Below are 115,343 nucleotides of genomic sequence, written 5' to 3'. Positions count from 1 at the left end.
AGAGAGGAAACAGCTATGACTACGGCAAACAGAAAATATAAAGATTCGGTTTTTGTCGATCTTTTTGCAGAAGACGAAAAGGCTAAAGAAAACTTTTTATCGCTATATAACGCTTTGCACGGAACAAATCTGCAAATGTCTTGTCCTGTAGAAAACATAAGGCTCGATAATGTTATGTATATGAACATAATCAACGATGTTTCCTGCCTTGTCGACAATAAGATTATCGTTCTTGCAGAACATCAATCCACCATAAACGAAAACATGCCTTTGCGTTTTTTAGAATACATAGCAAGGCTCTATGAAAAACTTCAAGCTCCGACCGATAGATATTTAAGAAAGCTGTCTAAAATACCTACGCCGGAATTCTACGTTTTCTATAACGGCAAGGAAGATTACCCTGAAACTACAGTTCTAAAGTTATCTGATGCGTTTATAACAAAACCAGAAAAAGTGCCGCTGGAGCTTGAGGTAAAGGTATATAACATAAATAAGGACAAAGGAGCAGAAGTATTGAGCCGCTGTAAACCGCTTGAAGAATACAGTCTCTTTGTTGAAGAGGTAAGAAAACAAACGCAACTTGATCCTGAAAATGGCTTTACCAATGCGGTAAAGATATGTATAGAAAAAGGAATCTTAAAAGAATACTTACAGAGAAAATCACGGGAGGTAATAAATATGTTAGTAGCCGAATATGATTACGATACAGACATCGCAGTACAGAGAGAAGAAAGTCTAAGAATTGGAATACAACAAGGAATACAACAGGGTATTGAACAGGGTATTAAGCGAGGCTTTTCCGATGGAGTAATAAAAACAGCTTTAGCTTTTAAGAAAATGGGTATACCGATAGCAAAAATTGCTGAGGGTACAGGGCTTACTCAAGCGGAAATAGAAAAATTATAAACTTGTTACTAGCCGAATATGATTATGAAACCGATATAGCCGTACAACGAGCAGAAGAACGGGAAATAGCCTTTGCCACAGGCATTGAACAAGGTATATCTCAGGGAGCCTATCAAACCAAACTTGAAACGGCTAAGGCTTTTAAGCAGTTTGGTTTTGATATTGATAAAATAGCTGAAGGAACAGGCCTTTCCGTTGAAGAAATAAAGGCTCTATAAAAATCAACTTTTTGCAAATAGGCGGAGCAGATGCAAGGAGTTAGGCAAAAAAGTACCGCAGGTCTGTTGAACAGCGTACATCCCTGTCCGTTCTGCAGATGCTAAGAGATGACATGTTTTTAATTGCCGGTAAATGTGCTATGCTTATTTTGAGCGGCTCCAATAAAGCCGTTCAAAAATGCTGCCCGCCGAATATGGTTATAAAACCGATAGAACCGAAGCAAGATGTTTTAATCCATTCCCTACCGGCTTTGCAGGGCATCTTCTCTTTTAGGAAATGCCCTGCACCCAACTAACCGTGAGCCTTGCCGTTGCCAAGTAAAGCAAGGGATGTAGCCTGAGGTCGTTGTTGAAAATAAGGGGAGTCATGAACTAAGGTTTATATGTACCGGTAAACAGTTCGTCTTGCAGCAGGGGGAAATGGTGATGCTGCATTTTCGATAAATGATAAACGCCGCTTGTCATCACAGTAGCTGCAAACGCCACCAAGCTCGCAGAGTTTAATGAAACGGTAAAGTGTGCTATACTGCTATGGGATGGATAGATAAGGAGCGTTCTATGAACGATATAATGATGCGGCAATACAATATGCTTTCAAAGGAGCTGCAGCAGGAAGTGCAGCATTATATTGAATATTTATTTGTAAAAATGAAAAAAACGAATAGACAACATATTGTAACAATACCCCAGCAAGAAAAAAATAGAGCTTATGATGCCCTGATACAGTATGCTGGTTGCCTACCGCCGGATATTGATTATAAACAAGAAGCTATAGAATTTGCGGTTACGAAATATGAAAGTCTTACTTGATACAAATATTTTGGTTGATTTTCTGGCAAAGCGTCCTGTTTTTTTTAATAATGCACAAACTATCATTAAGAAATGTAAAGATAACGAAATAACAGGAATTGTAGCAGTTCATACTATTTCAACGTTTATTTTCAGCCGCTCAAATAGCGCGGCTGAAAAACACGTCGAGTTTGCTTGCTGCAAACTCGCTGATTGTACGTACGCTATCGCGTACCAATTCAGCATCCTCCAAAATTGATATTTTGTTCGGCTGCTGAATTTTAAGGAACGTTATTTTATATCTTAAAGAAGTATATTCCGGCAGAGAATGTACGAGAAATTTTTTGCAATTTATTCGAAATCATTGGAATCGGTAGTGCAAATAAAGAGAGCATTTTAAATGCTTTAAAGAATAAAATATTTCCTGATTTTGAAGATGGTTTGCAATATCAATGTGCATTAGAAGAATCGGTAGATTGCATTATTACACGCAATAAAAAAGATTTTTTTGGGTCAAAAATACCCGTGTATACGCCGGATGAATTTTTAGCATAAAGCTTTGGGTAGGTTAACTAAAAAAGCCTGTTCTTCCGTAAAGGAAAAACAGGCTTTTTGCATCATAAAGGTTCTCTAAAAAACAATCAGTTTTCTAGCAATGTAAAATTCGGTGCGTGCTAAGCATAAGCTCAACACGCCCCTTAAAAATTACAGGCTGCCTTTTGCCGCTTTAACCGCTTCGGTCAGCATCGGAAGTACCTTGAACAGGTCTCCTGCAATACCGTAGTCGGCTACGCCGAAGATCGGCGCATCGGGGTTCTTGTTGACCGCGATGATGTACTCGGAATCCTGCATACCGGCAAGGTGCTGAATTGCTCCGGAAATACCGACTGCCACATAGATGTGCGGATGTACGGTTTTACCGGTCTGTCCAACCTGATGGTTTGCATCCATCCAGCCGGAGTCAACAACGGCACGGGAAGCCCCGACAACGCCGCCAAGCGCCTGAGCCAAATCTTCAGCAAGTTTGATACCCGCTTTGGGATCTTTACCGATACCGCGACCGACGGAAACAACGACGTTTGCTCCGATCAAGTCTACGATATTCTTTGCGGTTTTCTTAATTTCGAGGATATCAACGCTGATATCGGCTTTGGAAAGCTCAACTTTCGGCTTTTCAATCACGGTCTTTGCCGCTTTTGCCGAATCAAAGTCCTGCTTCTTCATAACGCCGGGACGCACGGTTGCAATCTGCGGGCGGAAGCGGGGACAGACAATCGTTGCCATCAAGTGACCGCCGAACGCCGGACGGGTCATCTTCAAGTTGGTGTTGACTTTAAAGGGTGTCTTTTCGACATCCATCGTCGAGCTGGTGCGGAGGAATTCCTTGTATTTTTCCGTATCGACGTCGAGGTGCGTGGTGTCGGCGGTCAATCCGGTATGGAGCCGTGCGGCACAGCGGGGGCCTAAGTCGCGTCCGATGGTTGTTGCACCGATTAAGAAAACTTCCGGTTTTTTATCCTGTACCAATGCGGTAATCACTTTTGTATACGCATCGGTTGTATAATCGGCAAGAAGATCGTGCTCGCAGTAGTACACCTTGTCGGCGCCGTAACCGCCGAGATTCTTTAATGCATCTTCTTTAATACCTTTTCCAAGTACAACGCCGCAGAGTTCGCCCTTTAATTCATCGGCGAGCTTCCGGCCTTCGCTCAATAATTCAAACGAGGTGTTGAGGATTTCTCCGTTGCGCTGTTCACAAAATACCCACACGCCTTTGAAGGCTTCAGTGTCTTTGCTATCGTAAGCCATTTGTACATTCTCCTCCTTCATTAAATGATATGTTTTTCTGCCAGCATACCGACGAGCTTTTCACAAGCGGCTTTGTCGGCGCCTTCCATCATCGTACCGGCGCCTTTCTGCGGCGGGGTAAAGGACTTGTATACGTTTGTCGGAGAACCTTCCAAACCGATTGTATCTTTATCGATGAGCGGATCGTCCTTCAAGGTTTCGTAATTGTATACCTCATACGGCTTTGAGTAGCATTCCATAATACCGCTAACGCTCATATAGCGCGGTTCGTTCAACTCTTTGATACAGGTGATAAGACAGGGAGTCTTTACCTTGAGCATCATGTAGCCGTCTTCGAGCATACGCTTTACCGTCAGTGTGTTGCCTTCTTTTTTAATATCAGCTGCGTAGGTGATCTGCGGGAGATTCAGTTTTTCAGCAATCTGCGGGCCTACCTGTGCGGTATCGCCGTCGATTGCCTGCCGTCCGCAGAATACAACATCTTCCGGTCCTACACCGACGCGGCGTACAGCTGCTGCTAAAATCTGACTGGTAGCATACGTGTCACTTCCGCCGAACTCACGGCTGGAAACCAGTACCGCCTTGTCAACGCCGCGCGCTAACAGCTCACGGAGCATGCTTTCTGCAGGGGGCGGCCCCATCGAAATAGCGACAACTTCACAGCCGGTTTGATCTTTTAGCTGCAGCGCCGCTTCAATCGCGTTTAAGTCATCGGGGTTGGTGATGGTCATCATCGAAGCGCGGTCAAGCTGCCCGTTTTCTTTGACGGCAACTTTTCCGGATGTATCGGGAACTTGTTTTACACAAACAATAGCTTTCATCTGTTCTTGTCCTCCTTAATTGACGCCGAGGTTTGCGGCAATAACCATGCGCTGTACTTCGCTCGTACCTTCGTAAATTTCCGTAATCTTTGCGTCGCGCATCATCCGCTCGATTGGGTAGTCGCGGGTGTAGCCGTATCCGCCGAAGAGCTGTAAACAGCGGCGCGTTACGTCGCTTGCGACCTCAGCTGCAACGAGCTTCGCCATTGCCGCTTCCGCAGAATACCGGATATTGGGATTTTCGTTGGCTGCCTGTTTCTTGCATGCTGCCGCATAGACAAGATACTGAGCGCCTTGTGTACGGGCTGCCATATCCGCAAGCTGGAACTGAGTGTTCTGCTGCTGGCTGATGCGTTTTCCGAACTGGACACGTTCTTTTGTATATTTGATGGTTTCTTCGATAGCGCCTTCCGCAATACCGAGCGCCTGTGCTGCGATACCGATACGTCCGCCGTCAAGGGTTGCCATAGCGATGATAAAGCCGCGTCCCTGTACGCCGAGGAGGTTTTCTTTCGGTACGATGCAGTCTTCAAAGACCAATTCGCAGGTTGAAGAACCGCGGATACCCATCTTCTTTTCATGCTTACCGACAGAGAAGCCGGGGAAGCCGCGCTCTACGATGAATGCGCTGATTTCTTTTACGGAGCGGCCTTTTTTATCCTTTACGATACCGGTTACTGCGATAACGATAAAGACGTCGGCATAGCCCGCATTGGTGATAAAGATTTTGCTGCCGTTGAGTACCCAGTGGTCACCGTCGAGTACTGCAGTGGTCTGCTGTCCTTGAGCATCGGTACCGGCTCCCGGTTCTGTTAAACCGAATGCACCGATCTTTTTACCGGAGGCAAGATCCGGAACATACTTCATCTTTTGTGCTTCCGTTCCGAAGTGCATAATCGGATCGATACAAAGTGACGTATGTGCGGAAATGATAACACCGGTCGTTCCGCAGACCTTGCTCATTTCTTCTACACACATGGCATAGGTTAAAACGTCAGCGCCTTGTCCGCCGTACTGTTTCGGAACGGGAATACCGAAGAATCCCAGCTTTGCCATCTTTTTGACATTCTCTTCAGGAAATTTTTCCTCTTCGTCGACTTCGGCAGCGATCGGTTTTACTTCGTTTTGCGCAAAATCGCGAAACAATTGCTGCGCCATGAGCTGTTCTCTGCTCAACGTAAAATCCATGTTGAATCTCCTTCGTTATATTGATTTTTATTAAAAATCTCTACTTTATATAGAGGCTTTTCTATAGTATAATAATTATCTACGCTATTGTATCCAAGCAAATAATAGTAGTATTTTTATAGATAGATTATATCAGCAAACCGCCGAAATGGATAGAGGAAGAATCGTATTTTATCATACTTTTTTTCTCTTGAGCCTTTGCGTCGGGGGAGAATGATTATATGACAAGAATAGCCATAGCCGCATTAGTGCGGAATACTTCGGCCTTTTTTGCATCCAATGCGACAAAATCATACCAATTCCGTGCCGAACAGCTTCGTAAGTTGGGAGCCGCCGTTCACGCATATCAGCAGCGGATAAGCGATGCGCTCTATAAGGATTTACACAAGGCGCCGATGGAGACCTACCTTACGGAAATCGGTATGGTGCAGGAGGAAGTCCGCTTTCTATCGAAACATTTGAAAAAATTGATGAAGCCGAAACGGGTACGCACGCCGCTCAGCCATTTTTTAGCGTCGAGTACGATTTATTATGAACCGTACGGCACCGTGCTGATTATGTCGCCGTGGAATTATCCGGTCAATTTAACGTTGACGCCGCTTGCCGGTGCGATTGCCGCAGGAAACTGCGCGGTGATAAAGCCTTCGAATTACACTCCCGAAACCTCAAAAGTAATCGCCGATTTGATTGCGGAAACCTTTGAGCCGGGTTTTGTTACGGTTGTAACCGGCGGCCGAGAAGAGAACGCCGGACTTTTGGAACAAAAGTTTGATTACATCTTCTTTACCGGCGGTACGGTAGTCGGTAAGCTTGTTATGGAGGCCGCTGCGCGGAACCTGACGCCGGTAACGCTGGAACTCGGCGGCAAGTCCCCCTGTATCATCGATAAAACCGCCGATATGAAAGCGGCTGCCCGGCGTATCCTTTTCGGCAAGTTACTGAACGGCGGGCAAACCTGCGTCGCTCCCGACTATGTGCTGATTGATGCAGCGGTAAAAGAAGCGTTTATCGAACAGTGCAAGGCTGTCCTTCGTGAATTTTTACCGACGGACGCGTATGCCTCCTGTAACATGACACGGATTGTAAGTGACAAGCATTTTGAACGGCTTTCACATTTGATGGAAGGAGAATCGGCTGTTATCGGCGGGGAAAAGGATGCGCACGGGCGTTTTATACCGCTGACGGTGTTGGATAATATCAGCTTTGAATCACCGGTTATGCAGGAAGAAATTTTCGGCCCCATCTTGCCGCTCATCCCGTTTACCGATTTGCAGTGGGCTGTCGATCAAATCCGTGCCCGTCCGAAGCCGCTTGCCCTCTATCTCTTTACCAAGGATGCGGCTGTAGAGCGGAAAATTCTGTCGGAAGTATCGTTCGGCGGCGGGTGCATCAACGACACAATCGTGCATCTTGCGACACCGTACATGCCCTTCGGCGGCGTCGGGACAAGCGGCATGGGGAATTACCACGGAAAACAAAGCTTTTACACATTCAGCCACGAAAAGAGCGTAATGAAAAAATCCCTGCTGGTAGACTTACCGATGCGCTATCATCCCTACAGCGAGAAAAATTTCAACCTCGTTAAAAAGTTTATGTAGGTGCATACCGAATGGTGTATCCGGCTGTGCCCTGCAAGTTGTCTTGCGTGATTCCACCTAAACCGGTATATTTCCACATATTCCGGGTACTGATATTTTAAGAGGTTTATATGGATGCACTCTTACATAATTTTTTAATGAATTCATCGGTTGTAATATCGTTGATTGTGCTTGTTGCAAGCTTGTTTACGCTGAGTAAGGGTGCGGATTGGCTGGTAGACAGCGCGGTTGCCCTTTCGCTTAAATGGGGAATGCCCAAGATGGTGATCGGTGCGACGATTGTCAGTCTCGGCACGACCCTGCCCGAAGCGTCGGTGTCTACATTGGCGGCAATTAAAGGCAATGCGGAGCTTGCGCTTGGAAATGCTATCGGCTCGATTATTGCGGATACGGCTCTCATTATCGGGCTTGCCGCCATGCTTGGTACGGTGCCGGTTGATAAACGGCTTATTCATCGGCAGGGTACCGTTCAGTTTTCGGCAGCGCTGCTGTTGACGCTTGTTTCGCTTCCATTCTTTTCTCCGGGCAGGGAGGGAAAAATCTATCAGTGGATGGGCTGGATATTTGTCGTGCTGCTTGCGTGTTATATGTACATATCGTTTCGCTGGGCGAAAGAATCTATGGAAGAGAGCGAACAGGATACGGCAGAAGGAAATCAAAAACCGTTGTGGCTGCTGCTTATGTGGCTGGCTGTAGGAATTGCGGTGGTCGTGCTCTCGTCTAAGATACTGATCCCTGCGGTCGAAGTTTCCGCCATAAAGATCGGTATTCCGCAGAGTATTATCGCGGCGACTTTGGTTGCGTTCGGCACGAGTGTACCTGAATTGGTAACTGCAATTACCGCCGTTCGGAAAGGACACGGAGAACTCGCGGCGGGCAATATCATCGGAGCGGATATCTTGAACGTCCTCTTTGTGTTGGGTGTAGCGGCTGCGGTAACTCCCGCCGGTATCCGTGTGCCGGTTGATTTTTACTATCTGCAATTCCCGACCATGCTGCTGGTGCTTGGCATTTTCCGTTTTTGTTCAACACGCCAGCGCAGCGTCATAACTCGAATGCAAGGTGCGTTTTTGTTTATCTTTTATGCCGCATACATTGTCCTCAATTTTACATTAAGACATATCACGGGTTAAGGGCGGCAAGGCTGCCATGAATATCATTTTATTACGACAGGAAGAACTTTCAGACGGGAATTTTTCTTTTGCCAAAACTGATGAACGCTTTTTACATATCAAAAAAGTGCTGAAGTTCGGCGTGGGGGCGGTATTCAAGGCGGGTATCATTGACGGGGAAAAAGGAACGGCGGAAATTACTTCTTTTTCCGATGAGCTGTTGACTGCACGGTTTACCGTAGCGGACAAAGCGGGCGGAGGAGACGATGTTTCCGCGTTGCCGCCCATCAGACTGATACTCGGGTTTCCGCGCCCCATTCAGCTGCGCCGTATTTTGCGTGATGTCGCAGGGCTTGGAATTGAGGCGCTGTATCTGACCGGTACCGAGTTGGGTGAAAAATCTTACCTCAAGGCGGATATCGCTGCGGAAACGGAGATAGAGCGGCTGCTGATTGACGGATGCAGTCAGGCAGGGGATACTCATATTCCGAAAGTGTATCGAGCTTATAGTGTACGGCATTTTTTCGACCGGTATGAGGATGATATCCGTCCGGATCATCTGCGGGCGGTGCTCGATGTTCCTTTTCAAATTGAGCAAGGTTCTATTGAACAAAATCGCATGAAACAAGGTCATATTGGGCAAGACTGTCTTGAACAAGCGCATAGTGAACAAGGCGATACACTCTGCGTCCCTGCGATGCATCCGCTGCCTCAGCTGCAGTGGGACGGAAAACAAACGCTGTGGCTTGCCGTCGGGAATGAGCGGGGCTGGAGTCTGAACGAACGGCTGCTGTTTGCAAAAAAGCAATTCACTGCCTATACTATGGGGCGGAGAATTTTGCGTACGGAAACCGCCGTTACTTCCGCCGTTGCAGTGTGCCTTGCAAACTCCGGCGCATGGGATATGAGAGGAGCGCGATGAATCAGGATCAGGTAAAAGAGATATTATTGCAGATTGAAGAGTCTGAACTCGAATTTTCGGTAACATTTACCGGCAAGGCGAGCAAGAAAGTCAACGGGCTTTATAAAAGCGATACGCATGAGATTTTGCTGCACAATAAAAACTTTTCCGTCGATAACGAACTGCTGTACACCGCTATTCACGAATATACGCATCATCGGCTCTGCGAGCTGGACGGCACCCGTTCCGGCCGTGTACATACACAGCGGTTTTGGAGCTATTTTCACCGGCTGCTGCAAAAGGCGGAGGAGAAGGGGCTATATAAAATCGCTATGGAAGAATCGCCTGAACTGCTCGAACTGACGGATACAATTAGGACGACCATCATGGCGGAGGATGGCAAGCTGATGAAGGAACTCGGCAGGCTTTTGAGCAAGGCGCGGGTGCTCTGTAAGCAAGCCGGTGTCCGCTACGAAGATTATATCGACCGTGTGCTGTGCCTGCCGCGCGCCTCCGCTGCGACGATTGAGAAAATACATGCGTTCGATGTAAAGCCGGAACTCGGTTATGAAGCGATGAAGGTGGTTGCGAATATTGCAAATCCCGATAAACGCGCCGCAGCAGAGGAGCTTTTTTTACAAAAGCACAGCCCTGCGTTTGTGCGTGACAGCGTAAAAAATAAACCGCAGGATGAAGACCCGCGGCGTAAGTTGGAAAATGAAAAGCGCCGAATTGAGCGCACGATTATCAGTCTGCAAGCGCGGCTCAGCGAGTTGGAAGACACACTTGCAAAGATGCCCGTAACGCCGTTTATCTTTTGTTTTTTCTTTTTACTGCGGCTGCTTTCTCCCCTCGCTGCGGATAATACCGGAAACGGGCAAATGCAAATACCTGCGATACCGGACATCCCTGAAGTTACTATCGGCGGAGGGATCACTCGGCCGTCGGCGCCTCCCGTTATTCAGCCTCCGACGTTTTTACAGCAAAAACGCACCCCATCGTCAGCAGCAGGGGCGAAAGGCAAACAGACGGGAAACGCCGCTTCCGGTAATTCCGGTAAAAGCGATGTAAAAAAATCAACGGCGCTGAACGGACTCAACGCTAAAACACTGGCGGCATTAAGCCAAAACAGCGGTAACCTGACGCTGCTCAATAATTTGCTCGGCACTGATGCGGGATTAGGCGGCAATGCAGGTTTGGGCAATGTAACCGGTTTGCAAACCGATACGGGCGGCGCTGTTTTAACAAAGATTTTAACCGAACTGGAAAAATTGCAAGCGCAAACCGCTCAAGCTGCTCAAAAAGAGAATACGCAAACCGGTCAAGCTGTACAGAAAGCAACTGCATCAACCGGAAATACCGTTGTGGGAACCAATGGAAACAATGCTGCCGGCACAAGCGGCAGTACGATTACCGATACCGTCAATGCTGCCGGTACTGCCGCAAATACCGGCGCGGGCAATGCGGCAGATGCTCACGCTGCACTTGCACAAGGGGCTGCGGCGGAGCTTATTCGGTTGCGGATAAACGGTAAGGAAATTAAAGACGATTTGGTTTATACATTTTGTTCCGCTTCCGCCGCAAACGGTTCGTTTTTGTACGGAGCAGACCGCCGCTTTACGGCTAACGGCGCCGAGTTGAATGAGACCGCTTATTTTCTGTGTCAGAAGACTGAAGCTCAGCAGTACGAGATTACGATGGATTTACGCCAAGAACCGCTGAATGCAAATTCTTTTCTGTATAAACTCTATCAACTCAGTCCCGTATCGGTGGAGCAAACTTCGGATATCATCTTTTGGCATTATAAGGCTTCCGATCTTGAGGTAGAGTTGATATTTAGAATAAATTTAAGGGAAACCGGTGAGTAAAGCTCACCTCTAAAAAACTGCGGTTTTTCGAGGTTCATAATTAAGGACGCGAAGGCGTAACAAGCCGTCCCGCATATAAGCAGGCAATGCCGAGTGCTGCCGCTGCGGGAAGTATGAAGCCGCCGCCCAGCGAAATAAAAAAGTTATAAAGCCCGTGGAGAACAACCGCTGCGAGAAAGACGAACGCAGCTTTCCGCTTAATTTCGGTGTATGCCATCGATGCATAAAAACAGCCGAGCGTCCCGTGTAATAGGGCGGCGGTAACAAGCCGGAGAAACTGCACGTTGGAATACCGCAAACTATACGAAATATTTTCAAAACCGCTAAAGACAAAGCCGAAGAATACGCCAAGCAGCATACTCTGTGTAATCCCGAATCTTTTTTTTAAAACCATAGCAGCCGTTAAACCGAATACCGCTGCTTTAACGCCTTCTTCTATCCATGCTGCCGTAATAAAGCTGTTAAATAGGAGCCGTACCGCTTCCGATTGTTTTGCAATACCGGCATCTAAAAAAGTATGCACACTATGCTGGAGCGCAAGCACCGGAAGCAGTGACGCTGCCGCTGCAAAGAATACGGCGGCAAGCGCATAAACGGGGATGTGTTTTTTTATTGCAATACAGACCGCTGCCGATGCCGGTAAAAATGCGGTAATTAACAGTCCGATAATACTCATACTGAATGTACCGCTAGCAGATCTTCCCGCCCGAAACTTTTATGTCGAAACTGTGTTCGACGATGGCTTCAAGTGCGTGGGTAATGCCGCTGACAATTGTTTCCAAGCTCATCGAGGGCGTAAGCGCCGGTTTCCCGATTACCTGTTCGGGCAGGAACGGAATATGGATAAAGCCGCTTTTCATCGGTTTCCCCGCCGCCGTCCTTTGCGCCGCAAGATGAGCGACACCGTAACAAACATGGTTGCAAATAAAAGTACCCGCCGTGTTGGAAATTGAAGCGGGAATGTTATGCGCTTGTATGTTTTCAACAATGGCTTTTATCGGAACGGTAACAAAATATGCAGCGGGGCCGCCTTTTATCACCGGTTCATCGATCGGCTGATTCCCTTCGTTGTCAGGGATACGGCAATCGTCGATATTGATACCGATTCTTTCTACAAAGGCGAAGATTGACATCAAGATGATGTGCACGATGATCAAGGCAACCGACATAAAGGCTTGCGTTTTAATAAGCGTGTATTTATTTTCGGTTTCCAAAATTGCTGCGGGAACGATGTTGAAGTTCGCCGCCATCGGCGTTAAAAGTGTGCCGCAGTATCCGCAGGTCATACCGAGTGCACCGACAACCGCCGGATTCCCGCCTTGCATAATAACAAATGGAACGCCGACGCCGATGGTAATGACGGTGAAGGCGGCAAATGCGTTACCCATAATCATCGTAAAGATTACCATACCGAGGCAGTAGGCGATAACACCGAGAATGGGTACTCCTTGCGGTACAATACCGCTTGCAAACCGGCCGATGATTTTACCGATACCGGCAGTTGCGAATATCGCTCCTAAAACGCCGAGTAATTGCGGAAGTAAGCTGGAGGAGCCGACTTGCATCAGCATCTTTGAAGTATCGTTGACGGTATTTTTCAATGTCGGTTTTGCCAACAACACCGCGAAAATCAACGCAATAATCGATGCAGCACCGACAACCTGCGCGGTCGAAAAACCGAAGATGATTGCCTTACCGGCAGCATTGGTTCCAAGCGAAATGTTAAAGCTTTTGACCTGCGCCAATAGCATTGCTACAACGCCGATTAAAACCGCCGGAATAAAAATCTTATTGCCGACCTTTTGCGAATTTTTTTCTACCTCTTCTTTTTCGGCAGTCGGGATGTCTGCAATCTTTACCTGTTTTGTCAATGTCAGGACGCCCAGCAAAATCAATAAACCGCCGATAACGGCTCCGCCGTTCGGAACGTTCAATACGATCACTTTGCCGAACATGAACAACAAGCCTAAGATACCCCAAAACAAAAACGTGCCGCTCAAATGCTTTTTCCCTTTTAAGGAGATGAATGCGGTAATAATGGAAACAAGACCGCAGAGGCCGTATATGATTTCGTCGATAATCATACTGTGCGAATGGATAAAACTAAACATCGCTTTTCTCCCCTTTTCTTAAGTGCTTTTCGAACAGCCAGCACTGGACAAGCGCGATGAGCACCATCGCAACGCCCGCTAAAATGGAATACTTTGCGACATCGATATTGCTGATATCAAACCCCTGTTCCTTCAAGGTGCCGGTAATTAACAAAACGCCGGATGCAACGGGAAATATGTTTTGCCCGAAGAAGTTCCGTAATTTTCGGAAGCGCCGGCAAGCCCTTTGATTTTTTCAATATCTTCGTCAGTCAGTTTGATACTCTTTCGTGCGGCTCCCTCAGCCATCGGTAAAATGAGCGGACGGATAAACTGAACATGCCCGCCCAACCGAATCGAAAAAGCTGAAGCAATCGTTCTGATTACAATGTAGAGCCAAATAACCATACCGGCGCTTGCACCCTTAATCTTTTTGATGCATTCCGCAGCGCGTAGTTTTAAACCGTACCGTTCCATAATGGCGATAACAGGGAACGAAATAAAAAATAAGCTCATATAACGGTTATTGACAAATCCCGTTCCTATTGCATTGAGCACTTCAACCAATCCCATTTTTGCAATTAATCCGGTAACGAGACCGGAAATCAATACGACTGCGACAACGTCAAGTTTTAAAATAAAACCGACGATGATAATCGCAATGCCGATGAGAACAAAATAGTTCATATCATCTCCTTCTGATAAATAGTGATGAAAAAAGAACGGAGTTTTGAGAGATACATGATAACCGTAACTTTTTTAGAACACATTTTATCAGACTTACAGCCTGCTGTCTATTTAAAATTTTTTACATCGCAAATTAAATCTAAGGAAAAACTCTAAAAAACATACGCTTGACAAATGACTAAAATGTATATACCGTTAAGTATGGATGATGGGTTGTTTGAATGGGATAATAAAAAAAATACCATCAATAGGCAAAAACATGGAATAGGTTTTGAAGAGGCTCTTTTGGTTTTTGATGATCCTTTTCATATAGAGTTATATGATGCCGCTCATTCCGATAAAGAGGATAGATTTTTAGCTATCGGCACGGTTTTAAATGTTCTTGTTGTGTTGGTTGTTTATACGGAAAGAAATCAAAGGATAAGAATTATATCGGCACGTCCTGCAACAAAAAAAGAAAAGGGGTTATATTATGATGCAGTCAATGACACTTTCAGAAGCTAAAAGTATGCTTACACAACAGCGGATAGAACAGTTAAAAACACTTGCTGAACAACCGATTGATACATCTGATATTCCGGAGCTAACACAAGAAGAGTTTTTTAAAATGTATCGTCCAATAAAAAAACCGCTTTCAATCCGTCTTGATTCGGACATTATTGTATGGCTTAAATCATACGGTAAGGGGTATCAGAGCCGAATAAATACCATTTTACGCAATGCAATGGCAGCGGAAAAACAAGCAGCACAGTGAAGATAATCCATTTGACACCGGTCAAACTTGTATTCAGCGAAGTACACGGACGTACTTCGCTGAACGAGCGACGCAGTAGATGCACTGTTGACCAGTGTACGTCCCTGTACCCTGGTCAACGACGAGATTTGTGTATACCACAAATCTCGCTGCTGCTTAATACCTCCGCCATCCTCGCCCAAAAATGAACATCCTTGTCCATTTTTGAACTGCGTGTTTGCAAGGCAAACACGCTACTGACGAGAACCCCCGCCATCCATGGCGGAACTACAGATTCAGCGCTTTTGAAAATAGACGGCGTAGATACGAGGCGCGAGCACAAATTAACCGCAGGCGTATCTTCGATACGTTGAGGATTAATTTGTGCGCAGCAACGAAGTAGATACGCCGTATATTTTCAAAAGACCGATTTGACTAAACGTGAAGTATAGCGTAAAATTGTCCGTTATGTCCGCTTCGTTAAAACCGCTTATCATTCAAGGCGATCGCTCCATATTGCTCGACGTTCACGCGCCGGAAGCAACGGATGCGCGTTTTGCACTTATCCCCTTTGCCGAACTTGAAAAATCTCCAGAACACTTGCATACCTACCGCTTGACGGGCTTATCTTTATGGAATGCCGCAAGCGCAGGCTTTACTGCCGAAAAAATAACGGAAACGCTCAAGCGGTTTTCCCGTTTTGATATTCCGCCTGCAGTGCTCGGTTGGGTGGAAGAAACGTTCAGCAGGTACGGAAAGATTAAACTAACCGAGTGTGAAGATGATTCGTTTTTGTATTTGACGGCGGAAAACGATCGGATATATCAGGAATTAAAAGCGTCGCCGAAGCTTGCAAAGTATCTGGTTGTTGCGGAAAAACCGCGTTCGTTTTTAATTGCGCTTTTGAACCGCGGTACGGTAAAACAGGCGTTGCTGAAAATGGGCTGGCCGGTGCGCGATGAGGTACCGTTGAAAGACGGTGCGCCGCTTGCAGTTGATTTACGTACGCAGACAAAAAAAGAAAAAGATTTTATCATCCGCGACTATCAGCGGGAAGCAGCGCAAGCATTTACCGGTGATAAGGGGCCGGGAACGGGTTTCGGTACGATTGTGTTGCCCTGTGGCGCAGGTAAGACGATTGTCGGTATGTTGGTTATGTCTATGCTGAACACTGATACATTGATTCTAACCACCAACACCGCCGCGGTGCATCAGTGGAAGCGCGAGTTAATCGATAAAACCGAATTGGAACCCGATACCATCGGTATTTATTCAAGCGATACCAAAGAGATTAAGCCGGTTACCGTAGCAACCTATCAAATTTTAACATGGCGACCGGACACCGAATCGGAGTTCCCTCATTTTAAGCTGTTTCGCGAACGGAACTGGGGCTTGATTATCTATGACGAAGTACATCTACTTCCCGCTCCGGTGTTTCGCATTACCGCGGAGCTGCAAGTGATCAGGCGGCTCGGCTTAACGGCAACGCTGATCAGGGAGGACGGCTGCGAAGGTGATGTATTCAGTCTCGTCGGCCCTAAACGCTATGACGTGCCGTGGAAGGAGCTGGAAGAAAAGGGCTGGATTGCTCACGCCTATTGTACGGAAATACGCATCCCCTTGCCGGTCTCTAAAGAGATTGAGTATGCCGCCGCCCCCTTGCGCGAAAAACACCGGATTGCGAGTGAGAACGAAGCAAAGAACGAAATTGTCCGGCAGCTGCTTGCACGGCATACCGACGACCAAATTTTGATTATCGGACAATACATTACGCAGCTGAAAAAAATAGCCGAAGAGGTACATGCGCCGCTCATCACCGGAAAAACGCCGAATGCCGAGAGGGAAGTGTTGTACGACTCATTCAGAGCGGGCGATATTTCCGTACTGGTGGTTTCCAAGGTAGCGAATTTCGCAATCGATTTACCGGATGCTTCCGTGGCAATCCAAATTTCCGGAACTTTCGGCAGCCGGCAGGAAGAAGCGCAGCGGCTCGGCCGTATTCTCCGCCCGAAAGAGCGGGATTCGTTTTTTTACACGCTCGTAACGCGCCATTCGGTCGAAGAAGAATGCGCCGATCACCGCCAAAAATTTCTTGCGGAACAAGGCTATGCCTATTCGCTTATCACCGATGCGGATCTCGCTGCCGATACGGCTCTACCGTGTAGGAGTCTCCGATAAAAACCTCTTCATATTTTTTCTCTTTTGCCGATATTGAGTAGAGATACCTCTCCAAAAATAATCGTTTGGGGAGGGCGTAAAGAGGTTCTTATGATTAGAGGTTGGTACACTGCGGCAAGCGGTATGAACGCTCAGCAAAAGCAGCTGGACGTTATCGCTCAGAATTTAGCAAATGCCGATACGACAAGCTATAAACGGGACGTTGCGACCCATAAAAATTTCCCCGAATTACTGATACGGCGCTTAAATGATGACGGCGTTGTTAAAAATCCTTTCGGTTCGTCAGACATTGCGCCCATTATCGGAAAACTCGGTCTTGGGGTGGAGCTGAATGAAATCTTTACCGAGTTTGAGCAAGGTTCCTTAAAGCAGACCAATGCGGCCTCCGATCTCGCACTTGAAGGCAAAGGCTTTTTCTGCGTGGAAACCCCGTACGGTGAACGGTATACCCGCAACGGGAACTTTACCGTCGGTGTTGAAGGCTATTTGATGACCAAAGAAGGCTATCCCGTCCTTGGAGAAAATGGTCGCATTTTTTTACAGGACAAGGAATATAAGGTAAATCAAAACGGAGAGGTCTATGCGCGGCCGATAACCGAACCTGATTCGGATGCGACGCTTACCGACCGGCTTAAAATCGTTACCTTTGAAAATGACCGGTATCTGAAAAAGCACGGTTCCAGTTTTTATCTTGATACACCCGTGTCGGGGCCTGCTATCGCTGCGGAGGGCGGCGACCGTCCCGTTGTGGTGCAGGGCTTTGTCGAAGCTTCAAATATTAAGGTAGTCAACGAAATGGTACGCATGATCGAAGTGAACCGTGCGTATGAGGCAAATCAAAAGACAATTCAATCCGAAGATACAATGATGAGTAAACTTTGGAACGAGGTTGCGAAAGTAAAATAGCGTAGGAGAATAAGATGGTAAGAAGTTTATGGACAGCCGCAACCGGCATGAACAGTCAGCAAGCAAATATCGATACGGTTGCAAACAACCTTGCAAACGTGAATACCAGCGGTTTTAAAAAACAGCGGGCGGAGTTTGAAGACCTGCTGTATCAGACCATTCGGGCGGCGGGAACACCTGCAACCGAAGATACGATTACACCTGTCGGCGTGGAGATGGGGCACGGTGCAAAGCTCGCCGCAACGCAGCGGAATTTTGAACAAGGGTCGCTGCAGAATACGGGTGTTTCTACCGATGTGGCTATTGCAGGAGAGGGATTTTTCCGTGTGCTGCAATATGACGGCACCTATGCGTACACACGGGACGGTTCCTTTAAAATCGATGCCGACCGGCAGTTGGTAACCTCAAACGGACTCCGCTGTTTGCCGGAAATTATTTTCCCGGAAAACTATCTTCCGCACACGATTGCAATTAGCCAAGACGGTCGGGTTTCGGTGCGGGTAGGGGAGCAGGATGATCCGGTAGAAGTAGGTCAGATTGAGCTGTACCGCTTCCAGAATCCGGTCGGGCTTTCCGCTCAAGGGAGCAATTTGTTCCGGCAAACTCCGGCATCGGGGCAGGCCATCGCAGGGCGCCCCGGCTTTAACGGATTCGGCAAAACCGAGCATAAATTTTTGGAAATGTCGAACGTCTCTACCGTCAGCGAAATGGTCAATATGATTGTCGCACAGCGCGCCTACGAGTTTAACTCAAAAGCCATCCAAACCAGCGACAATATGCTCGGTACCGCAGTCGGCTTAAAGCGGTAGTATTACTTTTGTGCGAAATTTTTCTGAAATTTCGTATATTTTTTTATTGTAGAAAAATGTTTATTTTCCGCCGCTAAAATGGCGCGGCTGAAAAACACTGCCAAGTTTGCATTGCAAACTTGGGTTATTGTATGCCGTTTCTCATTTCATTCCGAAACGGTGCAATGCAACAACTTCCAAAGTTCACACTTTGCTCAGTTGTTGCATTTTAAGGGCGGCAACCGCATCAGACAAAAGAGAGTAATAAACCGGAAGTCTTAAAAATGGACTTTTCGGTAGCCTCTTAAAAATAGGCGAGGTAAGTACGCGAAGCGAATAAAAATTAACCGCAGGCGTATCTTTGATACGTTGAGGATTAATTTTTATGAAGCGACAAAGTAATTACCCGTATATTTTTAAGAGGAAAGGTGGAACACCCTCGATTATTCTGCGGGCTGTTAAAAAAACAGTCCGGTGCGGTTGCCCTGATTGAAGGAGCGGATTTGATGATTGAAGCGGTAAAGCAGAATACCTATACAGTGCAGTCGCAGTCGGTAGCACGGGATACTTCTTACACAAAAGGATCTCGTCCGGCGAACAAACATGCTGCAAAAAACACGCAGAGCTTTTCTCAGTTGCTCGATTCCTTAAAGACCGAATCCGCTCGTTTTTCTACGGCGAAGGAATCCGCTCATTCAAACCTCTCGACACGGCTTCCAGGTGAGTATCTAAGCTCATTTGAAATCGTCAATCCTACCGATGCGGATCGCGCGGCACAGCCTAAGGGTATGGGCGCCGCTGCAGCAGCGCATCAGGCCGGCGGGAAAGCCGTTATCGATAAAACCTCCGAACTGTATCAGCAAGCCCTTGAGCTTGAATCCTACTTTGTCAAAATCATGCTCGATTCTATGCGGAGTACGCTCGGCAAAAACAGCCTGACCGGAAAAGACAGCTTTGCCGGTAAAATGTACGACGATATGATGTACGAAGAGCTTTCCCGCACGATGACTAAAAATGCGGGACTCGGCCTTGCCGATCAAATATACTTACAGCTTAATCAGCAAGGGTAAAAAATCACTTGAAAGCCTAAAGCTCCTGTTAGTAGTAGTATTGCATAAAATACGATAAGCGTTCACGACTTCACCATATCAGTCTGTGTAGATAGTGTCGTTTTGCAAACGTATTTTATCACAACTCACATTTGCTTGTAAAAAGCATCTCCATATATTATAATAAATCAATGGAAAATTATAATAAATCCGCAAGCGGACAGGGCGATGAACTTTTTGTCTGCGGCGGATGCAATGCAAAAATCGGCGCAGGGGTTTTGAGCGGCTTACTGAAAACACTCCCCAAGACTTCACACGAAGGCTTATTGGTCGGCTTCGACAGCTCCGATGATGCGGCCGTTATTCAGCTGACACCCGATATAGCAGTCATCCAGACTCTTGATTTTTTCCCGCCGATGGTAACCGATCCTACCCTTTTCGGACAGATTGCAGCAGCGAATGCTTTAAGCGATGTGTACGCGATGGGCGGAGAGCCGGTATGTGCGATGAACATTGTCTGCTATCCTGAAGAAGCAACTCGCGATAATGCATACGCGGCGCTGCAAAGCATCCTAACCGGCGGAGCGGAAAAGGTAAAAGAAGCAGGCGCTGCGCTGGTAGGCGGGCATTCCATCCATGACCCCAAAATAAAATACGGACTTTCCGTGATGGGAACGATACACCCTGAGCGCATTTGGCGGAACAACACCCCGCAGGCAGGAGATGTGTTATTTTTAACCAAAAAACTGGGGATCGGGATTATCACCACCGCGTACAGCGCAGGAGAAGTCCCCCGCTCCGCCTTTGACGAAGCCGCTGCCTCAATGACCTACCTCAATAAATACGCAGCCGAGGTTCTCCGGAACTTCACCGTTCATGCTTGCACGGACGTAACCGGTTTCGGCTTGAGCGGACATCTTTCGGAAATGACCGGTACGGATTTTACCTCCCGCCTTGACGCAAACCGTATTCCCTATATCGAGGCAGCGTATCAGGCAGCCGGTGAATTTTTACTTACCGCCGGCGGACAGCGGAACCGGAACTTTGCCCAAGGAAAAATTCAATTCGGCATAACAGATTTTGCACTCGAAGAAATCATCTTTGACCCGCAAACCTCAGGCGGTTTACTTTTTGCCGTCAGCCCCGCCGAAGCGGAAAAAATCAGACCAGCCTTTGCCGAGGCAGGAATCAGTCTATTCCAAATCGGCGCCATCGAACCGCGTGCAGATTATCCAATTGTGGTGATATAATGGTTACTTAATATCTATGGAGGAAAATGCTTACAAGATTAACATTGACAAATAATTGGTATCATATATAATACCAATTATGGATATTCCAATAGTCGTTATAGATACAAACGTTATGCTATCGGCATTAAAAAGTGTAAATGGAAAGTCAAATCAGTTATTACAAGAAATCGGTACCGGTAGATTTGATTTTGCTATTTCAGTTCCGCTTATTTTAGAATATGAAGCAATTTTGAAAAAACACTTAGATAGAGCATACTATTCCGATGCTGATATTAATGATTTTTTAGATTATCTATGTCAGATTGGAAAGCATATAAAACTATTCTATTTGTGGCGACCATATTTAAGAGATGGCTTTGATGATCATATTTTGGAGCTTGCGATTCATTCAAACAGTGAGGTGATAATAACATTTAATAAAAAAGATTTCAAAGAAGCGGAACAGTTAGGAATCGTTGCACTAACGCCGCGGGAGTTTATAGATACATTAAATGGAGGTCAAAAATGAGCACATTGAGTATTAGAATCCCGGATTCATATCACACAATGATAAAAGAAGTTGCTAAAATCGATAATATTTCAATAAATCAATTTATTGCCGCTGCAATAGGAGAAAAATTATCGGCACTACAAACGGAACAATATATTGAGCAACGGGCAAAAAACGGATCGCGAGAAAAGTTTTTAGCTGTTTTACAAAAAGCTCCTAACAGCAAACCTGAAGAATGTGATGTATAAAACCTCGTGCGGATTATTCGATTGTGGTGAGGTAATATATATGTATGGAGGGAAATGATGATTGAAGTAAATGCGATGGGCAAAGTATGTCCCATTCCCGTCATTATGACGAAAAAAGTATTGCGCGAAAACACTGCAGGAGAAAACATCCTGATCCGTGTAGACAACGAAATTGCCACTCAGAACCTGACCAAGATGGCAGGACAGCTGAATATCAAAGCAAGCGTTACCAAGCTGAACGATGCGGAATACACCGTACTCTATGACTTTCAAGGCTGCGAAGCTTGTGCCATTTTGAACGACACAAGCGTGCTGGAACAAGGCGCTGACGAATATGTTGTGGTGATCAATTCCGATAAGATGGGCACCGGTGATGAAGGATTCGGCACAAAGCTGTTGGAGAACTTTGTGTATGCGTTGACCGAACAGGATCGGATCCCTAAAATGGTGGTGATGTATAACTCCGGTGTCCGCCTTGCAACCGAGAACGAAAAAACCGTCAACGATTTAAAAACCTTGCAGGAAAAGGGGACGGAAGTGCTTGCGTGCGGGCTCTGTTTGGATTTCTACGGTTTAAAAGAGAAACTGCAAGTCGGTTCGGCTACCAATATGTACCGTATTACGGAAATTATGCGTACCAATAAGGTCGTAAAGCCCTAAGCTATGCAGAACGAAGTATTTTGCGTTATTTCATTTGATAGTACTCATCAGGCAATCGCAGCGGAAATGGCAGTGACCGGTCTCTCCGGCGCCCGCCTGATCCCGCTCCCTCCGGAAATCTCAGAAGGTTGCGGAATGGCGCTGCGGGTCAACCGTGAAGATGCGAAAAAAGCGGTTGACTTATTAAAAACAAGCGGAGCCGCGTATCAGGATGTATATACGCTCACCGTCCACGGTGCAGACAGAACTGCTGTGAAGATGTCTGGGAAATAGTCGGAAGGGTAAGTAGTATGATTTATTTTGATAACAGTGCAACAACGCTCCATAAGCCCGACAGTGTTGCAGATGCAGTGTATGACGCGATAGTCTCGCAGCAATTTGCAAATCCGGGGCGTGCTGCGCATAAAACCGCCCATGCGGCGCTCGCCTCTTTGTATAAAACCCGTGTTGCCGTTGCCCGTATCTTCCATATAACAGACCCGCTGCAGGTTGCACTGTGCCAAAATGCGACGGCAGCCTTGAATCTCGTGCTCAAAAGTTTGTTCGGAGCAGGCGATCACCTCATTACCACTGCACTCGAACATAACTCGGTGCTGCGTCCGCTCTATCAGCTGGAAAGTCAGGGGGCGGAGCTGTCGATTATCGGCTTTGATCTTGAAACAGGCGCGCTTGACTATACGGCAATGGAAGCACAGATACGGAGCAATACCAAGGCGATTATTGTTACCGCCTGCTCCAATGTTATCGGCGCCGTTCCCGATATGCAGAGAATTTACGGCTTATGCAGAAAGAATGGGTTGACGCTGATTATCGATGCATCCCAAAGCGCCGGTACCATGCCGATGGATATTTCGCAATATGAACAAACTATTGTCTGCTTTACCGGGCATAAAGGGTTGTATGGCCCGCAGGGTACCGGCGGCATCGTCGTGAACGGCGACTTTGCTTTTAAGCCGGTGTTTTCCGGCGGCAGCGGCATTCATTCTTTTGACAAAACACACCCTGCAACAATGCCTGATGTGTTTGAAGCCGGCACCATGAATGTGCCTTCCTTTGCCGGACTGACTGCAGGATGTGCATACATCGAAAATCTCGGACAAGAGAATGCCGCTGCGTATTTAGCAAAGCTGCGCGCATACTTTTTCAAACTCGCCGCAGACCTTCCGTTTATCACGCTCTATGCACCGAAAGTGCAGAATGCCGGTCCCGTTATCGGGCTGAACATTGGAACCGTGCCGTCTTCTGAAGTGAGCCGCCTCCTTGATGAACGGTACGGCATTGCAACCCGTCCGGGCGCTCACTGCGCTCCGCTTGTGCACCGGAGCTATAAAACGGAAGCGCAAGGGATTGTCCGCTTCAGCTTTTCTACGTTTAATACGCCGGAAGAGATAGAGGCGGCTATCGATGCTCTTGGCGCCATCAGCGAGTCCTTTTGAAAATATACGGCACATCTGCGCCAAAACTATACATCCGTGTATAGTTTTGGCTACGAGTTTCGCGTCACCGCGAAACATCGCTTCTGCATAAAACCACCGCCATCCATGGCGGTACTGCGGTATGTTGATTTGGCAGGAGAGCAAACTCACCAGGCAGAGTAGATAAAAGCGCAGAATAATTGAGGCCGTGAGACCATTTGAACCATCTTCAACTGTTGTACATCCGTGTACAACAGTTGAAGGCGAGTTTTGTGCGTGCACAAAACATCGCTGCTGCATAAAACCACCGCCATCCATGGCGGTACTGAAACGAGTTAGTGTGAAAGTCACCACTGTTTAGCTTTTATTTTCAGAACTATGCTTTGGAACCAAGGCGGGTTCTTAGGGCAGAGCCCTAAGTCGCCGTTTTTCTTTAGATGGGGTCATAGGGGAAGACTTTTCTTTTTATCGAAAAAAAAGAAAAGTCTTCCCCTAACTCCTTGACTTTCTTTTGAAATTATGGAATACTCGTTCAGTCTTGCTAAGACATTTAAGCAATGGGCCATTAGCTCAGCTGGTAGAGCAACAGACTCTTAATCTGTGGGTCGCAGGTTCGAAGCCTGCATGGCTCAGATGAATAGGGGTTAAGTAGCCTAAAGGTTAGGACTTGACTTTCCTAGAAATCATCGGTATATTGTTTCGACTCACTTTGTGAGCGAGAGTGGTGGAATTGGCAGACACGCCAGACTTAGGATCTGGTGCCTCGGCGTGAGGGTTCAAGTCCCTCCTCTCGCAGGATTCCACACAGTCCATACCGAGCGATATATTTTGCGGGAATAGCTCAGTGGTAGAGCGCCACCTTGCCAAGGTGGATGTCGCGGGTTCAATCCCCGTTTCCCGCTCTTACAGAAGCGATTCGGTACATCCGAATCGCTTTTTTTTTTAACCGGACGTTTCCGGTAAAGAATAAAGTTCTCTTGAGAGAAACCTTTTTAGGATCATAAGGATATGCCAATGAATTTTACGAAAGAATTTACCCCTATCGAAAAGTCTCGGATGAAACTTTCGATCACCGTTAAACAGGATGAGGTGCAAAACCGATATGCACTTTTAACGAAAAAATATGCGAAACAGCTCCAAATACCGGGCTTTCGTAAAGGCAAAGTACCGGTAAAAATCCTTGAACAAAAATTCGGCGAAACGCTGCGTGCCGAAACGTATGACGAAGTAATTCAGAATGTATTGGAAGAAGTGTTTGATGCTGCGGATAAATATTCACGGCCGTTGCCCTATTCGCAGCCTGAACTTGACGGTACACCCGATTTCAAACTCGACTCCGACTTGGTATTTACCGTTCTGTATGATGTGCTTCCCAAAGTAGAAATAACAAAGACGGAAGGTTTTACGGTATCCGTTCCCAAAGTGACCGTTACTGATGCCGATATCGAAAAAGAATTGAAGCTGATACAGGAACGCAATGCACTTGTCATCGATTGCAGCGATTCCGATACCGTTCAGAATGATAATATCGTAACTATCAACTATGTACAGCTTGATGATGCCGATGCGGAAATCGAAAGCTCAAAACGGAATGATTTTGTATTTACCGTTGGTAAGGGACAATTCCATTACGGCGTAGATGATGAGCTTATCGGTATGAAAAAAGGCGAAGAAAAGGTTATCACCAAGACATACCCTGCTGACCATATCGATAAAGAGCTTGCAGGAAAGACAATCAAGTTAAAGGTTACCGTAACTGCATTGAAGCGCAAAGACTTGCCCGCTATCGATGATGATCTTGCACAGGATGTCAGCGAGAAATACAAGACCCTTGCCGACTTAAAAGCCGACATATCGAAGAATCTTACCCGTCAGGTAGAAGATGTTTTAGAGCGGAAAAAGACCGACGATCTGCTGAAGCAGATGGCGGAAGCTAATCCTATAGAATTGCCTGAGTCCATGATTAAGGCGGAACTCGAAGGGCGGTGGGCTATGCTGGCACAGCGGTTGGGAATGTCGCCCGAAAACTTAGAAAAACTGACAGGCGGTGTAAACGGTAAGTTTTCTAAAGAATCTGCGATGGGTGAATGGCGGGCGGAGGCTGAGCTACGGCTTAAAACCCGCATTATTGTTGAAAAACTGATGGAAGAACGGGCTATTACTGCTTCGCCGGAAGATGTTGAAGCGGAATATGCTTCGATAGCCGAACGCGCAGGGGCTTCAACGGAAGATGTTAAAAAGCATTATGACGGTACCTCCCGCGAAAAAGAATACTTGATTGATGATATTAAAGAAAAGAAACTTTATGCCCAGCTTTTGGAAAAGTCGACGGTAAAACAGGGCGAGAAGCTGACGGTAGAACAATTACTTGGAGAGGGAGCTGCTGATGTCGGAACGGATGCATAGCCTTGTTCCTTATGTTATTGAGCAGACGGGAAACGGGGAGCGCAGCTACGATATCTTTTCCCGTCTATTAAAGGACCGTATCATCTTTGTTGATGGAGAAATAACCGATGCAACTGCTGATCTGGTAGTTGCACAGCTGCTTTTTCTGGAATCGCAGAATCCCGACAAAGATATCAGTCTTTATATCAATAGTCCGGGCGGTTCGGTAACGGCAGGGCTCGCTATGTACGATACAATGCAGCATATTCATCCCGACGTGCAAACCATCTGTCTGGGGCAGGCAGCAAGTATGGCTGCCGTGCTTTTGGCAGGAGGGAGCAAAGGGAAGCGCTTTGCGCTGCCGTCTTCCCGCGTGATGATTCACCAACCGTGGGGCGGCGCGCAGGGACAGGCCAGCGATATTACCATACAAGCACGGGAAATACTCCGGTTAAAAAAGCTGATTATCCAATATTGCGCCCATCACACCGGAAAATCGGAGAAGGCGGTTGCCGAAGACATGGAACGGGATTTCTTTATGTCTGCGCAGGAGGCCTGCGAATACGGCATCGTTGATATGGTTATGGATAGGAGAAAAAATGCCTAAATTAAGAAGCGATCCTTCTTTGGTTTGCTCTTTTTGCGGTAAGCGGGAAGATGCAGGCCGTAAAATTGTTCCCGGTCCGGGAGTTGCTATCTGCGATCATTGTATTCAGCTCTGTAAGGAATACTTGAGCGCTTATAAAATGGCAATGCCTCTGCAGCTTTCAGGGGATATCCCGACACCGATGGAATTAAAGACCTATCTTGACGAATATGTTATCGGGCAAGAGAAAGCCAAACGGGTGTTATCGGTTGCCGTCTATAATCACTACAAGCGGATTATGCATCCGCCGACTGACCGAAATGCCGTTGTTATTGAAAAATCAAATGTTTTATTGATAGGGCCGACCGGTTCGGGGAAAACGCTATTGGCACGGACACTTGCACAAAAGATGAAAGTTCCGTTTGCTATTGCGGATGCGACTACTTTAACCGAGGCTGGCTATGTTGGTGAAGACGTTGAAAATATCCTCTTAAAACTGATCCAGAATGCAGACGGCGATATTGCCCGTGCCGAGCGCGGTATTATTTTTATCGACGAAATCGATAAGATTGCGCGGAAAAGTGAAAACGTGTCGATTACCCGTGATGTTTCGGGTGAAGGTGTGCAGCAGGCTCTATTGAAGATTGTTGAAGGAACCGTCGCTTCCGTTCCTCCTCAGGGCGGGCGTAAACATCCGAATCAGGATATGCTGAAGATCGATACGTCCAATATTCTGTTTATCTGCGGCGGCGCCTTTGTTGGACTTGATACGATTATCCAAACGCGCGTTGCGGAAAATCCGATGGGCTTTGCGGCTGATGTACGGTCTGCAAAAGAAAGGGATTTGCAGGAGTTGTACGACAAGCTCATTCCCGATGATTTGGTAAAGTTCGGCATTATTCCCGAGTTGATCGGGCGGCTTCCCATCAGTGTTTCGCTCAGCGATTTAAAACTCGAAGACCTGCGGCGTATTCTTGTTGAACCGAAAAATGCCATCATCAAACAGTTCCAAGAATCGTTTAAGCTTGATAACGTTAAGCTGACTTTTGATGATGCTGCCCTTGATGCGATTTCTCAGCAAGCGCTGGATCAAAATACCGGTGCACGCGGGCTTCGCTCTATTGTCGAAAAACTAATGCTTGATGCGATGTTTGAAGCTCCCTCGATGAAAGGGCAAAAAGAGCTGCATATCACGAAAAAAGCTATTGAGGAAACGGAAAAACCTGAGCTAAAACTGATTTCGGAAAAAACGGCGTAAGCTGCTTTTAACTTTGCTGTATTTTGCTTATTTGTTATTATTTGTCATTGTATAGGAAAGCCTCTAAAAAGCTTACTAAGCTTTTAGAGGACTCCTAAAATAAAAAGAGCCGACGCATTAAACGAGGTGAAAATTTAACTTCAACCGTTTGACGTCGGCTTTTTTGATGCTTCCATCAATTTAAAAAATCAGTTGCGATATTGTACGCAGATAAGCGCTCCTAGTACCATCAGGTGAGCGGATAGCTGCTGCAGATAGGTTAATAAACCGTGCACGCCATGAATGCCGCTGTTAAATGTTCCGATAAAATCGATCAAAACAATATTGATAATCCACAATACGATAAAAATAATCAAAATCACATTGAGAATCTGCGGAGAGAATGTAAACAACCCCATCAACAAGAAAAATCCGGCGATGAGTTCGCATACGGCAATCGCGATGATGATAATCGTACTTATCGTCGAGCTTTTTACCAACTGTGTAAGAAATGTAACTACCGGATTTAAATTACCGGCGCTGGATTGCATAAGCCCCGTTACGCCGCTGACCAGTAAGAAAAAAACAAGTGCAATTTGTAAGATGGTGATACCCATACTTCGTCTCATAAGAACCTCCAAGTATCTTCTGTAAGGACATCCTAAAACTTTGATCTCTAGAGATGCCCTGTATAATATCGGCGAATAACGCCAGACTTTTACGGTATTGATAATTGAAAACGGTAGAAATTGTTTACTCAATAGGACGTCTTCAATTATTTATGAATTACTCCTCTTGCCTGAATACTGCTTGCCGTTTATACTTCCCGCAATCAAATCTAAGCAAACCTCTAAAAATCTGAGGTTTTTAGAGGTTCCCATGTGTAATAACCAATATACAAAATCAATTCTTCAATGTCTTTTTTCTATAGAGCCGATAGCTGTTCACGGGGCAGATGTTACGGTTCATTCGCTTTCGTATGATTCGCGTGAAGTGCAGGCAGGCGCCGCTTTTTTTGCCTTGCCCGGCGTGCATACCGATGGTTCAAAGTTTGTCGATGCAGCTATTGCGAAGGGCGCCGTTGCGGTTATCCACGAAAAAACGCTTCCACTATACCAAGAGCATATTTGCTACGTTCAAGTGTCGGATGTCCGTGCCGCAATGGCCGCCGCTGCAGCTGCTTTTTTTGGCGAGCCTTCAAAAGATTTGGTAACAATCGGAGTAACCGGTACGGAAGGAAAAACCAGCACCGTCGACTTTATCTGGCAGTTGCTGCGGCTTGCCGGAAAAAAAGCGGGGTTTTCTTCAACCGTGTCTTTTTCGCTTGGGGATGAACCCGTCGCTAATCCGGCGCATCAAACGACGCCCGAATCGGTTACCGTGCAGGAACGGCTTGCCCGTATGCGGGATAACGGTTGCGAATATGCAGTCGTGGAAGCGTCATCGCACGGGCTTTCTCCCCGAACGGCGCGCCTATTGCAGGTGCAGTTCGATGCGGGCGTATTTATGAATGTTACGCAGGAGCATTTGGAATTTCACGGCACCTTTGAACAATACCGCTACGATAAAGCGAACTTATTCCGCGCATTGGATACCCATGATCATAAGAAAAAAAACGGAACGGTTGCAGCCTTCGGCATTGTCAATCTTGAAGATCCGTCTGCCACCTATTTTGCACAGGCAACACATCAGCCGGTGTTCGGATTTGCTTTGCAGAAGCATGTCGACGCTACGGCAACTCCTTCGGCCTCGATTCCAAATTTTGCAGGCGGCTTATATGCCGATAACGTACATGAAGGGGAGACCGGTTTAACCTTTACAATCCACGCAGCGTTTAACGGTGTAAAGGAAGTGTATGAGGCCGTCGCTCCGGTAACCGGCTTTTTTAATGTGTATAATATCCTTGCTTCTCTAATTGCCGTTCATAATTTAACAGGCGAGCCGTTTGAAACACTTGTACCCTTGCTGAATCGGCTTGTGCCGGTCAGAGGGAGAATGTGCCGTGTCGAAGCGGGGCAGAGCTTTGAGGTGTTTATCGACTATGCGCATACGCCGTCATCATTCCAAGTGATTATGCCGTCCGTACGTGACCGAGTTAAGGCGAAAGGAGGCCGCGTGATTGCCGTATTCGGTTCGGGCGGAGAGCGCGATACCGTTAAGCGTCCGGAGCAGGGGCGGATTGCCGGAGAATACTGCGATATTGTTATCCTCGCCGATGAAGACCCTCGCGGCGAAGACCCTGTCGAGCTTTTGGAAATGATTGCAGCAGGCTGTCCTAACAAGAAGCGCGGCGAGGAGCTGTTTATTATTCCTGACCGGCCTACTGCCATCCGCAAAGCCTTCTCCCTTGCACAACCGAATGATGCGGTACTCTTGCTTGGAAAGGGGCATGAAAATTCGATTATCGGAAAAAACGGCGCCACCCCCTATGACGAATACACCGAAGCGCTCAATGCTCTGCGGGAAATGCAGTTTTTTACAGAAGCCCTATAATCACTGTGTAGGATTTGCTGCAAATACTTGGCGCTTAAATTCCGACGGCGTCAGTCCGTACCGCTTTTTAAAAGCACGACGGAATGTTTGGATATTTGTATAACCGCAGCGTTCCGCTAAAACGGTAAGCGATTCTTTCGGGTTCTCCGCAATGAGCGCTTGAGCTTTTTCGAGCCGTTTATTTTCCAAATAGTGGGCAAAACTTTTTTGCATTCTGGTACGAAAGAAATAGTATAGAAAATTTTCCGTCATACCGAAATCCTGCGCCATTTGAGAAAGATTTAAAAGCGGATTTGCATAAGATTGTTCTATATATTCGGCAATATGATTTATAAGGGTTATATCTTTTCCTTGACATATATCTGCCGGTACCGTATGTTTGTTGTCGTTGATTCGTGCGTACGAGGGTTTAATACCCCGACGCTCTGCGTCGTAACAAAGGGTATTAAAGCCGACTGCAACCACCTTATGAGAACAACATACCCCGACGCTTGCGTCGGGGTTGTTGATTGCTTCGGGTTGAGATTCCTGAAATGAGCAAAGAGGAGACTGCGAAGAACTTTTTCGCGGTACGCGGAGTAATGATACGGCTGTATATCCGATATAAGATAAGAGAAAAATCATCAACACAGCGGATACGGCAAAACGTCCGGTTACGGTTACTATGTGTTGAGCAAATGTGAATTGCGGAATGCTTACAAGAAGGACAGTATCGGTACCCCGTATCGGTTGCGTAAAGAGAAAATAAGATTTGCCTCGTATACGTTGTTGCGTGATGATTATCGGCTCGTTTCTTTCGTTTGGGTTTGTATCGGTTTCGGCATGGCTGATAGCATTGTTTGTATTTCAGATTGTACGGGTTCGGTTTCTTTTACTGCCCTCTCCGGACGGATAAGCAACGGCCTACCTTTGCTGTCGATAAGCCAAAAGACGGCTTCGGTAAAAGCCGGAAGAGTGGAAAAAAGCCCTTCAAAATAGCTTGTTTTTAAAAGTATTATGAGCTTTCCCGCATTTGCCGCAGTATTTTGCAAAGGAAAGGTCTGTTCAAATACAAGAACCTTTCTCCGTATTCCTTTAGAAACCACCGGAGATTCGGGCATCCATGCATTGACATATACAGGCCGTAGATAGTATTCCCGCCATTGCCTGCTGTTTAAATCTTGGAATGTAAAAAGAGCTGCATACATGGCATCTATATCGAAAAAAGCATTGTCCGCTTCCAGTAAATAGTCGCTTTTTTTAGAATAAAGATACAGCGAATCGATTGCCGGATGTACTGATTTGACATAGGATAGCTGACGTTGTGCATCGATAAGTATTTGTATATCGGCGGAACCTTGTGCAATCGTATTCTGCATTACAAAGGCTTGTACATCGGTATTGATCATCAGCATATAAGAGAACCGCTGTATTTCGCTCATTGTTAAATGAAGGGCATCGGCCGTTTTAATCAAAGTGTTTTTACAGGTATCCATTCGGTTTTTTATTGCACGGCGGAAAAACCGGTATTCAGTGACAGCTATCATGATACAGGCAACACAGCATAGTGCAAATAAAGAACGGGAGGCGGAAATTTTCCGGATGTTACGACATAGCAATCGAATCGGCACAATGAAAAAAGTATACCATGTTTAGCGTAAAAATGCAAAAACATCGCTGCTGTCTGGAACCACGGGTATCCGTGCCGGTAAGAAACGGCGGGTATTAACCCCTCAAATAAAAAAAGAGCGGCCTTATGGGGACATATAAGACCGCTCAAAAACTTATTTTGGGAGGGATACTCCTATTTTTTCTTATCGATGTAGCCGCTTTTCACGTTATTTTGTCGCTTCTTTTAAAAGCTTACGGCACGTACTGAGTACGCGAGTTGCGACCAATTCTTCGGAGCTGTCAGCCGGAATACAGGTCGGCTTTGCGCCGTCCGTTTTTTCGATTTCGCTCGGCTTCATTCCGTACCATACATGCATGTGCGCGGGGCTGCCGTGTGGTGTCGTCATAGATAAAAAGGCGAATTTTCCCGCTTTTTTCCGGTCGGAAGCAACAAACGCCGTTGCCATAGCGCGCAGTTTATTAGCGCCGTCGCGGTTGTAAGCAACTCTCGAAAGTTCGGTGTCGCCCTTCCATACAACCAGTTCGTTCTTATCGTTTCCGGTAATAAACTCAAGGTGCGTAAAGTCGGAAGCAGTACCGTAGCTTTTCTTTGCCATCATAATGATTTCTTCTTTGGTAAAGTCGCTGCCGTCTTTCTTTCCGGAAAATTCTTTAATGAGCTTTGTATATGCTTCCTGAACGGCGGGGCGCGGATCGTCATAGATAAGCGCAGTGTTGATCCATTTGCCCGTATACGGCATAAGGGACGCTTTCGGTAACATCTCCGCAATTTCCTTAATCATGCCGGTCATTTCGTTTAACAGAGTTTCGTGCGAAACAGCCGTATCGGCATAGCTCGGCCACCAGAGCGGATCGCTTTCTACTAGCGACTTAATGTCTTTGCTGCCGAATCGTACGTGCCAGTGCAATAAGCCATCTTCGGAATCTCGACCCGGAGGTACGATAATAAAATACTGTGCTTCCGCTAAGCCCTGTACCGGTTTTATCGCCTCAAATGCGTACCATGAGTGGCCTTCAATTCCTTGCATGGGCTTCGTTCCGGTATAACGATATTCGCACGGAATTTGTTTTTCGTTACCTTCTTTGTCCATCACGGTAAACAATACGGTATTGGAACCGTCAAACTTGATTTTTACGAAAGGCGTTGCAAACATAGAAGAAACCGCTGCCTTTAATCCGTCTTCGGTATAGTACGGCATCTTTTCCGCTTGCATTCTATATGCGTCATTTAACTGAGTTGCACCGGAAATCGCGCTAAAGGATTGCCATTCACCCTTCCATGCAGAGAGTTCGTTTCCCGCTTCGAGCTTTGCAGCTGCGGATGTCGATTTACATCCGGTGAAAAATACGGTCAGCAACAGCAATACTGCCGCTCCGTATCCGATATGTTTTTTAGATAACATCTAAAAACCTCCTAAAGTTTACCTATACTGACAAAAATTATAAAAAATGTCAACCGTTTCTAACAGACCGTATGAATAAAATGTCCTATTCTATCATTTCCGAATTTTAGCAGCTCTTTGTACGCACAATAAAACCGCTGCGCAGCGGGACGTTTGTTTCGATAATGCAGGGATGTCCGTGGCATACCCAATCGCGGACAGTATCGGTTTCGGGGTTGAGCAGGGTGTAATTGCGGTCTTCGATTGCGCAGATGTCGGGGCCGATGTACTCAAGCGGCATATCTGCGGTAATCTTATTCATCGATATGAATTCATAGCGGTTGTTGCCGAGTTCTTTCCCGATGGTACCGGCCATATTATACGGTGACTTGGATTCCCCGCGGGTTGTTTTATTTGCATCATCCTTTGAAAAATAAAAGCCGGTACCGAACGCACGGTGCGCCGTATTGTATAGCTCTTTCACAAAGGACTCCGCTTCAGCAGGAGAGATTTTGCCGAATAAGGCGTCGATCCGCTTCCGGTAGGCGCGGGTAACAAGCGCGGTATAATAGAGGCTTTTCATTCTTCCTTCTATTTTAAGCGCATCGGCTCCCGCCTTTTTCAGGTCGGCAAGGTAGTCTATCATGCAAAGGTCTTTAGACGAAAAAAGCGCCGTATAACCGTCGCCCTCTTCTACGGGAAAGTATTCACCCGGGCGCTCTTTTTCTTCAACGGCAAGCGAATAGTCCCAGCGGCAGGAGTGGGTGCAGGCTCCGGCATTTGCGCTGCGGCCGGTAAGGTATGCGCTAATAAGGCAGCGCCCCGAATACGCAATGCACATTGCGCCGTGTACAAAGCACTCAAGCTCTATCTCCGGTACATGCGCTTTTATTTCGGCAATATCCGCAAGCGAGGCCTCTCTACCGAGTACCACGCGCTTAAATCCTAAGTCGCGGTATACTCGCACCGCTTCATAGTTGATGCAGTTTGCCTGTGTGCTGAGGTGGATCGGCACATCGGGAAAATGCTTGCGCAGTACGGAAACCATTCCGATATCCTGAACAATAAAGGCATCGATGGGGTAGAGCTTAAAATAATCAGCCTCCGCTAAAAAGGCCTTAATGTCCTCATTATGAAAAGAAATATTCAGCGCACAGAGCAGCTTTTTTGGTTTACCTTGTTTTGCATAGTGCGCTTTGAGCGCATGGATGGTTTTGTATTCGTCGGTAAAAAAATTATCGGCTTTTACCCGCAAAGAAAAATTTTTGAGGCCGATGTAAGCGGCATCGGCTCCGTATTCCCACGCGTAGTGTAGTTTTTCCAAATTTCCGGCAGGGGCTACCAATTCCATCATGGTTATCGTTCTTCCTCAATAAAAAGAGACTGCACCCATTGTCCCATTTTCTCTACCGCTAAGTGAGCTTCTTTTGCCTGTGCGTCCATCGCCTGAAAGAAATGCCACATCTCCGGCCATATATCCAACTGTACCTGTCCGCCGGCAGCTTCAATCTTCTGTGCGAGCGCCCGTGCGTCTGCTAAGAGAATTTCTTTACCGCCGCACTGAATAAAAATCGGCGGGAACCCTTCAAAGGAGCCGTACAGCGGAGATACCAGTGGGTTCTGAAAATTCTCAGCTGTTGTGTAGCGTCCGGCAACTGCCAGAAGTGACTCTTTCAGCAAAAATTTATCGGATTTTTGTAACGTATGTATTTCTTCGTTTGAGCATGAAATGTCCAGCCATGGAGAAATGAGTACGAGCGCGGCAGGCTGCGGTAATTTTTTTTGTCTTAAATAATGAACAAGCGCCGTTGCCAAAGCAGCCCCCGCTTCGTCTCCGGCAATAACGACCGACTTCGGAGAAAAGGCGTATTTTTTCAATATCCCTCGATAGGTAATAAAGATATCCTCCAATCCGGCCGGAAAGGGATATTCGGGTGCACGGCGGTATTCCGGCAAAAACAACTTGCACGCGCATTCGTGAGCAAACGACGCGCAAAAGTTCCGTGAAGCCTTACATGATCCATTTACAAATGAGCCACCGTGCGCATAAAGAATAACACGGTTTGCTGCCGCTACTTCCGGCTCCAGAATTTCTACCGGTACCGAATCGAGCGTATCTCGTGTTATATCCGTATTGTTAGGCAGATACGGCGAGTAAAAAAAAGAATCATATTCCTCCCGGATGCTACTCAACGGTATTTTAGGAGAATAGAGGGTCTTTTTGAATGATTTTTGAATCTGTCGCAGTGAATTTGTCCCATCCATCGGAGCAGTATACAGAATCTTTTGCGCTCATTCCAGCCCCCTTTTGCAAAAGTGTATAAATTCAGAATTGCATAAACGCTCCGTTTTAACTATACTTATTCTATTATGATAGAAATGAAACGGACCGTTACCTGCGGAGAATTACAAAAAAGCGACGCCGGTAAAACAGTAGTATTAAACGGATGGGTACACCGCAAGCGCGACCACGGCGGTATCTCTTTTATAAACTTACGCGACCGCTACGGGCTGACGCAGGTGGTTGTCGATGACGATGCAAGCGCAGAACTCAAGGAAACTACAGCTAGTTTGAAAATGGAATATTGTATTGCCGTTGAAGGCACGGTGCGGGAACGCCCCGATTCCATGGTCAACACCGAAATGACAACCGGACATATCGAGGTAAAGGCGCAGCGCATCATGGTGCTGTCGAAGAGCGCCGTGCTGCCTTTCCAGATTGACGAAAAAACCAACGCCAACGAAGATCTCCGGCTCAAGTACCGCTACCTTGACCTGCGTTCCAAGACCATGCAGGATCACCTGATACTGCGGTCAAAGGTTACGTTCGCCGTGCGGGAGTACCTTACAGCTCGGAACTTCCTAGAAATTGAAACGCCGACCTTTATTAAATCGACGCCGGAGGGTGCGCGCGACTATCTGGTGCCGTCCCGCCTCTATCCGGGTAAGTTCTATGCGCTGCCGCAGTCCCCGCAATTGTATAAGCAAATACTGATGGTCTCCGGTTTTGACCGCTATTTTCAGATTGCGCGCTGCTACCGTGATGAAGACGCACGCGGCGACCGCCAGCCTGAGTTCACCCAGATCGATATTGAAATGAGCTTTGTTTCCCGCGATGATGTGCTCGACGTTACCGAAAATATGTTCCGAACGGTGTTCAAAAAGACTATCGGCGCGGATTTGGCGCAGTCATTCCCGCGTATCAGCTATGATGAAGCCATCGACCTCTACGGCACCGACAAACCCGATATCCGGTTCGAGATGAAGCTGCAGGATGCCGCGTGGATGGCAGAATGCACCGAGTTTGCCGTGTTCAAAGATGCGATCGCCGCCGGAGGAGCCGTCAAGGCGCTCACGGTGAAGGGACAGGCAGTAAATTACAGCCGCAAAAAGATTGAAGAGCTTGAAGCTGCGGCAAAAATCTACAAGGCAAAGGGGCTTGCATGGACAAAAGTTGCAGGCGGCGCATTCGAAGGCGGTATTGCCAAATACTGTGCCGGCGCAGAAGCTGAAATATGCAAAAAGCTGAATGCTCAAGATGGCGACCTACTCCTCTTTATTGCCGATGCAAAATATAAAACTGCCTGCACCGCGCTCGGCGCCGTCAGAAGCAAGCTCGGTAAGGATTTGAATCTACTTGACCCAAAAGTATTCGCCTTTTTGTGGGTTATCGACTTCCCTCTCTTTGAATGGAATGAAGATGAACAGAAATGGGATCCCGCTCACCATATGTTCTCCGCGCCGCAGGAACGCTACCTCGACACGCTGGAGCAAAACCCCGGCGAGGTAAAGGGCGACCTGTACGACCTCGTACTCAACGGATACGAAGTCGCTTCCGGCTCAATCAGAATCCACAATCCTGAGCTGCAAAAACGGATATTCAACATCGTCGGCTTTAACCCCGCCGATGCGGAAAAGAAGTTCGGCTTTTTAACGGAAGCATTCAAGTACGGCGCGCCGCCCCACGGAGGGATTGCCCCAGGGCTTGACCGCATCGTAATGCTGATGGCAGGCGAAAGTTCGATTAAAGAAGTAATCGCCTTCCCCAAAAACACCTTCGCCGTCAGCCCCATGGACGAAAGCCCCAGCGAGGTTGACGAAAAGCAGCTTGCCGAACTCCACTTGAGCATTCGGGAATAGCATGGATGAAGCAAGGCATCAATTATTCTGCGGGAATATTCCGCAAGATGATGCGTTTGCCTTGAAAAAATTATGGACATAGAAGCTATCGAATTCCGTGCGGCTTGTTTACAGGCGGCGCGGAATTTTTTTATTACACATGGATATCTGGAGCTGGACACTCCGGCGCTCTCGTCGGCGCTCATCCCCGAAAGCTGTCTCGAAGTGTTCCGCACGGAATACCTTAAACCCTTTAAAACCGGCGAAGAAGCGGCAGCCCCGCTCTTTCTTGTCCCCTCTCCAGAAGTGTTCATCAAGCCGGTTATCGCCGCGCACGGCCGGTCGGTGTTTCAGCTTTCAAAGTGTTACCGCAACTGCGAATCCGTCGGGCATATTCATAGCCCCGAATTTACCATGCTGGAATACTACACCATGCAGGCGGATTACCGCGATTCCATCAAGATTACCGAAGCTTTTCTACAGACTATGGCGCAGGCAGTTGCGGGGATGCCGCTTGCCAACCCTGAATTGGGTGCGGTGCTTTCCAAACCGTTTTTGCAGCTGACCATGGACGAAGCCTTTAAACGATTCGCCGGTTTTTCCCTCGCAGAAGCGGAAACGCCGGAGCTTGCTTTCCATGCGGAACGGCTCGGTCTCGGCGGCAGGGCGCAGTATGAAGATTGGGCGTGGGATGATTTATACGAACTGCTCTTGGTGCACTGCATCGAGCCGCAGCTTCCGTCCGATGTGCCGGTTGCGCTGCTGGACTACCCCGCGCGGGTACCTTGCCTTGCACAGGAACGGACGGAACAGCGTACCGCCGCTGACGGGCGCCGTTTTATATGGAAGACAAAAGAGCGGTGGGAAGTGTATGTACGCGGAGTGGAGCTTGCAAACTGCTATACCGAAGCGCGGGATGCGGGAGAGATCAACCGTTCATTTGCAGATGAGGCTGCAATCAAAAATGCAACCGCGCGGGTACCGCATCCCGTACCGGATAACTTCGGCGGGATGTGCGCCCGCATGCCCCCTTGTTCGGGCGTCGCGATGGGCTTTGACCGCCTCATCATGCTGCTCGGCGGAAAAAAAACACTCGAACCGTTTTTATACAGCGGGATGTGGGGGGATCGCACTCTTAATTACTCAACACGATGTGAAGCTGCCGGTTTTTTATATCATACGCTGGATACTGCTCAATAGTTTTGACCGTTTTGAATATCATAAATTCGCTTGTATAAACCGCCTCGTTCCGGCAACTCGCGGTGTGTGCCCTGCTGGGTAATTTTTCCGTCTTCCAATACGATGATGATATCGGCATCTTTGACCGTAGCGATGTGGTGAGAAATGATGATCACCGTTTTATGTTTATTTTCATTTTTGAGCGCGGCTCTGATTGCCGCATCGGTTTCCATATCAACTGCAGAAAGTGAATCGTCAAAGATCAAGCTAGGCGCATCATTAATTAGCGATTTTAATCAAGCTCGGCTGTAGAGCTGCAGCAATCTGAGCAAGCAGTGCAAACATAAGCGCAAGCAGATATAAGAGACGGAATCCTTTTAAATACGAAAAGAGCCGAACAAAATTTTTCACGGCGTTTATTATAACAGGAGCATCCGTTGTATTCTATGCACCTTGCTCAAGAATAATGCATAATTTATAATCCTTAATTGTAAAACTATGAATTTCGCATTATGAATTTATTTTATGAGGTATTATATTAAATGCACAAAAAGTATGTTTTTTTAGATTCGGGAATAGGAGGCTTGCCGTACTTCCGGTATTTTCATAAAAAAGCGCCGCAAGCATCGGCTGCGTATGTGGCGGATTTGGAACATTTTCCCTATGGGGAAAAAACGCGTGAGGAAGTGATTAAGTATGCCCTCGGTGTTACGGAAAAAATAATAAACCGCTTGGATCCCGCAATGGTTATCGTGGTATGCAATACGATGTCAACCGCCGCCCTCGATGCACTGCGCAAACATTTTTCCATTCCCTTTGTCGGTACCGTACCGGCGGTAAAGGTCGCGGCGGAAGTAAGCGTTAATAAGCGTATCGGGATTATCGCCACGACGCGGACAATCAACGACCCGTATCTTGATAAGTTGATTGAATCATTTGCCGCCGATTGTACTATCGAAAGACGAGCGGATGCGGAACTGGTTGCAAAAATTGAAAACGGACTGATTACCGCTCCCGATGAAGAAAAACAAAAAGCGGTAGCGCCTGCAATCCGGCAATTTAAAGACGCCGGTGTCGACACGATTGTACTGGCGTGCACTCACTTTTTGCATCTTGCAGACACCTTTGCCGAATGCGCCGCTCCGGAAATAAAGGTTGTCGATTCCTTGCCCGGCGTCGTTTCCCATGCATTGGATGTGCTGCCTCCGCCGTCCGGTGGGGAAGCATCCCGCAACTGCTGCTATGTTACCGGCGAAATCACCGAGCGCATCGACCGGCTCTACCGCGGTTACTGTGAACTGTTTGACCTCGACTGGCAGGGATCGCTGTAATGCAGGGGCTGGTATTAAGCGGCGCAAATAATTTTTTTACCGTACGCACACCCGAAGGTAACGTAGTGCGTTGTTCCATTAAGGGAAAAAAACTGAAAGAAAGCCGCGGGTATTACAACCCCTTAGCGCCCGGCGATACGGTCGATATTGAATATGACGCCCTCAACCCCGACCAAGGACAAATTACGGCGCTTGTACCGCGGCGCAACGGTTTTATCCGCTGGAATCAGAAAACGCGCAGTCCGCAGCTCTTAGCGGCAAACATCGATTTGCTGCTCTGCGTTACCACCCCTGCCAATCCCCCCTTTCGTCCGCGCTTTACCGACCGCACATTGGTTCAAGCCGCCGCGGAAGGAATCTCTGCACTTATCATTGTGAACAAAATCGATTTGGGTATTCCGGAAGCGGTGCGGGAACGGATACGGGATTGGCAGCGCATCGGCATACAGGTATGCGAGGTCTCCGCAAAGACGGGGGAAGGACTTGAACCGTTCGCACGCCTCCTTTCGGGTAAAACCTGTGCCGTTACCGGACAGTCGGGAGTCGGAAAGTCGAGCTTACTGAATAGTCTTGACCCCAGCCTTGCGCTTAAAACCGCCGACATTTCGTTTAAGTACGACCGCGGTATCCATACGACAACGCAGGGCGTTTTTTTACCGATGACCTTTACCGCTGACGACGGAACCCGGCTGCCGTTCAATATCATCGACACCCCCGGTATCAGGCACTTTGCGCTGTGGGGCATTAAACCGGAAGAAGTCATCTTCTACTTTCCCGAAATGGAGGCAGCCGCAATACAGTGCGCTTTCGGGCTTTCCTGTTCACACATTCACGAGCGCGGCTGCCGCATCTTGGAAGAACTTGACGCAGGGCATATCCATCCCGACCGCTACGAAAGCTGGCGTTCCATGCGCGATGAACTGACGCTGCTCACCGCAGACGAATACTAGGTTACACGATACTTCTATGCAACTTTTTCACATTACAGTGCAAAGGTGATTCGTGTGGAGGAAAAATGAACAAGAAGATTTTTGAAAGCGATTTGTAAATCATGCATACAACACAGCATTGTATCTTTTAATAAATGATAGGCCCATAGAAACCGGCAACACCATCGACGGCATAACAGACGGTTCTGCACAGTCTGAACGATGGATATGCCGTTACGAAGAATCGCTTATCCCGCCGCGCTGTCTATCTTCATACTACTTTAGAGCGGATACTCTTTTATTAACTAATGCTATAAAGGCCTTTTTCATATCATCAGGTATTAAAGAATTACGGCACATTTCAATAAAAACAGGTGTCATAGATATCAATTGTCCTATCATTTTCTCTGCTGCAAGTTTCGCTATGCCGTAACCGGTTGCAAAGATAAGAAAATCTTTACGATGAATATTGTTTTTCTTTCCATTTATCGGCAGAGCAAATTCTTCTTTGTCTTCCGGCATAATGATATTGACCGGAAGCAAATCATATGCAGGGGAAAGATGATATACTCCCGAACCCGATTGCGTTTCAATCAAGGAAAAATTTTTCAAATGCATATCGGAATTTCCGATAATAAACGAAAACACGAGTCGATAAAATAGTTCGGTTATATCAAGACCGGGACGATAAGAGTATTTTTTAATAATATTCCCGCATCGTTCATAAGAGCCTTTATATTTATCTTGAGTCAATCTTAAATCAAGCTGACAAAAATCTTCCATAGCGATGAGCTTTACATTGGCATTTCTTGAAAAAACACGATCAATTCTTTTTGTAATATACGCATAAGAGTCTTTACTTTTTACAAGAGCGTGAGGAACGGTTACAATCTTAGCTTTATCTGCCATAGACATAGCAAGATGCTCAGATTCCGGCAACGCACGAAATTCTTTTACTTGAGGTTTCAAAATATATCCTGTAGGGTAATTCACAACAGTCAATCTGGGATACACGTCATTTGAAAGATGTAATGAAAGTTTTTTCTGAACACCCGGAATAGTATACCCTTTATTGGTGCTTTCTTTTGCTAGTTCTTCCAACACTGAGTCTGTTATTTCAATTTCCGGAATAACAGCTGTTGTGAAAAATTTTTTTATACATGTCTTATGCCAGCCGCTACTTTCATTATTGTCTTTTATCAGCTTTCCACAACACAGACAGTTCATATCTTTTCCTCACTTATGCTGACATTTCCGATAGGATCCTTACAAGCAACTAACAGCAAGGCAAATCTGTCTTTAGGGTCTATCTTCCAATTACGGCTTACAACCTCAAGAAGCCATCCTTCAGGAATCAGTCCATCAAAAAAGGAAAACAACGTTTTTGATGTATAGGGGTCTTTTCGAATCGGGAGCGTCAATGAAACTGGATAATTATCTCCTTGCGCCATATAGGTTTCATCATAAGAAAAAGAATATCCCTCATCGGTTTCGCACAACTTTCCGGCGAAGTTATTATATACATACACATATGCAGTTCTGAATATATTTTTCATTTATATGCTGCCGAAGTTAGACCTTCCGTAAAATTCAGCAGCCGAACAAAATATCAATTTTGGAGGATGCTGAATTGGTACGCGATAGCGTACATACAATCTGTGATGTTTGCGGTACGCAAACTCATCGGTTAACGAGGCAACCTTATTTGGTTGCCGAAGTTACACCTTTTTTACCCGGAACTGCTTCCATGCCGAACATCGCCAATGCAACATTCACTTTATCCATGCGTACGGTTTCTTTTCCTTGCTCCAATTCACGGACGAAACGAAGTCCAAGACCTGATCGAATCGCAAAATCTTCCTGTGTCAAACCGGCGGATTTTCTACTTGCTTTAATGAATTCCGCTATTCTATTCATATAAACATGGTCTCCTGTGAGGTTTTTGTACATATAATATACACCCTCTAGGGTATAATGTCAAAAGAAGAGTACGAAAACATACCCTATCGGGTGTATAATCACTTTTGAAATAAGTATCTATCCATATATTTCCAAAAGTGTCAGCCTCACTTGACAAATACCGGACTTCCTTTTAATATTAAATTATAATTCAGTATTGGTAGAATAGAAAGGAGAACGTTTTGAGCGTGCGGGCGGTATGCAGGTATTAAAAGAAGAAGTCAAAGCTAGGATTCTGACGGCTGCGGAAAAAGTATTTTATGAACAAGATTACAGAAGTGCAAAGCTGACGGATATTGCAGAACAGGCTGATATTCCCGTTGCGCTTATTTATACCTACTTCAAAAACAAAGAAGGCTTATTTGATGAAGTAGTCGCAGGCGTATTGGATAAAATCATTAAGATGATGGAAGATGAGGAAAAGATGGAAGCCGGAAGCCCCTATGAAAGATTTAATCGGGGCGGAGCATCTCAACTTCCCAAACTGTTAAAAAACAGAATTAAACTCATCATTTTAATAGACAAGAGCTCGGGAACGAAACATGAGAATGCAAAAGATATGTGGGTTAAACGGTTGGAACAGCATATAAAAGACGGTTTAAAAAGATATTCAAAAACCAAACACGATCCCATGCTTGCCCATATTTTGGCAAATAATTATGTTGAGGGACTTATGGAAATTGCACGGCACTATAAAAATGACAGATGGGCAGAAGATATGCTCTTTGTTCTTAACAAGTGCTATTTTAATGGAGTTGAATCATTGTAAGCTGTAATTACAGTAGTATAGAAGAGCATTTATTTTAGGAGCGTTCAACCGCTCCTCATTTTATCTGTCAATATTGAATAAATATTCAATATTATTCGGTTTTAAAGATAAACGAATATACATGCGCATTATAGATGTAGAGAGGAGTAGATATGACTGAAAAGGAATTGAAAAAACAGGTGACGGGTAAAACCTTTTTGTCCAATGTGCTGCTTGCACTTAAAATAGTGTTTGACTTACTACCGCAGGTTTTATTGGTACTGGTGATAAGCAGCCTATTTTCGGGAAAAGCGGAAAGTGAATATTTTAAAATGATTGCCGTAGGTATTTTCATCTCGTTTATGCTCAAGGCGTGTTGTAATTATCTTGCCGTAAAGACAGCTCATGACAGGGCTTTTAGTACATTGACGGAATTACGGCTTGCCATAATTGAACACCTCAAAAAATTGAACTTAGGCTTTTTTAAAAAGCATACTACCGGTGAGCTTACAAGCATCGTTGAACACGATGTAGAGCAAATTGAAATATATCTGGCGCATGGTCTTCCGGAAATTATGGCGGCAACTCTTCTTCCTGTTCTGGTTTTCATTGCAATGCTTTTTATAGATTACCGGCTCGCGTTAATAATGATTGCAGGGGTACCGCTCATGTTCCTTGTACAACAATTATCTGCAAAGACCATGCAAAAAAGATTTCAAATATATTTTGAACGAGAAATGCAGATGAGGGAAGACATGATGGAGTACGTAAAAAATATTGCCGTCATAAAAGCCTTTGCAAAAGAAGAGTGTTTTAGCGGTAGGACTTTGAATTCCGCACGCTCTTATGTGCAAGATGTAAAAAAGAGTATGGGTGCCGTTACGGGTCCGATGGTGCTTATCGATATTTTTATGGAAGCCGGAGCGGTATCGGTTATGATGTTAGGAAGTATACTGCTGTTACATAACAATATTTCTACCGCTCAGTTTATATTGTCCGTTATCTTATCTTCGGTATTTGTGTCGGCAATAAGTAAAACCGCAACGCTCCATCATTTTTCCATCGTGTTTACTGAAAAGCTCAAAAGCATAGCGGTGATTCTCTGTGCGCCTCTTGCAAAAGAAAAGATCAGCGAAAAACTGAAAACGGGAGATATAGAATGCAAGAACGCGTACATTTTAAGTATGAAAAAGACGGCTTTGCGTTAAAAGATATTACGGTACAGTGTAAAGAAAACACTTTAAATGCGCTTGTCGGACCGAGCGGCTGCGGTAAAAGCACGCTTGCGAATCTTATCATGGGTTTTTGGGATGTTGATTCAGGTGTGCTCACAATTTCGGGCAAAGATATTTCACACTATGATACGGACAGTATTTCCGCTCTTATCGGAAGTGTTCAGCAGGAAGTGATCCTTTTTAATATGAGCATCTTTGAAAATATCGCGATCGGCAAGGCAGGTGCTTCCGAATCGGAAGTGATAGAAGCCGCTCAAAAAGCACGATGTCATGATTTTATTTCCGCCCTGCCTCACGGCTACAACACAAGGGTCGGAGAGATGGGGGTAAAACTTTCGGGAGGAGAAAAGCAAAGAATATCCATTGCTCGGATGATTCTTAAAAATGCTCCAATTCTTATTTTAGATGAAGCGATGGCGGCGGTTGACAGCGAAAACGAAAAACTCATAAACGAGGCTATCGAGGAATTAAGAAAAAACAAAACGGTCATCACGATTGCGCATCACCTGAACACCGTACAAAACGCAGACAAAATAATCGTTATGGATAAAGGCCGTATACTGGACTTTGGCACACATGAAGAATTGATTTCGCGATGCACCTTTTATAAAGAAATGGTCGAAGCCCAAAACAAAGTAGACAATTGGCGGGTGGGGTAATTTGTAATGGGTGATGGGTAATTAGGCCGGTATCAATTAGCAATTAAATAAGAACAGAAATGTTCGAAAGCGCGAGAATTCGACAGTTCCTAAGTTTGATAATTTACTCACTGCCGAATTGAGGAGAAATTATGGCGGATAAACAAGTAGGAGCGGCGTATGTTTTTACGCTGGCTAAGGCGGAGCGAGGAAAATTGGCTGCGGGTATGGTACTTGCAGCGATCGGCTCGGTGTTGTCGTTGGTTCCGTACATTGCGGTGTACCGGATTTTGGAAATGATTATTGCTCGGTCGATGAGTGCGGAAGCGCTTTTACATTGGGCTGTTATGTGTGTTGCAGCAGCGGCGGTACAGGCAGTGTTGATGTCGATTGCGGGAATTTGTTCGCACACAGCGGCATTTAATACGATGCATACGGTAAAGATAAAAGTCTTGCAACATATCTCGTATCTGAATGCAGGCTTCTTTCAAAAAAATGCAGCGGGTAAAATCAAGACAACCCTGTTCGATGACATCGATAGAGTAGAAGCTTTCTTAGCGCACAGCACTTTGGAACTCACGCAGGCGGCGGTTGTTCCCCTTGCGATGTTTGTATTTATGCTGCATCTCCATTGGCTTATGGCATTGGTTATGCTCGTTCCTATGCTGCTCGGTATTGCCGTTCCGATGATGATGATAGCGGCAAGTAATTTTTCGGGATTGGCGAACGATTTTGCAAAGGATATGGAAGCCTTGAATGCATCGGCTACGGAATATATTTCTGCAATGCCGGTGATGAAGATGTACCGCGTAACAGCCGAAAAATTCCAACAGTATAAAACCGCTTTACAGACGTATACCGTTTGCTGGAAAAAGATGTGCACCGCTTCGTGTAATCCGCTTTCGGCAGCATCGGTTATCTTGGATTCGGCAATCTTATTCACTCTGCCGGCAGGAGGGTTCCTTTATTTAAGAGGCTCGCTGTCCGTTTCTTCTTTTTTGATTTTTATTCTTTTGACGGTGTGTTTTTATACATCGTTTTTAAATTCGGTTACGATTGCTATGCAGTCGATGGAACTCGGCGGCGGACTTGCAGCGGTTAAAAAAATTTTGGAAGAGCCGCAGATGAAAAGCGGAACAAAAACGCTTCCGCTAAACGGTCGTTATGATGTCCGGTTTGACGGTGTTTCATTTTCGTATGGAGAAGACGGACGGAACGCTTTAAATGATGTTTCGCTATGTGTAAAGGCGGGAACCGTCAACGCCTTTGTCGGAGCTTCCGGTGCAGGCAAGACAACAGCCGCCCAGCTTATCGGACGATATTGGGATAGCTCTGCGGGCACTATTTCTATCGGCGGTATTCCCGTTACGGAACTGCAAACGGAGAACCTTATGGCGCTTACCTCGTTTGTATTTCAAGATGTGTTTTTATTGGAAGACACGCTGCTCGAAAATATCCGCATGGGAAGTGACGCTTCTTTGGAGGAAGTACGCAAGGCAGCACAGGCAGCTCAAATTGACGATTTTATTATGAGTTTACCCGACGGTTATGAAACGAAAATCGGCACAGAGGGGGTAAAGGTTTCAGGCGGAGAGCGGCAGCGGATTTCTATTGCGCGTGCGTTAGTTAAAAATGCGCCTATCCTCATTTTTGATGAAGCAACTTCATATTCGGATATTCAAAATGAACATAAGATTCAAGTCGCATTGCAAAATTTGCTCAAAGGAAAAACGGTCATTATGATTGCGCACCGTCTGCACACGATAAAAAATGCGGATACTATTTTTGTCTTTGAAAAAGGCAGCATCGCTGAACAAGGTAGTCATACTGAACTGATGAATAAAAATGGTTTGTATGCACAGATGCAGCGCACGTACATATCCGCTCTCAACCACGGTAGTATAAATGTAAAGGAGAAAAACTGATATGTTAAAACTGATTGCACATATATTAAAAGAAAAACGGAAAGAATTAAGGCTGCCGATTATTTTAATGTCGCTTGATTCCGTGGGCGGTATGCTCTTATACATTATGCTCTATTTTACGGTGGTCGGATTAGTACGTAACACATTGACCGGAGAAATTATCATTACTTATTCGCTGATTTGTTTAGGAGCGGTGGTATTCCGTTTAATTATTTACCGCACGGGTTACTACCTCTGCTTTGCTCGCGGGGCGGAAGTATGTGCGCAAATGCGGCTCGATTTGGCAAATCACTATCGCGCGTTAAGCCTCGGCTATTTTAACCGGCACAGTTCAGGCGCTCTTTTGGAAACCCTTGTAAAAGATATTACCAATTTTGAACTGATCATTACGCATACGCTTCCCGCACTGGTAAAAACTGCGGTAACGGCGGCGCTGATTTTAATCGGTATGTATTGTATCGATGTTCCCTTGGCAATAGCGCAAACAATAACGCTCCTTGTGCTTGTTCCGTTTTTGCACTGGGGAAACAGCTTGGCGGAACATTTCGGAAATGAAAAGCATCGACTCACCGCTCGTATGATTTCCATTGTGCTGGAATACATTAAAGGAATAAAAGTGTTTAAGGCGTATAATCTAACCGGAGAAAAATTTGACAGAATGCTGCAGTCGTTGGAAACGGTAAGAAAAACCAATATCAAAGCGGAAATAAAACTTTCGCTGCCTGCTGCCGTCTATTTTATAGCAGCTCACTTTTTACTGCCGCTTGCTCTTTTATCTTCCGTATATATTCTGAAGAGCGGATCGGTCAGCCCCGAAAAACTCACCGCTTTTATGTTGATGAGCCTTGCGCTTTCGGGGGTATTGATTTCATTTGAACACGCATACGGTTTACTAAAAGGTTTAAAGCCCGCGGCGGAACATGTGCAAAAAGCGTATACGGCTCAACCCCTACCGTGCGTACAAACTGCCGGAACTTCAAAGATAAATACCGGCACAACGGCGCGGAAAACAGGGCGGGAACAAAGACAGCCTTTTGACGTTTCCTTTGAGGATGTTTCATTTTCTTATCGAGAACCGTTCCATACGTTTCAAAACCAAAGCGGTGAATCTAATACCGAACGGGAAACAGACGGTGCAAAACAAACAGCGGTATTGCATTCCATTTCTTTTGAGGCAAAGCAGGGAACGGTAACTGCTCTCATCGGCCCGTCAGGTTCAGGCAAAACCACGATTGCCAATTTAATAGCCCGCTTTTGGGATCCGCAAAAAGGTACGGTTAAAATCGGCGGAAAGGATATAAAAGAAACAGAACCCGATACGCTTTTGCAGTCCGTCAGTGCGGTATTTCAAGACAGCATTTTACTGTCGGACACCATTTACAATAATATTAAAATCGGAAAGCCCAATGCTTCGGAATCGGAGGTTATCGCTGCGGCACAGGCGGCTCAATGTCATGAGTTTATCAGCGAGTTGCCTGACGGATATAACACTATGCTTGCGGAAGGCGGGGCTGCTCTTTCAGGCGGCGAAAGACAGCGCATTGCTATTGCCCGTGCTCTTTTAAAAAATGCGCCCATCGTGCTTTTAGACGAATCGACCGCCTCACTCGATGCCGACAACGAATGGAAAATCAACGCCGCCTTGGATACGCTGATGCAGGATAAAACCGTCTTTGTCATCGCTCATCGACTGAACACCATTCGCAATGCGAATCAAATCATCGTATTGAAAAACGGCCGTATCGAAGAAAAAGGGACGCATACGGAACTTATGCAAAAGCGCGGCACCTACTTTGAGATGATACAAGAACAACAAAAAGCCGCCGGATGGGAAGTCGCGGGGGAATTAATTCCTAATTAACAATTGGATAAGAAGAGTGTTTATGTATAAAGAATTATTTGCATTTTTGAGTAAGCGGGGAAAAATCGATGTATGTATTTCTTCTCTGTTTTTTACCTTGTACGGATTGAGTTCTGTGGGGATGTTACTTACGGTGTTTGCGATTTTGTTTAAGATTGCTGCCGGGATTGATGTGCAGGGACTCTACGGGGCTTTTGCAACGCTGATAGGCTTGGTCGTTTTTAAGGGACTTTGCAATATGATTGCCGACTTAAAAAAGCACGGAGCCGGCTTTGATGTGGTGCAGCAAATACGGGAGCGGATGATTGTAAAATTAAAGCTGTTTAGTTTGGCCTTTTATACGAATGAACGGCTGGGAGAATTAAATACAATTCTTCATAAAGATGTGGACAATATGTCTATGGTGGTCGGTCATATGTTGCCGCGGATGTTCGGTGATTTTCTCATTGCTCTTGCGGTATTTATAGGTCTTTGCTTTATCAACCTTAAAGCAGCCCTTGTTATGGCCGCGTCGATTCCGCTTCCGCTTGCCTACCTTTTTTACACAATTAAGGGAGCACAAAAAACGGAGCATAACAATAATTCCGCTCTTGCCGATATGGTGAGTTTATTTGTTGAATATGTACGCGGTATTCCGGTGCTCAAAAGTTTTTCGCATAATAAAAGTCTGGATACTGAACTTTTTGAAAAGACAAAAAAATTCGGAGAAACAAGTAAGGCTGCTTCCCGTTTTAAGGCAAGCCAGCTTTCGGTCTTTTCGTTTTTAATCGATGCAGGGTATTTTGTTCTTTTCATTTATTCCGGTCTTGCCGCATTACGCGGAAGCATTGATGTGCTCAGTTTTATGATTATCGCAGTTATTTCAAAAGAATTTTATAAACCTTTTGCAGCTATGGAAACGCACTATATGTATTATGTGTCTGCCGTAGACAGCTATCACCGCTTGGGAAAAATTCTTCATGCCGAGGTAATAGCCGATAAAACGGACGGAGTTACTCCTGCACAAAACGATATTGTTTTTAAAGATGTAGAGTTTTCTTATGAAGAAGATGAGTTCAAAATGAATGGAGTAACTTTTTCCGTTCCGGAAAAAACGATGACCGCGCTTGTAGGAGAATCGGGAAGCGGTAAGACGACGGTTACGAATTTGCTGTTGCGGTTTTACGATGTGCAAGGCGGAAGTATTACGCTCGGCGGAATTGATATACGAGATATTCCCTACGATGAACTTTTGGATCGTATCAGCATTGTTATGCAAAATGTGCAGCTTTTCGATAACACCATCGAAGAAAATATCCGAGTAGGTAAAAAAGGGGCAACGAAAGAAGAAATCATCGAAGCTGCAAAAAAGGCAAAGATTCACGATTTTATTATGAGCTTGCCGAAAGGCTATGAAACGGATATAGGTGAAAACGGAGGTCTCTTATCCGGCGGGCAAAGACAGCGGATTTCCATTGCACGCGCCTTTTTAAAAGACGCTCCGATTTTAATCCTCGACGAGATGACCAGTAATGTCGATCCCGTAAACGAGTCTTTAATACAGGATGGTATTACAGAACTTGCAAAAAACAGAACGGTCATAGTGATCGCTCATCATTTAAGGACTATTCAAAGGGCAGATCAAATCCTTGTATTTCAAAAAGGCTGTCTTATCGAAAAAGGAAAACACGATGAACTTTTGGAAAAGGACGCTTACTATGCTCGGCTTTGGAAAGCACAATACGGGAGCGGAATGTGCTCTCGCTAAAAAATATTTCGTATAAAACAAGGACAGGTCTTCTCATTCTCGACAATATAAACCTCGAAATAAAAAAAGGAGAATTTGTTGTCATTACCGGAAAAAGCGGAAGCGGGAAGAGCACACTCGGCTCTGTTATCAACGGCCTTATCTCGCATAACTACGAAGGCTCTTTAACAGGAGACACTTATATAGGTGGAAAAGAGATCAATAATTTGGAGCTTTCACAGATAGGCAAGAAGGTAGGAACTGTATTCCAAGACCCGCGAAGTCAGTTTTTTATGACCGATCCTTTTAGTGAAGCGGCATTCGGCTGCAGCAATATGCTTTTGAACAAAGATGAGATAAAACAGCGCGTCACAAACAGCTTACGGATTTTCGGGATAGAACACTTAAAAGAAAAAAGTATTTTTAAACTATCCAGTGGAGAAAAACAGAAAGTGGCGATTGCATCGTGCTATGCTATGGATCCGGATGTCTATTTATTTGATGAACCTACTGCAAATTTAGATATACAGTCTATTTTTGATTTAAAAGACATTTTAAGAGAATTGAAAAATAATGGAAAAACCATAATCGTATTGGAACACAGATTGTTTTATCTTACAGAGTTATTGGATCGTATCATTGTGCTTAATGATGGAAAAATTGAAGGAGAATATTCATCCCAATCCCTCATAGATATACAGCGAAAACATCGGGATATTAGAAGCTTGTATTTGAATGATTTGGAAGTGGTCAACCACAATGAGCAAAAGATTATGAAAACTCCGATCTTGGAAGTTAAGAATCTTTCATACTTTCATTCAAAAAAAGAAAATACCGGTATCTTAAAAGACATATCAATTACTGCATTCGGTAATGAGATTATAGGAATTATAGGTGAGAACGGAGTCGGCAAAACAACTTTTGCCGGAATTTGTGCGGGTTTATTAAAGGAAACAAGCGGCACTGTCTTTATCCAAGGTAAAAAATATGTCTATAAAAAAAGATTAGGGAAGGTCTATTTTGTTATGCAAGATTCCGATTTTCAGCTTTTTGCGGAAAGTGTAAATAAAGAACTCAGTATTGGAAAATCCGGTGCAATGCTTACAGACGAAGAAAAAGCCGCTATTTTGTCAAGGTTTGAAATTCTTGATTTTAAGGATAGACATCCGATGACGCTATCAAGAGGTCAGAAACAAATATTGACTATTGCAACTGCGGTAAGCAGCGAAAGTAACGTAATATTTTTTGACGAGCCTACGAGCGGCTTAGATAAAAACTCAATGGACTTAGTATCAAAACGCATTTTGAAAATTTCCGATACCGATAAAACTTTTTTTATAATCTCGCATGATTATGAATTTTTATTATCCGTTTGTAATCGAATTGTTTATTTCCAAGATGGAAGTATACAAGCTGATTTTAAGCTCAATAATGATACTAAGAAGAAACTTTGGGAACTTTTAAGTAAAGGTAGGTGATGAAAATGAATGTAAAAAAAGAGTTGGATCCAAGAACGGTACTCGGCATTGTATTTATTTTTATCTCGTTCGGTCTTGCCGTCAATAAGCCTCTCCCCTCACATGTTTTACTTATTATTTGTAATTTCTATTTATGGGATGTACTCGCTTATCGTGAATCCGTTTTATATAGCGGAATGTATAGTATCATTGCCGTGTCGATGTTTTATATTCATTATATTCCGAATTCGACAATTGCTCTCATGATTGTATCTTTAAGTTATTTTATTCAAAAATTCGTTATTGCGGTTATGATGATTATATTCTTGAAAAAGAAAACTTCCATGCCCTCTATTATATCGGCTATGCAGACGATGAAATTTCCAAACATAATAGCAATTCCCTTAATCGTTGTATTTAGGTATCTCCCGTCCTTAAAAGAAGATTACGGCTGTTTAAAAGACAGTTTAAAAATAAGAGGAATTTCTATTTCGGGCTTACGGTTTTTAATTCATCCCATTCGTTCTTTAGAACTTATAATTGTTCCGATTTTATTTAGAAGTCTTCGCATAGCTGAGGAACTTTCCACATCGGTTTTGCTGAGAGGAATTGAAAATTATAAAAACAGAACAAATATCTATCCGCTCAAATTTACGAAAACGGATTTTGTATACGGATTATGTACGGCTATTGCTGTGGGCGCGGTATCGTACTTACAGTTTAGTAATAGGGTGGAGTTTATGTTTTAATGCGACAAGGATTGAAGGGGTGCCCCGTCGATTTCTGTACATCCATGTACAAAAATCAACTGCGAGTTTTGTACAAAAACTCGATACTGTTCAAACCAACCGCCATCCGTGGCGGGGCTGTTCCGCAGGAATGGAGCGATAGCGGAACCCCGAAAAGCCTGTTTTTTGCGATGTGTCGCAAAAAGTCGCCCTAAAAATATAATATGATAAAACAAAATATTCAAAGCAAATATAAATGTAAGGAGAATGTCATGGAAACAAAGACAAACAAATTGAATGCACGGGATTTTATTTTTATCGGAATCTTCGCTGCGGTTGCATTATTGATTTTCTTTATTACGGGAGCACTCGCTGCATTAACACTTTTCGGAACGATAGCCAATATCCCGATTACGCTGTTTTTTGTATCGATAGCATTTATGCTGGCGGCATCAAAGGTAAGAAAAACGGGCATCTTTTTTATTATGGGAACAATCATTGTGTTACCGGGATTTATGGCAGCAAACGGAATAGGCGTCGGCCTTTCAATTATCGGCTGGTTCATTGCGGAGACTCTTGCGTCAACGATGAAGTACAAAGATAAAAAAGCAATTATTCTGTCCTATGTGTTGGGCTCCACATTGCAGACAGCCTTGTTCACCCTGCCTATGTATCTTTCGCATGGAGAATACTTTGTGCAAAGAAAGGAGATTTTACATTTAACGGATGAAGCTTTACAACAGTATTTGCACGTTGTAGGCTCATGGCAGATGTACGGTTCTATGATTGCATTGACGGTTATAACAAGTTTCGCGGGAGCGTGGCTTTCTATGCGGATATTAAAAAAGCATTTTAAAAAAGCGGGAGTGATATAGCGGCATTTCAATTTATATTCAAATCCGCCGTATATTCATTTTTTTTAGACTGTGCTACGATAAGTCATCATGCTGAAGACTTTATCAAAAAGCCTGCGGGAATATAAACGGACATCCGTTATCGCAGTGCTGCTGACAATTACGGAGGTGGTGTTTGAAATTATCATCCCCTCCTGTATGGCGTATCTCATTGATTTTGGAATTGAAGCCGGTGCAATGCAAACGGTGTTCAAGTACGGGGCGGCGCTTTTGGTCTTTGCGCTTATTCAATTACTGACGGGGGTGTTTTCGTCGGTTACCGCAGCAAAGGCATCGGCGGGTTTTGCAGCAAATCTGCGGCAGGATATGTACGGCAACGTGCAGACTTTTTCTTTTTCCAACATCGATAAATTTTCACCTTCTTCCATCATAACGCGGCTTACCACCGATGTAACAAACGTGCTCAACTCCTATCAGATGCTGGTAAAACTTGCCGTGCGCGCACCCGGGATGATGATCTTTGCGATGATTGCATCGTTTAGAATCAGTGTGAACATTTCCCTCATCTTTCTCTGTATGATTCCGCTTTTGGGACTCGGTATCTTTTTGATTATCCGGAAGGTGCACCCGATATTCAGAACTGTTTTTAAAACCTACGATAAACTCAACAATGTGGTGCAGGAAAACATACGCGGTGTCCGGGCGGTAAAATCCTTTAACCGGCAACAGTACGAAATTACCAAGTTTGAAAACATTTCCGAATCGATTTACAAGGGCTTTTCAAAAGGGGAGCGGTATATTACGCTGATGATGCCGATGGCGCAGCTGTGTATTTATACCTGTATGATTTTGATTTCGTGGTTCGGTGCAAAGGAGATTGTTGCGAGCGGGAACAATGCGACGCAAGGGCTCACTACCGGATCGCTGATGGCGCTGTTTTCGTATGCCTCTCAAATTATGATGAGCTTGATGATGTTTTCGATGGTCTTTGTGATGATCACCATTTCCCGCTCATCTGCGGAACGCATTGCCGAAGTTTTGAACGAACGGCCGGATATTAAAAATCCCGAGCATCCGGTGATGGCGGTAAAAAACGGCGACATTCAATTTGCCCATGCCGACTTTATGTATACCGCCGGTGCTGATAAAAAAGTCATCGATGATGCAAACATAAGTATCCGGTCGGGAGAGACGGTTGGAATTATCGGCGGTACGGGTTCTTCCAAGACCTCTTTTGTGCAGCTGATACCCCGCTTGTACGATGTTACCGCAGGTTCGGTCAGCGTCGGCGGGGTGAACGTAAAAGACTACGACATAAAAACGCTGCGGGATGCGGTGGCGATGGTGTTGCAGAAAAACGAATTGTTCGCCGGTACGGTAAAGAGTAATTTGCAGTGGGGGAATGAACATGCAAGCGATGCCGACATTGCCGAAGCGTGCCGCCTTGCCTGCGCTGCCGAATTTGTGGAAGCAATGCCGGATGGGTATAACTCCCGTATCGAGCAGGGAGGCGCTAATGTTTCCGGCGGACAAAAACAGCGGCTCTGTATTGCGCGGGCGCTGCTCAAAAAACCTAAAATTTTAATCCTGGATGATTCAACCAGTGCGGTAGACACCAAAACGGATGCGCTGATTCAAAAATCATTTAAAGACTTCTTACCCGACACAACAAAGATCATTATTGCACAGCGGATTTCTTCCGTACAACATGCGGATAAAATCCTCGTGTTCGACAATGGTGCAATTACTGCGGTTGGCACACATGATGAATTGCTGCATACAAGCGCCATCTATAAAGAAGTCTTTGAAACGCAACAAAAAGGAACTGACGGAAAAATCGGAGGTTTCGATGCATAATATGAAACCTGCTAATGGTGCAAAATCGGCAACAAGCCCAACCGCAAAACCGGAAATGAAGCTTTCCATGCCTGCCGTCAAACGGCTGCTTTCTTATCAGAAACAATACAGGGGCATCCTTGCGGTTGTGACGGTCTGTATTTTATTAAGCGCAGGCGCAACCGCCGCTGCCTCTCTATTTCTGCAGGTATTGATTGATCAGTATATTATGCCGCTGCTTGCGCAAAGTACTCCGGTGTTTACCGGACTGCTACGGGTGCTCATCGTTATGGCGGCGGTGTACGGCACCGGTGTCCTCTGTTCATGGATTTACAGCCGTTTGATGATCAATGTGGCGCAGCGGACGCTCAAACGGATCCGCGATGAGATGTTCGCAAAGATGCAGCGCCTGCCGATCCGGTATTTCGACACGCACACGCACGGTGATATTATGAGCCGCTACACCAACGACACCGACACGCTCCGGCAGATGATTACGCAGTCAATGCCGCAGTTTGTTTCTTCCGTGTGTACGATTATCGCCGTGTTCTGTGCAATGCTGTATCAGAGTGTGTACTTGACGGTCATCGTTGTCGCTTCCATCTTTTCTATTTTGAAAGTGATTAAGTTTGTCGCAAAAAAGAGCGGCTTCTATTTTGTCCGGCAGCAAGATACGCTCGGACAGCTCAACGGCTATGTTGAAGAGATGATAAACGGACAGAAAGTGATTAAAGTGTTCTGCCGGGAAGAAGTGGTAAAAGCTGAGTTTAAAGAAAAGAATGCCGCATGGCAGGAAAGTGCCGCAAAAGCAAATGCGTATGCAAATATCATCATGCCCTTTATGAATGCGCTGGGATATTTTCAGTATGTGATTGTTGCGCTTGTCGGTGCATGGTTTGCTATTGCAAAAATTCCCAATCCGACTATCGCCGGCATCAATACGCTGACGCTCGGCACCATCGCTTCATTTTTAACGCTGTCACGGAGCTTTACCAATCCTATTTCTCAGCTATCCAATCAGCTCAATTCAGTAATCGATGCGGTTGCAGGAGCCTCGCGGATTTTTGCGCTGATGGACGAATCGCCGGAGGAAGATGCCGGTACCGTTACGCTTGTCAACGCACGGGAAGAAGCAGGCGCCTTGTCCGAAGCAGCTGAACGCACGGGTGTATGGGCGTGGAAGGAAATACGTGAAGACGGCGCGGTTTCTTTAACCCGGCTGACGGGCAAGGTTATTTTTGAACATGTCGATTTCGGTTATAGCCTTGAGAAAAACGTTCTGAAGGACATAAATCTTTTTGCGGAGCGCGGACAAAAGGTTGCATTTGTCGGCGCGACAGGTGCGGGTAAAACAACGATTACCAATTTGATCAATCGCTTCTACGATATTAACAGCGGGACTATTACCTACGACGGCATACCGATTACCCGCATTAAGAAAGCAGACCTGCGGCGTTCGCTCGGTATCGTATTGCAAGAGGTGAATTTATTTACCGGCACTATTATGGAAAACATCCGCTTCGGCAACTTGGATGCAACCGACGAACAGTGTATCGCAGCGGCAAAACTTGCCAATGCTCACAACTTTATTACGATGCTGCCCCACGGATATGACACGGTTATTGAAGGCAACAAAAACTCCCTTTCGCAAGGACAGCGGCAGCTCTTATCCATCGCCCGCGCCGCAGTCTCCGACCCGCCCGTTATGATATTGGATGAAGCGACCTCTTCAATCGACACAAGAACCGAAGCGCTCATCCAAAAAGGTATGGATAGGCTGATGGAAGGCAGAACCGTTTTCGTCATCGCCCACCGCCTTTCCACCATCATGAACTCCGACGTTATCATGGTATTGGATCACGGCGAAATTATCGAACGCGGCACACATGAAAGCCTTATTGCCAAAAAGGGACGGTATTATCAACTGTATACGGGCGCCTTAGACTTTGACAAATAGGCGGGCATCTACTTCGTTGCTCGTTCAGCAAAGTACGTCCGTGTACTTCGCTGAACACAAGTTTGACCGGTGTCAAACTTGTTTCTTCTTAATACGCGCGGCATCCGTGCCGCTTCTGAAGATCCTCAACGTATCAGAACGGACAGGGATGTCCGTGGTTCTACGTAGCAGCGATGTTTTTTGCCTTGCAAAAAACTCGCGTTCAAAAATTGACAAGGAAGTCAATTTTTGAACTTGGCATGGATGTGCTTGGAAACTTCTGTTTCGGAGCAGGGCGCCTTGCTATCAACTACGTTTTGAGTTTTTCATGCAGTTTTAAATTACCCTCATAATCAAGATCGTCGTCTAAACCCAATGCTCTGAAAATTGCATTCTTATCTTTTTTGTTGCAGGGGTTATTGAGGCTGGCATCGACTGCGGGATAAAATGGAACGTTTGATTTTGCTTTTATGCATTCTTCCAATTCGTCTATCTCCAACTGTTCGCTCATGAGGAGACGAGCGTTTCCGTTTTATCATCGTCCTCGGGAATGAAAATGAGTATATCCACAGAAAGGAAATGTATTAAACGGCTTATTCTTTGGTTCTATTTTCAAAAGGACTGGTTGTAATATAATACCCCTTATTGTATCATAGGTGCATGAACATAAAAGAAAGAAAAATGACATGGCGTACATATCTTGCATACGGCGGCGGAGATTTGTACGGGGGCGGCTGCTTTTTTATTGTTACGACATTTTCAATGTATTATTTGGTAAACGTCATCGGGGTGCATCCCGCATTGGCGGGATTAATTCCGGCGATCGGTAAGGTGTGGGATGCGGTTTCCGACCCGATGATGGGATATATCTCCGATAACACGCCGCGGACGCGGTTCGGAAAACGGCGCGTGTGGTTTTTGGTTTCCATTCTTCCGATAGCCCTATCGTTTATTTTGATTTGGTTTCCGGTTACGATAGAAAGCCAAACGGGGAAATTTATTTTTTATACCGTTGCCTATATCATCTTTTTTACGGTTGCGACCGTGTCCTCTATCCCGTATACATCGTTAAGCGCTGAAATGACAAAAGATTTTTCGGAGCGGAATAAGCTGAACAGCACCCGCCTGATGTTTTCGTTTGTGGCAACGCTGCTCGGCGGGTTATTGGCGCAGCCGATTATCGATCATTTTAACGGAAGCGCGTACGGGTATTTTATAATGGGCTGCGTATTTGCGCTCATCTTTGCTCTCCCGTGGATTCCGCTCTATTTTGAAACATGGGAACTGCCTCAAGATGAAGGCGTGGAAAAATCAAGCCAGTCATTTGTTAAAAACTTCTTATCGTTATTCAAAAATAAGTCGTGTAGACTTCATATTGCGATGTACGTGTGCTCCTTCGGCGCACTTGATATCTTTATGTCGTTTGTACTCTTTTATATTGTCGATTATTTAAACAAGAGCAGTATCTTTGTCATCGCGCAAGGGAGTCTTCTTATTAGCATGATGATAACGCTGCCGGTGCACAGCTATCTTATCAATCGAAAAGGGCATAAACCTGTGTACATTACAGCGCTTACCGTATTCATCATCGCTATTTTATTGATGGGGTTTCATACTCCTACTTCCGGCAACGTTCCGGTGATATTAAATATGGTGCTTATGGGGATAGGTATATCGGCGAATAACTTAATTCCTCACCAACTATTGCCGTTTATTTCCGATATAGACCGCGTGATGAGTGGAAAACAGCGTACAGGTACGTATTCAGCGGCGATGACACTTGCGCGGAAGCTGTTTTTAGGTTTAATTATTATGCCGACTATCGGCATTGGGTTGGGTAAAATAGGATATAAAAACCCTGTGCCTTCAATTTTAACGCAAAGCCAATTTGCAGAAGCCGAAACACTTTGTAAAAATACCGCGATACCGTTTTCAGAAATAGAAAAATATTATACGTTGTATGAAGACGGTAATATGCATCTGAAATATATCAGTAAAGATACGGACGGTATAATAAAAAAGGTTTACCAAAAACATAAAGATGCCGCGAGTGCAGAAGTTGTTTCTTTTTTTGCAAACAATGCTTCTTTTACGGAAATTCCGGTAAGTGTATTTGATAATTTTATCGTACCGTCATTTCATACCGCCGACTTTGTTCAAGCGGATAACAAATTTCTTGTCGTGTCTTCATACACAAAAGACGAAAGCGTTTATAAGAAAATATCTCCGTCTGAATTTTATACAAAATCCGATTTATATGACTTGAAGGTGTTATTGGATACAATCGATTTTCAGTATTCGGGTATCGGGCAGGTTCAAAAGCCGAAACAAAAACAGGAAACGCTCAATAAAATCAGGGTGATGTTTATTGTGTTGCCGGTCTGTATGTTGCTGCTCGGCATTTTATTCGCTTCGCAATTTAAGGTTACACCGGAAAACCATCAAATCATTTTGAACGAAATTAAAAGGCTTGAATCCGGCGGCAGCAAACAAGATGCCGATGCACAGACAAAAGCCGTATGTGAGTTGTTAATCGGAAAAAAGTATTGCTGAATGGAGTGCCGATCTTTTCTTCGTTTAGATTGTCCAAATAAGAGTTCTCTAACTATTTTTCCCCGCACCTGCCGGATGCGATAACTAAATCGCCCAGCCATTCGGCACATTCGGGGGTAAGCAAGCCGCGCGGCATCCGCCATGTCCAGTTTTTCCCAAGGGTAGAAGGTTCGTTCATGCGCGCCTCCGCCCCCAGCGCATACAGGTCTTGGAATGGAATAACGGCAAAGACCGCTACCGAGAAAAACGCTTGCTTAATCAGCTCGGCACAGAGGTCGTCTTTAAAAGCAGCAGCTTGCAAGGTTGTTCCGTCGTCGGTCATAGACTGTGCCGCTTCGGATGCATTGCGTTGCACTGCGGTACTCTCAGCCGAAAATAGCTCGTCAAGTAATTCGGCGGCAGGTCTTTCACCGTAGAGGTAGAACAATAGCACTTCAAAATCATCCCGCGAAAGCGTATCGAGCCATGCCCGCAGTGTCGTGTTGTCATGCGTACCGGTGTACACGACAGCGTTTTGCGTATACCGGTGCGGCAAAAAGGCATCGGTAAAGCCGGCTTCCCGCACCTCTGCGGCGCTGAATGCAAACTGCAAGATTTTCATTCCCGGCAAATGGAAGTCGTCGCGGAGACGCTCCACCTGCGGCGTAATAACACCGAGGTCTTCGGCAATAATCGGCAAACCTTTGGCATATTCGCTGTTCTTTTTGAGCAAGGCGCGCTGTACCGCTTCAAAAAAAAGATGATCGGGGCCGGGCAGCCATTCTCCTTTTTCCGCAGTCGGAGCGCCGAATGGTACCGCCCAATACGCTTCAAAGCCCCGGAAGTGATCGATACGAATATAATCGACGAGTTCCAAACATGCGTCAATGCGGTCAATCCACCAGCGGTATTTATCAGCCTTCATCGCCTCCCAATTATAGAGCGGATTCCCCCAGAGCTGTCCCGTTGCGCTAAAATAGTCTGGCGGTACTCCGGCAACCGCTGTCGGTACGCCGTTTTCATCCAGCTGGAAAAGTTTTTGATTCGCCCATACATCAGAAGAATCAGGGGCTACGAAAATCGGGATATCCCCGATAATCGAAATACCTTTTTCGTTTGCATATCGTCGAAGATGAGTCCACTGTTCAAAGAAGAAAAATTGAATAACCTTATACAATTCAATTTCGTGCAAGTGCTCCTGCGCCCAGTGGTTTAACGTTTCCGAATCGCGGCAGGCAAGAGCCTTCGGCCAGTAATTGTTCCACAGTTTTCCAAAGAGTCCTTCCTGAGCAGCCTTTACATCATATACCTCTTTAATCGACATAAAGAGGGCATAGTCGCCAAGATGTTTTTTCTTTTTAAAATGCCGGAAGGCTTCTTCCAATTCCGCATCGGCGGTGTTTTCTTTTTCTTTAATCTTGTTAAGAAATTTTGATGCGGCTTTTTTTAACAGTGGTATTTTCCAATAGACTACCGAGCCGAAGTCGATATTACCGTCCGTAGAAAGGTACTCCGGTAGCTTTATATCGTCGGCAGTCAAATATCCTTGTTCCGAAAGTGTTTCCAAGTCGATCAACAATGGGTTCCCGGCAAAGCTCGAAAATGCCGCATAGGGAGAATCCCCATAGCCGGTCGGCCCGAGCGGCAGTACCTGCCATAGCCGTATATGCGCGGAATGAAGCCAATCGATAAAGTTATACGCGGATTTTCCCAGCGTTCCAATCCCTTCATTACTCGGAAGAGAAGTGGGATGGAGCAGTATTCCTGCAGAACGGTTTAAAAGCTGTGAACGCATAGTACCTCCTATTGGTAGGGACAAATTATATCATATTTATTATAAAGTGCTAATATCCCAAAAATGGTAAAATTTTTCCTTTACAACTCATAAGAAGGGATGGTATACTTTTTTTATACTATAAAGTGAGAGTATGTCCTATTATTATATTGGAGTTACGTTATACAATATGACAAAAGAAGCTTTCATCTCCTGCATAAAGGGCGGGCTTATTGTGTCCTGCCAAGCCCTTCCGGGGGAACCTCTTTATAGGCCGGAAGGCGGTATTATGCCCCTTATGGCAAAAGCTGCGGAAGAAGCAGGCGCTAAAGGTATCCGGTGTAACGGAATAAGAGATATTACCGACATAAAGACAAAAGTGAATCTTCCCGTTATAGGAATAATCAAAAAAAATTATGAAGGTTTTGGAGCCTATATTACCCCGTCTATGGATGAGGTTGATCAGCTTGTAGCGGTTGGCTGCGAGGTCATTGCTATCGATTGTACTCCGTTATCACGGCCGGGAAACCTAACTGCCTCGGAATACATCCGTGCGATAAAGAAAAAATATCCTCATCAGCTGCTGATGGCGGACTGTGCTTCTTTTGAAGATGCGTACAACGCGGCGGCGGCAGGAATCGATTTTGTCGGCACTACGATGAACGGTTATGTAGGCGATAATTCCGCAACCATACTCGACGGCCCGAATTATCAACTTGCGAGAAAGATAACGACCTCTATTGCGGTTCCGCTTATTGCAGAAGGTCGTATTCATAGGCCGGAGGATGCCGCCGAGATGCTCAGACTCGGCGCCCTAGCAGTTGTTGTCGGCGGCGCAATAACCCGCCCTAAAGAAATAGCAGAAAGATTTGTGCACGCGATCAATACTTCGGCGGAAAGCCGAAATTAAAAACAATAACATCATCAATAGGAGGATGGTAGTATGAAAAAAAGACTATTTTTATTGGTTACGGCTGCGCTGATGCTGTTTTCATTTGCTGCTTGTGCAAAGAAAGACGCCGATCAGACAGCTGCAAAAGAAACCGGCAAGCAGACGAGTAAAGAAGTTGTTATTTACTCTCCCAATTCCGATTCCGAAATAGCCGCCGTTGTTCCAGCTTTCGAGAAAGCTACGGGTATCAAGGTTATTCTCCAGTCAATGGGTACCGGCGACGTTCTTGCCAGACTTGAGGCGGAAAAATCAAATCCGCAAGCCGACATCAACTGGGGTGCGGTGAACCTTGCATTCTGGAAAGATCATCCCGATCTTTACGAGCACTATGTTTCGCCGAATGATAAAAATCTGCCCGAAGCATATCAAAGCTATAACGGCTATTTCACCTACACGAAATTGTCCGGAAGCGCCGCGCTCCTTCTCAATAAAGATGTTTTTAAAGAGATCGGTTTGAAGCCGGAAGAATTTAAAGGATATAAAGACCTTCTGCGGCCTGAATTAAAGGGAAAAATTGCAATGGGAGATCCCGCGGCTTCCTCAAGCGCATGGGCGGAATTGACCAATATGCTCCTTGTTATGGGAGAGAAACCCTATGACGATAAAGCTTGGGAATTTGTTGCACAGTTCGTTAAGCAGCTGAACGGGTCGATTATCTCATCGTCAAGTCAGATTTACAAAGCCACTGCAGACGGCGAATATGCAGTCGGCGTATCTTATGAAGACCCCTGTATCAGCCTGCTTGAAGACGGAGCGACGAATCTGATGGTTGTCTATCCCGAAGAAGGAGCGGTCTGGCTTCCGGCCGGCGCGGCGATTGTTAAAAATTGCAAGAACATGGATAACGCAAAAGCTTTCATCGACTTTATCATTTCCGAAGAAGGACAGAAAGGTTATGCACCGACGACAATCAGACCTGTGATGACCTCTGTCGAGAATACCAGTAAAAATATGCCCGCCTTTTCTACCATCAATGTCGCATATGAAGACATCAATTATTGCGCAGAACACAAAAAAGAATGGCAGGAAAAGTGGATCGATTTAGTTACAAAATAAGAAAACCTCTAACAAATAGAATCGTTTAGAGATACTCGAAATTACTGCTTGTTCATCCTCGTATGAGGGGACAAGCAGTAACTCAATAGGAGAACGAAATGAGCGTAAACATCTCTATAAAAAATGCCGTAAAAAAATATGGAGAAAATACAGTTATAGACGGCCTTTCTTTAAACATTAAAGAGGGAGAGTTTTTCACGCTCCTCGGACCTTCGGGATGCGGTAAAACAACGCTTCTTAGAATGATTGCCGGATTTAATTCAATCGAAAGCGGAGATTTCTACTTTGATGAAGATAGAATCAATGACAAAGACCCTGCAAAAAGAAATATCGGAATGGTTTTTCAAAACTATGCTATCTTTCCCAATATGACGGTAAAAGCTAATGTAGCCTTCGGTCTCAAAAATCGAAAACTGCCTAAGGATGAAATAGAAAAAGAAGTTGATAAGTTTTTAAAGCTCATGCAAATTGATGAGTATAAAGACAGAATGCCCGAAAATCTTTCCGGCGGACAGCAGCAGCGTGTAGCGTTAGCCCGTGCGCTCGTTATTAAACCGAGTGTTCTGCTTATGGATGAACCGCTGTCAAACCTTGACGCAAAACTCCGTGTGGAAATGCGCACGACAATAAAAGAACTTCAAAACAAAATCGGTATTACGACTGTCTATGTTACGCATGATCAAGAAGAAGCAATGGCTGTTTCCGATCGGATTGCGGTTATGAATAAAGGTTTCATCCAGCATATCGGAAGACCGAAAGATCTGTATCAACGGCCGGCTAACCTTTTTGTTGCGACCTTTATCGGACATACCAACATTCTTGACGGTACAATAGAAATACAAAACGGTACTACCCTTCTTGTTTTACCGACCGGCGACAAAATAGCGGTTGATACTATCCAAGATAAGTTTAAAACCGAAAAAAATATAAAAATTTCCATACGGCCTGAGGAGTTTACTATTGAAAAAGAAAACGGCAGCGGTATTTCTGCCGTCATCGACGACTGTATTTTCCTCGGTCTTAACACACATTATTTTGTACACTTAAGAGACGGAACAAAACTGAATATTGTAACGGAATCGGAAATTGACAGCACCATACCGAAAGGCGCGTCAATCACTCTTGGGGTAAAAAAAGAAAAAATAAACATATTCACCGGCGACGGTAAGAGGAATATCGTTCTCGGCGTACAGAACGATCTGGAGGTGTGAATATGAAAACCGTCATCAGTAGTGGAAGAGTAAAACCGAAAAAAGATATTTGGACTATTATCTCTTTGGGCATTCTCTTCTTATTTGCTCTTTTTATGATCTATCCTCTTGTTATGCTGTTGCGTAATTCCGCGGTAGATCCGAGCGGGAAACTGACATTCGGTTACTTTGAAAGATTTCTATCCCGCCCGTATTATGCCGGAACCATAGCTAACTCTTTTAAAGTCAGTATTTCGGCAGCCTTTTTGGCATTAGTGATCGGTGTTCCGATTGCCTACTTTATGAATATGTATAAAATTAAAGGCGCTAAAATGCTGCAGATTGTCATCATCATGAGCAGTATGTCAGCGCCTTTTATCGGAGCGTATTCGTGGATTTTGCTGCTCGGCAGAAACGGTCTTATATCGAATTTTATCAAAAGTCTGACAGGTATTAAAATACCGAGCATATACGGCTTCAGAGGAATAATGCTTGTGCTCTGCTTACAGCTTTTCCCTCTCGTTTTCCTGTATGTTTCAGGTGCGCTCAGGAATATCGATAATTCCCTTTTAGAGGCAAGTGAAAATATGGGCTGCTCGGGAGCTAAACGGTTTTTTACCTTGATAATCCCCTTATGCATGCCGACCATTATTGCCGCGGCTCTTATGGTATTTATGCGCGCGTTTGCCGATTTCGGAACGCCGCTTTTTATCGGAGAAGGATACCGGACGTTTCCTGTTGAAATATATAATTCATTTATGAGCGAAACCGGCGGCGATACTCATTTTGCCTGCGCAGTGGCGGTTATCGGTATTCTGATCACCACACTGATATTCCTTATCCAGCGGTACTTTAACAATAAATTCAGATTTACGATGAATGCGCTGCATCCGATTCAATCAAAAGAAATTCACGGAATAAAAAGTTTTTTGATTCACGCTTTTTGCTATATCGTGGTATTTACGGCCTATGCTCCGCAACTCTATGTGATCTATACGTCATTTAGAAAAGCGTCGGGAAAGCTGTTTGTCAGCGGATATTCGCTGCAAAGTTATCGGGATGCCTTCGCCAAACTGCAAAATGCCATTCCAAATACCTTTTTAATCGGCGGGACAGCCATCATACTGATTGTGCTCTTTTCCGTATTAATTGCCTATTTGGTCATTAGACGGGATAATATCGTAAATCGAACAATAGACACGTTGTCGATGATTCCGTATGTCATACCCGGCGCTGTTGTCGGTATATCGCTTGTCATTGCATTTAACCGGAAACCGATAGTGCTGGTTGGAACCGCCGCAATCATGATCATTGCTTTGGTAATACGGCGTTGTTCATACACCATCCGCTCGTCCGTCGCCACATTGCAGCAAATTCCGATGTCAATTGAAGAAGCGGCTTTATCGCTCGGATGCAGTAAAATGAAGGCTTTTTTTAAGGTAACGATGCCGATGATGTCTAACGGCATTATTTCAGGCGCCCTATTGAGCTGGATTGCAATTATTACGGAACTGTCCTCCGGCGTTATTTTATACAACTACCGGACGACAACACTGACAATTCAGATTTACACGTATGTATCACGAGGAAATTACGGGATTGCGGCAGCGATGTCCGCTATTCTCACATTGATGACCGTACTGACACTGATCATATTTATGCGAGTATCAAAAGATAAAAAGATCGCGTTCTGATGCTCGCAATATAGGCAAGCTTCCGTTAATATTCGCCGGGCAGAAGCGTTACGACAAATAGTTCTTTGTCGTTTTTGTCTTTATAAATGTACATTAATGTAAGGTCATCGCTTCTTACTTGTGAAACCGGTTGATTAGTCTTGAGCTTTTCTTTCAGCATCTCTGTTGCTGTTTTTTGGACGACAGCCCACGTTTGCGCGTCTAACTCTTCATAAACACCGCCGGAGAAGAGATATGTGTATGCAAGTGCGTGCTGTTCCTCTTTATACTCGAGCTTTGTTAGCGTGGTCGCCTCATCAACTTTCAAGGGGCATTGCTTTGTTACCCCTTCTGCCATGGCACGATATAAACCGGATTTCGAATTTGAGGTTTCGCCGGATACCTGCGGCTCCTCTTTTGCCTTAGCAGCATTATTTGCCGTTTGGCAAGATGATAAATAACTTACGCATACGATTACACCGAATAAGAGTATGAGCTGTTTTGCATTTTTTAATGATTTCATTGATAACCTCGCTTATAGGAAAATTAATGTTTTGGATATATTTTATAATTGAGAAAAGTGTACCATACCTTCACGTTTATGAAAAGACGACGGGCAAATACATCAGGCAGGATAGATAAAAAGTACCTGATGCGATTGTGCTGCATCCTTGAACTGCATCCTTGAACTTGCATAATTGCCCGAACCGCTTTATAGTATATAGGAAAACCGGTGAGCAAAGCTCAACTCTAAAAAACTGATTCGCAATTCGCTTTAGCGGATATGATAAATCATTTCCTTACAGAACAAGCCGATAGGCTTGCGGTTTTTAGAGGTTCCCTATTTTTTAACAGGAGCGAAAACAAAAGTCGCATTTTTTACCGCCCATTCCTAATGTTTCGCTCCTATCGAATTGCAATTTTTTTATATTTCCGAAGACGATATGATCGCATAAACAAAATATCTCACAGATTTCCGGGCAGTCAAAATGGGTGCAGGTATCAAACCAAAGACATTTTAAAACATCCGTAGAATACTCATTCGCATTGTCGGCTAATGTTTTACTTATCCAAATTTCTTCACCGGTCATTCCCTTTCTCATAAAAAAACGGAACAGTTTAAAAAAGCCGGGAATATGGAACAATGCGTTCAAAATACGGTGGGCTTTTCCGGCAATATAAAAAGAATATTCTTTTACCAATTCCTTTGCCTCTTGCGCAGGAATTTCTTTGTCGATAAAAGCTTTATAAAGCGCTATGTTTGATATGATACTGCTCTTTTGCCGCTCCTTTTGTTTTTTTGTCCATGCTCCGCGATCGAGTTCCTGAATAAGAAATTGCATTTTTTCTTTATGCGCCGCATCTATATGCTCTAATATGTGCGGCGTTAATTTCCCTGAATCAACGAAGCCTCTGCGCGAATAAAATCTTTTATATTTCATACATTTCTCCGATCAATCTTCCAGCCGATTGCTTCTTCGCGGATACCGACAAAACGGCGATACAAACCTTCCTGCTGCATAAGTTCGGCATGAGTACCCCGCTGCACAATGCGTCCTTCATCAAGCACAATAATCTGATCCGCTTTGCGTACCGTATTCAATCGATGCGCAATCATCAAGAGCGTTTTATTTTTTGTCAGTTCCTCAATAGCTGTTTGCAACTCGTGTTCATTTTCAGGATCGACACTGGCAGTCGCTTCGTCTAAAATAACAACAGGCGCATCCTTGAGAATTGCCCGCGCGATGGAGATACGCTGCTTTTCTCCCCCCGACAGTGTTGCTCCGTTTTCGCCGATTCTCGTTTGATACCCATCCGGCAGTGCAGAGATAAAATCATGACAGCAGGCTTTTTTTGCTGCGGCAATCACTTCGTCCATCGTTGCATCCGGCTTACCGAAACGGATATTGTTTTCTATCGTATCTTCAAACAGGTATACGTGCTGAAACACGATGGAAAAATTTTTCAAAAGACTGTCGCATGTATAATCTTTAACATTGATACCGCCGAGTAAAATTTCACCCTGACTGACGTCCCAAAAACGTGCAATTAAATTACACAGTGTTGTTTTTCCCGAACCGGACGGTCCGACAATCGCGCAGCTTGTTTTCTGCGGCACCGTAAAATCGACATTCCGTATCACTTCTTTTTTATCATTTCTATCGTACGAAAAAGAAATATTCCGAACCGTAATGTCATAATTATTCGGAATATGCTCCGTACCGTTTTCGTCCAACAGCGGCATATCCGATATTTCTTCCAACCGGTCAAGGGATGCATCAACTACCCGTGCAACAGCCGCCGTACTTCCGGCAAGTTCCACCGTTGCATAAATCATAAAACTTGCGACAGTCAGCAACAAACACTTTTCCGGTGTTATATTTCCATGCATTAAAAGATAGGGCGCTGTAATGAGTATTGCCGCTCTAACCACTTTGAATATTGTTTGAAAAGCAGCTGCGAGTTCGGAGAAAATCTTTTCCAAAATGATATTTGCCGCTGCGCTTTCACTGATTGCTGCATCAACCGTTTTACCGGATTGCTCGCCGAGTCCGAATGCTTTTACCACTGTCATCCCTTGAATGTATTCCAAAATACCGGTTACCAGTTGTGCTTGCGCCGCCTGTCTGCGCGGTGAATATTTTTCTCCCGCAGCTTGTGTTTTTGCATAAATTAAAAACGAGATTAAAAGACCTGCAAGCATCAGCGCGCCAATTCTCCATTCATAAACAAACAACCATACATTGATAACAAAGGCATGAATAAATCCGCCTGCGACCGCCTCCAGTACCGTTACCGCACTTGTTTCAAGATCGCCGAGTGTGGTGGTAACCGCAGCGGTAATGTCTCCTAATCGATGCTCACTGAAATACCCCATCGGTGCACGCTTTAATTTTTCACCGAGGTTCATCCGCCACTCGCTGCACATGGCAAAACTTCCCAATGTTCTATTTATAGAAGCGATATTGATAAAAACAATTTTTCCCACAACACTGAGCAGCATAATTGCGAGTGAGACCCAGATCGTTTTGTACGGCATCTCATTTCCTGAAATGGCGGAAAGGATTCCGGAGAGAACCGTCAGAATTGCCATAATGGGTAGCATCTCAAAAAACGAATTACCGATATGAAAAATAAAAGAGAGTATCAATCTTCTTTTTTCCGCACCTGAAAAATGCAACAATCGTTTAAACATATTAATCATACAATTTCTCCTAAAGCAGCGGTTGAAGTTAAACCGTTCTCCTTTTTGTCGCTTACGCTGATGTGTGCATTCCAAAGCTTGCGATACAATTCACACGATTCCAACAGCGATTGATGCCTACCCTCCGCTTCAATGCATCCGTGATTCATAACGATAATTTTATCTGCCATCGTGATAGTCGAAAGCCGGTGCGCAATGACTATCAGCGTTTTTCCCGCAACCAGTTCTCCGATGGAACGCTGAATGACGGCTTCATTTTCGGGATCGGTAAAAGCGGTTGCTTCATCCAGCACAATGATGGGGCTGTCTTTTAGTATTGCGCGTGCGATTGCAATACGCTGCTTCTCTCCGCCGGAAAGATTATTTCCTCCGTCGCCTGCAACCGTATCATACCCTTGAGGAAGCGCGCTAATAAAATCGTGGCAGCTTGCTTTCTTTGCAGCCTGTTCTATCTCGGCATCCGTAGCGCCCTGTTTCCCAATCCGTATATTTTCCCGAATAGATAAATGGAACAAATAATTATCCTGCGAAACATACGCAACCAGCTCCATCACTTGCGAAAGCGGAATGTTTCGTACATCGCAGCCGCCTATCATAACCGAACCATTGCTTGCTTCCCAAAACGAGGCTATTAAGCGGGCAATGGTAGATTTTCCCGAACCGGACGGTCCGACAAATGCAGTCATTCCATTCGGAACCGCTTGAAATGAAATGTCATGCAAAACTTCCGTATCGCTATATGCAAACGATACATGAGAAAATGCAATAGTATTTTCTTTGATAGGCACAGCATTCTTCGGACGGTTCATTTCTTCTGCTTCCAACAGTTTCGCAATTTCTTTTACGGTAGAATCTACCATTGCAAGACTGTCCGTGTAACGCAGCGCCTGGATGAGCGGTGCAATAAGACCGAGCGATAAGATGATGCACGATATAAAACTTCCGGCGGATATACTCCCGTGTATGAAAAACCAACAACCGAGCGGCAGCACACCTAATAAACTGGAAGGAGCAATTGCAATTCCCGCAGCGTAGTAGGGATTGGTCTTTTTAAACCATTCCGCTTTCGCATTCTCATTTTCCGCTATTGCCTCAGTATATTTCCGATATGATACGGTGCTTTGATTAAAGGCTTTTATCACTTCAATGCCGCCAATATATTCAACCGTTGCGGCATCCATATTTTTACTTGCTGTAAGAACTTTTGCATACCGTTTTTCGTAGTCCTTCATCATCCCCATATAACAAATAAGACCGAGCGGAAAAGTTGCAAAAGCGGTAAGCGCTAACCGCCAATCAAGATAAAAGAAATAGACTAACATTAAAAAAGGAATCAGCAGATTAGCCGTCAGTTCCGGTATGATATGGGCAAGCGGTAATTCCAGTTTTTCTACCGTATCAACCAGCATTGTTTTGAATTTACCGGATGGAGTATCCAGTATAAAACCCATCGGAACGCGAGAGAGCTTTGCCGTCAGCTGCATACGGATGTTTCTCAGCACGGTAAACGCCGCACGGTGAGAACGTATCGTAGAAAGTGTAGACAGACAGAGCTGTCCAAGATACCCGGCAAGTGCAATAAGTGCCGTTACAAAAATTGCCTGTAGGGTATAATCCCGTGCGCATATCCGAATGATAAGGCGGGATACGGCAAGGTATGGTACAATTCCCGCAGCTGCGCCCAATACGGCAAAAATCACGGAAGTGACGAGAAGCCTCTTACAGGGTTTTGCAAGCTCCAATAGATACTGTAAAGCGGTTTTTTCCGCAGTATGTTCGCCGGTTTTTGACAATTTTTCCATCCTTTCATCATTGTTTTATATCAATGATATATATCACTGATATAAAATAGGAAAGCGGAGATTTTGTCAAGGGAGTGGAGAGGGAATGGAAAAACTCCCGTTTAAGCTTATGTTAAAAGCTCTTCTAACTTTTCTCTTGCCTTTTTAGCTTCAATTTTATTTGGGATTATGACAAGCAAAATCCCAAAAACAAGCATGATATAAGGGACTAAAGCAGCCGGCATGGGAAATCCGGCGAATGGAACTATTAGGCATCCCGCAAGTACGCCGGTCAACCATATAACTAAAAAAACGATAACAGGGATAGCCATTCTCATTCTGATGTTGATTGTTGAACCATACTCATGTGCTTCAATAGTTCCGATTATCAAAGGCAAAAATGAATTTCGATAATGTATACATCTACAAATTTTAAATGAATTTTCAGATACGCTCCCTTCAAAATATTTGTCCCCTTTGGGAAAATCAAATACAGAAGTTTTTATGTAAGTATTGTCGCGTATTATTTGAAGAATCTCATCTTTTGATTTTTTTGTTTCAATTATAAAACGCATAGTACTCCTCATATCGTTAGTCGTTAGGCCTTACAGCGACACCACTTCACAATCTTACGTTAGCTTTAAAATACCGTCCCAACCGCAGTTAAAAAAGACAGCCAGTTCTTTTACATACTCAAGCGCTTTTTTGCGAGTCATGTCATGCGCAACGGTTTCAAACACGGCGGTAAAATACGCGCTTGTAATCATGTGATGCAGTTCACGGCTTACGGTACCTTCAAGCTTGCCCTGTTTCCGTAAAAGGCGGTAGTATTTTTCGGCGACAGATACCTCAAGCTCAACTAAGTCGTGAATATAATGCTCGTACTTTGTTCCGGCAGACCGGCAAATTACGAGTTTAAATGCATCGAAATTATCATAAATATAGTTTACGAAAATCTGCAGATATTCCGTAGACAGTTTTCTGCTGAATTGTGTTTCACTTTTTTCGATTAAATCGAAGTGAGCTTCTTGCGCATGTTTGAATTGTTCAACCAAACCGTCTGCCGCTTCGGATACCAGCGCGGTAAATAGTGCTTCCTTATCGGGGTAATAACCGTAGAATGCCCCCTGTGTAAATCCGGCATCCGCTACAATTTTCCTTAACGATGCATCTTTAAAACCTTTTTCCAAAAATTCCTGTTTTCCGACTTCCAATATTTTTTTCTGTGTATCTGATACGCCCATTTTTTACCCCATGCTGATCGGTATCTTCAAAAACTATCGCTTTACAGATGCCAAATATACCGACGCTATATATCACTGCTATGGTAGCGGATATTTTTTGCAGGGTCAAGATTTTTTACATCAGAGGATAATTTCCGCAACAACCTTTACATTCAGCACAACATTTGCCGTTTTCCGCCCGACACACGGAAGGCTTTCCAATGCGGTACTTTTGAATAATAGTGGTCTATCAGAATTTTGCTAAGCGCGATAATCCGCTTTGCCTTTGTCGGATACAAATTAATGAAATTGATATAGCCTTTCAAGCTTTCTTCGCCAAGCGCAGCCGCTCATACACAGTGTACACCGCATCGGCAGGGAGCAATCGTATCGTAGAATCCATAATCTTATTCAGTCTCGGCTATTCATTTTCGATAATAATTTGACACATCCTCATAACCTGCAGCGCTGCCTTATGATTTTCGGGCGTTGTTCCCGCACAGCAAGCGGCATCGACATGAATGGGGACTTCGGGGAAAAAAGCTTTTAACAACAGCGCATTCGACACAACGCAAATATCCGTGCACAATCCTATCAGTGTAATAGAATGGATCGGTGTTTTTTCATTTAAAGTTTTTAAGGCTTCCGCCAGCGAAAGTGAACCGAAAGTCGGCTTTTCATAGACTTGATCGGTCATGAGTTTTTTTACCGGAGCAACAAGTTCCCACCCTTCCGTGTTTTTTATGCAATGCTGAACAGGTAAAAACGTTCCTTCTTGAGATTTCAAATAAGAACTTGGGTGTGTATCCTGCGTAAAGACAATGTGCCCCTTAAAGGTCTCAATCTTTTTTACGGCATTTTGCACAATCGCCTGCGCTTCTTTTGTACCCAAACTCCCGCTGACAAAATCATTCTGCATATCGATAACCACTAACACATCTTTCATTGAAAATCCTCCGTCAATCCGATATTTTCTCGCATAGAGGCATCGCTAAACCCCCTGTTAGATTTTTAAAGGCGCCATGTACTGATGCATACATTCTCATATATAATTTTCTATCGTTTATTTCAAGTCAAGGCGACCGCATTAAAAATATTTTTAGCGGTGGCCTTCCTTCTGTGCGAAATTTTGCCTAAAATTTCGCACATTTTTCCAGTAAATAGGTAAACGCATCAGGCAGGGTAGATAAAAATCGCGAAAAAATTGAGACTATGAGACCATTTGAACCGCGAAGAGGTTCAACTCTGGTCGAATAGTATCAATTTTTCCGCGGGGTATTAAAAAAACGGCCGGATGCGTTTCCCTTCGGCCTTGAACTTGCATAATTGTCAAAACCGCTTTATAGTATATAGGGCATCTCTAAAAACTCGGTTAGATTTTTAGAGATGCCCGTCAAGTTTCGGCTTTGCCGAAACATCGCAAATAAGTTTAAGGAAAACCTCTAAAAGCTGAGGTTTTTAGAGGTTCTTTATAGCATGAAAAAGTATATTTTATCATTCGATCAGGGGACAACGAGTTCCCGTGCTATTTTATTTGATAAAGCCGGTACGATTATCGCTACGGCACAACAAGAGTTTACTCAGATTTTTCCTAAATCGGGATGGGTGGAACACGATGCTATGGAAATTTGGGGGACACAGAGCGGTGTTGCCCGACAAGTATTGGAAGAAACCGGAACGCGCCCCGATGAGGTTGCAGCAATCGGGATTACCAACCAGCGGGAAACCACCGTCGTGTGGGATAAGAATACCGGAAAGCCCGTATACAATGCGATTGTGTGGCAGTGCCGCCGTACCGCTTCCATCTGCGACGAACTCAAAGCAAAGGGCTGGACGGATACGATACGAAAAAAGACAGGGCTTATCATCGACGCCTATTTTTCCGGCACGAAAATAAAATGGATACTCGATAATGTTGCGGGAGCACGCGAGCGGGCGGAACGGGGCGAGCTGCTGTTCGGGAATATCGACACATGGCTTATCTGGAATTTGACCCGCGGCAAGGTACACGTTACCGACTACAGCAATGCATCCCGCACCATGTTGTTCAATATCAACACCCTGCAATGGGATGATGAAATTCTGACGGAACTGAATATTCCGCGCATCATGCTGCCGGAGGTAAAGCCGTCAAGCTGCGTGTACGGCAAAACCGATGAACGCACCTTCGGCGGCGCCGACATCCCTATTGCAGGAGCCGCGGGAGATCAGCAGGCGGCGCTGTTCGGACAGGCGTGCTTCGAAGCGGGCATGGCGAAAAACACCTACGGCACCGGCTGCTTTATGCTGATGAACACCGGCGCTACGCCGATTATCTCCAAGAATGGACTCTTAACGACCATTGCTTGGGGCATCGGAGATACGGTGTCTTATGCGCTTGAGGGAAGCATCTTCGTAGCGGGAGCAGCCGTGCAATGGTTGCGGGATCAGCTCAGACTGGTGTACGATGCCGCCGAAACGGAGTATTACGCAGAGCGGGTAGAAGATACCAACGGCGTATACGTTGTGCCCGCCTTTACCGGCCTCGGCGCTCCGTATTGGGATATGTATGCGCGGGGTGCGATTGTGGGTTTAAGCCGCGGCGCAAAGCGTGAACACATTGTCCGCGCCACCCTTGAGTCGATTGCCTACGGGACACGGGATGTCCTTTCCGCAATGGAAAAAGATTCCGGCATTATGCTCAAGGCGCTGAAAGTAGACGGCGGTGCGGCGGTCAACAATTTTTTAATGCAGTTCCAAGCTGATATTCTCAACGTACCGGTACACCGTCCGCAGGTTCTGGAAACAACCGCACTCGGCGCCGCGTACTTGGCGGGACTGGCAGTCGGCTTCTGGAAAGATATGGAAGAAATTAAACGCAACTGGGCAGTAGACCGCGCATTCACCGTGCAGATGGACGAAGCGGCGCGGACACAGCGCTATGCCGGTTGGCAAAAGGCGATAAGACGTGCCATGGATTGGGACGACTAACTCATGTATGATGTGATTATAATTGGGGGCGGGGTTGTCGGGTGTGCTATTGCGCGGGAACTGTCGCAGTACCGGCTGAGCGTTGCATTGCTCGAAAAGCATTCGGAGGTTTGCGAAGGTTCCTCTAAGGCAAACAGCGCTATTGTGCACGGAGGCTTTGATGCAAAACCGGGCACATTAAAAGCCCGTCTCAATGTACGCGGAAATGAATTGATCCGCCGTCTTGTGCCGCAGCTTCAGTTTCATTTTAAACAGATAGGCTCGTTAGTTGTCGCCTTCTCCGATGAAGATATGGAGGAAGTTAAAAAGCTCTATGAACGGGGCATTGCAAACGGCGTGCCGGAGCTTGAGATTTGGAATCGGGAAAAGACCTTAGCGGAAGAGCCGAACCTTTCGCCCGAAACGAAGGGCGCACTGTTTTGCGGGACTGCCGGTATCGTGTGTCCCTTTGGGATGACGTATGCCTTTATCGAAAATGCGGTAGAAAACGGCGTTGAGCTGATATGCGATGCCGAGGTAACCGGCATAAAAAAAATCAGGAGCGGCACAGAGACGGATGGCGCTGCCGTTCAAACACGGGATGGTGCCGCCCAAACTGTAACTGCACAAACGTCGGTGCAAGAAAATGGCTTTTCCGTCACAACCACGCAAGGTGTTTTTACTGCGCAGTATGTTATCAATGCCGCAGGACTCTACGCGGATAAGATTGCCGCGATGATCGGCGACTACGATTACACTATCAATCCCCGCAAAGGTGAGTACCGTGTGTTGGATAAGGTGTGCGGCGATCTGGTGCATCACGTTATCTTTCAGGCGCCGACCAAAATGGGCAAGGGCGTTCTGGTAACCCCCACCTATGATAACAACCTTTTGGCAGGGCCGACGGCACAGGACGTTGACGACCGCGAGGATACTTCGACAACGCTTGCCGGTCTGAACAAGATTGACAGTTCGGCAAAAAAATCGGTACCGGCGCTCAACTTCCGAAAAACCGTCCGCACCTTTACCGGTGTGCGCGCCCGCCCGAGTACCGGCGACTTTATGATCTATGCTTCAAAGCATGCAAAGGGATTTATTCACGCCGGAGGCATCGAATCTCCCGGATTGAGTTCGGCGCCGGCAATTGCCGAATATGTTGCGGAGCTTTTGCAGTATGCAGGAGCGGAGCTGATAAAAAAGCCGCAGGTTGTTAGTGCACGGAAAGGTATCAGTCAGTTTTCCGCCCTTTCCAACGAAGAGCGGGCAGCCCTGATTGCGGAAAATCCGCTCTACGGACGGATTATCTGCCGCTGCGAAACGGTAACGGAGGCGGAAATCGTTGAAGCAATCCGCCGCCCTGCCGGAGCGCGTACCGTTGACGGTGTTAAGCGGCGGGTACGCCCCGGAACCGGACGCTGTCAAGGAGGCTTTTGTACGCCGCGCGTTTTGGAAATCCTCAGTAGGGAATTACAGCTGCCGATGGAAAACATTGCCAAATCGGACAGGGGTACGGAGATCGTGTTGGGGAGGTTAAAGAACACCGCAGAGAGTGAAGGCCGCAGCGGTAATTCTCCAAAGCATTCAAGGTAACCTGTTCAAAAACGGAAGGTTCCGAACAGGTTTATTCGTGCGGAGGGTTTAATACCCCGACGCTTGCGTCGTAACAAAGGGTATTAAAGCCGACTGCAACCACCTTATGAGAACAACATACCCCGACGCTTGCGTCGGGGTTGTTGATTAAACGGAAAAAGAGCATGATGAAATATGATGTTGTAGTGATCGGAGGCGGACCCGCAGGTTTGGCGGCAGCCCTCGCCGCGCGGGAAACCGGCGTAAAAAAAATTCTGATTATCGAACGCGACCGCGAATTAGGCGGCATCCTCAATCAATGTATCCACGCCGGCTTCGGCTTGCATGAATTTAAAGAAGAACTAACCGGGCCGGAATATGCGCAGCGCTTTATTATGCAGACTGCGCAAACGGATATTCAGATAATGCTGAATACGATGGTACTCGATATTTCGCCGGATCGGGTCATCACCGCGGCGGCAACGGACGGGCTTAAAACCATCCGTGCAGGAGCTGTGGTGCTTGCGATGGGATGCCGCGAACGCACTGCGGGCGCGATTGCCGTAAAAGGGTACCGTCCGGCGGGTGTATATACTGCGGGCATGGCGCAGCGGATGATGAACATGGAAGGCTTCCGCATGGGGCGCGAAGTTGTTATTTACGGTTCCGGCGACATCGGCCTGATTATGGCGCGGCGTATGACACTCGAAGGTGCAAAGGTAAAAGCCGTCGTAGAGATTATGCCGTTTTCGAGCGGGCTCAACCGGAATATCGCCCAATGTTTGGAAGACTACGGTATCCCGCTTCTTTTGAGCCATAATATCAGCTTTATCCACGGGAAAGACCGGCTGGAAGGCGTTACCGTTTCGCAAATCGATTCGCATTTTAACGAAATCGAAGGCACGCATGTGTATTACCCCTGCGATACGCTCCTCCTTTCGGTAGGTTTAATTCCTGAAAACGAGCTTTCGGTAAAAGCCGGTGTTCCGCTCGACCCGATTACCAACGGACCGATGGTTGACAGCGCTATGCAAACCGAAATACCGGGGATCTTCGCTTGCGGCAATGTGCTGCATGTACACGATATCGTAGACTTTGTAACACGGGAAAGCAGAATCGCCGGTAAACACGCAGGGCTATACGCGCTCGGTGCGCTGACCGATTCGGCTTCCGTTCCCTGTACGCCCGGCAAAGGTATCCGCTATGTGATGCCGCGCAAAGTGTTGACGCACATGCCCGACGGAGTAAATCTCTTCATGCGGGTGGATGCCATCTACCAAAATGCCACCGTATCGGTAAAATCGGGAAACACAGTGCTTGCAACAAAACGGATTGCCCGCATGATTCCCTCCGAAATGATCAACATACCGTTGAGCGCCGAAAAGATACGTTCCTTGACGGAACCGATCACCGCAGAAGTTACAGCGCAGTAATGGTGTGATTGCACCTGCTCCATCTGAAAGGTTTTAAGAGGCGTCTGCAGAAACAAATAGCACGATGCGAGAACATCGCATTTCAAGGAAGTCTACCATGAAGCTTTTAATCTACGGTGCAGGTGTAATCGGTAGTTTGTATGCCGCCGCGCTTGCTGAAGCTGGATATAACACCGCTGTGTACGCACGAGGGGAAAGACTTGAAACACTGCAAACCCTCGGTCTACAGTATGAAAAAAACGGCACCATCCACAGAGCAAATGTTACCGTTATCGGTACATTGGGAAATGATGATTTGTATGATTTTATCTTTCTAACCGTAAAAGAAAATCAGGTGCATAAGGCGTTAAAAGAGTTGAAGTACAATATCAGCCCGAATATTGTTACAATGGTAAATACGCTTGAACCGTATAGTAATTGGGAACGTATTTGCGGAACAGGGCGCATTATACCGGCATTTCCGGGGGCAGGAGGCAGTTATGAAAACGGCATCCTTAAAGCGGACTTTACACCGCGTATTATTCAAGTTACAACCTTTGCTGAAATTAACGGAAACCGATCGGCACGGTTGGGAAAATTAGCGGTTATTTTTAGGGTATCGAACATACCGCATGGAATTGTAAAAAATATGCACTGCTGGCAAGTCTGCCATCTGGCGCTGGTCGTTCCGATTGCCGATGCGTATTACAAAGCAAAAAATCCGGAAACGGTTTGGAAAGAAATCGCAGTAATGTATGATACTGCACAACAAATTAAAAGCAACTTTACTATGTTATATCGTTTCGGTATAAAACTTTCTCCGCCTAAGATGCATCTTTTAAGACTTTTACCCGTCCGGATATTACAGATTATTTTTACACTCATTTTTAAAAGCCATTTCGGATATATGTTTATGTACCACCACTCGATGAAAGCTCCCGATGAAATGAAGCAGCTACACATACAATTCTACCGATATCTTGAAAGGACAACTGGAAAAAGCTGTTGATACATTGACAAAAGCGGCAAATCTGTATGGGCATATTCGGCTGTAGGAGCTTTGATACCTTCAGAAAATCATTAGAATATTCAGTTTCTGGCATCTGATATTTAAATTTTGTCAGAATTTCTGTTTCCATTTTTCTCCTTCTTGCTGCCCGAAGGGTAGTCCACATAACATTGTTTTAAACCGCAAACCAGCTTGACTGGTTTGTCGGCTTTGAATTTATTGTTATGCGTTATCCTTCATATTTTTCAATTATTGCTTGTCTTAATGCTCGCCCTTCAACTTGGAATTTCTGTATGGAAGCAATGTTTTCACGAGTAATCATTACTTGCCCTTCATAATCATTTCTTAGCTCAAGATAATCATCATAAGAAAGAATCTTTTCTTCAACAAGTTTTGTTATAATGTACTCGTATTTATTGAACGGATATACATTTTTGAATGTTTTCAATTTCAGAGCAAAAATTATCAGCATTTTTGACTTTTGAAATCAAGAACTCCAATTCATTTTCAAGTGTTTCCATAAACACTCTCCTTAATGTAATTGTATTCGGTATCTGATATTTTAAAATAGGAACAAATGATTTTATCGGCATGTTCCTGTTTCTTTATACCTGCCAATATGTCTGCATATACATCATAAAATAATTTAATTAGATCATTGTTTAATATAGGTAATGGAAAATCTTGAAAGTGTTGTTTTAATACTTTTTTTGATTTAAATTTTTTCTGATAGATAAAAGAATAGATTGGACTGTTGAACAAACAAACTAAGATTTCCATTGGATAATTATTAGATATAATAACATTGGCACTGTTTAAAATTAAGCTATTGCTATCTAACGCACAGACAATTTTATCGGAAATAAATTTATACACAATTTTTTTAGTACGGTACATTTCTACGGGAGCGACCTGTTGAAATATCTCAGGAGTAAAACGTATAAAAGTTTCCGGTGATTTTAATTTATACGGTAATATATCTTTTCCTCGAAACACAGCTTCTTCATTTCCACCCTTGATTTTGTGAACATATTTTTTATTATTTCCTGTTACAATACCTAAAGCAAATTTCGTATCGGTGGGAAGTTTCACGGAATATTCAGAATAAATCTTATTTAAAATTTTATCATCATTTTCAGAAATAGTATAAGATATAAAATAATCCGGTGCAGAAATATTATGTATATTGAGTTTGTTCGTTTTTTCTTTTTTAACAGTAATTTTGATACAACCTTTTACAATTTCAGAAAGCTTTAAAAGCACACATTCTGATTGAACCCCTTTAAATGCCATTCCCAATGGTAGAATATCTATATTTCGATGAGAGTTTAATAAAAAATTTCGAATATTCTTATGAGTTGAAACATTTAATATGGATTCCGGAAGGAAGAAATTTAATTCACCTTTTTCACATAATTTTTGCATTGAATTATATAAAGCAATGCTGAAAACTTCTGTTGTATCTAAAAGCGGATAAGCATCTAACAAAAAATTTTTCTGTTCTTTTGAGAGTTTACTTCCCCATGGCGGATTTGTAACAATAAAATCATATTTTTCCTTATTTTGGTTGAACAAATTATTTGTATCCGTAAAAATTAAATCACGCCGTTCAATATGAGGAGAAATAAATGCATCTTCAAAAAACAGAACAAGATTGATATAACAGATTAACAAAGCGGTTTCATCAATATCAAAGGCAAAAATATTTGATGGATTATGCTGCTTCGTAAGTGTATTGATTAAAATACTTCCGCTTCCGCAACAAGGATCTAACACTTTTGCTTTCAATGGAATTTCGATTGAAGTAAGAAGTTCAGCAGGAGTGTAAAATAAACCATCTTTTGATTTATTAGCAATACTTTGCACTGATTGATAAAAAGCACCTAAAATATCATCGTTCTTATTTTCTATATGAAAATTTTGGAAAATATTTTTACCGTTATAAATACTATTTATTTTCGTAAAAATTTCTGAGTTTTTATCGTATAAATTATTGTTTATAAGAATTTGTTTTCCTAGACAAGCGACTGCTTCCGGAATAGAGAGATTACTGTTTTCAAACTCCTCAATAAGTTTTACAAGAAGCTCTTTTCTTTTTTTATCTTTGATTCCTAAAAATATAAGATCTGAAGATTTTTGGTATGAGCGATTGGCTCTTGATTGCAATCTATTTGTACTTGTTTCAATAGAAGTGATCAAAGCTGAGTATACATCTTTTGTATAATATCCGTCTTTAGGAGATGGAATGACACCGGTTTTTATCCAATTGTTTACAGTGGCAAGAGAAATATTAAATCTATTTTGAATATCTTTTTTTGCAAAAGTTGTTTTCAACTTATTCATATTAATTAAGTATATTCTATTTTTGATTTTTATACTATTCCTCATGAAAAAAGCTGCCCACAGGGCTGTCCACATAACTGCCGCTTAACCTGCATTTTCGGCTCGTCCGCAATGTCAGGTTGAAGCGGGTGTTAGGTTTTATTTCATTTTAGATTTAAAAAATCTTCCGGACTAATTATTTTGACAGGAGAATTCCTAAATCCATTTTCAGCATCTCGTGTAATGATATAATCCGGATTTGCATTTTCCGAACATTTCATTTGAAGCGCATCTTCCAAATCATTCCAGTCTGCATTGTCTACAAAAGCAAGAAAATCTTGTTTTCTTTCTGATAAAATTGTGAAAAAATTACAAAGCAGTTTTATTATACTTTTTCTGCTTTCAATATTATAAGATTTTCTGGAAATAAAGAATACATCGGAAATTGAATGCGCTGTAATAAAACCTGTGTGTTTTTTACAAATACAATCTTTGAAAATTTGATTTGATGCATCAAAGAATTTTTTTCTATTTTGGACAATATCAAGAATAATATTTGTATCAATTAATATTTTCATACTTACGATCCATATTTTTCAGAAAAATACTCCGATTTGGCATCTTCAATAGTTATATCTGAAGAAATACAGCCTGTAATCTGTTTTAATAAATCCATTCCTGCTTCAGTTGATAGTTTATCTTTCTTCTGAGATTTTATGACATTTATTTTATAATCCAGTAAATCAAAAAAATCAGAAACATCTGAAAGAAATTCAACAGGAATGGATTCAAGCCTTTTTTCCAAAACTTCATATGGAACTTGATAAGATCGTTTTTTTGATGTATTTATCATTGTATCAGACATATAATCCTCCTAGATTCAACTACTATATTTCTTTGTGATTTATATAAAGTCAGACGGAAACCGCCCGAAATATTTACATATTATTGACTTTGACATTACATTTCCCAGTACTGCATTTAAAAATCTCATATTACGAATTCCTGTTTTCTCCCATTAACAAATAGATTATAAATATATGTTGAAAGTTTCACTTACAACGAAGGTATCGCTCTGCGGCATCAGCCTAAGGTTTTATGATTATCCTTACAATAATTATAATATTTTCTAAAATATTCATTACCTGTAATTTTAACAACTAAAATTTATTTTTCAATACTTATGGATTTTTTTTCTCCAGACTTATTTTTTGAAGTGCCGCAGCGCGACATCAACCTAACATTCGCTTCGACCTTTTCTCAGAGTATCATAAAAACTACTCGTTTACAATCTAAACTGCTACAAGATAAGAAATTAAATCTTTCTGCCATAATATTAACCTGCACACAGCATCAACAGCCGGATTAGACCTATCATCACTAAACAGGCTAAAGAAAAATTACAGCCTATCTATAGGGCTTTGCTCGCCAAGATCACCGCGGTTAGGGAAACAAAAGAGCGGCAAGCGCTTGATTTTGACTTGAAGCAGCGACTTTTTCTTTTACTGCAAAATAGCTCACAAAGGGATTTATCTCCGCATCGGAATAGGCGTATCGCTTTCCCCAATCGTTCCGGTGTTCAAAACTATCGCTTCATGCGGATCGCTGTCATTACTTTCTCAATTTTACAGAAGCGAGGATAACTCTTGCTTTTATGATTATATGGAAGAGAGATTGCGTGTAACAAAAAAAAAGCAAAAAAGTTACAAAATTAATGATTGACAAATGAAAAAAAATCTTATAGCATATATCTAATTAAAGTTGGTCGCTAAAAAGCGTGTTACGCTTTGGCCAAAAAAGTATTAAAGGAGGTATTTTTCATTATGAAAAAATATCTACTCGTAAGCTTGACTATTCTTTTTGCTGCTACTTTTGTGTGGGCAGAAGAAGCTACAACTACCGAACCGAGCGTCGATATTGAAGCCGACGCAACCTTAAGCTGGGGATTTGACCTTGGCTCAAAGACTAAACCGGGTTTTAAGAACGGATTCAAGAACGAAGCTTCTTGGAACGTAACATTCCCGCTCCTCAAGAAGGCTAATAAAACTTCTACCAAGAGTGATGTACCCGTATACGGCGAAGTTACTTTAAAGGATGTGGGGCTGAATCTTGTCAGCGAAAAAGATAGCGGTGGACGTTTTATCATGGACGGGAAGGTAGACAAACTTGCCGCTAAATTGGTTATCTATGACGCTTATGTAACCGTCTTCAATAAGCCGAGCTTTGCAACAGACTATGCTAAAATATGGGAACCTGTTGATACCGATCAGTATATACCAGAAGACTATAGATTTAAGCCCTCATTTGGTGGCTATGGTACAAAGATCGGCTATGCAAATAAGGACTTGATGGCCTTGGATGTCGGTTTAAAACTTGGTTCCAGCAGCAACTGGGCTCCTGACGATCCGTCCGGAATCCAGCATATGAAACATTTTGATGGTTCTACCAGATTGGAAGGGGGTGAATATATCTACATATACGATCCTGATACAAAGGACTGGAAGTGGACCGAAGGTGGTGGTAAGGGCACATGGCATGGCGATCCTCTGTGGTTCCCACCGGCTGGTGACTATTATTTTACCGCTACAAAGAATGGCGATGCCGAGGTGTATCACTACGGAATCGGCTTTGATTTTTCTATGAAGCCGCTTGATAAAATGCTTACAGTTGCCTTTACCGTTAACTCTACATTTGGTAAACAGTATAAAAAGGTTGATGATGGTCTTCTTAATCTCGGTTTTGAAGTAACCTCAGAGCCGATGGATGGATTAAAGTTAAAGGCTGGTTTTGATGGTAAATATGTGTTTGATAACAAAGCATTTGACTGGGATACCGTATTTACTGCTGAATACAAATGGGTAGGCGCAGGTGTGTATGTTGCTTCTGCCAATACAAAAGTTGGAAGTAGCAAAATTGATATGGCAGTATTTGCTCAGTTTGCAACAAAGGGCGATAAAGAGGATGCGACCAACCTTGTTGAAGGTTTGGATGCAGGTGTCTATATCGGTATGTACAAACTGCTCGGTAGCTCTAAATTCCCGTTCTTTACAAAGGTTTGGGGTGCATATACGGTTAATATCAACGATTCTATGTGGATAAAGCCGTTCGCAAATCTTTGGCTTGAAACCAACCATGGTACTCAAGCTGTTGGTCTTGTTTATAACCTTGGTGTAACTTACAGCCCGGTTGAAAAGGTTGAAGTAACGGCAAAATGGAGTCATGGCAAAATTAACACTGATACTCACAGCGGTATCATTAAGTCCTCTGTTATCGACAGCGAACACAGAGGTCGTTTTGTTCTTTCTCTCAAAGTTAGCTACTAAGCCATATTTGGTCTCATAGCTAAACTTAAAAGCCTGTTCCGCACCACGCGGAGCAGGCTTTTTTATTTGTACACTGTACCCTGATGCTTTGCGTCGGGGGTATTAACCTCTTCCTTTTTTAGCCAAAAGCCCATCTTATGGAGTACGAACCACTGCGCCGAGCATGCAAAAGCACCTATCGGTAGTCTTTAAAATCCTTACAGCCTCGTCCAAAAATGTACCTCCTTGTACTTCTCTGCCGATGTATCTCCTTGTTACATCGGCAGAGGACAAGTTTTGTGCCAAAACTCCTATGTTTTTTGTCAAGTAGAAAAGCAAAACTTTTTAGTTTTTTCTCTGCTTGACCGCTCCCGCCCATCCGTGGGCGTTCTGACGACGAGTCCGCATTGCGAACTCGATTCTGCTGGAACCACGGACATCCGTGACGGTTCTGCTACGTTGAGCATTTATTTTTGCGTAGCAACGAAGTAGATGCCCTTCCGTAAGCCTTTTGAAATAGACGATACAGATGCTAGGAGCGCACAAAAAACACCCGCAGGCGTACTTGCTGTACGTCGAGGACTGTTTTTTGTGAAGCGACAACGCAGATGTGTCGTCTATTTCAAAAGGTGTGGGGGAAGGCACATTGTATAACCTCCTCCATCCTAGTAACAGGATGGAACTGAATGCCTTTCTTTATGTGCTCGGGGATTTTTTCAAGGTCGCGGATATTCGCGGCGGGGATGATAATCTCCTTGATGCCGTTGCGGCGGGCGGCGATGGTTTTTTCTTTTAAGCCACCGATCGGGAGTACCTGACCGGTTAGCGAGAGTTCGCCGGTCATGGCGAGTTTCGGTTTAATGACTTTACCGGACAACAGCGAAAGCAGCGCAACGGTCATTGTGATGCCGGCGGAGGGTCCGTCTTTGGGGGTTGCGCCTTCCGGAATGTGCAGGTGGATAATGTGGCTTTCAAACCACTTGACGCTTGCAATACCGTGCGCATCGGCAAAGTGTCGCACCCATGTCCACGCAATCGAGGCGGATTCCTTCATCACATTGCCCATCTGACCGGTCAGGCGGAATTGCCCTTTGCCTTTATTCGGCAATGCTTCTATCAATAGGGTATCGCCGCCCATGCTCGTCCATGCAAGCCCGATCGCCGTGCTGGGAACTTTTGCGTACTTGATATCATCGTCGCGGAAAATGGGTTTGCCGAGCATCTTTTCGATTTCGGCGGTATCGGGCGCAAATATGTCTTTTTCGCCGCGCTCGCCGGTAACCAGCTCAACGGCGATCTTCCGGTGGAGCTTATCGAGGTTCTTTTCAAAGTTGCGTACTCCCGCCTCCCGCGCATAGCCGTTCGCAATATGCAGCAGTATCTGCTTGGAATATTTCACCTGCGTTTTCTTTAAGCCGTTTTTCTCAAGGCTTTTCGGCAGCAGATAGTGCTTTGCGATTTCTACTTTTTCCGAATCGATATAACCCGCGAGTTGAATAACTTCGGCGCGGTCGAGTAGCGGGCGCGGAATACCGTCAAGAGTGTTCGCCGTCAGGATAAATACGATATGCGACAGGTCAAACGGCAGATCGAGGTAGTGGTCGCGGAACGAAATATTCTGTTCGGGGTCGAGCACTTCAAGCAAAGCGCTGGAAGGGTCGCCCTGATAGCTTTGCCCCATCTTATCGATCTCGTCGATCATAAAGACCGGCGCCTTTGTTTTCGCGATTTTTAATCCCTGCAAAATTTTGCCGGGCATCGCACCGATGTACGTTCTGCGGTGTCCTTTAATTTCAGCCTCATCCCGCATACCGCCCACCGAGAACCGGAAAAACGGTTTATTCATCGCACGGGCAATCGACTTGCCGACACTCGTTTTACCGACACCGGGCGGCCCAACCAATAAAACAATCGAGCCTTTCGTATCGTTTTTCAGTTTCCGTACTGCAAGGTATTCGATAATCCGCTTCTTTACATCCTCCAGCCCGTAGTGATCCGCATCCAAAACCTTTTTCGCTTCTTCTATATTATACGCTTCCGGTTCGGGAGGATTCCACGGGAGTGTCAGCGCGGTTTCAAGATAATTTCGTCCGACAATGTACTCAGGCGAATTCGGCTCGAGGAACTTGAATTTTTCAAACTCGGCTTCTATCGTCTCTTTTACTTCGCCTTCAAAATGGAATGAGTCGATCAGCTTGCGGAATTTCTCTTCATCGGCATCCTTTGGATCGGAACTCAAGCCCAGCTCTTTTTTGATACTTTTAAGTTCTTCATGCAGGAAGTATTCCCGCTGATTTTTTTCAATCCGCGTATTCAGATCTGCCTGAATCTTCCGCTGAACATCGAGCAGCTCTCTTTCTTTTTTGATATGAACAAAAACCTTTTCCATCCGTTCACGGACGTTGATGGTTTCCAGTATTTTTTGCTGCTCCTCTTTTGGAATATTCAGAATGCTGGCAGTAAAGTCCGCAATCTTTCCCGGATGGTCGATGTTGACGATGTTGAGCCGCATCTCTTCCGTAAAGAGCGGATTGTTTTCGGAAAGTTCTTTCATCTCTCCGATAAGCCCGCGCAGCATCGCCTTAACCTCAACTGTATTTTCTTCCTCATCTTCAAGATACTGAACCGCTACGACAATCGGCTTTTTCTCGTTGACGATCTTGCGGATTTTAAACCGCTTCAAGGTTGAAATAAGAATATTGATACCGCCGTCAGGCAGGTTGATTTTTTTGATAATCCGCGCAGCGGCTCCTATTTGATACACATCGGAGGCTCCCGGCTCTTCCGTCTCGTTTTTTAACAGCGAAAGACCGATAAAACCGGTACTGCTATAAGCTTCTTCAACAGAGCGGATATCGTCGGCATCGTTTATCAAAAGCGGGGTAAAAATCCCCGGATAAATAGGTCGACCGTTCAGCGGAATAAGATTGATTTTTTTAGGCAAAAGTTCTTCGATTGGAATAACCGCCTTTTCTTCTTTCTGAGTTGATGTATCCACCTCGTTCGGCGTATCTAAAGTCTTTGAAGTATCTGAATTCATAGCTTTAAATATCGTCATTATTCAGCGAAAAGTCAATAAATTGCCTTGGGAACCAGTCGACCTATTCTGAAACTTTCGTTTTCGAATGGGTCTAATCTACCTGAATAAGCGCTGTATTTCTATATTAAGTATTATTTTCAAGCCATTGTCAAAAGGAAAATATCGATAGAAAATTGCGGAAAGCGGTTATAGATGCTATACTATCATCATGACTATTTCACGGAAATTGCCGGTTGGTATACAGAGTTTTGAAAAGTTGCGCAGGACAGGGTGTCTTTATGTTGATAAAACAGCATTTGTGTGGAATCTTACTCAGTTCTCTAACCCGTATTTTTTGAGCCGTCCGCGGCGGTTTGGAAAGAGTCTATTTCTTTCAACACTTGCCGCCTATTTTTTAGGGCAAAAGGAACTGTTTAAGGGACTATACCTTGAAAAAGCGGAGGAAGAGCAAGCCGTACAGGAAAACAGAGCAGCGTGGGAAACGTATCCGGTGCTGTATCTGGATTTTAATACGGGGCAGTATGAACTTACCGGGGCTTTAGATGAAACGCTTCGGTATTTTTTAGATACCGAAGAACCGAAATACAATCTGCAAAATAATGGTCTATCTCATGCGAAGCGATTTACATCTTTGATACAAGCCGCGTACCAAAAGACGGGTAAGCAGGTGGTCATTCTGGTGGATGAGTATGATAAACCGCTTTTGCAAACGATGGGTGTGAATGAGGAGCTGAACGAACAATACCGTAACATGCTCAAAGCGTTTTATTCGGTGATTAAAACATGCGATCAGTATATCCGTTTTGCCTTTCTAACCGGAGTAACCAAGTTTAGTAAGATTAGTATTTTCAGCGACTTAAATAATCTAAAAGACATCAGCCTTTCTAAAGATTATGCCGGTATCTGCGGTATTACGCAAACAGAGCTTGAAACGAACTTCCAACCGGACATACAAGCCCTTGCCGATGAGCAAGACTTTACGTATCAAGAAGCGCTTGCAGCCTTAAAGCGATGGTATGACGGGTACTTGTTCCATCCTGCAGGGGTGGGAATGTATAATCCGTATAGTATCCTCAATGCCTTTGATGATAAAGAGATTAAAAGCTACTGGTTCAGTACTGGTACCCCGACATTTTTGGTGAACTACTTAAGCGAAGCGCACTATTATATCCCTGATTTAGATGGAAATGTAGAGCTGAATGAAGAAGAACTCGATACATATCGAGCGTTGGCAGAAGATGCGTTGCCCATTTTGTTTCAAGCGGGATACTTAACGATTAAAGAGTATATCAGCGACGTCAGACTCTACCGGCTCGGCTTTCCCAATGATGAAGTGCGCTACGGCTTTTTACATAATCTCTTGCCTGCGTATTCCAGTGTGCCGTTCGGACAAACGGGGGTATCCGTAGCACGGTTTGTGCAAGACATCCGCGGCGGCAAAGCGGATTCCTTTATGGAACGGATGCAGGCGATTATTTCCGGTATTCCGTATGACAATTTTAGCGAGAAAAACTTAAAACTGCGGGAGCAGAATTATCAGACAGCGGTGTATCTCGTCTTTGCACTGATGGGACAGTTTGTGCAGACGGAAGTACACTGTAGTACAGGGCGTGCGGATTGTGTAGTTAAAACAGTAGATAGCATCTACATATTCGAGTTTAAGCTTTCCGGCAACGGCAGTGCAGAGGATGCGCTCAATCAGATAAAAGAACAAAACTACGCTGCGAAGTATAGGGCAGAAGGAAAGAAGATTGTGCTTATCGGTGCGGGATTTGATGAGGAAAAACGTACAGTCAAAGACTGGAAGACAGAGCTATTGTAATACAGGCTAAATCCCGTACCGATCCGTCACGGATGGCGGTTGTTCTACGCAGCATCGTTTCTGCTTCATACGCCCGCCTTCCATGGCGGATATGAGTAAAAACTCGCCGTCAGAACGCCCACGGATGGGCGGGAAATAAATCAGTAGCAAGATGATATGTTTTGATACAAAACTTGTTCTCTGCCGATGTACAAGGAGGTACATCGGCAGAGAAGTACACGGATGTACATTTTTGAACATGGTTTGATGAACAAGCGCGAACAATTAAGGAGTGGAAGATAGAAGCACTATAAAATACCTGCGAATCTCTAGCAGATGCCCCTTTTATCTCTTGAGGAAATGCGGTATACTGCCCCGTATGGGGAAAAGTATCGTTTTTGTTAACCAGAAAGGCGGGGTAGGGAAGACCACTTCCGCCGTCAATATCGGCGCATACTTTGCACAGGCAGGGAAAAAGACGCTGCTTGTGGACTTTGATCCGCAGGGTAATATGTCGTCGGGTGTCGGGATTTCCAAAAAGCAGCCGAGTATTTATGATGCGCTTGCCGGAAAAATCCCTATTCAAAAAACGGTCAGACCGACGGCGGTTAAGGACTTGTATGCAATCCCCGCTGATATCAATTTATCGGGCGCCACTATCGAATTGGTTGATCAGCAATCCCGAGAATTTTTTCTCCGCGACAATCTCGCGCTCCTGAAAGAAGAATATGAATATATTTTAATTGATTGCCCCCCGTCGTTGGGAATTTTAACGCTGAACGGGCTTGCCGCTGCGGATGAAGTGTTTATTCCGCTGCAGTGTGAATATTTTGCGCTTGAGGGCTTAACGCTCCTTTTGCAAACCGTTAAAAGAGTGCAGGAAAAGATTAACCCTCGCCTTAAAATCGGCGGTATCTTTTTCACGATGTACGATTCCCGCACAAAGCTCGCACAGGAAGTGGTGCAGCAGGTTACGGCTTATTTTAAAGACCGCGTATGCAGCACGATTATCCCGCGTAACGTTCGCCTCTCCGAAGCGCCCTCGCATGGGTTGCCCATCTGCAAGTATGATTCCTCCTGTATCGGCGCCCGTAGCTACGAAAAACTTGCTCAGGAGGTGCTTGACCGTGCCTAAATCTGCACTGGGCAAAGGGCTCGACTCCTTGCTTCCTCCCGATATCACGGATTTGTGCTCAAACGATGCTGCTGCACAATCTTCGGATGTACAATCGGATAGCGGTTTGTCTGTAATGCCGCAGCAGAATGTGATGCGAGGAGAAGCGGCGCAACAAGCCGGTACTCAAAATCGCGCCGATACGGTCGGTTCTACTCCGATTGAACTTGACCCCGCGCTATTAAAACCCAATCCGTTTCAACCCCGCCGTACCTTTAACGAAGATAGTTTGCAGGAACTTGCCGCTTCTATCAAAGAACACGGGATTATTCAGCCGATTATCGCGGAAAAAAACGGCGATGAATACTATATTATTGCGGGAGAGCGGAGAACGAGGGCGGCGCTTTTAGCGGGGCTTACACGGGTTCCGGTCATCTTCCGTGAATTTGAAAACAGTAAAAAGCTTGAAATTGCGCTTATCGAAAATATCCAGCGGGAAAACCTCAATCCGATTGAAGAGGCTAAGGCATATCAGGAGATTATGCAGCTGTCCAACCTCAATCAGGAGGAGACCGCCAAACGGGTAGGGAAGAGCAGGTCGGCGGTTGCCAATGCGATGCGGCTTTTACAGCTGCCCGACGACATGCAGACGGCGCTGGAAAAAGGCTCTATCACCGCAGGTCATGCGCGGGCAATTCTCTCGCTTATCAATCCGGCGGATCAAACGCTGCTGTTTACCCGCATTACGGAGCAGGCTCTTTCGGTGCGTGACGCGGAGATGCAGGCGGCTCAGCTAAAAAACGGCAGCCGTACCGGACAGAAAAAATCAGCGCCGCAGCCGGTAAAACAGCCGGAAACGGATGATGCGCAGCTTGCGGTCAAGGATATTGAGCAGCAGTTTATCGATGCGCTGGGTACAAAGGTGGAAATTAAAGGCGACCTTGAAAAAGGCATCGTGCATATTTCATACTTTTCGCAGGCGGATCTTGATGCGCTGTATAATAAAATTGCTGCAAAATAACATTGCAGGAACATAACATTCGATGGCAAACCTTTCCGATTATGTAGTTTGGCGCGGCGATCTTCCCTTTGAGGTGCGCCCGTTTAATGCGATAGATGCGCTGGTTCTGTGTCAACTTTCTTACCTTAACTTTTCCGATATTGTCCCTACTCAATTTGACGGTGGTATTACGCTGCGGGAAGCTGCCCGTATCTATGCCGCCGATTCTACACGTGGAACCCCCGAAGAGTTCGGTGTGTTTATCAATCCACTCACCGCTGATTTGTTCAAAAACGCTGCGGAAACGGAGCGCTTCGGTTCCATTCTTTTAAAAGGCTTTGTGAATGAGATTGAGCGCAATGCGGATAAGCAGTTCGCAGCAATAACTGCTATACTTCCAACAGGATGCGCCTGTGTTGTCTATCGTGGTACGGACGATACTATAATCGGATGGAAAGAAGACTGCCTTTTGAGCCTTCCCGAACCCATCCCCTCTCATGCTTCGGCGGCGGATTATCTTTCGGCGGCTGCAGAAACTGCCGTTGTGTGCGGTAGCAAAAAGCTTTACATTGCGGGGCATTCCAAGGGCGGAAACCTTGCGCTCTATGCGGCTGGGACTGCCGCCGCTTCGGTACGGGAGCGGATTGAGCGGGTGTTCTGTTTTGACGGTCCCGGCTTTGCCTTCGATATTGAACAACGGAGCGGATTTCAAGCGATTATCCCTAAAACTGCTTCTTTTATTCCGCAGTCGTCCGTTGTCGGCGTGCTTTTATCCTATCTGCCGCATTATACCGTTATTGAAAGCGCCGAAACCAACACCTTCTGGCAGCATGATGCGTTTTCTTGGCAAATTAAACGAGATGAATTTGTAGCGTATCAGCAAGGACGGACAAAGGAAAGCTATTTTGCGGAAAAAACCATACGGGAATGGCTTTCTCATCTTAACGATACCGAGCGGAAAGAATTTATCGAAACATTATTTGCCGTCCTGTTCGGCACCGGCGCGGAAACGCTCAGCGAATTAACCGCCAACGGACTTGCTCATTCGTTGCATATTTTAAAAGAGCTGCATACGGTAGATTCCGACCGGCGGCGAGAGCTGTTTGCCGTTATCAAGGCATTCTTTGGGGCAGTTTATACACATTTTCCGTATCCGTAATTCTTAATTTCAAAAGCGAACATAAAGCGGATAAATTCTTCGTGACAGTTTTGAATATAGTTTTTATACACTCTGTAAGACTTCTGTAGCAAATTGCAAGTCGTTAAAATCATGCTATTTTATCTATTTTGTCTAACCGGTTCCGTTTAGGCTAGGGGGATACCATCTCTCTTCTTTGAACAAGAAAAAGCATTTTTTTGCTTGACTTTTGAGGGGGGGGGGGGGGTATTATAGAAGAAGATTTATTTATAGCGGATACCTGTACTTATCCGTTACAGTAAGGAGAAATTTATGGGAAACCTCTAAAACCTGAGATTTTTAGAGATGTTCTATATAGCATTCTAATAGCATTATAGACTTTGTTGCGAGGGGGGATATCTTTTAAGACCAATACGGCTTTTAAAAGATATCCCCCTGACACATTCGATCAGTCTGCTTAATTTTTAAAGGAGATGTATATGACGTTACGTTCTAAACTGACACTTTCAATGGCACTGACGGTTTCTATTGCGGCATGTGTTATATTAGGGTTTTCGGTTTTTTCTGTTCGCCAATTAGTTGAACGACAATTTTACAAAGGCGTTCCGGGAGTTTTATCGATGGCAAGCATCGATTTACAGTCCGATTTATTGTTCGGATATTCTCGTTCAGAAGCGTGGGCAAATAATCAAATACTTATTGATTGGTTGGACGATGGTACGCCTGAAGGCGAAAGTAAGAATGCTATTATACGTCGTCTTGAAGAGTTTGCTTCTGAAAAACGTATTATCTCTTCTTGGGTATCAAGTACACAGACAAAAGATTATTATATAGTGGACGCAAATAAAAAGGTTCATTATTCCCTCTTGAAGGAAAGTGAACCGGCGGATGCATGGTTTTTTAAAACGATAAAGTTGAAAGAAAAAGTAACATTCAATATCAACAAAAGCAAAGAGACCGGTGTGATGGGGTTGTGGATCAATGCACACGTTTATAATCAAGAATCAGAATTATTAGGGATTGTTGGCGTAGGGCTTGATCTTGACGAATCGGTTGAGACAATGAAACAAACACTACCGTCTGCACATTCGATCCTATTTGTAACGGATGAAAATGATAATATCGTTATTTCGTCAAATAATGAAAGTTTTGGCGTATCATTAAAAGAATATTTACCGGAAACGATGAATGAGATTCCGCAATATCCTGATATAAAAACATGGAAAGATGGAAAAAGAGGCAAGATGATATACAGCGGACGACAGATTGCAAATCTTCCGTATAATATTGTATTTATTGCGCCTGTGGATGATTTTTTACCCGGTATGTTTACCATTGCAGAAATCCCACTGCTTGTAACAATCATTGTAATAGGAATATCTATTTCGTTGCTGTATTTTTCAATACGAAAAACCGTAAGCAAACCATTGAGTAATACTGCTTCTGCGCTTAAAGATATTGCTCAAGGAGATGGGGATTTGACATTCCGATTGCCAATTCATGGGAAAGATGAAATAGCGCTATTATCTGAATATTTCAATAAAATGCTTTCAAAAATTGCGGCGTCTATTCACCAAGTCGGAACAAACACGAGCATAATGAAAGAAGTAGGTAATGAACTTGCATCTAATATGACAGGAACGGCGAGTGCAGTACATGAGATTAGTGCAAACATCGATGAGGTAAAGCAGCAGGCGATAACTCAAGCAGCAAGCGTCAATGAAACAGCTGCCGTTATTGAAGAGATTGTTCGTACAATTACACAACTGAATGCCGGTATCGAGATGCAGGCGACAAGTGTCGTGCAATCTTCTTCATCGATAGAAGAAATGGTTGCAAATATCGCATCAATCGGAAAAACGCTTGAGAAAACAGACTCTGTTATCAAAGAGCTTACCGCTGCAACCGGTGACGGCAAGGCAACAATTGTTACCTCTAATACTGTAACACAGAAAATCGCAGAAGAATCGGGTTCTCTTTTGGAAGCATCAAGTGTTATTCAGCACATTGCATCGCAGACGAATTTACTTGCAATGAATGCTGCAATAGAAGCTGCTCACGCAGGAGAAGCTGGAAAAGGATTTGCCGTTGTAGCAGACGAAATCCGTAAGCTTGCCGAAGATTCTGCAGCACAAGGCAAAAGCATTACCGCTACATTGAAAATGTTATCAAGTGAAATTGAAATGCTTTCTGCTTCGTCGAAAACTGTTGAAGAAAAGTTTAATGCGATCTTTAATCTTGCAGAGCAGGTAAAAGCCATGAGTACACAGGTTACCGAATCGATGCAGGAACAGGAGAATGGTAGTAAGGAAGTACTGGCAGCTATTAAGAGCATTAATACGGTAACGGTTGAAGTGCAAACCGGTTCGGAAGAAATGTTGAAAGGCGGAGAAAAAGCTTCGCAGGAAATGCAAAAACTCGACAATCTGACTTGTGTTATCACGGAAAGTATAAACGAAATGGCATCGGGAGCTGCACAAATTAATAATGCCGTGCAGGAAGTGAATGCAATTACACAGAAGAATAAACGGAGTATTGAAAATTTGGCTGAAGAAGTTTCAAAATTTAAGGTATAGGGAACCTCTAAAAATCTCAGTTGTTTAGGGATGCCCTATAGTATGCTGCGCTTCCTCTTCAGCTTTGCAGGCGGGGCAAAGACCGGTAAGTTCTATACTGTGTGATGTCATGGTAAAGCCCGTTTCGGATAAGATTTGGTCTTCCAAATCGTGAAGCGGACAAACGGCAATATCGGCCGAAGCCTTGCACTTACTGCATACAATTCGGTGGTGATGTTCTGTTCCTTGCTGAGATGCAATCTGAAAATAGGCTTTTCCGTCAGGATGTATGCTCTTTGTTACAAAATTGGATTCGGCAAGCGTATGCATCGTCCGATATACCGTCGACAAGTCAATTTGCAGATCCTCCCCGCAGGCTTCATGCAGTTCTTCGACAGAGAATGCCTTATCTTTATCTTGAGATAAAATACTGATAATCAAATTTCGTGCTTTTGTTTTGCGCAACTTCTTTGTAACAAGCGGGTTTTCCATACTTTTTATGTCCTACGCACTATCTATTCGATAGATCAATTGGGAATCTCTAAAAGCTTGAGTTTTTAGAGATGTCTCATTATACAGGAGAATACCTTTTTTTGAAAGGGCAAAACACAGTGTTTTATGGATGCTTCATAATATAGATGAATAAATATCTCAGAATAAAGAGGCTGTTGAAAAGAAATCCGATGCGTTTATCCCGATGTTTTTCTATTGGCGGGGAGGCTTTTTTTTTGTATATTTATAACAGAAACTGCTAAAAGCCGCAGTTTTTTAGAGGTTTTCCTTAGAATACCGGTATAATTTTTAAGAGGGGCGCGTATGAAGCTTTACACTAGAAGACAGCTGATTCTTTCTGCAGCCGTTATCGGCTGTTTTATTGCGCTTGCTGCTTACGGGGCAGGCTTTTATTTAGGGCATGGAACGAATACACCGCAGGGAGAGGCCGCAGCCGAGCTTGAAGCATTGGCTGAAAGTAACAGTGCCCTTGCGCAGCAGAACGGCGTCCGGAGTAGTAGCGCCGAAAACAGCGGGAGTGTGGGTGTTTCCGAATCGGCGGAGCAGACAAGCCCGTATCTGACCGCTGCCGCGGAACCGGCGAGCCGTTACACCGCAGAAGAAAAGCAAAATATTTCGGTGTACGAAAATACCAATGATGCGGTTGTCAATATCACCACGGAAACGGTCGGGGTAAACTGGTTCCTTGAACCGATTCCGCAGGAAGGTGGTTCCGGCTCCGGTTCGATTATTGATAGCCGCGGCTACATCCTTACCAACACTCACGTTATCGAGGACGCGACAAAGATATTCGTATCTCTCTCGGACGGCAGCCAATACAGCGCAAAGATTATCGGGGTAGACCGTGAAAACGATCTTGCGGTGCTCAAATTCGACCCGCCTGCAAACACTCAGTTGACGACGATAAAATTCGGCGATTCGGATGGACTCAAGGTGGGACAGCGGGTACTCGCAATCGGGAACCCCTTCGGCTTAACACGAACGCTGACGGTCGGTATTGTGTCCGCCCTCGGCCGCCCGATCCAAACCGATAAAAACGTTATCATCAAAAATATGATTCAAACCGACACGGCCATCAATCCCGGCAACTCGGGCGGACCGCTCCTCGATTCCGACGGCAGGATGATCGGTATCAATACGATGATCTATTCTACGTCGGGTAGTTCCGCAGGCGTCGGCTTTGCGGTGCCCATCAACACGGCAAAACGGGTAGTATCCGAGATTATCAAGTACGGAAAAGTCCGCCGCGCTTCCATCGATGCGGAGTTGGTACAGCTGAACGCGTCGATTGCAAACTATGCAGGGTTGTCGGTGCAGCGCGGGCTATTGGTTTCCCGCGTTAAAAAGAACAGTAATGCCGAAAAGGCGGGGCTTCGTGGTGGAGCAAATGCCGTCCGCTACGGTATTGGGAAGCGCGCTGCGGTTATCTATCTCGGCGGCGACATCATCACCGAAATTGCAGGTCAGGCTGTCAGCAACTTGAGCGAATACTACGCTGTTTTGGAAGATAAAAAACCGAATGAGAGCATCGCCGTAACGGTGCTCCGCGGAAATAAGACCGTAAAACTGACGCTTACCCTTTCCGAACGGAACGATGAATAGGTAACGAAGGGGATGGCAAAAAAGAAGGCCGGCGGGCGGATATTCCGGTGCAGCTCATGCGGGTACAGCCAGCCGAAATGGCTCGGGCGCTGTCCCGGCTGCGGCGAATGGAATACCTTGGAGGAGCAATTCCAAGAAGCGGACTTTACCCCCGGCTTTGCTTCGAGCGCCGCTGCCGTGCGGCAAACGGACGAGGCGCATCCTATCCCGCTTGAACAGGTGGAGGTGCACGATACCGTCCGCATTACAACCGGCATTTCTGAATTCGATCGAGTGCTCGGCGGTGGTGCGGTAAAGCGCTCGGCCGTATTGATCGGCGGCGAACCCGGTATCGGAAAGTCAACATTGCTCTTACAAGCGGCAGCTGCCACAGCAGCTGGAACCGTAGGGCAGCGGACGCTCTATGTATCCGGTGAAGAGTCCGCTGGTCAGATACGCGGCCGTGCAGACCGGCTCGGTGTTCCGCTCAAAAATATCGAACTGCTCTGTACCAATTCGGTGGAAAATATCGAAAAAGTATTAAATAATCTCAACCCGCTTATCGTCATTATCGATTCGGTACAAACGCTTTTTTCCCCGCAGGCAGGCACCATCCCGGGCACGATCAATCAACTCAAATACTGCGCCAACGAATTGGTGCAGTGGGTAAAGGAGCGGGACGCTGCGCTCTTTCTTACCGCCCATGTAACAAAGGAAGGCGTCATCGCTGGACCGAAGGTTCTGGAACACATGGTCGATACCGTTATCTCTTTTGAGCGGAACGAAGATGATGTGCGGTTTCTCCGCGCCCTTAAAAACCGCTTCGGTTCGGTGGACGAGCTGGGAATTTTCAGGATGGATGAAAAAGGCTTGGCTGCCGTACAGGATCCCGCCGCGCTGTTTATCATTCAGCGGCAAGGCGAGCTGCCTGCCGGGTCTGCGACGGTGCCGGTGTTTGAAGGCAGCCGCGTGTTTATGGTAGAAATTCAGGCGCTTACGGTACCCGCTAAGGGTACAATGACGCGCGTATTCTCCGATAAGATAGATTCCGCACGGGTCAGCCGTGTCGCCGCCGTACTGGAAAAACGGATAGGCTTGCGGTTCTCCGATCAAGATATTTATATCAATGTCGCCGGCGGCATCCGGCTGCGGGAACCGGCTATCGATTTGGCTTTGGCGCTTGCGCTCTACTCTGCGCGAACGGATATCCCCGCGCGTAAAAACGAAGCATTTATCGGAGAACTCAGTCTTGCCGGTGAAATCAGACCGGTGCGCCGCTTAAAGCCGCTGATTAAAACCGCGCAGAGCCTCGGCTTTACCCAACTCTATGTCCCGGCAGCCGCCGGCGACGGCGACGAACCCGAACCTGCAATGCAAGGCATTACCCGCGTAGAAAACCTCGCCGAAACAATCAAATGTGCCTTCGGTGCGGGGAAGTAGTCTCCACATTTGTCCAAGATAAATTCATAAAGCGAGTTTCTGTTGCAACGAGTATAAAAAAACCGCTCCAGGAGTATGCAAGATGGAGCGGTTTAAAAATAGAGTATAAATCATTCACACTTATCAATACTTTTTACGAACGCCTTTGACTTATAGCAACCTCCTTACAAGAAACTTCTTGTATGATGGTATGTTAGCAAAAGATTACATTTATGTCAAGCATGTATAACAAAAAAAGTAAAATAATTTTTGTTTGCTAGCCCTATCGATGAGATTATGCTATAACACATACATGGAGGGAATTATGGCGGATGAATTTAGCTATGAAATTACTCAAAAACATGGGGTTCTTTCTACTTCAAAAAGCGGATGGACGATGGAATTAAACTCGGTGGCATGGAATGGGCGCAACCCCAAATACGATCTCCGCAGTTGGTCTCCCGATCACGAAAAAATGGGAAAAGGGGTTACGCTTACTGCAGAAGAACTGGCTGCGCTCAAAGCGTTATTGAACGGTATGCAACTGTAACCTATTTTAAGGTAGAAAAGTGCATTAGAGCCGTTTTCGCCTCGTCGCCGGTTTTTTCAATTTTTGAAGAAAAGTCTACCAGCGATGTATAGATGGCATCCGTTTGCAAATGGATTTTTTCAAAGGATTGATCAAGTTCATCACTGGTGGTTCCAATGCCGGTGATGACGGTTACCACTTGTTTTATGGTTCCGCCTATATCATGAGAACTTTCCAGTGCAGCGGCAGCAAGACGACCTAGCTCTTCCGCAACAACAGCAAACCCTTTACCGGCATCGCCGGCGTGCGCTGCTTCAATTGCTGCATTCATACTCAACATCTTCGTCTGTTCTGCAATACTTTCGATAATTTCAGACATTTCTTGGATTTTCGAAACGTTTTGAATGATAAACTGCATGTGATCATGGGTAGTTTTGAACAGCTGATGTCCGGTTTTAAATGTTTCCACCAGTTTTTTCGCCGTTTCGGAATCGGTACGATGGTTTTCAGCGGTTTGCTGTACCGAAGAAAGAACTTCTTTCATCTGAGCTGCTGAGTGATGATATCCGTCGCGCTCTTTTTCTGCTGTCATCTGCATCGTTTTATACGTTGCTTGCAAATCGGTGTGTTTCTTTTCCAGTGAATCATAGCTGCGCTGGAGATCGGCAAGATTTTGTTCCAGCTGTGTATTGCGCTCAAGAATAGCTGCTTGTCTTTCAGCAAAAGCGCTATCCTTTGTATCGGGCCGCGTATTACCGGCAACGCGGATTTCCATATTGCTGCGCTCTTTCGTCCCCCACGATGCCGCCGCTACCGCTGATTCTGTATAAACTCCTGCTTCATGGTTGCCAAACGTAAAGCGTGCCGGTTCTGCTGATTGCTCCGATTGTGATGACCGGAAAGAAGTTGCACCGGAAGCAAGCCGCAGCTGCGACGCCGTATCATGCGCTCCGTCGGTCTTTGGCCCCGCTTTTAATACAATTCGTCTTTTTGCATTACGGGCAAGTAAGATGGTATAGATAGTTTGTACCAGTGCCCATGTAACAAAAAGCCCCAACAGCCATGTTACCGAAATCAATATACCCGAAAGAATTGCGGCTTGTTTCCGATACCGGCTGGCAGCGCTCTCTAATGCACCGGATACCGCCTCAAAATCGTTAATATGAGTACCAACCAGTTTTTCAATTGTTTCCACTTTTTTTTCATCAAACGGTTTCGTCTTTGCTGCGCCCAGCTGATTATAATCATTAATCAGTGTGGTAAATTCCGCATTTATTGAACGGGCAGAAGTAAAATACCCCGAAAGGCGGCTCCGTAATGTGCTATCTTTTTCCATATATTTTTCTGTGGCATATTCCACGGCAACTAACGTCGGCTCATACTTACTTAAAGCGCTGATGACAGAAGAAGGAATATGCACACCGGCAATGCCGTAACGATATATAGTCCCTCGTACATAGAGCATATTACGTTCATAACCGGCAAGTTGTACAATCTGCTGTTCAAGCGTATCAGCCGGTTTTGAAATTTGCATAAAAGTTCCGGCTGCAATGAGCAATAACAAAACCAGTATGCCCGATAAGATTCCGATTTTCAGTTTTATGTTCATAACAATAAGCCTCAGTATAAGTATCGGACAATAATCACCGATAGATTAAAATACAATCTGATGCGTTTGCTCAAAGACCTCTTTGACCAAAGCCGTTCTTTATGCTATGATGGCAATATATGACTGAATGTTCATTTACAGTGAAAGAACGGGTTGTCTATCCCGGTCAAGGTGTCGGAGAAATCGTCGAAATAAGCGAAAAAAAATTCAAAGATGAAATGCTGACGTATTACGTCATTTACTTTGATGAATCCGACATGACAGTTCTTGTGCCTGCCCTCAAGGCGACTGAGTTAGGTATCAGGACGATCGTTTCCGCTGATGAAGCGCAAGCTGCACTGGCGTTTTTATCCGAAAAGTTTGACCCCATCCCAAGTGATTGGAAGATGCGGTATCAAATGAACCTTGATTTATTCAAAACGGGGAGCGTTTTAGACAATGCCTCCATCGTCCGCTCACTCTACCACCGCAGTAAAATAAAAGAACTCCCTATCCAAGAGCGTAAATTATACGATTCCGCCTATCGCATTTTTTACGATGAGCTCTGTTACGCACTGCAAAAACCGAAGGCGGAAATTGAAGCGCTGATTCATTCATATCTGGAGGTTTTAAGTAAAAACGCTCCTGTCGGAAAGCAAGATCAGGTTGATGATATGTTTGACGATAACATAAATGATATGGATGACGAAGACGATTTCGATGACGGCGAATAATGCCGTTCTGATTACAGCGGCCGGGAGCTCCCAACGCTTCGGGAAAAAAAAAGAATTTCTTCCATTAAGTACCGATACGCATACATCGGTGCTATCTGCCTGTCTCTATGCTTTCGTATCGGCAGGATGTGTTAGCTGTTATGTCATAACCGTGCCTCAGGGTAAAGTTGAAACGGTCTATTCACTGCTTGCTGCAGATACGCGGCTTTCTTCTTTTTTCAGTACACACCGAGATACTCTCCATATCGTTGAAGGAGGAGCAACCCGGCAGGAGTCGGTGTACAAGGGGCTGTTAGCTCTTGCGGATAAAAACATAACCTATATACTGGTACACGACGGAGCGCGGCCGTGGGTTTCCGGCGAAGTGATTACTTCAGTATTAACGGCAACCGAACAATACGGAGCGGCAGTCCCTGCCATACCCGTAACGGATACACAAAAAGAAGTGGACAAAACGGGAAAGATTATCCGGCATCTTAGAAGAGACCTGCTTGCCGCCGTACAAACACCGCAGGGCTTCCGCTTTGAGCCGTTGCTCTATGCCCATCGCCAAGCTTGCAATGACGGCAATACCTATACCGACGACAGCGAAATCTATGCCCAATATTGCGGAGCTGTTTACATCTGCCCCGGAGCGCGGGAAAATAAAAAAATCACCTATCGCGAAGACTTCTCGGGAGTGTAAAATAAAAGCCGTACAAATGGCACGGCTTTTATTTACTCAAGTTTGCGGTGCGCAAACTCGTATATCATCTGCACGTTCTCACTTCGTTGCGAATGTGCGTAAAAAGTCAATCGAAAGTTGACACTTTCTTCTTGACTTTTTATGGAAGGAAAACACTATGATACGAATCGGCTTAGGCTATGATCTCCACACCCTTGTTGAAGGCAGGCCGTTAATCTTAGGCGGGGTTCATATCCCTTTTGAAAAAGGGGAAGCGGGTCATTCCGACGGCGATGTGCTGCTCCATGCACTTGCGGATTCTCTGCTCGGAGCCGCTTGTCTTGGCGACATCGGTGAGCTTTTCCCGCCGAATGATCCGCAGTGGAAGGGCGCCGACTCACGGATGCTCTTACAGACAGTATGGGAACAGGTGCAGGCAGCGGACTGGCAGCTTGAAAACGCCGATTGTGTTATCGCAATCCAAAAGCCGAAAATTCTGCCGTACCGCGAGGCAATCCGCCGGTCTATTGCAGAAATTCTATCGGTAGAAATCGATCAAATTTTTGTCAAAGCAAAAACCGGCGAAGGGGTCGGCATTATCGGCAGCGGTACGGCCGCCGCCGTGTGGTGCACCTGTCTTCTCTCTCGCTAGCTCCCTACTCCCATACCAGCTCTAAAAGCTAACGGTATTTTTAAAGCTGCTCACCGGTAGAATAAGGGAGAAAACAAATACAGTATTTAAGTGGCGTAGCGTCAGCCTATTTTTCGGCAAGCTCTAGGATGAGCTGTACCTCTCCTTGCGATAGATTGAGGGCATTGGCAATAGCGTCCTGCGTCCATCCGCTTCTAAAGAGCTTTAACACATTCTCACGGGTACCGACTGTCGTTGCACCCTCCGTTTTGTTGACCGGCTTTTCGGCCTTAACCAAATCCGCCAGCAGTTTCAATTGATTTTCGGAATTCTTCGATATATCTTGTAAGCGCGTTTCAGTACCGGCAAGCCACTCGCGGGCATTGTGCAGTTTTTCAATGCGCCCCTCAAGCTCTCCAAGCAATTCATCGATGGTATCAAGCTGCTCCCGCGCCTTCTCCGCTTTTTCCTGATTGGAAATAAGATACTCCATCTTTTCTTGAATATCCTGCAGTTCGGGCGGAATGGTGTAGAGCTTACTCTGTACCGTCTTAATATCTTTTTCAACGGTCTTTAAATCTTCAAAGGCAGCATCGATGCTCTGCACCGTTTGGTCGAGCACGGTACCTTTTTTCTCCAAGCGGTCATAGCGGGTATTCACATCAGCAATGCTTTCTTCAATACGCCGAATCTGTACCTGATAGCGCTGTAATTCATCATCAGCCGAAGCAAGCTCAACAAGCTTTTTATCCATCGACTCAGACAGCACACTCAGTTTTGCAAAATCGTTTTCCAAAATTTCAATATTTTTACGCTCACCCATAAATCGCGCGATTTTCTGTGTTGCTTCCTCTTCAAGATGAGTTACCTTTTCGTATTTCAGATTCAGATCATCCATTGTATTGCGGTAAATTTCAAAGCGGGTAACCTCCGCCTTCAGCTTTTCGATGTTCTGTTCCAAATCAGCCTTCAACTCGTCTGCACGGTCAAATACGCGCGTCTGCGTAATAAAGGCGTTTTGCCGCTTATCGATTTCTTCTACGGTTTCGGTCAGCTGCTCGGAATCGCGTCGTATCTTTTCGAATAAATCATGCTGCGTTTCTTCCACTTCACTGCGCAGGCCGTGTACCAGCTCCCTGATGTTGTCAAGCGAATGATTTGCTTCCCCCGTCGCGTTGTTAATCCGTTTATCCAGCTCGTTGGTAGCCTGTTCCGCATCGCGCGTAAAGGTTTCGGTAACGCTGCGCACCTGTGCAGAAAATTCTTCTTCGGCGCTCTGCACCTTTGCATTCAGATCATTGATTCTCTGCTGCATCAGTTTAAGCGCCTCGTCGCTTTTCACGCTGAAATCTTTATAGTACGAGGTGTATTTTGAACCGATACCTTCGATAGCCCGTTCCGTCGACGCAGTAAAATTAGCAACCTTTTCGTCCACCGTAGTCCGCATCTCTGCCAGTTGTTGATCGATACGCGCCTTCCATGTTTCAAAATCGGTTTTTGCTGCGTCGAGCTGCCCGCCTGATTCTTGTTTAACCGTATCAAGCCAGTTTTTTACCTCTTTTGTAACATTTTCAACTTCAACACTTTGCTGCCGCATCGATTCTTGCAGTTCAAGCTTGAGACCGGAAAGCTCATTGCGCATATATGTTTGAGCTTTTTCCTTTGTCTGATCCATCATATTTTTAAACTGAGTGTTATAGGCTAAGAGCGCCTCGTCGCTTGCCGTAATACGTTTGGCAATCCCCTCTTCGATTGCAGCAATATCTTCTTTGAATTTTGCAAAGTGCCCCTTGTACTCCTCCGCCGTTTGCGCAAGCCGTGCTTTTAGATCCTGTTTATACGCATCTTCCAAATCCTTACGTGCCGACTCGCTTTCCGATCCCATCAGCGCAAGCCGTTCGGTAACATCATTCCGCAGCTTTTGGATGTCTCCGCTGAGTGCATCGCTGCGGCGGGTTAGCTCGCTTGCAAAATCGGTTTCAAAAGTATGCAGCTTTTCGGAGAGCGCGGCTTGCGATTCTTCACGCAGAACGTTCAGTTGTTCGGTTATCTCCTGCAAGCGACCGGCAAGCGCATTCGCCCGTTCGGAAAAATGTTTTTCGAATCCGTTGTATTTTTCCTGCATGGTATAGGTATGTTTTCCAAAGTCTTGCAAAAGCCGGTCTTTTACCGATTCTTGCGCCTTTTCCATCTCAGCGGAAAGCTTATCGATATCGGCAATAGACTTATCAAATTTTTCGTAATAGTAGACCGCTTGTTTTTTATATTCGGCAAACTTTGTATCCGCCGATTGGGAAAGTGCAGTAAGGCTTTGCGCCGCCTTTGCCGCTGTTTTTTCGAGGCGGGCATTTAATCCCGTTTCAAAGTCGGTAAGCCGCGAATCAAGCTGCCGATTCGTATTCTCCATATCGGCCTCGGTTTTCTCCAAGCCTTTTTCAAGATTGGTGATGCGCTGTGTAAATGCAATCTCCGCTGCGCTGAACTTTGAATGAAGCGAACTTTCCAACTTATCCGCTTCTTCTTGCCAATCTTTTTTAAATTTCTCGGTAAGCGCTTTATTTTCGGTCATACCGGCAGTGATCTCCGCCTCAAGCGCTGCGGAGCGATCATCAAGCACCGACTTATAGTGCTGCATCTGCATCTCTATTTGGTTCTGCAATTTGGTAAAAGACTCATCACCAAGGTTTTGCGCTTTTTTGCTTGCCTCCGTAAATGCCTTTTTATAAAGGTCGTTCAATTGGATCGAGGTTACTTCGAGCAATTCCGCACTTTTTTTCTCTGCGCCGGAAACCCTATTTTCAAAAGCGCTGATGGTATTATTAAATCCCGCCGTAAGCTGTTCTTCGATCATCTGGAGATGTTCACGATTTTGCTTATAAAAGCTGTCCTGCATTTCGGGCATGAGCTTTGAAATATGATTCAATTCACTCCGCGCATCCGTAATCTTCTTTGCAAGCGAATCGACAAAGTCGGACTCTTGGCTGACACGCGAAAGATTTTTTTCCGCAAGGGCGGCCATGTCCATAACAGTCTTAATAGTCTCTTCCGCCCCTGCCACATTTTTTTCTATTGCATCTATGGAAGATGAACGGGCAGTCAACACATCGGATTTTTTCATAAAATCGTTATATATGGAATCGAGCCGGTTAACAGCCGCAATGGCTTGCGAAAGTTTTGCGTCAAGCTCAATCGCCGCATCACGCAAATTCTGCGTCCGTTCCTTGACAAACCCTTCTATTTCATCTTTAACACGGTCGCCGTATTTTTTCGCTTTTTCAATCGAACGGCTGTTTTTATCCATTTGCCGAAAAAAAAGAATCAGCATTAAAGAAAGCATAAGCGTTATCGCGGAGGCTAAAAGTTGCATTGACATTCTAAGTTCCACCCTTACTTAAAATAAATTCTATTTTAATAAATATATCGGACACATCTAAAAACGGCGGTTTTCAAAATTATCCTACCTATTATATCGCATTATAACACATAGTTTAAGAATTGACGATAGTTTGAAAAGGAAATATCCGCATTCAGCGGCTTTTTTCTAAAAAACGAAACAAGCGGATTTGCGATATAAGCGGTCTTCATACCGACTGCAGAAGCCCCTGCCACATCATAAGCTTTACTGTTCCCGACATACAGTATCCGTTCGCACGGTGTATTTAAGGCTTCGGCAAGTTTAAGGAACGGAATACGGGAAGGTTTAAGCGCCCCGATCGCTTCGGAATCCAGCGCAGCATCGCAGAGCGGAAGAATGCCCCATACGGAGCCTTTTTGTTCGGGCGGAAAATCCGACAGAATACCGATTTTAAATCCCGCTTCTTTTAATCGTATGATCGCTTCTTTTGCAAAGGGATACGGATGGATGCGCAAAAACTTTTTTTTCCATCCCTTATATATTTCTCTATCTAAAAAATCGCCTACCTTTTGTGGGGAGATATTAAGCTGAGTTGCCAATAGTTCATTTTGCACAGTGAAAAAATCCGGCAGCACTTTATCCGGATCAGATGAACTGTGCCTGTGTAAAATACGGCGGACTTTTCCAAAGGCTCTCATAAAACGGATATGCCGGATAAAAAAAGGAATAGCACGCAGCGTAAGCTTCCATGCAGGATAGAGTGTACCGTCTATATCGAATGCGATCGCCTCAATGCCGTGTATTTTACTTACAATCATTTTTTTATTATATCGTAGGGATTACCGCCTGTCCATTCTCAAAAAATCCATGTCTAGCCGATGTAGCAAGGATATACATCGGCAGAGAAGTACACTGCTCAACACTCCTACAGCGTGCAGTTAAAATCCTTGACCAAGATACCGGGCAAGAGGCAGCCGCCTACTGCGCGCTCTTCATAGGTACTTGTTTCTACAAAGAGCTTCCGTTCTTTGGTGAGCGCAAGGAGATTCGCGCCGAACATATTGTAGAGGGATTCATCCCAGCGCATATCCGCAATGGGAGCTGTAACTTTTCCATTTTCCACCCAGAGACAGGCGAAGCGGGTCATCCCCGTTACGCGGGCAGTTGCCGGATCGCTCCAGTTAAGGTAGTGGAAGTTCGAAATGTAGATGCCGGTTCCCAGTTCTTTGAGCGCATCCGCTTCGGCGAGCGCCCCCGCCCCGATAGCTTCGGAACGGAATCCTTCACTTGAATCGGCGCCGTTTGCCTTTGTCCCGTACTGTTTTTCCGAGCGGGAACTCACAATGGTATGAATGAGCTTTCCTTTTTCGATAACAGTCAATTTTTCGGGGGCGGATTCGCCTTCGCTATTAAACGACGGTTCCACACCGATGGAAAAATCTTGCGTCAAATTGAAGGAATCGGCAAAATGCTCTCGCCCTTCTTTTAATGCAAGATAGGCGCTTTCGCCCTGCTGCATTCCCCGCTCCCCGAAGCCGTTCCACGAGAAAAACTCTACGACATCAACCAACGCATCCGCAGCGATAAAAACGCGGTATTTGCCCGGCTCGATTTTTTTCGGTTCAAGTGCAAGTACCTGCAAACTTTGCCGCGCATCGGCGATACGTTTTTCGTATTCAGCCTGCTGCCAGTCGCGCCCTGCGTACAAGCCTTTTACCGCGCGTCCGTTTTTCAGCCAAATCGAATAGTCGAGCGTAAAGGTCTTTGTTTGGAACCAGTGCCGTGCGCCGGCCGTATTGGCAGCTCCGCGGCATATCATCCCTTGCGAAAAAAGCCCGGCGAAATCCAAATCCGACACAGGCTCAAGCAGCGTCTTTTCTATTATCTCTTGCGAAAGCAACGCACCGTCATAGATTGTTTCGGAATCGTCGCTTGCAGTAGGAATAGACTGATAGGGATCTTCGGGAAGCTGCGCGATAATACTACGTGCATTCTCCAACGCTGCGGCAAGCGTTTCCTTATCCTGCTCAAGCCGGCCGCTCAACCCGTGAGCAAAGCGATAGGTTTTCTTGTTTTTATACAGCGTAATCGAAATTGCCGCCTGTTTCACAAAACCGTTTTGCCGCACCTTAGCGTGATTCATCCGCAGGAAGTAAGTGTCCTCCGCGTCGTAGCTTAGAGACGCTTGTTCAGTGGGCAACAGCTCATCGAAGAAAAAGTCTGCAAGAGACTCAAAATGCCATTTAAAATCGGAATCCATTTCACACATCATTTCTTGATCACAACTCATTTTCCGCCTCCAAATACTTCAACATCGCTGAATGCGCATACGGGACTTGCGTGCCCTACCCGTATCACCTGATTCGGTTCGCCTTTGCCGCAATTCGGGGTGCCGAACACCTCGAAAGTGCTTCCGTCGCCGACTGCGCAGAGGCTGTTCCAAAAGTACCGTGAAATGCCGCGGTAGTTCGGGTCGCGCACGGTTTTTGTCAGTTTGCCGTTTTCGATCAGCTTGGCGTATTCGCAGCCGAATTGGAATTTATTGCGGTAGTCGTCAATCGACCATGAACGGTTGGAGAACATCAGAATGCCGTTTTCGATTGAGGCGATGATAGAATCGAAGCTGCTCGTTCCCGCTTCGAGGTTGAGGTTTGCCATCCGGTCGATGGGCGGACGGTTCCACGAACAGGCACGCTGATTTGCAACGCCCCGGAGTCCCGACCGCTTTTGACTTTCCAAGCTACCAAGCGCCCGTATCAAGATGCCGTCTTTAATAAGGTATTCTTTTACCGCGACGTTACCGATATCGTCCGCCCCGTAGCTTGCCAGCTCCTGCGCGATGGTCGGGTCAAAGGCGACGTTCATCAACGGGGAACCGTAGCGGAAACTGCCGATATCTTCCGGCGTGATAAAACTGCCGCCCGCATAGTTGCGCTCGTCGCCGAGGATGCGGTCTATTTCCAGCGCGTGCCCGACGCTTTCATGAATTTGCAGCATCATCTGATCGGGCATCAGCACAAGTGTCCGCTTACCGTTGGGGCACGGCTCGGCGGTGAGCAATTCGACCGCTTCCGCGCCCGCCTTCCGTGCCTTTTCAAGCAGCGCCACAGGATTGAACAGCTCCCGTCCACCCTGATAGGTGAGTGCAGAGCGTCCGTGCGCGCTCCGCTGCTGGATGATATCTCCTTCACGTGCAACGGCATTCATGCTGATACCGCCGAACCGAACGGTTTGCCGGATGTCGGCTCCGTTGGTAGAAACCATTTCGGTTTCGCAGATACCCGTTTCGCAGGAAGCAGCGGTCTGAATAATCTTTGAAGAAACCTTTGCGGCATCGCAGATACTGCACAAGAGCTCAACCGTTTCGGCGGCGGGAATCCCGCTTAATTTTTCGCGCTTTGTGGCATAGCGTACCTGCGCGGCGGGGCGCATCGTTTGGTCAAACCGATGAATGCCGTAGGGCTGCGCTGCCTGTGCTGCTGCAAAAGCCTGCTCCGCTGCACGTTTAATACCGCCGCTGCTCAGGTCGGCAGTCGCCGCATAGCTAAACGTTCCCTTGTACAGTACCTCCAGCATAACTCCCTCGTCGGAGCCGCCGGCAGCCTCGTCAAATTTACCATCAATGGCGGAAAAACCTGTCAGATAGTTGGTAACCCGCCGTAATCCGATCCACTCGGCCTGCGGAATAGCGTCCTTCGCTTCCGTTAAAAGCCGGTGTATATTCACTTTCATAAAAAACTCCTTCGATATTTGTTAAGAAAACACGTAGTTTATTTTCAGCCACTAAGATAGCGTGGCTGAAAAACACTGCGAGTTTACTCAGAACCGCTATGGATGGCGGAGGCATAAAACAGCAACGATGTTTCACAAAATTATATTTTTGTGAAACTCGCAAGGCAATTTACAACACGGAAGTTGTAAATTGCCGATGTCGCCCATTAACGTATGCGCGTTCCGCGCACCAATGCAGCACCCTCCAAAGTTCATACTTTGTTCAGTTGCTGCATTTAAAGGAATATCCTTAATCGGTTGTATTTGTTTAATAGTTTCTTTTGTTTCTGCTTTCATACTATCAATTTCATACCTATTTTGAATATTCAGCCAAAATTCAGGACTTGTGCTAAAAACCTGCGCGAAACGTAATGCCGTATCGACTGTAATACCTCTTTTTCCTTTTATGATCCGTCCTATTTGCGTTTGCGAAATCCCTGTCATTTGCGCAAGTCTATATGCTGTTATATAATACGGCTGCATAAACTCTTCATACAGTATATCGCCTACATGTACCGGTTTTAGTATAACATCCATCAATATGCCTCCTAATGATAATCGACAATATCGACGATAACAACTCGTCCGTTGTTCCATTCAAAGCAAATACGCCACTGATTATTTATTCTAATACTGTATTGACCTTTTCTGTCATGTTTTAAAGCTTCTAAACTATTTTATCCAGCCAATCAACTATCATAAGGGAAATGCTATCATTGACGGTTAGTATCTGTCAAGTTGAACCTTTGACAAAACGCTCTTGACTTCTTAGGGGGGGGGGGGGGGGTATTATGGAAGATAAGTTTTAATATGTGAACGGACAGCTCTGTTAACCGAGAAGGTTCTAAAAGCTGTCCTAGTATCAAAAGGAGTTTTTTATGAAAAGCAAAAAAACGATTGCTGTACTTATGGTATTCAGCATGGTAAGTGCTATGATGCTTGCCGTTTTTGGCTGTTCCGACCCTGTCGGCCGCGGCAGTGGTGGCGGTATATCATATACCGGTACTTATGCAGGGGTAGGAGAAGAAGATTCAGGACTCGGAGCTTGGGAGTTCACTATTGATACTAAAGGCAATTTGACCGGTTGGTTTCAAGTGCTAACCAGCGCACAGTCCAACTGCAGTGGTACTATAAAGTCGAATGGAAGTTTTACGGCTTCCGGAAAGACAGCATTGACACACCTGCCTTTTACTGTTGAAGGTACCATAGCACAAGACAAAAAAGTGAACGGTACAATGCAAGTATCCGGACTTAATACGGTATCATTTTCCGGAATTAAAAAGTAAGTAACAAGGCAGACCCGAAAGTTTTGCCGCACCGGCAGAAGAACGGATACACTGAGGTTGAACTTTCGGGACAATTCATGCCCAATAAGGACAATGTAAGGGAGTTTGATATGAAAAAGAGAATGGCGGTAATATCTGTATGTTGTATATTTCTATTACTATGTATCTCTTGCACAAGTTTAGGTGTACGGCTGCACGGAGAACAATATTTTGTCGGCAAAACTGAAAATGATTTGATAAAATATTTTGGTGACCATGGTATCGAACTATCAAACAAAACAGAATACGATAAAGTAGTAAGATTCTGTAACCAAATAGATACGATCTATATGGATAAAACAATCATCAAAACATATAAAGAGGGAATACCTCAACTTATTTTTTCTCTGAATTTTGTTGAATACAATGACGGCTGCCTTTGCTTAAACGGTAGAGGGCACTATTCAGGCGGCACATCTTCTGTTGGGACAGTAATTATGCCAAGGCATAGCAATGACAATGGCGTTATAAAAAGCGAAGTTAGTCGATTCTGGTCTGAAGTTAAAAGATTGAATGCCGTTCCTACAAATAATCAAGATGCACGTTTTAATAGCACTCCTGTCGGCAATTGGTATTTTGTATATAAAACAAGCAGTGAATACACATATCATGTCGGAAATCCATATGTAAAAGAACCTTCTAGTTCGATTCCTTTCTATCATTATGATATTTGGAGGATAGACGTTTCCTCAAAACAAAAAGAAACTACCTACACAGAGATTGCGTATGTTTTTGATTTGAAGTACCTTACATATTATGATTCAGAAGGAGAACAGATTAGTCTCCAACAAGCACTCGCAAATGAAAAATATTATGAAAAACAAGGATATATAAGACGATTGAGCACAGAGGGAATGACAGTAGACGCTTATATTAAAGATGAAAAAATTATAAAAATCGAAAAACAATAGGGAACCTCTAAAAACCTCAGTTTTTAGTTATTTACTCAACAAGAAACGGTGTCAAATATACCGGCTTTTTTTGCAATGATCCTTCTGTGCCGACATCTTTTTGAGACAATACATACAGAGCGCCGATATTTGCCGAGAACTTTTTTGCAAATGCACCGATTGATTCGTGCTTACCTGTTCCGGATGACTTTACTTCAAACACTGATATTTTATTGCCGTTTGAAATTAAAAAATCAACTTCGTAGTAATGGGTACTCCCCGCTTTTATGATAGCGGCCATCATGAACAAGATGCTTGATTGCCTGCCGCGCTTTCGGGAAAAGCTGAATCTCATCAAAGATAATAAGGGATTCATGTTCATACAGTGTTATGCCCGTCTCCGCTTGCAACCTTAAAAAAAACAAAGTGAGATTTCCTATGTCGTCAAAACATTTTACGATATTATCTACACTTTTTGAGAAATCAATAAGAAGATATGATTTATATTCATTCTTGGCAAAACTTTCCGCAATGGTTGATTTTCCAACTCGCCGTGCCCCTTCAAGCAATACCGCATAACGATTCGCATAATGCTTTTTCCAATCCAGAAGTTGATCATAAGCCTTTCTTTTGAAAACCATATACTAATATATTACCGAATATTGTGCATTTCTTCAAAATTTATTTACTTTTATTTGTACGTTTATTCAAAGTTTATTTAGCAATATTTGTGCGTTTCTTCAATATTTTAAGGGGATTTCTAAAAATCCGAATTTCGCATGGCGCTTCTATCCCTCAAGATGTGCCATACAACAAGATGTGCCGTATATTTACAAAAGGGTGGGAACGGGGTATTGTTTATTCATAGTATAAAATGATGATAGGAGCTTCAGATGTTTTATGATAATAATCCGGCAAAAATAAATCGGTTCACCAAACCTCATTTTTTTCAGGGTGGAGATAAAGCCATTTTGTTGATACACGGGTATACGGGTTCTCCGCGGGAAATGCTGTGGCTCGGCACGCAGCTACATAAGGCGGGATACACCGTGTCGATCCCACGCCTGCCGGGTCATGGAACAAATAAAGAGGACTTTATCGCAAGTTCGTGGAAGGATTGGCTGCGGCGCGTGTATGATGAATACCTCGATTTATCCGAAGCATATCGGACGGTATATGTCGGCGGACTTTCGATGGGCGGCGTGTTGACTGCGCTCCTTGCGGCAAAATTTCAGCCTGAAAAAATCTTCCTCTGTGCGCCCGCATTTATGGCCGCCGATTCGCGAATCAAACTGACACCGTACTTAAAATACTTTGTACAGACCATTCCGACGGAAGGGAAAACGTTTTATAAAGAACCCGAATATTATGATTGCGTCAAGGACTATTGCAACTATGATTATGTCGGCAAGGCTGCGGACTTGTACAAACTGCAGAAGATGGCGATTCAGCAGCTTCCGAATATTCGGTCAAAAGTGATAACAGTTTTATCAAAATCGGATCAGTCGGTACCGTTTAAGGAAAAAGAACTTATCGACCGGCTGCTCAAGGCGCCGAATGAGTATGTCATCTTGGAAGAAAGCAGTCATATCGTTACCGATGATGTCGAGCGGGAATTAGTAGCACAGCGCATTATCGAGTTTTTGGATAGATAGGCTGATTCCCTAGGCTTTACCTACTAAACACATCCATTCTGCTTCCGCAGCGACGGCATCACCGTTGTAGATTTTACCGGACTGCTTAATCATCTGGGACGAAACGCGCAAGTTCTTTACCTCGATGCGTACCGTATCTCCCGGGCGTACCTGTGCGCGGAGTTTCACTTTGTCGATAGTCGCCAAAAAGAACAGCGCACCTGTTTCAAACTTGCCCATGGAGCTGAGC

Annotated in this window: 98 protein-coding genes, 3 tRNA genes and 7 pseudogenes (1 of these 108 running past the window's edge); 65 read left to right on the top strand and 43 right to left on the bottom strand. The window is 45.0% G+C overall.

Features of this window, described 5'->3' with window-relative positions; all coding sequences use genetic code 11:
• The first annotated feature begins 15 nt into the window (after window positions 1-15).
• From ABK01_RS11530 to ABK01_RS11520, 3 genes and pseudogenes are all read left to right on the top strand, one after another.
• Entirely contained in the window at window positions 16-906 is an 891-nt protein-coding gene (locus ABK01_RS11530) for an Rpn family recombination-promoting nuclease/putative transposase (RefSeq protein WP_212565531.1), read from the top strand.
• A pseudogene (locus tag ABK01_RS11525) lies at window positions 903-1,124 on the top strand (hypothetical protein); the annotation flags it as partial. The gene ABK01_RS11530 and the pseudogene ABK01_RS11525, both read left to right, overlap by 4 nt.
• Before the next feature lie 558 nt (window positions 1,125-1,682).
• Window positions 1,683-1,934 carry a hypothetical protein gene (locus ABK01_RS11520; protein ID WP_212565530.1) on the top strand — a complete coding sequence of 84 codons (252 nt, stop codon included), beginning with the start codon at window positions 1,683-1,685 and terminating at the stop codon, window positions 1,932-1,934.
• A 684-nt stretch (window positions 1,935-2,618) separates the two neighbouring features.
• Here ABK01_RS11520 and acrA read toward each other — a convergent pair.
• Genes acrA through ABK01_RS11505 form a run of 3 tightly spaced genes read right to left on the bottom strand, consistent with a single transcriptional unit; the run spans window position 2,619 to window position 5,731 of the window.
• Window positions 2,619-3,722 (bottom strand): acryloyl-CoA reductase electron transfer subunit beta, encoded by a 1,104-nt coding sequence (gene acrA, locus ABK01_RS11515; protein WP_016518421.1) that lies wholly within the window; start codon window positions 3,720-3,722, stop codon window positions 2,619-2,621.
• A 20-nt stretch (window positions 3,723-3,742) separates the two neighbouring features.
• Window positions 3,743-4,543: an acryloyl-CoA reductase electron transfer subunit gamma gene (gene acrB, locus ABK01_RS11510; protein WP_016522167.1), complete on the bottom strand. Its 801-nt coding sequence runs from the start codon at window positions 4,541-4,543 to the stop codon at window positions 3,743-3,745.
• Window positions 4,544-4,558: 15 nt separating this feature from the next.
• A complete protein-coding gene (locus tag ABK01_RS11505; protein WP_206182174.1) occupies window positions 4,559-5,731 on the bottom strand; it encodes an acyl-CoA dehydrogenase in 1,173 nt (390 codons plus the stop codon).
• Window positions 5,732-5,952: 221 nt separating this feature from the next.
• On the opposite strand from ABK01_RS11505, the gene ABK01_RS11500 reads away from it, so the two are divergent.
• The 4 genes from ABK01_RS11500 to ABK01_RS11485 all read left to right on the top strand — a co-directional run bounded on the left by ABK01_RS11500 (window position 5,953) and on the right by ABK01_RS11485 (window position 11,210).
• Window positions 5,953-7,329 (top strand): aldehyde dehydrogenase, encoded by a 1,377-nt coding sequence (locus tag ABK01_RS11500; RefSeq protein ID WP_253675736.1) that lies wholly within the window; start codon window positions 5,953-5,955, stop codon window positions 7,327-7,329.
• Window positions 7,330-7,439: 110 nt separating this feature from the next.
• Window positions 7,440-8,462, top strand: coding sequence for a calcium/sodium antiporter (locus ABK01_RS11495; RefSeq protein ID WP_253675735.1), 1,023 nt, complete (start codon window positions 7,440-7,442; stop codon window positions 8,460-8,462).
• A gap of 16 nt (window positions 8,463-8,478) precedes the next feature.
• Window positions 8,479-9,363 (top strand): RsmE family RNA methyltransferase, encoded by an 885-nt coding sequence (locus ABK01_RS11490; protein WP_253675734.1) that lies wholly within the window; start codon window positions 8,479-8,481, stop codon window positions 9,361-9,363.
• The gene (locus tag ABK01_RS11485) at window positions 9,360-11,210 is read left to right on the top strand and encodes a hypothetical protein (protein ID WP_253675733.1); all 1,851 of its coding nucleotides are present in this window, start codon (window positions 9,360-9,362) and stop codon (window positions 11,208-11,210) included. The genes ABK01_RS11490 and ABK01_RS11485 overlap by 4 nt, the downstream gene beginning before the upstream one ends.
• Before the next feature lie 40 nt (window positions 11,211-11,250).
• Here ABK01_RS11485 and ABK01_RS11480 read toward each other — a convergent pair whose 3' ends face one another.
• The 4 genes and pseudogenes from ABK01_RS11480 to ABK01_RS11470 form a co-directional block, all read right to left on the bottom strand.
• On the bottom strand, window positions 11,251-11,886 hold the full coding sequence (locus ABK01_RS11480; RefSeq protein ID WP_253675732.1) for a PrsW family glutamic-type intramembrane protease: 636 nt from the start codon (window positions 11,884-11,886) through the stop codon (window positions 11,251-11,253).
• 13 nt (window positions 11,887-11,899) lie between these two features.
• Window positions 11,900-12,325 (bottom strand): annotated as a pseudogene (locus tag ABK01_RS11845) (pyroglutamyl-peptidase I); the annotation flags it as partial.
• Window positions 12,326-13,321: pseudogene (locus ABK01_RS11475) on the bottom strand (DUF979 domain-containing protein); the annotation flags it as partial. It abuts the pseudogene before it with no gap.
• Window positions 13,314-13,987, bottom strand: a pseudogene (locus ABK01_RS11470) (DUF969 domain-containing protein). The pseudogenes ABK01_RS11475 and ABK01_RS11470, both read right to left, overlap by 8 nt.
• Window positions 13,988-14,188: 201 nt before the next feature.
• On the opposite strand from ABK01_RS11470, the gene ABK01_RS11465 reads away from it, so the two are divergent.
• The 18 genes from ABK01_RS11465 (at window position 14,189) to clpX (ending at window position 27,936) form a co-directional block, all read left to right on the top strand.
• Window positions 14,189-14,491: a BrnT family toxin gene (locus ABK01_RS11465; RefSeq protein WP_253675730.1), complete on the top strand. Its 303-nt coding sequence runs from the start codon at window positions 14,189-14,191 to the stop codon at window positions 14,489-14,491.
• Window positions 14,472-14,741 (top strand): BrnA antitoxin family protein, encoded by a 270-nt coding sequence (locus ABK01_RS11460; protein WP_212566621.1) that lies wholly within the window; start codon window positions 14,472-14,474, stop codon window positions 14,739-14,741. The genes ABK01_RS11465 and ABK01_RS11460 overlap by 20 nt, the downstream gene beginning before the upstream one ends.
• 447 nt (window positions 14,742-15,188) lie before the next feature.
• A complete protein-coding gene (locus ABK01_RS11455) occupies window positions 15,189-16,898 on the top strand; it encodes a DNA repair helicase XPB (RefSeq protein WP_253676619.1) in 1,710 nt (569 codons plus the stop codon).
• Window positions 16,899-16,988: 90 nt separating this feature from the next.
• The gene (gene flgF, locus ABK01_RS11450; RefSeq protein ID WP_253675729.1) at window positions 16,989-17,804 is read left to right on the top strand and encodes a flagellar basal-body rod protein FlgF; all 816 of its coding nucleotides are present in this window, start codon (window positions 16,989-16,991) and stop codon (window positions 17,802-17,804) included.
• 14 nt (window positions 17,805-17,818) lie between these two features.
• Entirely contained in the window at window positions 17,819-18,613 is a 795-nt protein-coding gene (flgG, locus tag ABK01_RS11445; protein ID WP_016524140.1) for a flagellar basal-body rod protein FlgG, read from the top strand.
• A 485-nt stretch (window positions 18,614-19,098) separates the two neighbouring features.
• Window positions 19,099-19,662 (top strand): rod-binding protein, encoded by a 564-nt coding sequence (locus tag ABK01_RS11440; RefSeq protein WP_371922050.1) that lies wholly within the window; start codon window positions 19,099-19,101, stop codon window positions 19,660-19,662.
• A 170-nt stretch (window positions 19,663-19,832) separates the two neighbouring features.
• Window positions 19,833-20,891, top strand: coding sequence for a selenide, water dikinase SelD (selD, locus tag ABK01_RS11435; RefSeq protein WP_253675727.1), 1,059 nt, complete (start codon window positions 19,833-19,835; stop codon window positions 20,889-20,891).
• A 79-nt stretch (window positions 20,892-20,970) separates the two neighbouring features.
• On the top strand, window positions 20,971-21,402 hold the full coding sequence (locus tag ABK01_RS11430) for a putative toxin-antitoxin system toxin component, PIN family (protein ID WP_253675726.1): 432 nt from the start codon (window positions 20,971-20,973) through the stop codon (window positions 21,400-21,402).
• Window positions 21,399-21,632 carry a toxin-antitoxin system HicB family antitoxin gene (locus ABK01_RS11425; protein ID WP_016670442.1) on the top strand — a complete coding sequence of 78 codons (234 nt, stop codon included), beginning with the start codon at window positions 21,399-21,401 and terminating at the stop codon, window positions 21,630-21,632. The genes ABK01_RS11430 and ABK01_RS11425 overlap by 4 nt, the downstream gene beginning before the upstream one ends.
• 57 nt (window positions 21,633-21,689) lie before the next feature.
• Window positions 21,690-22,292: a sulfurtransferase-like selenium metabolism protein YedF gene (gene yedF / locus ABK01_RS11420; RefSeq protein ID WP_044013699.1), complete on the top strand. Its 603-nt coding sequence runs from the start codon at window positions 21,690-21,692 to the stop codon at window positions 22,290-22,292.
• A 3-nt stretch (window positions 22,293-22,295) separates the two neighbouring features.
• Complete coding sequence (locus ABK01_RS11415) at window positions 22,296-22,565, top strand: putative Se/S carrier protein (protein ID WP_253675725.1); 270 nt, start codon at window positions 22,296-22,298, stop codon at window positions 22,563-22,565.
• Between the two features lie 17 nt (window positions 22,566-22,582).
• Entirely contained in the window at window positions 22,583-23,728 is a 1,146-nt protein-coding gene (locus ABK01_RS11410; protein ID WP_253675724.1) for an aminotransferase class V-fold PLP-dependent enzyme, read from the top strand.
• Window positions 23,729-24,266: 538 nt separating this feature from the next.
• Window positions 24,267-24,339: transfer RNA gene (locus tag ABK01_RS11405), tRNA-Lys, on the top strand.
• 83 nt (window positions 24,340-24,422) lie between these two features.
• Window positions 24,423-24,502 (top strand) — tRNA-Leu (locus ABK01_RS11400).
• 35 nt (window positions 24,503-24,537) lie between these two features.
• Window positions 24,538-24,609 (top strand) — tRNA-Gly (locus ABK01_RS11395).
• Between the two features lie 112 nt (window positions 24,610-24,721).
• Window positions 24,722-26,113 (top strand): trigger factor, encoded by a 1,392-nt coding sequence (gene tig / locus ABK01_RS11390; RefSeq protein ID WP_253675723.1) that lies wholly within the window; start codon window positions 24,722-24,724, stop codon window positions 26,111-26,113.
• Window positions 26,094-26,699, top strand: a complete 606-nt coding sequence (gene clpP, locus ABK01_RS11385; protein WP_212565515.1) for an ATP-dependent Clp endopeptidase proteolytic subunit ClpP — start codon at window positions 26,094-26,096, stop codon at window positions 26,697-26,699. Before tig ends, clpP begins: the two co-directional genes overlap by 20 nt.
• Entirely contained in the window at window positions 26,692-27,936 is a 1,245-nt protein-coding gene (clpX, locus tag ABK01_RS11380) for an ATP-dependent Clp protease ATP-binding subunit ClpX (protein ID WP_253675722.1), read from the top strand. Before clpP ends, clpX begins: the two co-directional genes overlap by 8 nt.
• Window positions 27,937-28,124: 188 nt before the next feature.
• On the opposite strand, the gene ABK01_RS11375 is transcribed toward clpX, so the two are convergent.
• Window positions 28,125-28,544: a hypothetical protein gene (locus tag ABK01_RS11375; protein ID WP_212565513.1), complete on the bottom strand. Its 420-nt coding sequence runs from the start codon at window positions 28,542-28,544 to the stop codon at window positions 28,125-28,127.
• A gap of 250 nt (window positions 28,545-28,794) precedes the next feature.
• Here ABK01_RS11375 and ABK01_RS11370 point away from each other — a divergent pair, with 250 nt between their 5' ends.
• Complete coding sequence (locus ABK01_RS11370; protein WP_253675721.1) at window positions 28,795-30,408, top strand: UDP-N-acetylmuramoyl-L-alanyl-D-glutamate--2,6-diaminopimelate ligase; 1,614 nt, start codon at window positions 28,795-28,797, stop codon at window positions 30,406-30,408.
• Here ABK01_RS11370 and ABK01_RS11365 read toward each other — a convergent pair whose 3' ends face one another.
• From ABK01_RS11365 to ABK01_RS11345, 5 genes are all read right to left on the bottom strand, one after another.
• Window positions 30,409-31,032, bottom strand: a complete 624-nt coding sequence (locus tag ABK01_RS11365) for a helix-turn-helix domain-containing protein (protein ID WP_253675720.1) — start codon at window positions 31,030-31,032, stop codon at window positions 30,409-30,411. It lies immediately after the preceding gene.
• Between the two features lie 155 nt (window positions 31,033-31,187).
• Window positions 31,188-31,934: a cache domain-containing protein gene (locus tag ABK01_RS11360; RefSeq protein WP_253675719.1), complete on the bottom strand. Its 747-nt coding sequence runs from the start codon at window positions 31,932-31,934 to the stop codon at window positions 31,188-31,190.
• A gap of 291 nt (window positions 31,935-32,225) precedes the next feature.
• Window positions 32,226-33,422: a ZinT/AdcA family metal-binding protein gene (locus ABK01_RS11355; protein ID WP_253675718.1), complete on the bottom strand. Its 1,197-nt coding sequence runs from the start codon at window positions 33,420-33,422 to the stop codon at window positions 32,226-32,228.
• A 106-nt stretch (window positions 33,423-33,528) separates the two neighbouring features.
• Window positions 33,529-34,752 (bottom strand): peptidase U32 family protein, encoded by a 1,224-nt coding sequence (locus ABK01_RS11350; RefSeq protein WP_253676618.1) that lies wholly within the window; start codon window positions 34,750-34,752, stop codon window positions 33,529-33,531.
• Between the two features lie 5 nt (window positions 34,753-34,757).
• A complete protein-coding gene (locus ABK01_RS11345; RefSeq protein WP_253675717.1) occupies window positions 34,758-35,666 on the bottom strand; it encodes an alpha/beta hydrolase in 909 nt (302 codons plus the stop codon).
• 114 nt (window positions 35,667-35,780) lie between these two features.
• Between ABK01_RS11345 and aspS the strand changes: the two genes are divergently transcribed.
• Together aspS and ABK01_RS11335 are read left to right on the top strand one after the other, a co-directional pair.
• Window positions 35,781-37,541, top strand: coding sequence for an aspartate--tRNA ligase (gene aspS, locus ABK01_RS11340; RefSeq protein WP_253675716.1), 1,761 nt, complete (start codon window positions 35,781-35,783; stop codon window positions 37,539-37,541).
• Window positions 37,542-37,613: 72 nt separating this feature from the next.
• Window positions 37,614-38,720 (top strand): amino acid--tRNA ligase-related protein, encoded by a 1,107-nt coding sequence (locus ABK01_RS11335; RefSeq protein ID WP_253675715.1) that lies wholly within the window; start codon window positions 37,614-37,616, stop codon window positions 38,718-38,720.
• Here ABK01_RS11335 and ABK01_RS11330 read toward each other — a convergent pair.
• Window positions 38,714-38,932, bottom strand: a complete 219-nt coding sequence (locus tag ABK01_RS11330; protein WP_253675714.1) for a hypothetical protein — start codon at window positions 38,930-38,932, stop codon at window positions 38,714-38,716. The two genes, ABK01_RS11335 and ABK01_RS11330, sit on opposite strands and share 7 nt — an antisense overlap.
• Before the next feature lie 309 nt (window positions 38,933-39,241).
• Between ABK01_RS11330 and murI the strand changes: the two genes are divergently transcribed.
• The 3 genes and pseudogenes from murI to ABK01_RS11315 all read left to right on the top strand — a co-directional run.
• The gene (gene murI / locus ABK01_RS11325) at window positions 39,242-40,030 is read left to right on the top strand and encodes a glutamate racemase (protein ID WP_253675713.1); all 789 of its coding nucleotides are present in this window, start codon (window positions 39,242-39,244) and stop codon (window positions 40,028-40,030) included.
• Entirely contained in the window at window positions 40,030-40,980 is a 951-nt protein-coding gene (rsgA, locus tag ABK01_RS11320) for a ribosome small subunit-dependent GTPase A (protein WP_212565506.1), read from the top strand. The genes murI and rsgA overlap by 1 nt, the downstream gene beginning before the upstream one ends.
• A 118-nt stretch (window positions 40,981-41,098) precedes the next feature.
• Window positions 41,099-41,161: pseudogene (locus ABK01_RS11315) on the top strand (hypothetical protein); the annotation flags it as partial.
• Window positions 41,162-41,235: 74 nt separating this feature from the next.
• On the opposite strand, the gene ABK01_RS11310 reads toward ABK01_RS11315, so the two are convergent.
• From ABK01_RS11310 to ABK01_RS11300, 3 genes are all read right to left on the bottom strand, one after another.
• Complete coding sequence (locus ABK01_RS11310) at window positions 41,236-42,186, bottom strand: HipA domain-containing protein (RefSeq protein ID WP_212565505.1); 951 nt, start codon at window positions 42,184-42,186, stop codon at window positions 41,236-41,238.
• Window positions 42,183-42,515 (bottom strand): HipA N-terminal domain-containing protein, encoded by a 333-nt coding sequence (locus ABK01_RS11305; RefSeq protein ID WP_253675712.1) that lies wholly within the window; start codon window positions 42,513-42,515, stop codon window positions 42,183-42,185. Before ABK01_RS11305 ends, ABK01_RS11310 begins: the two co-directional genes overlap by 4 nt.
• 145 nt (window positions 42,516-42,660) lie before the next feature.
• The gene (locus ABK01_RS11300) at window positions 42,661-42,876 is read right to left on the bottom strand and encodes a helix-turn-helix domain-containing protein (protein ID WP_212565504.1); all 216 of its coding nucleotides are present in this window, start codon (window positions 42,874-42,876) and stop codon (window positions 42,661-42,663) included.
• A 241-nt stretch (window positions 42,877-43,117) separates the two neighbouring features.
• On the opposite strand from ABK01_RS11300, the gene ABK01_RS11295 reads away from it, so the two are divergent.
• From ABK01_RS11295 to ABK01_RS11250, 10 genes and pseudogenes are all read left to right on the top strand, one after another.
• Window positions 43,118-43,687: a TetR/AcrR family transcriptional regulator gene (locus ABK01_RS11295; RefSeq protein ID WP_253675710.1), complete on the top strand. Its 570-nt coding sequence runs from the start codon at window positions 43,118-43,120 to the stop codon at window positions 43,685-43,687.
• 152 nt (window positions 43,688-43,839) lie between these two features.
• Window positions 43,840-45,560, top strand: a pseudogene (locus tag ABK01_RS11290) (ABC transporter ATP-binding protein).
• A gap of 131 nt (window positions 45,561-45,691) precedes the next feature.
• On the top strand, window positions 45,692-47,464 hold the full coding sequence (locus ABK01_RS11285) for an ABC transporter ATP-binding protein (RefSeq protein WP_253675709.1): 1,773 nt from the start codon (window positions 45,692-45,694) through the stop codon (window positions 47,462-47,464).
• Between the two features lies 1 nt (window position 47,465).
• A complete protein-coding gene (locus ABK01_RS11280; RefSeq protein WP_253675708.1) occupies window positions 47,466-49,325 on the top strand; it encodes an ABC transporter ATP-binding protein in 1,860 nt (619 codons plus the stop codon).
• Window positions 49,326-49,347: 22 nt separating this feature from the next.
• Window positions 49,348-51,072 carry an ABC transporter ATP-binding protein gene (locus ABK01_RS11275; RefSeq protein WP_253675707.1) on the top strand — a complete coding sequence of 575 codons (1,725 nt, stop codon included), beginning with the start codon at window positions 49,348-49,350 and terminating at the stop codon, window positions 51,070-51,072.
• Window positions 51,060-52,529, top strand: a complete 1,470-nt coding sequence (locus ABK01_RS11270) for an ABC transporter ATP-binding protein (protein ID WP_253675705.1) — start codon at window positions 51,060-51,062, stop codon at window positions 52,527-52,529. Before ABK01_RS11275 ends, ABK01_RS11270 begins: the two co-directional genes overlap by 13 nt.
• Window positions 52,530-52,534: 5 nt before the next feature.
• Window positions 52,535-53,257, top strand: a complete 723-nt coding sequence (locus tag ABK01_RS11265; RefSeq protein WP_253675704.1) for an energy-coupling factor transporter transmembrane component T family protein — start codon at window positions 52,535-52,537, stop codon at window positions 53,255-53,257.
• A 251-nt stretch (window positions 53,258-53,508) separates the two neighbouring features.
• Window positions 53,509-54,111, top strand: coding sequence for an MptD family putative ECF transporter S component (locus ABK01_RS11260; RefSeq protein WP_253675702.1), 603 nt, complete (start codon window positions 53,509-53,511; stop codon window positions 54,109-54,111).
• Window positions 54,112-54,180: 69 nt separating this feature from the next.
• Window positions 54,181-55,947, top strand: coding sequence for an ABC transporter ATP-binding protein (locus ABK01_RS11255; protein ID WP_253675700.1), 1,767 nt, complete (start codon window positions 54,181-54,183; stop codon window positions 55,945-55,947).
• Window positions 55,940-57,883 (top strand): ABC transporter ATP-binding protein, encoded by a 1,944-nt coding sequence (locus ABK01_RS11250; protein WP_253675699.1) that lies wholly within the window; start codon window positions 55,940-55,942, stop codon window positions 57,881-57,883. The genes ABK01_RS11255 and ABK01_RS11250 overlap by 8 nt, the downstream gene beginning before the upstream one ends.
• Before the next feature lie 289 nt (window positions 57,884-58,172).
• On the opposite strand, the gene ABK01_RS11245 is transcribed toward ABK01_RS11250, so the two are convergent.
• Window positions 58,173-58,373: a hypothetical protein gene (locus ABK01_RS11245; protein ID WP_230974469.1), complete on the bottom strand. Its 201-nt coding sequence runs from the start codon at window positions 58,371-58,373 to the stop codon at window positions 58,173-58,175.
• Between the two features lie 170 nt (window positions 58,374-58,543).
• Between ABK01_RS11245 and ABK01_RS11240 the strand changes: the two genes are divergently transcribed.
• Entirely contained in the window at window positions 58,544-60,415 is a 1,872-nt protein-coding gene (locus tag ABK01_RS11240) for an MFS transporter (protein ID WP_371922011.1), read from the top strand.
• 52 nt (window positions 60,416-60,467) lie between these two features.
• Here the strand turns inward: ABK01_RS11240 and malQ are convergent, their stop codons facing one another.
• Complete coding sequence (gene malQ, locus ABK01_RS11235; RefSeq protein ID WP_253675696.1) at window positions 60,468-62,189, bottom strand: 4-alpha-glucanotransferase; 1,722 nt, start codon at window positions 62,187-62,189, stop codon at window positions 60,468-60,470.
• Between the two features lie 169 nt (window positions 62,190-62,358).
• On the opposite strand from malQ, the gene ABK01_RS11230 reads away from it, so the two are divergent.
• From ABK01_RS11230 to ABK01_RS11215, 4 genes are all read left to right on the top strand, one after another.
• Complete coding sequence (locus ABK01_RS11230; RefSeq protein WP_253675695.1) at window positions 62,359-63,078, top strand: N-acetylmannosamine-6-phosphate 2-epimerase; 720 nt, start codon at window positions 62,359-62,361, stop codon at window positions 63,076-63,078.
• 33 nt (window positions 63,079-63,111) lie between these two features.
• Entirely contained in the window at window positions 63,112-64,176 is a 1,065-nt protein-coding gene (locus ABK01_RS11225; protein ID WP_253675694.1) for an extracellular solute-binding protein, read from the top strand.
• Between the two features lie 98 nt (window positions 64,177-64,274).
• Window positions 64,275-65,387, top strand: a complete 1,113-nt coding sequence (locus ABK01_RS11220; RefSeq protein WP_253675693.1) for an ABC transporter ATP-binding protein — start codon at window positions 64,275-64,277, stop codon at window positions 65,385-65,387.
• A gap of 2 nt (window positions 65,388-65,389) precedes the next feature.
• Complete coding sequence (locus tag ABK01_RS11215) at window positions 65,390-67,060, top strand: ABC transporter permease (RefSeq protein ID WP_253675692.1); 1,671 nt, start codon at window positions 65,390-65,392, stop codon at window positions 67,058-67,060.
• A 25-nt stretch (window positions 67,061-67,085) separates the two neighbouring features.
• Here ABK01_RS11215 and ABK01_RS11210 read toward each other — a convergent pair whose 3' ends face one another.
• From ABK01_RS11210 to ABK01_RS11180, 7 genes are all read right to left on the bottom strand, one after another.
• On the bottom strand, window positions 67,086-67,562 hold the full coding sequence (locus tag ABK01_RS11210; protein ID WP_253675691.1) for a hypothetical protein: 477 nt from the start codon (window positions 67,560-67,562) through the stop codon (window positions 67,086-67,088).
• Between the two features lie 325 nt (window positions 67,563-67,887).
• The gene (locus ABK01_RS11205) at window positions 67,888-68,481 is read right to left on the bottom strand and encodes an L-2-amino-thiazoline-4-carboxylic acid hydrolase (RefSeq protein WP_253675690.1); all 594 of its coding nucleotides are present in this window, start codon (window positions 68,479-68,481) and stop codon (window positions 67,888-67,890) included.
• Entirely contained in the window at window positions 68,478-70,244 is a 1,767-nt protein-coding gene (locus ABK01_RS11200) for an ABC transporter ATP-binding protein (RefSeq protein ID WP_253675689.1), read from the bottom strand. Before ABK01_RS11200 ends, ABK01_RS11205 begins: the two co-directional genes overlap by 4 nt.
• A complete protein-coding gene (locus ABK01_RS11195) occupies window positions 70,241-72,046 on the bottom strand; it encodes an ABC transporter ATP-binding protein (protein ID WP_253675688.1) in 1,806 nt (601 codons plus the stop codon). The genes ABK01_RS11200 and ABK01_RS11195 overlap by 4 nt, the downstream gene beginning before the upstream one ends.
• 107 nt (window positions 72,047-72,153) lie before the next feature.
• Window positions 72,154-72,600: a hypothetical protein gene (locus ABK01_RS11190; protein ID WP_253675687.1), complete on the bottom strand. Its 447-nt coding sequence runs from the start codon at window positions 72,598-72,600 to the stop codon at window positions 72,154-72,156.
• 54 nt (window positions 72,601-72,654) lie between these two features.
• Complete coding sequence (locus ABK01_RS11185) at window positions 72,655-73,269, bottom strand: TetR/AcrR family transcriptional regulator (RefSeq protein ID WP_253675686.1); 615 nt, start codon at window positions 73,267-73,269, stop codon at window positions 72,655-72,657.
• Window positions 73,270-73,669: 400 nt separating this feature from the next.
• Entirely contained in the window at window positions 73,670-74,194 is a 525-nt protein-coding gene (locus ABK01_RS11180) for a cysteine hydrolase family protein (protein ID WP_253675685.1), read from the bottom strand.
• A 530-nt stretch (window positions 74,195-74,724) separates the two neighbouring features.
• Between ABK01_RS11180 and glpK the strand changes: the two genes are divergently transcribed.
• The 4 genes from glpK to ABK01_RS11160 all read left to right on the top strand — a co-directional run bounded on the left by glpK (window position 74,725) and on the right by ABK01_RS11160 (window position 80,187).
• Window positions 74,725-76,218, top strand: coding sequence for a glycerol kinase GlpK (glpK, locus tag ABK01_RS11175; RefSeq protein WP_212565489.1), 1,494 nt, complete (start codon window positions 74,725-74,727; stop codon window positions 76,216-76,218).
• A 3-nt stretch (window positions 76,219-76,221) separates the two neighbouring features.
• Entirely contained in the window at window positions 76,222-77,787 is a 1,566-nt protein-coding gene (locus ABK01_RS11170; RefSeq protein ID WP_253675684.1) for an NAD(P)/FAD-dependent oxidoreductase, read from the top strand.
• Between the two features lie 164 nt (window positions 77,788-77,951).
• Window positions 77,952-79,199, top strand: a complete 1,248-nt coding sequence (locus ABK01_RS11165) for an NAD(P)/FAD-dependent oxidoreductase (RefSeq protein WP_253675683.1) — start codon at window positions 77,952-77,954, stop codon at window positions 79,197-79,199.
• 97 nt (window positions 79,200-79,296) lie between these two features.
• Window positions 79,297-80,187 (top strand): ketopantoate reductase family protein, encoded by an 891-nt coding sequence (locus ABK01_RS11160; RefSeq protein ID WP_253675682.1) that lies wholly within the window; start codon window positions 79,297-79,299, stop codon window positions 80,185-80,187.
• A gap of 229 nt (window positions 80,188-80,416) precedes the next feature.
• Here the strand turns inward: ABK01_RS11160 and ABK01_RS11155 are convergent, their stop codons facing one another.
• The 5 genes and pseudogenes from ABK01_RS11155 to ABK01_RS11840 form a co-directional block, all read right to left on the bottom strand.
• Complete coding sequence (locus ABK01_RS11155; RefSeq protein WP_253675681.1) at window positions 80,417-80,659, bottom strand: hypothetical protein; 243 nt, start codon at window positions 80,657-80,659, stop codon at window positions 80,417-80,419.
• A gap of 35 nt (window positions 80,660-80,694) precedes the next feature.
• A complete protein-coding gene (locus tag ABK01_RS11150) occupies window positions 80,695-82,530 on the bottom strand; it encodes a TaqI-like C-terminal specificity domain-containing protein (RefSeq protein WP_253675680.1) in 1,836 nt (611 codons plus the stop codon).
• 143 nt (window positions 82,531-82,673) lie between these two features.
• Complete coding sequence (locus ABK01_RS11145) at window positions 82,674-83,087, bottom strand: type II toxin-antitoxin system VapC family toxin (protein ID WP_253675679.1); 414 nt, start codon at window positions 83,085-83,087, stop codon at window positions 82,674-82,676.
• A gap of 2 nt (window positions 83,088-83,089) precedes the next feature.
• Window positions 83,090-83,374: a hypothetical protein gene (locus ABK01_RS11140; RefSeq protein WP_212565482.1), complete on the bottom strand. Its 285-nt coding sequence runs from the start codon at window positions 83,372-83,374 to the stop codon at window positions 83,090-83,092.
• Between the two features lie 584 nt (window positions 83,375-83,958).
• Window positions 83,959-84,054 (bottom strand): annotated as a pseudogene (locus ABK01_RS11840) (phage integrase N-terminal SAM-like domain-containing protein); the annotation flags it as partial.
• A gap of 278 nt (window positions 84,055-84,332) precedes the next feature.
• On the opposite strand from ABK01_RS11840, the gene ABK01_RS11135 reads away from it, so the two are divergent.
• Window positions 84,333-85,832: a major outer sheath protein Msp gene (locus tag ABK01_RS11135; RefSeq protein ID WP_253675678.1), complete on the top strand. Its 1,500-nt coding sequence runs from the start codon at window positions 84,333-84,335 to the stop codon at window positions 85,830-85,832.
• A gap of 601 nt (window positions 85,833-86,433) precedes the next feature.
• On the opposite strand, the gene lon is transcribed toward ABK01_RS11135, so the two are convergent.
• Complete coding sequence (gene lon / locus ABK01_RS11130; RefSeq protein ID WP_371922010.1) at window positions 86,434-88,869, bottom strand: endopeptidase La; 2,436 nt, start codon at window positions 88,867-88,869, stop codon at window positions 86,434-86,436.
• A gap of 190 nt (window positions 88,870-89,059) precedes the next feature.
• Between lon and ABK01_RS11125 the strand changes: the two genes are divergently transcribed.
• The 5 genes from ABK01_RS11125 to ABK01_RS11105 all read left to right on the top strand — a co-directional run bounded on the left by ABK01_RS11125 (window position 89,060) and on the right by ABK01_RS11105 (window position 96,480).
• Complete coding sequence (locus tag ABK01_RS11125) at window positions 89,060-90,673, top strand: ATP-binding protein (protein ID WP_253675676.1); 1,614 nt, start codon at window positions 89,060-89,062, stop codon at window positions 90,671-90,673.
• 358 nt (window positions 90,674-91,031) lie between these two features.
• A complete protein-coding gene (locus tag ABK01_RS11120; protein ID WP_253675675.1) occupies window positions 91,032-91,787 on the top strand; it encodes a ParA family protein in 756 nt (251 codons plus the stop codon).
• Window positions 91,788-91,839: 52 nt separating this feature from the next.
• Window positions 91,840-92,787: a ParB/RepB/Spo0J family partition protein gene (locus ABK01_RS11115; RefSeq protein WP_371922049.1), complete on the top strand. Its 948-nt coding sequence runs from the start codon at window positions 91,840-91,842 to the stop codon at window positions 92,785-92,787.
• Between the two features lie 22 nt (window positions 92,788-92,809).
• Complete coding sequence (locus tag ABK01_RS11110; RefSeq protein WP_253675673.1) at window positions 92,810-93,925, top strand: Mbeg1-like protein; 1,116 nt, start codon at window positions 92,810-92,812, stop codon at window positions 93,923-93,925.
• A 458-nt stretch (window positions 93,926-94,383) separates the two neighbouring features.
• Window positions 94,384-96,480 (top strand): methyl-accepting chemotaxis protein, encoded by a 2,097-nt coding sequence (locus tag ABK01_RS11105; protein WP_253675672.1) that lies wholly within the window; start codon window positions 94,384-94,386, stop codon window positions 96,478-96,480.
• Between the two features lie 24 nt (window positions 96,481-96,504).
• Here the strand turns inward: ABK01_RS11105 and ABK01_RS11100 are convergent, their stop codons facing one another.
• A complete protein-coding gene (locus tag ABK01_RS11100; protein WP_253675671.1) occupies window positions 96,505-96,951 on the bottom strand; it encodes a Fur family transcriptional regulator in 447 nt (148 codons plus the stop codon).
• Window positions 96,952-97,275: 324 nt separating this feature from the next.
• Between ABK01_RS11100 and ABK01_RS11095 the strand changes: the two genes are divergently transcribed.
• The 3 genes from ABK01_RS11095 (at window position 97,276) to ABK01_RS11085 (ending at window position 100,522) form a co-directional block, all read left to right on the top strand.
• Entirely contained in the window at window positions 97,276-98,574 is a 1,299-nt protein-coding gene (locus ABK01_RS11095) for a S1C family serine protease (RefSeq protein ID WP_212565475.1), read from the top strand.
• Window positions 98,575-98,586: 12 nt separating this feature from the next.
• The gene (gene radA, locus ABK01_RS11090) at window positions 98,587-99,993 is read left to right on the top strand and encodes a DNA repair protein RadA (RefSeq protein ID WP_253675670.1); all 1,407 of its coding nucleotides are present in this window, start codon (window positions 98,587-98,589) and stop codon (window positions 99,991-99,993) included.
• A gap of 304 nt (window positions 99,994-100,297) precedes the next feature.
• On the top strand, window positions 100,298-100,522 hold the full coding sequence (locus ABK01_RS11085; RefSeq protein WP_212565473.1) for a YdbC family protein: 225 nt from the start codon (window positions 100,298-100,300) through the stop codon (window positions 100,520-100,522).
• Window position 100,523: 1 nt separating this feature from the next.
• Here the strand turns inward: ABK01_RS11085 and ABK01_RS11080 are convergent, their stop codons facing one another.
• Window positions 100,524-102,110 carry a methyl-accepting chemotaxis protein gene (locus ABK01_RS11080; protein WP_253675669.1) on the bottom strand — a complete coding sequence of 529 codons (1,587 nt, stop codon included), beginning with the start codon at window positions 102,108-102,110 and terminating at the stop codon, window positions 100,524-100,526.
• 119 nt (window positions 102,111-102,229) lie between these two features.
• Between ABK01_RS11080 and ABK01_RS11075 the strand changes: the two genes are divergently transcribed.
• The 3 genes from ABK01_RS11075 to ispF all read left to right on the top strand — a co-directional run bounded on the left by ABK01_RS11075 (window position 102,230) and on the right by ispF (window position 104,139).
• A complete protein-coding gene (locus ABK01_RS11075; RefSeq protein ID WP_212565471.1) occupies window positions 102,230-102,823 on the top strand; it encodes a CarD family transcriptional regulator in 594 nt (197 codons plus the stop codon).
• Complete coding sequence (locus ABK01_RS11070; protein ID WP_253675668.1) at window positions 102,783-103,508, top strand: IspD/TarI family cytidylyltransferase; 726 nt, start codon at window positions 102,783-102,785, stop codon at window positions 103,506-103,508. Before ABK01_RS11075 ends, ABK01_RS11070 begins: the two co-directional genes overlap by 41 nt.
• Window positions 103,509-103,665: 157 nt before the next feature.
• Window positions 103,666-104,139 (top strand): 2-C-methyl-D-erythritol 2,4-cyclodiphosphate synthase, encoded by a 474-nt coding sequence (ispF, locus tag ABK01_RS11065; protein ID WP_253675667.1) that lies wholly within the window; start codon window positions 103,666-103,668, stop codon window positions 104,137-104,139.
• 106 nt (window positions 104,140-104,245) lie between these two features.
• Here the strand turns inward: ispF and ABK01_RS11060 are convergent, their stop codons facing one another.
• The 6 genes from ABK01_RS11060 to ABK01_RS11035 all read right to left on the bottom strand — a co-directional run bounded on the left by ABK01_RS11060 (window position 104,246) and on the right by ABK01_RS11035 (window position 111,870).
• Window positions 104,246-107,491 (bottom strand): SpiroCoCo family coiled-coil protein, encoded by a 3,246-nt coding sequence (locus ABK01_RS11060; RefSeq protein WP_253675666.1) that lies wholly within the window; start codon window positions 107,489-107,491, stop codon window positions 104,246-104,248.
• Between the two features lie 101 nt (window positions 107,492-107,592).
• The gene (locus ABK01_RS11055; RefSeq protein ID WP_253675665.1) at window positions 107,593-108,291 is read right to left on the bottom strand and encodes an HAD family hydrolase; all 699 of its coding nucleotides are present in this window, start codon (window positions 108,289-108,291) and stop codon (window positions 107,593-107,595) included.
• 107 nt (window positions 108,292-108,398) lie between these two features.
• On the bottom strand, window positions 108,399-109,763 hold the full coding sequence (locus tag ABK01_RS11050; protein WP_253675664.1) for a TldD/PmbA family protein: 1,365 nt from the start codon (window positions 109,761-109,763) through the stop codon (window positions 108,399-108,401).
• A complete protein-coding gene (locus ABK01_RS11045) occupies window positions 109,760-111,205 on the bottom strand; it encodes a TldD/PmbA family protein (RefSeq protein ID WP_253675663.1) in 1,446 nt (481 codons plus the stop codon). Before ABK01_RS11045 ends, ABK01_RS11050 begins: the two co-directional genes overlap by 4 nt.
• A gap of 132 nt (window positions 111,206-111,337) precedes the next feature.
• The gene (locus ABK01_RS11040) at window positions 111,338-111,781 is read right to left on the bottom strand and encodes a HigA family addiction module antitoxin (RefSeq protein ID WP_253675662.1); all 444 of its coding nucleotides are present in this window, start codon (window positions 111,779-111,781) and stop codon (window positions 111,338-111,340) included.
• A gap of 11 nt (window positions 111,782-111,792) precedes the next feature.
• Entirely contained in the window at window positions 111,793-111,870 is a 78-nt protein-coding gene (locus ABK01_RS11035; RefSeq protein ID WP_253676617.1) for a hypothetical protein, read from the bottom strand.
• A gap of 252 nt (window positions 111,871-112,122) precedes the next feature.
• Here ABK01_RS11035 and ABK01_RS11030 point away from each other — a divergent pair, with 252 nt between their 5' ends.
• Complete coding sequence (locus ABK01_RS11030; RefSeq protein WP_253675661.1) at window positions 112,123-112,530, top strand: hypothetical protein; 408 nt, start codon at window positions 112,123-112,125, stop codon at window positions 112,528-112,530.
• Window positions 112,531-112,640: 110 nt separating this feature from the next.
• Window positions 112,641-113,480: a hypothetical protein gene (locus ABK01_RS11025; RefSeq protein WP_253675660.1), complete on the top strand. Its 840-nt coding sequence runs from the start codon at window positions 112,641-112,643 to the stop codon at window positions 113,478-113,480.
• Window positions 113,481-113,511: 31 nt separating this feature from the next.
• Here ABK01_RS11025 and ABK01_RS11020 read toward each other — a convergent pair whose 3' ends face one another.
• Window positions 113,512-113,763: a hypothetical protein gene (locus ABK01_RS11020; protein ID WP_253676624.1), complete on the bottom strand. Its 252-nt coding sequence runs from the start codon at window positions 113,761-113,763 to the stop codon at window positions 113,512-113,514.
• Window positions 113,714-114,100, bottom strand: a complete 387-nt coding sequence (locus ABK01_RS11015; protein ID WP_253675659.1) for an AAA family ATPase — start codon at window positions 114,098-114,100, stop codon at window positions 113,714-113,716. The genes ABK01_RS11020 and ABK01_RS11015 overlap by 50 nt, the downstream gene beginning before the upstream one ends.
• A 252-nt stretch (window positions 114,101-114,352) precedes the next feature.
• Between ABK01_RS11015 and ABK01_RS11010 the strand changes: the two genes are divergently transcribed.
• Window positions 114,353-115,114 carry an alpha/beta hydrolase gene (locus ABK01_RS11010; RefSeq protein WP_212565461.1) on the top strand — a complete coding sequence of 254 codons (762 nt, stop codon included), beginning with the start codon at window positions 114,353-114,355 and terminating at the stop codon, window positions 115,112-115,114.
• A gap of 9 nt (window positions 115,115-115,123) precedes the next feature.
• Here the strand turns inward: ABK01_RS11010 and fabZ are convergent, their stop codons facing one another.
• Window positions 115,124-115,343 carry the 3' portion of a 3-hydroxyacyl-ACP dehydratase FabZ gene (gene fabZ / locus ABK01_RS11005; RefSeq protein WP_016522437.1) on the bottom strand. The gene runs 203 nt beyond the window's last position, so 220 of the gene's 423 nt are visible here — the last part of the coding sequence; its start codon lies beyond the right edge, outside the window — the gene reads right to left on this strand; the stop codon is at window positions 115,124-115,126.

It is taken from the genome of Treponema sp. OMZ 305, from assembly GCF_024181325.1.
Classification (GTDB): domain Bacteria; phylum Spirochaetota; class Spirochaetia; order Treponematales; family Treponemataceae; genus Treponema.
Note: the sequence above shows the minus strand (reverse complement) of the source record. Positions and strands in the feature narration are given on the sequence as shown.

Bases quoted from the DNA above. Each gene is read 5' to 3' on its own strand.
- acrA (WP_016518421.1), bottom strand. From the start codon at position 3,722: ATGGCTTACGATAGCAAAGACACTGAAGCCTTCAAAGGCGTGTGGGTA.
- ABK01_RS11150 (WP_253675680.1), bottom strand. From the start codon at position 82,530: ATGAATAAGTTGAAAACAACTTTTGCAAAAAAAGATATTCAAAATAGA.
- selD (WP_253675727.1), top strand. From the start codon at position 19,833: ATGGAAAATTATAATAAATCCGCAAGCGGACAGGGCGATGAACTTTTT.
- ABK01_RS11360 (WP_253675719.1), bottom strand. From the start codon at position 31,934: ATGATAGCTGTCACTGAATACCGGTTTTTCCGCCGTGCAATAAAAAAC.
- ABK01_RS11135 (WP_253675678.1), top strand. From the start codon at position 84,333: ATGAAAAAATATCTACTCGTAAGCTTGACTATTCTTTTTGCTGCTACT.
- ABK01_RS11305 (WP_253675712.1), bottom strand. From the start codon at position 42,515: ATGAAAAATATATTCAGAACTGCATATGTGTATGTATATAATAACTTC.
- ABK01_RS11370 (WP_253675721.1), top strand. From the start codon at position 28,795: ATGTGTAATAACCAATATACAAAATCAATTCTTCAATGTCTTTTTTCT.
- murI (WP_253675713.1), top strand. From the start codon at position 39,242: ATGCACAAAAAGTATGTTTTTTTAGATTCGGGAATAGGAGGCTTGCCG.
- ABK01_RS11050 (WP_253675664.1), bottom strand. From the start codon at position 109,763: ATGAGTTGTGATCAAGAAATGATGTGTGAAATGGATTCCGATTTTAAA.
- ABK01_RS11280 (WP_253675708.1), top strand. From the start codon at position 47,466: ATGTTAAAACTGATTGCACATATATTAAAAGAAAAACGGAAAGAATTA.
- ABK01_RS11170 (WP_253675684.1), top strand. From the start codon at position 76,222: ATGTATGATGTGATTATAATTGGGGGCGGGGTTGTCGGGTGTGCTATT.
- ABK01_RS11160 (WP_253675682.1), top strand. From the start codon at position 79,297: ATGAAGCTTTTAATCTACGGTGCAGGTGTAATCGGTAGTTTGTATGCC.
- ABK01_RS11200 (WP_253675689.1), bottom strand. From the start codon at position 70,244: ATGATTAATATGTTTAAACGATTGTTGCATTTTTCAGGTGCGGAAAAA.
- ABK01_RS11245 (WP_230974469.1), bottom strand. From the start codon at position 58,373: ATGAGCGAACAGTTGGAGATAGACGAATTGGAAGAATGCATAAAAGCA.
- ABK01_RS11230 (WP_253675695.1), top strand. From the start codon at position 62,359: ATGACAAAAGAAGCTTTCATCTCCTGCATAAAGGGCGGGCTTATTGTG.
- flgG (WP_016524140.1), top strand. From the start codon at position 17,819: ATGGTAAGAAGTTTATGGACAGCCGCAACCGGCATGAACAGTCAGCAA.
- ABK01_RS11495 (WP_253675735.1), top strand. From the start codon at position 7,440: ATGGATGCACTCTTACATAATTTTTTAATGAATTCATCGGTTGTAATA.
- ABK01_RS11500 (WP_253675736.1), top strand. From the start codon at position 5,953: ATGACAAGAATAGCCATAGCCGCATTAGTGCGGAATACTTCGGCCTTT.
- flgF (WP_253675729.1), top strand. From the start codon at position 16,989: ATGATTAGAGGTTGGTACACTGCGGCAAGCGGTATGAACGCTCAGCAA.
- ABK01_RS11505 (WP_206182174.1), bottom strand. From the start codon at position 5,731: ATGGATTTTACGTTGAGCAGAGAACAGCTCATGGCGCAGCAATTGTTT.
- ABK01_RS11190 (WP_253675687.1), bottom strand. From the start codon at position 72,600: ATGCGTTTTATAATTGAAACAAAAAAATCAAAAGATGAGATTCTTCAA.
- ABK01_RS11300 (WP_212565504.1), bottom strand. From the start codon at position 42,876: ATGAATAGAATAGCGGAATTCATTAAAGCAAGTAGAAAATCCGCCGGT.
- ABK01_RS11040 (WP_253675662.1), bottom strand. From the start codon at position 111,781: ATGGATGTTATACTAAAACCGGTACATGTAGGCGATATACTGTATGAA.
- aspS (WP_253675716.1), top strand. From the start codon at position 35,781: ATGAAACGGACCGTTACCTGCGGAGAATTACAAAAAAGCGACGCCGGT.
- ABK01_RS11145 (WP_253675679.1), bottom strand. From the start codon at position 83,087: ATGAAAATATTAATTGATACAAATATTATTCTTGATATTGTCCAAAAT.
- ABK01_RS11100 (WP_253675671.1), bottom strand. From the start codon at position 96,951: ATGGAAAACCCGCTTGTTACAAAGAAGTTGCGCAAAACAAAAGCACGA.
- ABK01_RS11490 (WP_253675734.1), top strand. From the start codon at position 8,479: ATGAATATCATTTTATTACGACAGGAAGAACTTTCAGACGGGAATTTT.
- ABK01_RS11060 (WP_253675666.1), bottom strand. From the start codon at position 107,491: ATGTCAATGCAACTTTTAGCCTCCGCGATAACGCTTATGCTTTCTTTA.
- ABK01_RS11165 (WP_253675683.1), top strand. From the start codon at position 77,952: ATGATGAAATATGATGTTGTAGTGATCGGAGGCGGACCCGCAGGTTTG.
- radA (WP_253675670.1), top strand. From the start codon at position 98,587: ATGGCAAAAAAGAAGGCCGGCGGGCGGATATTCCGGTGCAGCTCATGC.
- ABK01_RS11075 (WP_212565471.1), top strand. From the start codon at position 102,230: ATGACTGAATGTTCATTTACAGTGAAAGAACGGGTTGTCTATCCCGGT.
- ABK01_RS11415 (WP_253675725.1), top strand. From the start codon at position 22,296: ATGCAGAACGAAGTATTTTGCGTTATTTCATTTGATAGTACTCATCAG.
- ABK01_RS11085 (WP_212565473.1), top strand. From the start codon at position 100,298: ATGGCGGATGAATTTAGCTATGAAATTACTCAAAAACATGGGGTTCTT.
- rsgA (WP_212565506.1), top strand. From the start codon at position 40,030: ATGCAGGGGCTGGTATTAAGCGGCGCAAATAATTTTTTTACCGTACGC.
- ABK01_RS11255 (WP_253675700.1), top strand. From the start codon at position 54,181: ATGCTGAAGACTTTATCAAAAAGCCTGCGGGAATATAAACGGACATCC.
- ABK01_RS11375 (WP_212565513.1), bottom strand. From the start codon at position 28,544: ATGAGACGAAGTATGGGTATCACCATCTTACAAATTGCACTTGTTTTT.
- tig (WP_253675723.1), top strand. From the start codon at position 24,722: ATGAATTTTACGAAAGAATTTACCCCTATCGAAAAGTCTCGGATGAAA.
- ABK01_RS11430 (WP_253675726.1), top strand. From the start codon at position 20,971: ATGGATATTCCAATAGTCGTTATAGATACAAACGTTATGCTATCGGCA.
- ABK01_RS11155 (WP_253675681.1), bottom strand. From the start codon at position 80,659: ATGCTGATAATTTTTGCTCTGAAATTGAAAACATTCAAAAATGTATAT.
- ABK01_RS11215 (WP_253675692.1), top strand. From the start codon at position 65,390: ATGAAAACCGTCATCAGTAGTGGAAGAGTAAAACCGAAAAAAGATATT.
- ABK01_RS11015 (WP_253675659.1), bottom strand. From the start codon at position 114,100: ATGGTTTTCAAAAGAAAGGCTTATGATCAACTTCTGGATTGGAAAAAG.
- ABK01_RS11465 (WP_253675730.1), top strand. From the start codon at position 14,189: ATGGATGATGGGTTGTTTGAATGGGATAATAAAAAAAATACCATCAAT.
- ABK01_RS11335 (WP_253675715.1), top strand. From the start codon at position 37,614: ATGGACATAGAAGCTATCGAATTCCGTGCGGCTTGTTTACAGGCGGCG.
- ABK01_RS11010 (WP_212565461.1), top strand. From the start codon at position 114,353: ATGTTTTATGATAATAATCCGGCAAAAATAAATCGGTTCACCAAACCT.
- ABK01_RS11055 (WP_253675665.1), bottom strand. From the start codon at position 108,291: ATGATTGTAAGTAAAATACACGGCATTGAGGCGATCGCATTCGATATA.
- ABK01_RS11410 (WP_253675724.1), top strand. From the start codon at position 22,583: ATGATTTATTTTGATAACAGTGCAACAACGCTCCATAAGCCCGACAGT.
- malQ (WP_253675696.1), bottom strand. From the start codon at position 62,189: ATGCGTTCACAGCTTTTAAACCGTTCTGCAGGAATACTGCTCCATCCC.
- ABK01_RS11140 (WP_212565482.1), bottom strand. From the start codon at position 83,374: ATGTCTGATACAATGATAAATACATCAAAAAAACGATCTTATCAAGTT.
- ABK01_RS11220 (WP_253675693.1), top strand. From the start codon at position 64,275: ATGAGCGTAAACATCTCTATAAAAAATGCCGTAAAAAAATATGGAGAA.
- ABK01_RS11205 (WP_253675690.1), bottom strand. From the start codon at position 68,481: ATGAAATATAAAAGATTTTATTCGCGCAGAGGCTTCGTTGATTCAGGG.
- ABK01_RS11345 (WP_253675717.1), bottom strand. From the start codon at position 35,666: ATGGATGGGACAAATTCACTGCGACAGATTCAAAAATCATTCAAAAAG.
- glpK (WP_212565489.1), top strand. From the start codon at position 74,725: ATGAAAAAGTATATTTTATCATTCGATCAGGGGACAACGAGTTCCCGT.
- ABK01_RS11425 (WP_016670442.1), top strand. From the start codon at position 21,399: ATGAGCACATTGAGTATTAGAATCCCGGATTCATATCACACAATGATA.
- ABK01_RS11080 (WP_253675669.1), bottom strand. From the start codon at position 102,110: ATGAACATAAAACTGAAAATCGGAATCTTATCGGGCATACTGGTTTTG.
- ABK01_RS11460 (WP_212566621.1), top strand. From the start codon at position 14,472: ATGACACTTTCAGAAGCTAAAAGTATGCTTACACAACAGCGGATAGAA.
- ABK01_RS11285 (WP_253675709.1), top strand. From the start codon at position 45,692: ATGGCGGATAAACAAGTAGGAGCGGCGTATGTTTTTACGCTGGCTAAG.
- ABK01_RS11195 (WP_253675688.1), bottom strand. From the start codon at position 72,046: ATGGAAAAATTGTCAAAAACCGGCGAACATACTGCGGAAAAAACCGCT.
- acrB (WP_016522167.1), bottom strand. From the start codon at position 4,543: ATGAAAGCTATTGTTTGTGTAAAACAAGTTCCCGATACATCCGGAAAA.
- ABK01_RS11310 (WP_212565505.1), bottom strand. From the start codon at position 42,186: ATGAACTGTCTGTGTTGTGGAAAGCTGATAAAAGACAATAATGAAAGT.
- ABK01_RS11530 (WP_212565531.1), top strand. From the start codon at position 16: ATGACTACGGCAAACAGAAAATATAAAGATTCGGTTTTTGTCGATCTT.
- ABK01_RS11180 (WP_253675685.1), bottom strand. From the start codon at position 74,194: ATGAAAGATGTGTTAGTGGTTATCGATATGCAGAATGATTTTGTCAGC.
- ABK01_RS11095 (WP_212565475.1), top strand. From the start codon at position 97,276: ATGAAGCTTTACACTAGAAGACAGCTGATTCTTTCTGCAGCCGTTATC.
- ABK01_RS11365 (WP_253675720.1), bottom strand. From the start codon at position 31,032: ATGATTTTTCTCTTATCTTATATCGGATATACAGCCGTATCATTACTC.
- ABK01_RS11265 (WP_253675704.1), top strand. From the start codon at position 52,535: ATGAATGTAAAAAAAGAGTTGGATCCAAGAACGGTACTCGGCATTGTA.
- ABK01_RS11025 (WP_253675660.1), top strand. From the start codon at position 112,641: ATGAAAAAGAGAATGGCGGTAATATCTGTATGTTGTATATTTCTATTA.
- ABK01_RS11120 (WP_253675675.1), top strand. From the start codon at position 91,032: ATGGGGAAAAGTATCGTTTTTGTTAACCAGAAAGGCGGGGTAGGGAAG.
- ABK01_RS11070 (WP_253675668.1), top strand. From the start codon at position 102,783: ATGATATGGATGACGAAGACGATTTCGATGACGGCGAATAATGCCGTT.
- ABK01_RS11020 (WP_253676624.1), bottom strand. From the start codon at position 113,763: ATGATGGCCGCTATCATAAAAGCGGGGAGTACCCATTACTACGAAGTT.
- ABK01_RS11440 (WP_371922050.1), top strand. From the start codon at position 19,099: ATGATTGAAGCGGTAAAGCAGAATACCTATACAGTGCAGTCGCAGTCG.
- ABK01_RS11350 (WP_253676618.1), bottom strand. From the start codon at position 34,752: ATGGAATTGGTAGCCCCTGCCGGAAATTTGGAAAAACTACACTACGCG.
- ABK01_RS11275 (WP_253675707.1), top strand. From the start codon at position 49,348: ATGTATAAAGAATTATTTGCATTTTTGAGTAAGCGGGGAAAAATCGAT.
- clpX (WP_253675722.1), top strand. From the start codon at position 26,692: ATGCCTAAATTAAGAAGCGATCCTTCTTTGGTTTGCTCTTTTTGCGGT.
- ABK01_RS11455 (WP_253676619.1), top strand. From the start codon at position 15,189: ATGTCCGCTTCGTTAAAACCGCTTATCATTCAAGGCGATCGCTCCATA.
- ABK01_RS11210 (WP_253675691.1), bottom strand. From the start codon at position 67,562: ATGAAATCATTAAAAAATGCAAAACAGCTCATACTCTTATTCGGTGTA.
- ABK01_RS11110 (WP_253675673.1), top strand. From the start codon at position 92,810: ATGGCAAACCTTTCCGATTATGTAGTTTGGCGCGGCGATCTTCCCTTT.
- ABK01_RS11295 (WP_253675710.1), top strand. From the start codon at position 43,118: ATGCAGGTATTAAAAGAAGAAGTCAAAGCTAGGATTCTGACGGCTGCG.
- ABK01_RS11480 (WP_253675732.1), bottom strand. From the start codon at position 11,886: ATGAGTATTATCGGACTGTTAATTACCGCATTTTTACCGGCATCGGCA.
- ABK01_RS11485 (WP_253675733.1), top strand. From the start codon at position 9,360: ATGAATCAGGATCAGGTAAAAGAGATATTATTGCAGATTGAAGAGTCT.
- clpP (WP_212565515.1), top strand. From the start codon at position 26,094: ATGTCGGAACGGATGCATAGCCTTGTTCCTTATGTTATTGAGCAGACG.
- ABK01_RS11330 (WP_253675714.1), bottom strand. From the start codon at position 38,932: ATGGAAACCGATGCGGCAATCAGAGCCGCGCTCAAAAATGAAAATAAA.
- ABK01_RS11045 (WP_253675663.1), bottom strand. From the start codon at position 111,205: ATGAAAGTGAATATACACCGGCTTTTAACGGAAGCGAAGGACGCTATT.
- lon (WP_371922010.1), bottom strand. From the start codon at position 88,869: ATGACGATATTTAAAGCTATGAATTCAGATACTTCAAAGACTTTAGAT.
- ABK01_RS11030 (WP_253675661.1), top strand. From the start codon at position 112,123: ATGAAAAGCAAAAAAACGATTGCTGTACTTATGGTATTCAGCATGGTA.
- ABK01_RS11250 (WP_253675699.1), top strand. From the start codon at position 55,940: ATGCATAATATGAAACCTGCTAATGGTGCAAAATCGGCAACAAGCCCA.
- ABK01_RS11225 (WP_253675694.1), top strand. From the start codon at position 63,112: ATGAAAAAAAGACTATTTTTATTGGTTACGGCTGCGCTGATGCTGTTT.
- ABK01_RS11240 (WP_371922011.1), top strand. From the start codon at position 58,544: ATGACATGGCGTACATATCTTGCATACGGCGGCGGAGATTTGTACGGG.
- ABK01_RS11105 (WP_253675672.1), top strand. From the start codon at position 94,384: ATGACGTTACGTTCTAAACTGACACTTTCAATGGCACTGACGGTTTCT.
- ABK01_RS11125 (WP_253675676.1), top strand. From the start codon at position 89,060: ATGACTATTTCACGGAAATTGCCGGTTGGTATACAGAGTTTTGAAAAG.
- yedF (WP_044013699.1), top strand. From the start codon at position 21,690: ATGATTGAAGTAAATGCGATGGGCAAAGTATGTCCCATTCCCGTCATT.
- ABK01_RS11185 (WP_253675686.1), bottom strand. From the start codon at position 73,269: ATGGGCGTATCAGATACACAGAAAAAAATATTGGAAGTCGGAAAACAG.
- ABK01_RS11260 (WP_253675702.1), top strand. From the start codon at position 53,509: ATGGAAACAAAGACAAACAAATTGAATGCACGGGATTTTATTTTTATC.
- ispF (WP_253675667.1), top strand. From the start codon at position 103,666: ATGATACGAATCGGCTTAGGCTATGATCTCCACACCCTTGTTGAAGGC.
- ABK01_RS11520 (WP_212565530.1), top strand. From the start codon at position 1,683: ATGAACGATATAATGATGCGGCAATACAATATGCTTTCAAAGGAGCTG.
- ABK01_RS11355 (WP_253675718.1), bottom strand. From the start codon at position 33,422: ATGTTATCTAAAAAACATATCGGATACGGAGCGGCAGTATTGCTGTTG.